Origin of the sequence: Microvirga mediterraneensis, from assembly GCF_013520865.1 — a bacterium.
Lineage (GTDB): Bacteria > Pseudomonadota > Alphaproteobacteria > Rhizobiales > Beijerinckiaceae > Microvirga > Microvirga mediterraneensis.
Genome location: NZ_JACDXJ010000001.1, coordinates 3,160,001 through 3,265,000 on the forward strand (window position 1 = coordinate 3,160,001; position 105,000 = coordinate 3,265,000).

Annotated in this window: 98 protein-coding genes, 3 tRNA genes and 1 pseudogene (2 of these 102 only partly in view); 38 read left to right on the top strand and 64 right to left on the bottom strand. The window is 61.8% G+C overall.

Annotated elements, in window-relative coordinates:
- From H0S73_RS14910 to H0S73_RS14940, 6 genes are all read right to left on the bottom strand, one after another.
- A protein-coding gene (locus H0S73_RS14910) for a hypothetical protein (protein WP_181052887.1) crosses the window boundary here: on the bottom strand, window positions 1–268 show its beginning. 461 nt of this gene lie to the left of the window's left edge; only the first 268 of its 729 coding nucleotides appear in the window; its start codon is at window positions 266–268; its stop codon lies off the left edge, out of view.
- 345 nt (window positions 269–613) lie between these two features.
- Complete coding sequence (locus H0S73_RS14915; RefSeq protein ID WP_181052888.1) at window positions 614–1,120, bottom strand: cytochrome b; 507 nt, start codon at window positions 1,118–1,120, stop codon at window positions 614–616.
- A gap of 345 nt (window positions 1,121–1,465) precedes the next feature.
- Window positions 1,466–1,990: a DUF1993 domain-containing protein gene (locus H0S73_RS14925; protein WP_181052889.1), complete on the bottom strand. Its 525-nt coding sequence runs from the start codon at window positions 1,988–1,990 to the stop codon at window positions 1,466–1,468.
- A gap of 137 nt (window positions 1,991–2,127) precedes the next feature.
- Window positions 2,128–2,952: a carbohydrate ABC transporter permease gene (locus tag H0S73_RS14930; protein ID WP_181052890.1), complete on the bottom strand. Its 825-nt coding sequence runs from the start codon at window positions 2,950–2,952 to the stop codon at window positions 2,128–2,130.
- Complete coding sequence (locus tag H0S73_RS14935; RefSeq protein WP_181052891.1) at window positions 2,949–3,887, bottom strand: carbohydrate ABC transporter permease; 939 nt, start codon at window positions 3,885–3,887, stop codon at window positions 2,949–2,951. The genes H0S73_RS14930 and H0S73_RS14935 overlap by 4 nt, the downstream gene beginning before the upstream one ends.
- Before the next feature lie 42 nt (window positions 3,888–3,929).
- Window positions 3,930–5,258 (bottom strand): ABC transporter substrate-binding protein, encoded by a 1,329-nt coding sequence (locus H0S73_RS14940; RefSeq protein ID WP_181052892.1) that lies wholly within the window; start codon window positions 5,256–5,258, stop codon window positions 3,930–3,932.
- Between the two features lie 142 nt (window positions 5,259–5,400).
- On the opposite strand from H0S73_RS14940, the gene H0S73_RS14945 reads away from it, so the two are divergent.
- Genes H0S73_RS14945 through H0S73_RS14955 form a run of 3 tightly spaced genes read left to right on the top strand, consistent with a single transcriptional unit; the run spans window position 5,401 to window position 7,898 of the window.
- Window positions 5,401–6,288, top strand: coding sequence for a dihydrodipicolinate synthase family protein (locus tag H0S73_RS14945; protein WP_181052893.1), 888 nt, complete (start codon window positions 5,401–5,403; stop codon window positions 6,286–6,288).
- Complete coding sequence (locus tag H0S73_RS14950) at window positions 6,285–6,959, top strand: GntR family transcriptional regulator (protein ID WP_181052894.1); 675 nt, start codon at window positions 6,285–6,287, stop codon at window positions 6,957–6,959. The genes H0S73_RS14945 and H0S73_RS14950 overlap by 4 nt, the downstream gene beginning before the upstream one ends.
- Window positions 6,960–6,962: 3 nt before the next feature.
- Window positions 6,963–7,898 carry a PfkB family carbohydrate kinase gene (locus H0S73_RS14955; RefSeq protein ID WP_181052895.1) on the top strand — a complete coding sequence of 312 codons (936 nt, stop codon included), beginning with the start codon at window positions 6,963–6,965 and terminating at the stop codon, window positions 7,896–7,898.
- Here the strand turns inward: H0S73_RS14955 and H0S73_RS14960 are convergent.
- From H0S73_RS14960 to H0S73_RS14980, 5 genes are all read right to left on the bottom strand, one after another.
- Window positions 7,891–8,784 carry an NAD(P)-dependent oxidoreductase gene (locus H0S73_RS14960; RefSeq protein ID WP_181052896.1) on the bottom strand — a complete coding sequence of 298 codons (894 nt, stop codon included), beginning with the start codon at window positions 8,782–8,784 and terminating at the stop codon, window positions 7,891–7,893. The two genes, H0S73_RS14955 and H0S73_RS14960, sit on opposite strands and share 8 nt — an antisense overlap.
- A 60-nt stretch (window positions 8,785–8,844) precedes the next feature.
- Entirely contained in the window at window positions 8,845–10,359 is a 1,515-nt protein-coding gene (locus tag H0S73_RS14965; RefSeq protein WP_181052897.1) for a tripartite tricarboxylate transporter permease, read from the bottom strand.
- A gap of 25 nt (window positions 10,360–10,384) precedes the next feature.
- Window positions 10,385–10,864, bottom strand: a complete 480-nt coding sequence (locus H0S73_RS14970; protein WP_246388940.1) for a tripartite tricarboxylate transporter TctB family protein — start codon at window positions 10,862–10,864, stop codon at window positions 10,385–10,387.
- An 81-nt stretch (window positions 10,865–10,945) separates the two neighbouring features.
- Window positions 10,946–11,941, bottom strand: a complete 996-nt coding sequence (locus tag H0S73_RS14975; protein WP_181052899.1) for a Bug family tripartite tricarboxylate transporter substrate binding protein — start codon at window positions 11,939–11,941, stop codon at window positions 10,946–10,948.
- A gap of 56 nt (window positions 11,942–11,997) precedes the next feature.
- Window positions 11,998–13,017 carry a 4-hydroxythreonine-4-phosphate dehydrogenase PdxA gene (locus tag H0S73_RS14980; protein ID WP_181054354.1) on the bottom strand — a complete coding sequence of 340 codons (1,020 nt, stop codon included), beginning with the start codon at window positions 13,015–13,017 and terminating at the stop codon, window positions 11,998–12,000.
- Window positions 13,018–13,236: 219 nt separating this feature from the next.
- Here H0S73_RS14980 and H0S73_RS14985 point away from each other — a divergent pair, with 219 nt between their 5' ends.
- From H0S73_RS14985 to H0S73_RS15005, 5 genes are all read left to right on the top strand, one after another.
- Window positions 13,237–13,926, top strand: coding sequence for a GntR family transcriptional regulator (locus H0S73_RS14985; RefSeq protein WP_181052900.1), 690 nt, complete (start codon window positions 13,237–13,239; stop codon window positions 13,924–13,926).
- Between the two features lie 53 nt (window positions 13,927–13,979).
- Window positions 13,980–14,699: a 3-oxo-tetronate 4-phosphate decarboxylase gene (otnC, locus tag H0S73_RS14990; RefSeq protein WP_181052901.1), complete on the top strand. Its 720-nt coding sequence runs from the start codon at window positions 13,980–13,982 to the stop codon at window positions 14,697–14,699.
- Between the two features lie 4 nt (window positions 14,700–14,703).
- Window positions 14,704–15,513, top strand: a complete 810-nt coding sequence (locus tag H0S73_RS14995) for a hydroxypyruvate isomerase family protein (protein ID WP_181052902.1) — start codon at window positions 14,704–14,706, stop codon at window positions 15,511–15,513.
- Window positions 15,510–16,772: a 3-oxo-tetronate kinase gene (gene otnK, locus H0S73_RS15000; RefSeq protein WP_181052903.1), complete on the top strand. Its 1,263-nt coding sequence runs from the start codon at window positions 15,510–15,512 to the stop codon at window positions 16,770–16,772. Before H0S73_RS14995 ends, otnK begins: the two co-directional genes overlap by 4 nt.
- Window positions 16,773–16,851: 79 nt before the next feature.
- A complete protein-coding gene (locus H0S73_RS15005; protein ID WP_181052904.1) occupies window positions 16,852–18,246 on the top strand; it encodes an NAD(P)H-dependent oxidoreductase in 1,395 nt (464 codons plus the stop codon).
- Between the two features lie 89 nt (window positions 18,247–18,335).
- Here the strand turns inward: H0S73_RS15005 and H0S73_RS15010 are convergent, their stop codons facing one another.
- The 11 genes and pseudogenes from H0S73_RS15010 to H0S73_RS15055 all read right to left on the bottom strand — a co-directional run bounded on the left by H0S73_RS15010 (window position 18,336) and on the right by H0S73_RS15055 (window position 31,306).
- Window positions 18,336–21,026, bottom strand: a complete 2,691-nt coding sequence (locus tag H0S73_RS15010) for a PAS domain S-box protein (RefSeq protein WP_181052905.1) — start codon at window positions 21,024–21,026, stop codon at window positions 18,336–18,338.
- Window positions 21,027–21,139: 113 nt separating this feature from the next.
- Window positions 21,140–21,778: a chemotaxis protein CheX gene (locus tag H0S73_RS15015; protein WP_181054355.1), complete on the bottom strand. Its 639-nt coding sequence runs from the start codon at window positions 21,776–21,778 to the stop codon at window positions 21,140–21,142.
- Between the two features lie 2 nt (window positions 21,779–21,780).
- A complete protein-coding gene (locus H0S73_RS15020) occupies window positions 21,781–22,164 on the bottom strand; it encodes a response regulator (protein WP_181052906.1) in 384 nt (127 codons plus the stop codon).
- Window positions 22,165–22,279: 115 nt separating this feature from the next.
- The gene (locus H0S73_RS15025; RefSeq protein ID WP_202049813.1) at window positions 22,280–22,525 is read right to left on the bottom strand and encodes a hypothetical protein; all 246 of its coding nucleotides are present in this window, start codon (window positions 22,523–22,525) and stop codon (window positions 22,280–22,282) included.
- 8 nt (window positions 22,526–22,533) lie between these two features.
- Window positions 22,534–24,504, bottom strand: coding sequence for a chemotaxis protein CheA (locus H0S73_RS15030; protein WP_181052908.1), 1,971 nt, complete (start codon window positions 24,502–24,504; stop codon window positions 22,534–22,536).
- A complete protein-coding gene (locus H0S73_RS15035; RefSeq protein ID WP_181052909.1) occupies window positions 24,504–25,388 on the bottom strand; it encodes a CheR family methyltransferase in 885 nt (294 codons plus the stop codon). The genes H0S73_RS15030 and H0S73_RS15035 overlap by 1 nt, the downstream gene beginning before the upstream one ends.
- The gene (gene cheB, locus H0S73_RS15040; protein ID WP_181052910.1) at window positions 25,385–26,488 is read right to left on the bottom strand and encodes a chemotaxis-specific protein-glutamate methyltransferase CheB; all 1,104 of its coding nucleotides are present in this window, start codon (window positions 26,486–26,488) and stop codon (window positions 25,385–25,387) included. Before cheB ends, H0S73_RS15035 begins: the two co-directional genes overlap by 4 nt.
- Window positions 26,485–28,071, bottom strand: coding sequence for a chemotaxis protein CheW (locus tag H0S73_RS15045; protein WP_181052911.1), 1,587 nt, complete (start codon window positions 28,069–28,071; stop codon window positions 26,485–26,487). The genes cheB and H0S73_RS15045 overlap by 4 nt, the downstream gene beginning before the upstream one ends.
- Entirely contained in the window at window positions 27,953–28,768 is an 816-nt protein-coding gene (locus tag H0S73_RS26465; protein WP_484502646.1) for a methyl-accepting chemotaxis protein, read from the bottom strand. The genes H0S73_RS15045 and H0S73_RS26465 overlap by 119 nt, the downstream gene beginning before the upstream one ends.
- Before the next feature lie 282 nt (window positions 28,769–29,050).
- Window positions 29,051–29,893: pseudogene (locus H0S73_RS26470) on the bottom strand (methyl-accepting chemotaxis protein); the annotation flags it as partial.
- A 345-nt stretch (window positions 29,894–30,238) separates the two neighbouring features.
- Window positions 30,239–31,306 carry an AraC family transcriptional regulator gene (locus tag H0S73_RS15055; protein WP_181052913.1) on the bottom strand — a complete coding sequence of 356 codons (1,068 nt, stop codon included), beginning with the start codon at window positions 31,304–31,306 and terminating at the stop codon, window positions 30,239–30,241.
- 258 nt (window positions 31,307–31,564) lie between these two features.
- On the opposite strand from H0S73_RS15055, the gene H0S73_RS15060 reads away from it, so the two are divergent.
- The 5 genes from H0S73_RS15060 (at window position 31,565) to H0S73_RS15080 (ending at window position 39,307) form a co-directional block, all read left to right on the top strand.
- On the top strand, window positions 31,565–32,926 hold the full coding sequence (locus tag H0S73_RS15060; protein WP_181052914.1) for an O-antigen ligase family protein: 1,362 nt from the start codon (window positions 31,565–31,567) through the stop codon (window positions 32,924–32,926).
- A gap of 10 nt (window positions 32,927–32,936) precedes the next feature.
- Window positions 32,937–34,871 carry an asparagine synthase (glutamine-hydrolyzing) gene (gene asnB / locus H0S73_RS15065; RefSeq protein WP_181052915.1) on the top strand — a complete coding sequence of 645 codons (1,935 nt, stop codon included), beginning with the start codon at window positions 32,937–32,939 and terminating at the stop codon, window positions 34,869–34,871.
- 93 nt (window positions 34,872–34,964) lie between these two features.
- The gene (locus H0S73_RS15070; RefSeq protein WP_181052916.1) at window positions 34,965–36,131 is read left to right on the top strand and encodes a glycosyltransferase family 4 protein; all 1,167 of its coding nucleotides are present in this window, start codon (window positions 34,965–34,967) and stop codon (window positions 36,129–36,131) included.
- Between the two features lie 455 nt (window positions 36,132–36,586).
- Window positions 36,587–37,774, top strand: a complete 1,188-nt coding sequence (locus H0S73_RS15075; RefSeq protein WP_181052917.1) for a heparin lyase I family protein — start codon at window positions 36,587–36,589, stop codon at window positions 37,772–37,774.
- 486 nt (window positions 37,775–38,260) lie between these two features.
- Window positions 38,261–39,307: a GNAT family N-acetyltransferase gene (locus H0S73_RS15080; RefSeq protein WP_181052918.1), complete on the top strand. Its 1,047-nt coding sequence runs from the start codon at window positions 38,261–38,263 to the stop codon at window positions 39,305–39,307.
- Window positions 39,308–39,673: 366 nt separating this feature from the next.
- Here the strand turns inward: H0S73_RS15080 and H0S73_RS15085 are convergent.
- The 7 genes from H0S73_RS15085 to H0S73_RS15115 form a co-directional block, all read right to left on the bottom strand.
- Window positions 39,674–39,748, bottom strand: a tRNA-Glu gene (locus tag H0S73_RS15085).
- A 79-nt stretch (window positions 39,749–39,827) separates the two neighbouring features.
- Entirely contained in the window at window positions 39,828–41,639 is a 1,812-nt protein-coding gene (gene recJ, locus H0S73_RS15090) for a single-stranded-DNA-specific exonuclease RecJ (RefSeq protein ID WP_181052919.1), read from the bottom strand.
- Window positions 41,640–41,740: 101 nt separating this feature from the next.
- Complete coding sequence (locus tag H0S73_RS15095; protein ID WP_181052920.1) at window positions 41,741–42,184, bottom strand: GNAT family N-acetyltransferase; 444 nt, start codon at window positions 42,182–42,184, stop codon at window positions 41,741–41,743.
- Between the two features lie 139 nt (window positions 42,185–42,323).
- Entirely contained in the window at window positions 42,324–43,322 is a 999-nt protein-coding gene (gene glpX, locus H0S73_RS15100; RefSeq protein WP_181052921.1) for a class II fructose-bisphosphatase, read from the bottom strand.
- 55 nt (window positions 43,323–43,377) lie between these two features.
- Window positions 43,378–44,700, bottom strand: coding sequence for a homoserine dehydrogenase (locus H0S73_RS15105; RefSeq protein WP_181052922.1), 1,323 nt, complete (start codon window positions 44,698–44,700; stop codon window positions 43,378–43,380).
- A gap of 98 nt (window positions 44,701–44,798) precedes the next feature.
- Window positions 44,799–46,019, bottom strand: a complete 1,221-nt coding sequence (locus H0S73_RS15110; RefSeq protein ID WP_181052923.1) for an LL-diaminopimelate aminotransferase — start codon at window positions 46,017–46,019, stop codon at window positions 44,799–44,801.
- A gap of 43 nt (window positions 46,020–46,062) precedes the next feature.
- The gene (locus tag H0S73_RS15115) at window positions 46,063–46,464 is read right to left on the bottom strand and encodes a hypothetical protein (RefSeq protein ID WP_181052924.1); all 402 of its coding nucleotides are present in this window, start codon (window positions 46,462–46,464) and stop codon (window positions 46,063–46,065) included.
- Between the two features lie 111 nt (window positions 46,465–46,575).
- Here H0S73_RS15115 and phaC point away from each other — a divergent pair, with 111 nt between their 5' ends.
- Window positions 46,576–48,381, top strand: coding sequence for a class I poly(R)-hydroxyalkanoic acid synthase (gene phaC, locus H0S73_RS15120; protein WP_181052925.1), 1,806 nt, complete (start codon window positions 46,576–46,578; stop codon window positions 48,379–48,381).
- Window positions 48,382–48,456: 75 nt separating this feature from the next.
- Here phaC and H0S73_RS15125 read toward each other — a convergent pair whose 3' ends face one another.
- On the bottom strand, window positions 48,457–49,788 hold the full coding sequence (locus H0S73_RS15125) for an OmpP1/FadL family transporter (RefSeq protein WP_181052926.1): 1,332 nt from the start codon (window positions 49,786–49,788) through the stop codon (window positions 48,457–48,459).
- Between the two features lie 382 nt (window positions 49,789–50,170).
- On the opposite strand from H0S73_RS15125, the gene H0S73_RS15130 reads away from it, so the two are divergent.
- Window positions 50,171–51,055: a fumarylacetoacetate hydrolase family protein gene (locus H0S73_RS15130; RefSeq protein WP_181052927.1), complete on the top strand. Its 885-nt coding sequence runs from the start codon at window positions 50,171–50,173 to the stop codon at window positions 51,053–51,055.
- 72 nt (window positions 51,056–51,127) lie between these two features.
- Here H0S73_RS15130 and argC read toward each other — a convergent pair whose 3' ends face one another.
- Window positions 51,128–52,096, bottom strand: coding sequence for an N-acetyl-gamma-glutamyl-phosphate reductase (argC, locus tag H0S73_RS15135; RefSeq protein WP_181052928.1), 969 nt, complete (start codon window positions 52,094–52,096; stop codon window positions 51,128–51,130).
- A gap of 286 nt (window positions 52,097–52,382) precedes the next feature.
- Here argC and H0S73_RS15140 point away from each other — a divergent pair, with 286 nt between their 5' ends.
- Entirely contained in the window at window positions 52,383–52,883 is a 501-nt protein-coding gene (locus H0S73_RS15140; RefSeq protein ID WP_181052929.1) for a hypothetical protein, read from the top strand.
- A gap of 56 nt (window positions 52,884–52,939) precedes the next feature.
- Here the strand turns inward: H0S73_RS15140 and rpsI are convergent, their stop codons facing one another.
- Window positions 52,940–53,416 (bottom strand): 30S ribosomal protein S9, encoded by a 477-nt coding sequence (rpsI, locus tag H0S73_RS15145; protein ID WP_181052930.1) that lies wholly within the window; start codon window positions 53,414–53,416, stop codon window positions 52,940–52,942.
- A gap of 3 nt (window positions 53,417–53,419) precedes the next feature.
- On the bottom strand, window positions 53,420–53,884 hold the full coding sequence (rplM, locus tag H0S73_RS15150) for a 50S ribosomal protein L13 (RefSeq protein ID WP_009492703.1): 465 nt from the start codon (window positions 53,882–53,884) through the stop codon (window positions 53,420–53,422).
- A 289-nt stretch (window positions 53,885–54,173) separates the two neighbouring features.
- Here rplM and H0S73_RS15155 point away from each other — a divergent pair, with 289 nt between their 5' ends.
- A complete protein-coding gene (locus H0S73_RS15155) occupies window positions 54,174–54,794 on the top strand; it encodes a glutathione S-transferase family protein (protein WP_181052931.1) in 621 nt (206 codons plus the stop codon).
- Window positions 54,795–54,806: 12 nt separating this feature from the next.
- On the opposite strand, the gene H0S73_RS15160 is transcribed toward H0S73_RS15155, so the two are convergent.
- Window positions 54,807–55,244 (bottom strand): PaaI family thioesterase, encoded by a 438-nt coding sequence (locus tag H0S73_RS15160; protein WP_181052932.1) that lies wholly within the window; start codon window positions 55,242–55,244, stop codon window positions 54,807–54,809.
- A 49-nt stretch (window positions 55,245–55,293) separates the two neighbouring features.
- Between H0S73_RS15160 and H0S73_RS15165 the strand changes: the two genes are divergently transcribed.
- Window positions 55,294–55,818 carry a CoA-binding protein gene (locus H0S73_RS15165; protein WP_246388945.1) on the top strand — a complete coding sequence of 175 codons (525 nt, stop codon included), beginning with the start codon at window positions 55,294–55,296 and terminating at the stop codon, window positions 55,816–55,818.
- Window positions 55,819–56,687: 869 nt separating this feature from the next.
- Complete coding sequence (locus H0S73_RS15170; RefSeq protein WP_181052933.1) at window positions 56,688–57,971, top strand: O-acetylhomoserine aminocarboxypropyltransferase; 1,284 nt, start codon at window positions 56,688–56,690, stop codon at window positions 57,969–57,971.
- Window positions 57,972–58,038: 67 nt separating this feature from the next.
- Here the strand turns inward: H0S73_RS15170 and H0S73_RS15175 are convergent, their stop codons facing one another.
- On the bottom strand, window positions 58,039–58,713 hold the full coding sequence (locus H0S73_RS15175) for a ParA family protein (RefSeq protein ID WP_181052934.1): 675 nt from the start codon (window positions 58,711–58,713) through the stop codon (window positions 58,039–58,041).
- Window positions 58,714–59,120: 407 nt separating this feature from the next.
- On the opposite strand from H0S73_RS15175, the gene H0S73_RS15180 reads away from it, so the two are divergent.
- Window positions 59,121–59,528, top strand: coding sequence for a DUF1236 domain-containing protein (locus tag H0S73_RS15180; RefSeq protein WP_181052935.1), 408 nt, complete (start codon window positions 59,121–59,123; stop codon window positions 59,526–59,528).
- A 50-nt stretch (window positions 59,529–59,578) separates the two neighbouring features.
- Here H0S73_RS15180 and H0S73_RS15185 read toward each other — a convergent pair whose 3' ends face one another.
- Window positions 59,579–60,649: a COX15/CtaA family protein gene (locus tag H0S73_RS15185; protein ID WP_181052936.1), complete on the bottom strand. Its 1,071-nt coding sequence runs from the start codon at window positions 60,647–60,649 to the stop codon at window positions 59,579–59,581.
- 131 nt (window positions 60,650–60,780) lie between these two features.
- On the opposite strand from H0S73_RS15185, the gene H0S73_RS15190 reads away from it, so the two are divergent.
- The gene (locus tag H0S73_RS15190) at window positions 60,781–60,990 is read left to right on the top strand and encodes a DUF2842 domain-containing protein (RefSeq protein WP_181052937.1); all 210 of its coding nucleotides are present in this window, start codon (window positions 60,781–60,783) and stop codon (window positions 60,988–60,990) included.
- Here the strand turns inward: H0S73_RS15190 and H0S73_RS15195 are convergent.
- Both H0S73_RS15195 and H0S73_RS15200 read right to left on the bottom strand, forming a co-directional pair.
- Complete coding sequence (locus tag H0S73_RS15195) at window positions 60,987–61,181, bottom strand: hypothetical protein (protein WP_181052938.1); 195 nt, start codon at window positions 61,179–61,181, stop codon at window positions 60,987–60,989. The genes H0S73_RS15190 and H0S73_RS15195 overlap by 4 nt on opposite strands.
- Window positions 61,182–61,282: 101 nt before the next feature.
- A complete protein-coding gene (locus H0S73_RS15200; RefSeq protein WP_181052939.1) occupies window positions 61,283–61,645 on the bottom strand; it encodes a hypothetical protein in 363 nt (120 codons plus the stop codon).
- A gap of 610 nt (window positions 61,646–62,255) precedes the next feature.
- Between H0S73_RS15200 and H0S73_RS15205 the strand changes: the two genes are divergently transcribed.
- The gene (locus H0S73_RS15205) at window positions 62,256–63,218 is read left to right on the top strand and encodes a hypothetical protein (RefSeq protein ID WP_181052940.1); all 963 of its coding nucleotides are present in this window, start codon (window positions 62,256–62,258) and stop codon (window positions 63,216–63,218) included.
- 3 nt (window positions 63,219–63,221) lie between these two features.
- On the opposite strand, the gene H0S73_RS15210 is transcribed toward H0S73_RS15205, so the two are convergent.
- Window positions 63,222–63,803 carry a hypothetical protein gene (locus H0S73_RS15210; protein WP_181052941.1) on the bottom strand — a complete coding sequence of 194 codons (582 nt, stop codon included), beginning with the start codon at window positions 63,801–63,803 and terminating at the stop codon, window positions 63,222–63,224.
- A gap of 195 nt (window positions 63,804–63,998) precedes the next feature.
- Here H0S73_RS15210 and H0S73_RS15215 point away from each other — a divergent pair, with 195 nt between their 5' ends.
- Together H0S73_RS15215 and H0S73_RS15220 are read left to right on the top strand one after the other, a co-directional pair.
- Entirely contained in the window at window positions 63,999–64,919 is a 921-nt protein-coding gene (locus H0S73_RS15215) for a hypothetical protein (RefSeq protein WP_181052942.1), read from the top strand.
- A gap of 36 nt (window positions 64,920–64,955) precedes the next feature.
- Window positions 64,956–65,249 carry a hypothetical protein gene (locus H0S73_RS15220; protein WP_181052943.1) on the top strand — a complete coding sequence of 98 codons (294 nt, stop codon included), beginning with the start codon at window positions 64,956–64,958 and terminating at the stop codon, window positions 65,247–65,249.
- A gap of 395 nt (window positions 65,250–65,644) precedes the next feature.
- On the opposite strand, the gene H0S73_RS15225 is transcribed toward H0S73_RS15220, so the two are convergent.
- Complete coding sequence (locus H0S73_RS15225; RefSeq protein WP_181052944.1) at window positions 65,645–66,202, bottom strand: recombinase family protein; 558 nt, start codon at window positions 66,200–66,202, stop codon at window positions 65,645–65,647.
- Window positions 66,203–66,732: 530 nt separating this feature from the next.
- On the opposite strand from H0S73_RS15225, the gene H0S73_RS15230 reads away from it, so the two are divergent.
- The 3 genes from H0S73_RS15230 to H0S73_RS15240 all read left to right on the top strand — a co-directional run bounded on the left by H0S73_RS15230 (window position 66,733) and on the right by H0S73_RS15240 (window position 68,048).
- Window positions 66,733–66,972: a hypothetical protein gene (locus H0S73_RS15230; RefSeq protein WP_181052945.1), complete on the top strand. Its 240-nt coding sequence runs from the start codon at window positions 66,733–66,735 to the stop codon at window positions 66,970–66,972.
- A gap of 144 nt (window positions 66,973–67,116) precedes the next feature.
- Entirely contained in the window at window positions 67,117–67,347 is a 231-nt protein-coding gene (locus H0S73_RS15235) for a helix-turn-helix domain-containing protein (RefSeq protein ID WP_181052946.1), read from the top strand.
- On the top strand, window positions 67,344–68,048 hold the full coding sequence (locus H0S73_RS15240; RefSeq protein WP_181052947.1) for a BglII/BstYI family type II restriction endonuclease: 705 nt from the start codon (window positions 67,344–67,346) through the stop codon (window positions 68,046–68,048). Before H0S73_RS15235 ends, H0S73_RS15240 begins: the two co-directional genes overlap by 4 nt.
- On the opposite strand, the gene H0S73_RS15245 is transcribed toward H0S73_RS15240, so the two are convergent.
- From H0S73_RS15245 to H0S73_RS15265, 5 genes are all read right to left on the bottom strand, one after another.
- Window positions 68,038–69,078 carry a DNA-methyltransferase gene (locus H0S73_RS15245; RefSeq protein WP_181052948.1) on the bottom strand — a complete coding sequence of 347 codons (1,041 nt, stop codon included), beginning with the start codon at window positions 69,076–69,078 and terminating at the stop codon, window positions 68,038–68,040. The two genes, H0S73_RS15240 and H0S73_RS15245, sit on opposite strands and share 11 nt — an antisense overlap.
- A gap of 236 nt (window positions 69,079–69,314) precedes the next feature.
- Window positions 69,315–70,958, bottom strand: coding sequence for a recombinase zinc beta ribbon domain-containing protein (locus H0S73_RS15250; RefSeq protein ID WP_181052949.1), 1,644 nt, complete (start codon window positions 70,956–70,958; stop codon window positions 69,315–69,317).
- Entirely contained in the window at window positions 70,847–71,974 is a 1,128-nt protein-coding gene (locus tag H0S73_RS15255) for a response regulator (protein WP_181052950.1), read from the bottom strand. Before H0S73_RS15255 ends, H0S73_RS15250 begins: the two co-directional genes overlap by 112 nt.
- Window positions 71,975–71,987: 13 nt before the next feature.
- Complete coding sequence (locus H0S73_RS15260; RefSeq protein ID WP_181052951.1) at window positions 71,988–74,132, bottom strand: sensor histidine kinase; 2,145 nt, start codon at window positions 74,130–74,132, stop codon at window positions 71,988–71,990.
- Window positions 74,129–74,650, bottom strand: a complete 522-nt coding sequence (locus H0S73_RS15265; RefSeq protein WP_181052952.1) for a putative pterin-binding protein — start codon at window positions 74,648–74,650, stop codon at window positions 74,129–74,131. The genes H0S73_RS15260 and H0S73_RS15265 overlap by 4 nt, the downstream gene beginning before the upstream one ends.
- Window positions 74,651–75,055: 405 nt before the next feature.
- On the opposite strand from H0S73_RS15265, the gene H0S73_RS15270 reads away from it, so the two are divergent.
- Both H0S73_RS15270 and H0S73_RS15275 read left to right on the top strand, forming a co-directional pair.
- Complete coding sequence (locus tag H0S73_RS15270) at window positions 75,056–75,466, top strand: BA14K family protein (protein ID WP_181052953.1); 411 nt, start codon at window positions 75,056–75,058, stop codon at window positions 75,464–75,466.
- 170 nt (window positions 75,467–75,636) lie between these two features.
- Entirely contained in the window at window positions 75,637–75,912 is a 276-nt protein-coding gene (locus tag H0S73_RS15275; protein WP_181052954.1) for a hypothetical protein, read from the top strand.
- A gap of 83 nt (window positions 75,913–75,995) precedes the next feature.
- Here H0S73_RS15275 and H0S73_RS15280 read toward each other — a convergent pair whose 3' ends face one another.
- From H0S73_RS15280 to H0S73_RS15295, 4 genes are all read right to left on the bottom strand, one after another.
- A complete protein-coding gene (locus H0S73_RS15280; RefSeq protein ID WP_181052955.1) occupies window positions 75,996–76,247 on the bottom strand; it encodes a hypothetical protein in 252 nt (83 codons plus the stop codon).
- A complete protein-coding gene (gene clpA / locus H0S73_RS15285; RefSeq protein ID WP_181052956.1) occupies window positions 76,244–78,709 on the bottom strand; it encodes an ATP-dependent Clp protease ATP-binding subunit ClpA in 2,466 nt (821 codons plus the stop codon). The genes H0S73_RS15280 and clpA overlap by 4 nt, the downstream gene beginning before the upstream one ends.
- 30 nt (window positions 78,710–78,739) lie before the next feature.
- On the bottom strand, window positions 78,740–79,132 hold the full coding sequence (clpS, locus tag H0S73_RS15290; RefSeq protein WP_009492665.1) for an ATP-dependent Clp protease adapter ClpS: 393 nt from the start codon (window positions 79,130–79,132) through the stop codon (window positions 78,740–78,742).
- A 270-nt stretch (window positions 79,133–79,402) separates the two neighbouring features.
- The gene (locus tag H0S73_RS15295) at window positions 79,403–79,744 is read right to left on the bottom strand and encodes a phasin family protein (protein ID WP_181052957.1); all 342 of its coding nucleotides are present in this window, start codon (window positions 79,742–79,744) and stop codon (window positions 79,403–79,405) included.
- Window positions 79,745–80,013: 269 nt separating this feature from the next.
- Here H0S73_RS15295 and H0S73_RS15300 point away from each other — a divergent pair, with 269 nt between their 5' ends.
- Window positions 80,014–81,528: a D-alanyl-D-alanine carboxypeptidase gene (locus tag H0S73_RS15300; protein ID WP_246389292.1), complete on the top strand. Its 1,515-nt coding sequence runs from the start codon at window positions 80,014–80,016 to the stop codon at window positions 81,526–81,528.
- A 77-nt stretch (window positions 81,529–81,605) separates the two neighbouring features.
- Here the strand turns inward: H0S73_RS15300 and H0S73_RS15305 are convergent, their stop codons facing one another.
- The 6 genes from H0S73_RS15305 to H0S73_RS15330 form a co-directional block, all read right to left on the bottom strand.
- On the bottom strand, window positions 81,606–82,316 hold the full coding sequence (locus tag H0S73_RS15305) for a DnaJ domain-containing protein (protein WP_181052959.1): 711 nt from the start codon (window positions 82,314–82,316) through the stop codon (window positions 81,606–81,608).
- Window positions 82,317–82,400: 84 nt separating this feature from the next.
- On the bottom strand, window positions 82,401–83,108 hold the full coding sequence (locus tag H0S73_RS15310) for a glutathione S-transferase N-terminal domain-containing protein (RefSeq protein WP_181052960.1): 708 nt from the start codon (window positions 83,106–83,108) through the stop codon (window positions 82,401–82,403).
- Window positions 83,109–83,201: 93 nt separating this feature from the next.
- Window positions 83,202–83,558 (bottom strand): hypothetical protein, encoded by a 357-nt coding sequence (locus tag H0S73_RS15315; protein WP_181052961.1) that lies wholly within the window; start codon window positions 83,556–83,558, stop codon window positions 83,202–83,204.
- Between the two features lie 99 nt (window positions 83,559–83,657).
- Complete coding sequence (locus H0S73_RS15320) at window positions 83,658–83,918, bottom strand: hypothetical protein (RefSeq protein ID WP_181052962.1); 261 nt, start codon at window positions 83,916–83,918, stop codon at window positions 83,658–83,660.
- Window positions 83,919–83,945: 27 nt separating this feature from the next.
- The gene (locus H0S73_RS15325; RefSeq protein WP_181052963.1) at window positions 83,946–84,383 is read right to left on the bottom strand and encodes a DUF1489 family protein; all 438 of its coding nucleotides are present in this window, start codon (window positions 84,381–84,383) and stop codon (window positions 83,946–83,948) included.
- A gap of 53 nt (window positions 84,384–84,436) precedes the next feature.
- On the bottom strand, window positions 84,437–86,413 hold the full coding sequence (locus tag H0S73_RS15330) for an acetyl-CoA carboxylase biotin carboxylase subunit (protein WP_181052964.1): 1,977 nt from the start codon (window positions 86,411–86,413) through the stop codon (window positions 84,437–84,439).
- 354 nt (window positions 86,414–86,767) lie between these two features.
- On the opposite strand from H0S73_RS15330, the gene H0S73_RS15335 reads away from it, so the two are divergent.
- Window positions 86,768–88,114, top strand: coding sequence for an Nramp family divalent metal transporter (locus tag H0S73_RS15335; RefSeq protein WP_202049815.1), 1,347 nt, complete (start codon window positions 86,768–86,770; stop codon window positions 88,112–88,114).
- Window positions 88,115–88,279: 165 nt separating this feature from the next.
- Here the strand turns inward: H0S73_RS15335 and H0S73_RS15340 are convergent, their stop codons facing one another.
- The 5 genes from H0S73_RS15340 to H0S73_RS15360 all read right to left on the bottom strand — a co-directional run bounded on the left by H0S73_RS15340 (window position 88,280) and on the right by H0S73_RS15360 (window position 94,289).
- Window positions 88,280–90,988, bottom strand: coding sequence for a valine--tRNA ligase (locus H0S73_RS15340; protein ID WP_181052965.1), 2,709 nt, complete (start codon window positions 90,986–90,988; stop codon window positions 88,280–88,282).
- A 218-nt stretch (window positions 90,989–91,206) separates the two neighbouring features.
- Entirely contained in the window at window positions 91,207–91,797 is a 591-nt protein-coding gene (locus H0S73_RS26475; protein WP_484502641.1) for a PopZ family protein, read from the bottom strand.
- A gap of 120 nt (window positions 91,798–91,917) precedes the next feature.
- Entirely contained in the window at window positions 91,918–93,279 is a 1,362-nt protein-coding gene (locus H0S73_RS15350) for a TolC family outer membrane protein (RefSeq protein WP_246389293.1), read from the bottom strand.
- A 251-nt stretch (window positions 93,280–93,530) separates the two neighbouring features.
- On the bottom strand, window positions 93,531–94,193 hold the full coding sequence (locus H0S73_RS15355) for a protein-L-isoaspartate O-methyltransferase family protein (protein ID WP_181052968.1): 663 nt from the start codon (window positions 94,191–94,193) through the stop codon (window positions 93,531–93,533).
- A 22-nt stretch (window positions 94,194–94,215) separates the two neighbouring features.
- Window positions 94,216–94,289: transfer RNA gene (locus H0S73_RS15360), tRNA-Cys, on the bottom strand.
- Between the two features lie 213 nt (window positions 94,290–94,502).
- On the opposite strand from H0S73_RS15360, the gene H0S73_RS15365 reads away from it, so the two are divergent.
- The 5 genes from H0S73_RS15365 (at window position 94,503) to H0S73_RS15385 (ending at window position 99,531) form a co-directional block, all read left to right on the top strand.
- Window positions 94,503–94,577 (top strand) — tRNA-Asn (locus tag H0S73_RS15365).
- 91 nt (window positions 94,578–94,668) lie between these two features.
- Window positions 94,669–96,147, top strand: coding sequence for a cryptochrome/photolyase family protein (locus H0S73_RS15370; protein ID WP_181052969.1), 1,479 nt, complete (start codon window positions 94,669–94,671; stop codon window positions 96,145–96,147).
- Between the two features lie 103 nt (window positions 96,148–96,250).
- Window positions 96,251–96,973 (top strand): alanyl-tRNA editing protein, encoded by a 723-nt coding sequence (locus tag H0S73_RS15375; protein ID WP_181052970.1) that lies wholly within the window; start codon window positions 96,251–96,253, stop codon window positions 96,971–96,973.
- A 17-nt stretch (window positions 96,974–96,990) separates the two neighbouring features.
- Window positions 96,991–97,845, top strand: coding sequence for a 3-mercaptopyruvate sulfurtransferase (sseA, locus tag H0S73_RS15380; RefSeq protein WP_181052971.1), 855 nt, complete (start codon window positions 96,991–96,993; stop codon window positions 97,843–97,845).
- Between the two features lie 279 nt (window positions 97,846–98,124).
- Window positions 98,125–99,531: an adenylate/guanylate cyclase domain-containing protein gene (locus H0S73_RS15385; RefSeq protein ID WP_181052972.1), complete on the top strand. Its 1,407-nt coding sequence runs from the start codon at window positions 98,125–98,127 to the stop codon at window positions 99,529–99,531.
- A gap of 395 nt (window positions 99,532–99,926) precedes the next feature.
- On the opposite strand, the gene H0S73_RS15390 is transcribed toward H0S73_RS15385, so the two are convergent.
- The 4 genes from H0S73_RS15390 to gatB form a co-directional block, all read right to left on the bottom strand.
- Window positions 99,927–100,478 carry a GNAT family N-acetyltransferase gene (locus H0S73_RS15390; RefSeq protein WP_181052973.1) on the bottom strand — a complete coding sequence of 184 codons (552 nt, stop codon included), beginning with the start codon at window positions 100,476–100,478 and terminating at the stop codon, window positions 99,927–99,929.
- 16 nt (window positions 100,479–100,494) lie between these two features.
- Window positions 100,495–101,673 (bottom strand): acyltransferase family protein, encoded by a 1,179-nt coding sequence (locus tag H0S73_RS15395; RefSeq protein WP_181052974.1) that lies wholly within the window; start codon window positions 101,671–101,673, stop codon window positions 100,495–100,497.
- Window positions 101,670–102,308: a GDSL-type esterase/lipase family protein gene (locus H0S73_RS15400; RefSeq protein WP_181052975.1), complete on the bottom strand. Its 639-nt coding sequence runs from the start codon at window positions 102,306–102,308 to the stop codon at window positions 101,670–101,672. Before H0S73_RS15400 ends, H0S73_RS15395 begins: the two co-directional genes overlap by 4 nt.
- A 61-nt stretch (window positions 102,309–102,369) precedes the next feature.
- Entirely contained in the window at window positions 102,370–103,845 is a 1,476-nt protein-coding gene (gene gatB, locus H0S73_RS15405; protein ID WP_181052976.1) for an Asp-tRNA(Asn)/Glu-tRNA(Gln) amidotransferase subunit GatB, read from the bottom strand.
- Between the two features lie 222 nt (window positions 103,846–104,067).
- Between gatB and H0S73_RS15410 the strand changes: the two genes are divergently transcribed.
- Window positions 104,068–104,388, top strand: coding sequence for an LPXTG cell wall anchor domain-containing protein (locus H0S73_RS15410; RefSeq protein WP_181052977.1), 321 nt, complete (start codon window positions 104,068–104,070; stop codon window positions 104,386–104,388).
- Between the two features lie 413 nt (window positions 104,389–104,801).
- Window positions 104,802–105,000 carry the start of a glycoside hydrolase family 113 gene (locus H0S73_RS15415; RefSeq protein WP_181052978.1) on the top strand. It continues 2,456 nt past the right edge of the window, so 199 of the gene's 2,655 nt are visible here — the first part of the coding sequence; the start codon lies at window positions 104,802–104,804; its stop codon lies off the right edge, out of view.

Below are 105,000 nucleotides of genomic sequence, written 5' to 3' on the forward strand. Positions count from 1 at the left end.
CCCCTATCGCTCCCGGACGGAAGCCACCTGCTCCGCGGAAGCCGCCCGCGCCACCGGGAGGAATGAACATCCTCGGCCCTCCGCCGAAGCCGCCGCCGAAACTACCGCCCCGGAATCCTCCCGCGCCGCCGAAGCTGCCGCCGCGGAATCCTCCAGCGCCGCCAAACCCGCCAAACCCGCCATGTCCACCGCGTTGTGCTTCGGCTTCGCCCGGAACGAGAAGAGCACCGATCGCCAAAGCACCAACCGCCAAGAGAATCTTGTTCATCGCCAACCTCCCTTTCGCGCTTGGGTTACCGCAAGTGCGAGGCCGAGACATAAAGATCATTCTACTATGATGCTCTCCTGCGGGCGTGCTTGATCCTTTGAGACAATTGCTTGGCACTTTTGACGGACATGATTGCGCGATTACGCCACATGCAGAGGCCGGCTCCGGCATTCTGGCCGCTGTCACGGCCATGGCGGGGCTTTTCCCCCTGCCATAAACCTCGTCGGGAGCGTGCGGCAGAGGTGGATCGCGGCAACCCGGGTTTGATCACTTGGGCCCTGCTGCCGCAACTTATGACCGGGCAACTTTTGACGGTGAACCGGATCCACTTCACCGAAAATCGTCCTAGACAGGATTCATCCGTTGCATCGTTCCATCACGGAGCACGAACTGGTGCCAAAAGGCGATCACGGAATGGAGCCCGGCCAGGACGAGAATGACCGTGCCGCCGGTCTCATGGATCTCCGCGATGGGTCCGGGATCTCCCTGGGCCGCCGCCGCGATAGATGGCAGGGACAGGCCGAAGAATGAGACCTGAACGCCCATGCGCGAGGCGGCGTACCAGCCGGTGAGCGGCAGGCCGATCATGAACAGGTACAGCACCGCATGGCCGATCTTGGCCGCGAGGTTGAGCCATGGCCCCTGCGGATCTTCGATGCGGGGGTGACTGCCCCACCAGCGGGCGACCAGCCTCGGCAGGACGAGCAGAAGCACGGACAACCCGAGCGAGAAATGCAGCGCTGGTGGGTTAAGGCGAACCTGCCGCCCTCCCTCGGACGTAAGCCAAGCAGCCAGGATCAAGACGGCCATGGCCCAATGAAGAATGATGAGGGTTTTCGAATAGCGCGGCATCGATGCCATCCTTCCATGCGATTTCCGGCAGGATCCCCGCCGAAACATGCGCATCTTAGCACCCGTCTCTCCCGCAACGATGAGCTGGATCAAAACCGCCCGCCCCTCGCGAGGCGATTTCAGCGTCTACCAGCACGATATGATGCGTAAGGTGGGCGCCCCTCCGATCGCGGTATGGACCGTTCCCGGGGCGGCCTCATGAGCAAGATCCATGCCCTCGTTGATGCTGACGGTCGTCCCGTCGCCCTACGGCCGACCTGAGATCGGATCCACAACAGCCAGAATGCCGAGGCCCTGCCGGAAGCTCGGCCTGTGGGGCGACGCCGCACCGCACGTGGCGGTGATCTAGGGCATTCTGGTGCGTAACTGTCCCTCGTAATCGCGTTTTCCGAGCGGCACGCCACGCATGCGCAGAATGTCGTACGCGGTCACGGCATGAAAATAAAAGTTCGGCAGTGAGAACGAGAGAATAAGGGTCTCCGAAGTGAACCGAAGCTTTCGAGGCCCGATCTGAAGGTCCAACTCCCTGCCTGCCCAGCTGTTGACCTCGTCAGGAGTCAACGCCTCGAGCGCCGTTTGCGCCTTGGCCATCATAGCCCGCAGGTCGGCGAAAGGAACGGGGCCCACCAAAGCGGGCGGGGCGAACACACCGGTCTTCGCAGCCTCCAGCCCCCATACGGCATGGTGCCACGCGGCTTCGATCTGAAAGTGGAAGGGCGCCATGTCTTCGAAGAGCCGCACCTGCACGAAATCGTCCGGATCCGCGCCAATTTCAGCGCAGTGCTGCGCCGCGCGGTCGAGAAAGCCCTCGACGGCCCTGACGGTCTGCAGGAAGGTCGGAACGCTGAGATCGTAGAGCGTTGTCGCCATCGGCCTTTTCCCATTTGACGCGGACGCTGTAAGCGGTGCACCGACCTAACGCTGCCGCAAAGAACGAAGTACGGATTACCACAGTGCCGTTCGGGAATCCCATCAATTATCAGGCCGTCGCCTAGCAGCAGCCTCCGTCAGCCGCCTTTCACCGCGCCGGCCGTCAACCCGGCCACGATCTGCCGCTGAGCCACGATGGTCAGGATGAGGACGGGAAGGGTCACGATCAGGGCGGCCGCGGCCAGAGGGCCCCAGCTCAACTGCTCGAAGGACAGCATGTTGTAGACCGCAACCGGCAGGGTCCGCGTTTCGCGACCCGCCAGAACGACCCCAAAGACGAAGTTGTTCCAGGAGAAGATCACCGCGAGGATGAACGCGACGGTGATGCCGGGTTTCGCGATCGGCAGGGCGATATGCCGGAACACGTCCCAGCGGTCGGCTCCGTCGATCACGGCCGCCTCCTCGAGCTCGAGCGGGGTCGTCTCGAAATAGCCGATCATGATCCAGATGACGATCGGCACCGTGATGACGAGGTGCGCGATGATCTGCGGCAGCAGGGTGCCCATGAGTCCCAGCCATTGGAAAAGCAGAAAGAGCGGGATCAGATAGGACAGGCCGGGTGTCATGCGCGCGATGAGCACGACGACGGCGGCCTTGGTGGCCTTCATGCGGGCGATGCCGTAGCCGGCGGGCACGCCGATCAGAAGCGCGAGCCCGGTGGCGGAGCCGGTGACGATCAGGCTGTTGAGGAAAAAGAGACCGAACCGGTTCGATTCGAACACCCCCGTATAGTTCTTCCACGCAAAGCGTTCGGGGATAAGGATCGGCGGATAGGCAGCGTTGTCGACCTCGAATTTCAGCGAAAGCGAAATCATCCAGAGGAAGAACAGGATGGCCGGAGAAACCAGCACGAGACCGACGAAGAGCAGGCCGAGCGTATCGGCGGCTTTGCGGATGTTCATGCGCCCCCCTGAAGGTCCATCCACTTCGTGCGCTGGCGAAGATGGAGCATGAGAAGGGACAGGCCGATGACGATGGCGAAGAACACGACCGCGATGGCCGAGCCGTAGCCGACGTCGTAATAGGCGAAGGCGACGCTGTAGAGATAGAGATTGATCGTTTCCGACGCGGTGCCCGGGCCGCCCTGGGTGATGGCGTAGATGATGTCGAAGCTTTTCAGCGCATCGATGGTCCTGATGATCACGGCTACCATGAGGAAAGGCGCGATCATCGGCAGCGTGATGTAGCGGAAGCGCTGCCAGATATTCGCTCCGTCGATGGCGGCGCTTTCATAGGGCTCCGTCGGAATGGCCGCGAGACCGCCGAGCACGATCAGCATCACGAGCGGCGTCCATTGCCAGGTCTCGACCAGAACCAGCGAGGGGATCACGGTCGAAGGATTGAAGACCCAGGCCTGCGGGCCGATGCCGATCAGCGACAGGAGATAGTTCAGGACGCCGAGCTGCGGGTGAAACATCATCGTCCAGACCAAGGCGACCGCGACGGGCGTGGCCATCATGGGCATAACGAAGATGCCGCGCAGGATGCCGCGGAAAGGCAGGCGGGAGTTGAAGATGAGAGCCGCCAGCGTGCCGAGGATCAGCGGCAGGACGACCGCCAGGAACGTGTAGACGAGCGTATGGCCGACCGAGGTCAGGAACCGCTCGTCCGACGCGAGGCGCATGTAGTTGGACAGGCCGGTGAAGCGGCGGGCGCCGCCGACCGTCCATTCCTGCAGGCTCATCCAGACCGTGAAGGCCCACGGGAACACGATCACCGATCCCACCACAGCGACGGCGGGGACGACGAAGGGCCAGTACGAACGCGGCGGGCGGGCGCCCGTCGTGGGCGCCGCCTCCGGGACCGATGCGGCCTGGGGTTCAGCGATGATGGTCATGGCCATGCTCCACCATCGCGACCTGCTCCCGCGCGGCCCGCATCAGGCCTTCTCGCTGCGCTCGAGGATGGGCTTGAACTGCTCCGTCGCCTTCTTCATCTCGGTCGCCGGATCCCCTCCGCCGAGAAGATTGGTGAGGCCGATGCCGATGATGTCGCGGAACTCCGTCACCGGCTGGATCACCGGAAGGCCCAGCTTGCTGATCTTGCCCGATGCCACCACCGCGTCGATCCATTCCGGCGGCATCTTCACGCCCTTGCGGGTCTCGGGATCGTCGAGGATGGACTGGCGGAACGGCACGCCGCCGCCCGCCTGCAGCAGGCGCGCGCCCATGAGCTTCGAAACCGCCCACTGGCAGTAGAGATACGCCGCCTCCTTGTTCTTGCTCGCGGCTGTCACGCCGATGCCGTCGCCGAACGTTGCAGAGGCCTGCGCCCTCGGGCCCTTCGGCATGACGCCGTAGCCGACCTTGCCGACCACGCGCGATTTCTCCGGATCCTCCAGCGGAGGCGCGAAGCCGACGCCGTCGAGCCACATGCCGACCTTGCCCTGCAGGAACGCCGATTGGCATTCCGACCAGTTGAAGCCGGCGACGCCCTGCGGGGCGGCTTTCGTCAGCAGGCGCTGGTAGAGTTTCGCAGCCTCAATGGCCTCCGGCGAATCCGTCATCAGCTTGCCGTTGGAATCCACCGGGTCGACGCCGTAGCCGAGCAGGAAGCTCGTCCAGACGGGAACGTTGGCGTTTTTCAGGCCGCGCGCGACGAAGCCGTATGTTCCTTCCTTGGCATCCGTCAGGGCCTCGGCGGCCACGACCATCTCCTCGAAGGTCTGCGGGTAAGAGAGCCCCTTCTTGGCGAACAGGTCCTTGTTCCAGTAGATCATCCAGTAGTCGACCGAGAACGGCAGCGAAAGCATCTGGCCCTGCGGGTTCTTCGCGTAGAGCAGGCCGGCCTGAGAGAAATCGCTTTCGGTCAGGCTCGGGTCCGTCAACTCCGGGTTCCTCATGAAGCCGCTGATGTCGGCGAGCCAGCCGGCCTTCTCGAACTGCCGCTTCTGGACATGATAGCTGAGATGCACCACGTCGAAACTCGGGCTTCCGGAGTTCAGCTCGATGACGGCCTTCTGCCGCTGCTGCTGCTCCGGCGTCTGCTCGGACGAAACCTGGATGCCCGTCAGGTCGGTGAACTCCTTCTCGAACTTCTGCAGCACCTCGCCGCGCGGACTCTTCACGAGGTTCACGCCGATCTTCGTGCCGGCGTATTTCTTCCAGTTCACCTCGGCAAAGACAGGCCCTGCGCCGCCGAGACCGTATGCGGCAGCTGCCGCCGTGCTTGCGAGAAATGTACGACGCGTAACCGATCCGATAGCCATGGCGCATTTCCTCCGTGTGCCGTTGTAACGGTCCCTTCGGGACTCCTTTTCAGTGCTTGCAACCGATTAAGCCCCATGTAACATGTTAGTGTCAACACGGCACTTGCTCGCCCCGGTGCCGAAGCTGTCATTGGAGGCTCCCGTGTCGCTCAGCTTTGGCATCAGTCCCGCCCTCGTCACGCCGTTTCTCGACGGCAAGGTGGATGCTCGCCGCCTCATCAATCATGCGAAGGATTGTCTTTCGCGAGGCTGCCGGACGGCGACGCTGTTCGGGACGACCGGTGAAGGTCCGTCGGTCGGCGCAATGGAGCGTGACCGCGTCGCAAGCGAGATCATCAGCCTCGGCCTCCCCCCGAACAAGCTGGTGGAAGGCGTGCTCGCCTGTTCACCCGAGGAGGCCGCTTACAGCACGAGTCGAGCCCTGCGGCGCGGCGCACACGCAGTCCTGCTGGCGCCGCCCTTCTACTTCCGCCCTGCCCCGGACGATGCGGTGTTCGGATGGTACGCGGCGGTGTTCGACATGGTCGGCAGCAATCTGCGCGACATCCTTCTCTACCACATCCCCGGCATGACCGGCGTGCCCCTGTCGCACGCGGTAATCGCGCGCCTGCGCGAGCGCTTTCCCGGCGTCGTCAGGGGCGTGAAGGACAGTTCGGGCGATGCAGAGGCGACTTTCACCCTGATCGAAGCCTTTCCCGACCTCGACATCCTCGTCGGCGACGAGAGCTATCTCGGCCGCGCCTGCGCGGCGGGAGCGGCGGGTTCCATCTGCGGCGTCGCCAACATCGTCCCGGAAGCCGTCGTCGCCCTCGCGGAGGCTGGCCGCGATGATCCGCGCATCGTCGATCTGGTGCAGGAGATCGGCCGCCATCCCATCTTGCCGATGGTGAAGGCGCTTACCGCCCATGTGCGCCAGGACCCGGCCTGGGCGGTGGCGCGGCCGCCGCTTGCGACCCTGGACGAACGGAGCACCGCGCGCGCCGTCTCGCTGCTCGCGCCGTTCGGACATGTGATCAAGGCCGTCGCATGACCATGGCCCGTCCCGCGCCACGCTCGGAGATCAAGCTACGGGAGCGGGCCTATGACGCCTTTACGGAACAATTGTTGCGCAGCGAGATCAAGCCCGGGCAGTTCGTGACCCAACGCGAGCTTGTCGGCATCACCGGACAGCCGCTCGGGGCGATCCGGGAGCTGATTCCGCGCCTGGAGGCCGAGGGGTTGATCGTGACCGTGCCGCAGCGCGGATTGCAGGTCCTGCCCCTCGACATCGCGCTGATCCGCAACGCCTTCCAGTTCCGGCTGATCCTGGAGCGCGAGGCCGTCGCGGCGTTCAGCCAGACGGCGAGCGACGCCGCCATTGCGCAGATCGAGGCCGCCCACCGGGCGATCGTCGATTCGGCTCAGGGCGGATTGACGGAACGGCTCGTCGCCGAGGCCCAGCAGGTTGACCGGGAGTTCCACGAGAGGATCATCGACGATCTCAACAACGAGATCATCTCGAAGGCCTATCGGGTCAACTGGATCAAGGTCCGCCTCATCCGGCAGAACGAGACGAGTCTCGACGAGGATCTCGTCCTCCCGGTGATGCGCGAGCACCTCGCCATCATCGCGGCCATGAAGCGGCGGGACATTCCGGTCGCCGTCGAGGCCGCCGCCGCGCATGTGACGAGCGCCCGGGCGCGGGCGCTGCGCCTCGAGTAAGCCATGAACGACAAGCCTGTAATCTGTCTCGGATGCGCGTTCTGGGACACCATCTTCAAGATCGACCGCATCCCGGGCCATGGCGCGAAGGTGCTGCCCGAGAAAGCCGTCCAGGCAGCCTCGGGCATGGCGACGGCCGCTGCTGTCACCATCGCACGCCTCGGCGGCAAGGTCGAAATCTGGGCGCGCATCGGCGACGATCCCACCGGCGACAGCTTCCTGCACGATTTGTCCAATGAGGCCGTCCGCACGGAGAGCATCCGCAGGATCCCGGGTGCCCGCACGGCTTTCTCAACCATCCTCGTCGACCGGTTCGGCGAAAGGCTCGTGGTGCCGTACACGGATCCGTCGCTCGATGCCGACCCGGGCTGGCTGCCGCTCGACCGAGTGGCGGAGGCCGCCGCCGTTCTCGTCGACATGCGCTGGCGCGAAGGGGCCAAGACCCTGCTCGCCGAAGCGCGCCGTCACGGCGTCCCGACGCTCCTCGACGCCGATGTCGCGCCGCCGGAACAACTCCGGGAGATGATCGCCCTCGCGGATCATGTGCTGTTTTCGGAGCCCGCCCTGCTCTCCCTCGCGAGCAATCGCTCACCCAGAGATGCCTTGATGAGCGTGGCGCAGGATCTGGAAGCGGAGATCGTCGGCGTGACGCTCGGCGCGGCCGGCGCCATGATCTGGCAACGTGAGGCTTCGGAAGATATTGTTTCCGAGTTCCCCACGATTCCCATTGAAGCGGTCGACACCCTGAATGCGGGCGACGTCTGGCACGGCACCTACGCTTACGGCCTCGTCAACGGTTGGAATCTGGCACGCAGGGTTCGGATAGCCAATGTTGCGGCCGCCATGAAGTGCGAGCATTTCGGAGGCCGCCTCGGCTCGCCCCGCCTTCCGGACCTGCTGGAGCGAAGCCGCGCTCTCGTCCAGGCGCCCGCTACCTGAGTCCCTCGCCGTTGCGGCGCTCGAGTTCGACGAGTAAGCCGCTATGGTCGAGATCTCCCGCGTTCGCGATCAGGCCGCGAAACAGGTCCGCCGTCAGCGCGGTATAGGGAAGCGCCTCGAGGTCGATGCGCCCGGCCGCGTCCAGGGCATTGTCGAGATCCTTGAGATGGGTGACCGAGCGGCCCTTCGTGATGAAATCGCGCTCGACCATGCGCTGGCCATGAAGTTCAAGGATGCGGCTTTCGGCAAAACCGCCGCGCAGAGCCTCGCGGACTTTGGCCGGATCGGCACCGCCGCGCTGCGCCAGAAGGAGCGCTTCGGCCACGGCCCCGATGGTCACGCCGACAATGATCTGGTTGGCGAGCTTAGCCAGTTGCCCTGCCCCGTGCGGCCCCACATGAACGGGGCGTCCCATCACGCCCAGGATGGGTTCGACGCGCGCGAACATCTCGGCGTCCCCGCCGGCCATGATCGCCAATGTCCCCTGTTCCGCGCCGGTCGTGCCGCCGGAGACTGGCGCGTCGATGTGATGGACGCCACGCTCGGCCAGATGCCGCGCATGGTCCTGCGCCTCCGCGGGCTTGATGGAACTCATGTCGACCAGGATAGCGCCCGGCTTCAGGGCCTCGGCTACACCTTGCGAGAACAGGACGTCTGTGACGATCTTCCCGTTCTCCAGCATGAGAATGACGACGTCCGCATCCCTCACCGCGTCGGCTGCCCCGTCCGCGATGCGGGCACCCAGAGGCTCAAGCGCCTCGGCTTTCTCGCGCGAGCGGTTCCAGAGCGTGAGCGAGTAACCCGCGTCGAGCAGCCGCTTCGCTTGGCGCGATCCCATGAGACCGATCCCGAGAAACGCGATCTGGAGTGATGTGGCTGCCGCCATTAAATTGCTCCTGCAGGATGGCCCGGCCAGCGGACCGGACGGGCCCTTTGAAGATCGGGGTCAGGCGACCGCCGACGAGGCCTTGGGCTTCGTCAGGCGTCCGAACACCGTACTCAGGACCGGGCCGAGGGCGAGCGCGAGACCGATCAGCATGAGCGTCGTGACGAGTCCGTTCGACCAGAAGATCGAGAGCGAGCCGCGCGACATGATCATGGATTGCCGGAACGCATCTTCCGCCTTGTCGCCGAGCACCATTGCCAGCACGAGCGGCGCGATCGGGTAATCGAGCTTCTTGAACAGGTACCCCACGACGCCGAAGGCGAGAGCGAGCCACAGGTCGAACGGCCGACCCGCCACCGTGTAGGCGCCGACGAAGCACACGACCACGATCACCGGACCGATGATGGCGAAGGGAATGCGCAGGATCGAAGCGAAGAGCGGAATGGTCGCGAGCACCATGAGCACGGCCACGATGTTGCCGAGATACATGCTGGCGATCAGGCCCCAGACGAAGTCGGGGCGCTCGATGAACAGCATGGGGCCAGGATTGAGACCCCAGATCATCAGACCGCCCATCATGACCGCCGCGGTCGCCGAGCCGGGAACACCGAGGGCGAGCATCGGCAGAATGGCGCTGCTGCCCGCGGCATGATCTGCCGTTTCGGGAGCGACGACGCCTTCCGGCTGGCCTTTCCCGAACCCTTCCTTGCGCCGCGACAGGCGCTTGGCCAGGCCATAGCTCATGAAGGACGCGGCCGTCGGTCCGCCGGGCGTGATTCCCATCCAGCAGCCGATGGCGGCGCTGCGCAGCAGCGTCACCCAATAGCGCGGCAGGGTGGCAATCGTCTTGAGCACGTCGCGCACCTTGACCCGGGCGCGGATGCCGTCGAAGCGCAGCCCCTCCTCCATGGTGATCATGAGTTCGCCGATGCCGAAGAGGCCGATTACAGCGATGAGGAAGCTGATGCCGGACAGAAGCTCGTTGAACCCGTACGTCAGGCGCAGGCCGCCGGACACCGTGTCCATGCCGACCGCCGCGAAGGCGAAGCCGAGGCCCATGGACACGACGGTCTTGAACGGGGACGCGGCGCCGAGCCCGACGAAGCTGGCGAAGGCGAGGAAGTACACGGCGAAATATTCGGGCGAGCTGAATCGGAGAGCGAACTTGGCCACCCAGGTGGACAGCACGGTGATGAGGATGACGCCGACCAGAGCGCCGAATCCGGCGGACAGGAATGCGAGCGTCAGGGCCTGCGTCGCCTGTCCCTGCCGGGCCATGGGATAACCGTCGAACGTGGTCGCGACGGATGAGGGCTCGCCCGGAATGTTGAACAGGATCGACGTGGTCGATCCGCCGAAAAGCGCCCCCCAGTACATGCTGGTGAGCAGGATGATCGCCGCCACCGGATCCATGGTGAAGGTCAACGGCAGAAGCAGCGAAACACCGTTCGGCGCGCCGAGTCCCGGAAGGACGCCGACGAGAATGCCCAGCAGGACGCCGACCATCATCAGGATGACGTGGTAGGTTGTCAGCGCGACGCCGAACCCGTGAAGGAGTGATGCGAAATTGTCCACGACCTGTCTCCGTCAGGATTGAAGGCTAGTAGATGCCGAGAGCGGCTTCGAGCGGGCCCTTCAGGAGAGGCACCTGGAAAGCGACTTCGAGCAGGACATAAAAAATGACGGCCGCGGCAACGCCTGAGGCGATCGAGACGACGGGACGGTACTTGCCCTGCGCCCACATGACGAAGGCCAGGTACAGAGCCGTCGCCACATAAAGGCCGAGGAGAAGCGACACCGCCACGAAGGCGACCATCGGCAGGAAGAACGATGCGACGCGCATGGCCTCCTCCCTGTGAAGGAAGACCGACTGCAATCCCTTTCGACCTACGGTGGCCTGGACCATGGTGCCGATGCTGGCGGCGACGACCAGGAGCCCCATGTAGAATGGGAACGTGCCGGATTCCGGACCCGCGTCGCCCCAGCCAATCCCGAATTCCAGAGCACCGATGACCGCGGCGAGCCCCAGGCCAGCCGTCAAGGTCGCAGTTCCGATTTCAGCCGTATAACGAGAAATCATGACGTTCATCCCGGTCCGATGAGTGCCGCATACAATAATGGCTGACGGGGCTTCCCCCGTCAGCCATGGAGATCGTTGCGATTAGCGGACGACCCAGCCTTCCGCCTCGAAGACCTTGCGGTTCTTGGCGTCATCGTCTGCGATGAAGCTCTTCAGGTCGGCTCCAGCCAGGAAGCGGTCGGTCTGTGAGGTGCGCTCGATATATTCCTTCCACTCGGGCGTCTCGCTGACCTTCTTGAGCACCTCGGCGTAGTACGCCACCGTCTCGGCCGGAACGCCGCCCGGCAGCCATACGGTGCGCGGCATCTGGAACTTATCGATCGGAATGCCGGCTTCCTTGCAAGTCGGAATGTCGGCCCAGCCCATGGTAGCCGTGACCTTTACGCTGCCCTGCAGACGCGTCGGGCTGAACACGCAGAGCGGAGTGACCGCGCCGGCCTTCCACTGGCCCGCGTTCTCGTTGGGGTTGTTGGTGTTCGAGTCGATGTGGCCGCCGGCCAGCTGCACGCCGGCCGCGCCGCCGCCCTGGAACGGAACGTAGATGAACTTTGCACCCGTCGCGTCCTGGATCAGGCTGGTGAGCGTCTGGTCCGTATCCTTGGACTGGCTGCCGCCCATCTTGAAGGTGTCGGGCTTCGCCTTCACGGCTTCGATATAGCTCTTCGCGTCCTTGTAGGGGGAATCCGCCTTGACCCACAGCAGGAACTCGTCGAGCGCCATGGCGGCCACCGGCGTCAGCTCGTCGGGCTTGTAGGCGAGCTTCGCCACGTAAGGCAGCAGGTACGCGTTGTTCGTGCCGAAGGTGAGCTTGTGGGTGTCGCCCGCCGCGACCTTCGTATAGATGAAGCCTTCAGCGCCGCTGCCGCCGCCCTTGTTGGTGACGATGACGGACTGATCCATCAGCTTGTGCTTGGCGATGATCGACTGCACGACGCGGGCGAAGTTGTCGGTGCCGCCGCCGGGCGACGATGTCACGACGAACTCGACCGGCTTCGAGGGCTTCCAATCAGCCTGCGCCACGCCGCCGAAAGTCACCGCGACGGCGGTGGCGAGCAACCATGAAGTCTTTTTAAGCATCGTTCTTCCTCCCTGTGGTGTTTCCGACCGATGATCTCGTGTCTCGGAACTGTTGTTTAGGAATTGACCGCCGACAGCCTCGGCTGCTCAACCTCGGACCGGCGGGCCTTCGTTTCGGCGCCCATGCGAATGGCGAGCGAAAGGGCCTCCCGGCTGGCGCCGAGATTGGCGATGCCCTTGCCGGCGATCTCATAGGCCGTGCCGTGGGCCGGGGTGCAGATCGGGAACTCGAAGCCGCCGATGAGCGTGATGCCGCGATCGAAGCCCATGAGCTTCATGGCGATCTGCCCCTGGTCGTGATACATGGTGAGAACGGCGTCGAAGTCGCCGTTCTTGGCACGCAGGAAGACCGTGTCGGACGGGAATGGACCCTCGACCGTGAAGCCCTGCGCCTGCGCCTGGCGAACGGCCGGCTCGATCACGTCGATTTCCTCGGTGCCGAAATTGCCTCCGTCGCCCGCATGCGGGTTGAGGCCCGCAACCGCGATGCGCGGCGGGTTGAACCCCGCGGCGCGCATGCACTGATCGGCCAGCGTGAGCGACCGCAGGATCGCCTTCTCGGAAATGGCCGAAGCGACCTGCGACAGCGGGATATGCGACGTCACGCGGGCGTTCCAGGTCCGGCCCAGAACGTTGAACTCGCTCGCGGCGACCGACGTTTTGAGAACGTCCCGCACGAAACGGATCTCGTCGTCGTAGCCGTCATAGGCGAGCCGCATGGCCTTCTTGTTGAAGGGCGTGAAGAACACCGCATCGGCGCGACCCGACTGGGCGAGCAGAAGAGCCCAGCGGAAATTCTCGGTCGCGAACTGGCCGCCTTCGAGCGTTGCCGTGGCGGGCACGACCTGATCGAGGCCGAGGTTCTTGAGGTCGACGAAAACCGGACGCGTGGAGTTGTCCGGGATCGCCTGCTCGGAGCCGACGACCTCCACGTCGACGGAGACGCCTGCAACCTTGGCGCCCTGCTCCAGGATCCGAAGATCGCCGAAGATCACGAGATCGGCTCCGGAGCGGAACTCATCCGATGCGATCAGCTTGGCGGCCAGTTCCGGGCTGATTCCGGCCGGATCGCCCATGGCGAACGCGACGGTCGGCTTTGCTGACGGGGTCGATAACGTTTGAGCGCTCACGGCAACCTCTTCTCGGGATGACGCAAGGACACTAACAGGGCTAAATTTCGTACACAAGTATGCTGTATACAGAATTTTGTTTGCGAGCCTTCGGGAAAAAGTTGTATAGAGAGGGAGCAATCCCCGTCATGACTTGTGGAAAGACGGCTAACGATGGAACGAGCCATGGCATCCGAGGCAGCAGGCCTGCCGCCCGACGAGTTCGACTCGCGCGGACCGATCATCCGCCCTACCCTCCACGATGCCATCGTGGCGCGCGTGCGCGACATGATCATCGAGGGCGAGCTCGCAGCCGGAACCCGGCTCCACGAGGGTAATCTCGGCAAACTCCTCGGCGTCTCCCGGACTCCCTTGCGCGAGGCCCTCAAGTTCCTCGTGAGCGAGGGGCTGCTGGAATTGTCGCCGGGGCGCGGCGCCGTGGTCCGCCAGTTCACCGCCAAGGACGTGCACGACAGCCTGATCGTCCTAGGCAATCTCGAGGGCTTGGCCGGGCGTCTGGCCTGCGAGCACGCCACCGAGGCCGAGATCCGCGAAGTCCGGCAGCTCCACGATCGCATGATGGACATGTACGAGAAGCGGGACCGCCTGCCCTATTTCAAGCTGAACCAGAACATCCACTCGGCGATCCTGCGCCTGTCCAAGAACGAGGCGCTGGTTTCGGTCCACAATGTCCTGCAGGCCCGCCTGAAACGCATCCGCTACATCGGCAACGAAGGGCCGGAAAAGTGGGCCGGCGCCGTCGCCGACCACGAGGAAATGATCGCCGCGCTCGAAGCTCGCGATGCGGATCGCCTGTCGAGGATCCTGAACGCCCACATGGAAAAGACATGGGAGCGCGTCCGTCACGCCATCTGACAGCAGCTGCCGCTGAACGTTCTTTCCACCCGTAGAATTCCAAAGGCCTCCCCATGAGCGATGAGAGCCGCCTTCGCGAAACCATCTGCCAGTTCGGGCGCTCCCTGTTCGAGCGCGGCCTGACGGCGGGCTCGTCCGGCAACATCTCGATCCGACTGAGCGATGGAGGCTGGCTGACGACGCCGACCAACAGCTCCCTCGGCTTCCTCGATCCAGCCCGGCTGAGCAAACTGGATTCCGATGGCCGCCTCGTCTCGGGCGATGCCCCGACGAAGGAATTGCCTCTCCACTCGGCCCTTTATGCAACCCGCGAGGACGCTGGCGCGATCGTTCACCTCCACTCCACCCATTCCGTCGCAGTCTCGATGCTGCCCGACGTGGACCCTGCGAACGCCTTGCCGCCGATGACGGCCTACTACGTCATGAAGATCGGACGGACAGCTCTCGTTCCTTATTACAGGCCGGGAGATCCCGCCGTGGCCGACGCCATCCGGGGACTTGCGGGCAAGTACAGCGCCGTCCTCTTGGCCAATCATGGTCCCGTTGTGGCCGGCAAGGACCTGGAAGCTGCCGTCTATGCCACCGAGGAACTGGAAGAGACCGCGAAACTGCGCCTGCTCCTGCACGGACTCAACCCGCGTCTGCTGACCCGTGCGCAGGTCCGGGATCTGGTGACGCATTTCAAGCTGGACGAGGCGATTGCCGAGGAAGCGCCCGACGAATCCCAGGATTGCTGCTCCTTACCCCATCACCACTCACACACATGCGGATGAACCGATGCCCCGTTTCTCGGCCAATCTAGGCTTTCTCTTCACTGAGGTTCCCGAAATCGATCGCATCGCCGCCGCCGCCGCCGCAGGCTTCAAAGCCGTCGAGATGCATTGGCCCTACCAGGTTCCCGCCGCCGACATGCGCAACGCTTTGACCCGCAGCCAAGTCACCATGCTTGGACTGAATACGCCGGTCGGCCACGCTGCCGCAGGGGATTTCGGCCTTGGAGCACTGGCAGGACGCGAAAGTGAATTTCAGCAAGCCGTCGATCAGGCCGTTTCCTATGGCCATGCCATCGGCGCGACGGCCGTTCACTGCATGTCGGGAATCGTCGCTCCCGACGCTGTTTCGACTGCCGAGCGGACATTCGTGGCCAATCTGATGCTTGCGGCCGAAAAGGCTGCGCAGGCCGGCATGACGGTCCTGCTCGAGCCGATCAACCACCGGGACAAACCGGGCTACTTTCTGCACCGTGTGGAGCAGGCGGCCTCGATCATCGACCAGGTCGGCCGCCGGAACGTGAAAATCATGTTCGACTGCTATCACACCCAGATCATGCAAGGCGATCTGACGCGACGCCTCAAGGATCACCTCGACCTGATCGGCCATGTGCAGATTGCTGCCGTTCCGAGCCGCGCCGAACCGGACGAAGGTGAGATCGACTGCCGCCATATTGGCCGGTTCCTCGACAGCATCGGATATGGCGGGTGGATCGGGGCCGAATACAAGCCTCGCGGCCGCACGGAAGACGGCCTTGGGTGGCTGGCGACCTGGCCCCAGGATCTTCCCTCGAACGCCTATGGAGCCTTGGCATGAAGCTCGGATGCATCGCCGATGATCTGACCGGAGCAACGGATCTGGCCCTCATGCTGGCCCGCGAAGGGCTCCGTACGATCCAGACGATCGGCGTGCCGCGTGCAGACCTCGATCTGGCGGGCGCAGATGCTGTCGTGGTCGCCCTGAAGTCCAGGACCAACCCCGCACAGGAGGCCGTCGATCTCTCGCTGGCCGCGGCAAAGGCTCTGGGACGGGCAGGCGCGCAGCACCTGTTCTTCAAGTACTGCTCGACCTTCGATTCGACGGATGAAGGCAATATCGGGCCGGTCGCCGAGGCGCTTCTCGCCTTCACCGGAAGCGACTTCACGCTCGCCTGCCCGGCCTTTCCCGCCAATGGCCGAACGGTCTACGGAGGCCACCTCTTCGTCAACGGCGTCCCCCTGCACGAAAGCAGCATGAAGGACCACCCGCTCACGCCCATGCGCGATTCCAACCTCGTGCGTGTGCTGCAACGGCAGACGAAGCTCTCGATCGGCCTCGTGTCCTATGAAGATGTTGACGCCGGGCCGGACGCCATTCGCTCTGCGTTCAAACGCGAGAAGGCGGCAGGACATCGGATCGTCATCGTCGATGCGTTGAACGATGCGCACCTTCGGGCCATCGGTCTTGCAGCCGCGGAGTTTCCTCTCATCACCGGCGGATCGGGCGTCGCCATGGGGCTTCCTGCAGCCTACCGGCAAAGCGAGCCATCGACTCGGACCGTTGATACGAGCTTCGAAGCGCCTGCCGGACGCAGCATCATCCTTGCGGGGTCATGCTCAAGCGCTACGAGAGGACAGGTCAAGGCCGCGCTCGATGCGGGCATTCCCGCGCTGCGGCTCGACGCGATGGAACTGGCCGCGGGTACGACCGGCGCGCGCACGGCGCTCGACTGGCTGAAGGCCCAACCTGAAGGCGGACCGGTCCTCATCTATTCCACGGCAACCCCCGAGGAAGTCTCGGCGGTTCAAAACAGGCTCGGGCGGATGAACGCCGGCGAGATCGGCGAGAACACCCTCGCGGGAATTGCGAGAGCGCTGCCAGCCCTCGGCCTCACCCGCCTCATCGTCGCCGGTGGCGAGACGTCCGGCGCCGTCGTGAACGCCCTCGATGTGGATGCCCTTGCTATCGGGCCCGAAATCGATCCGGGCGTCCCGTGGACCCGCTCGCTCGCCGGGAATGATCTGGCACTTGCACTCAAGTCGGGAAATTTCGGGACTCAGGACTTCTTCCTGAAGGCCTGGAACATGCTTCGATAGAACGGCGGCCCAGAAGACACTTGCATTCGACGGAACGATAAACCGGGGGCGTCCGCCCGCCGGAAGGGAGAGACGCGCGATGAACTACCATGACTATTACGCGAAGGCGGACCGACCGGTGGAAACCTGCGTCGTCGGCACGGGTGGCTTCGGCCAGAGCTTTCTTGCCCAGGCGCAGCGCGTTCCTCTGATGAATGCGCGGATTGCCGTCGATCTCACGGCCGAGAGCGCCGCGGAGGGTTTGAAGGCCGCTGGCGTCGACCCGCGCAGGATCCGGATCTGCGACTCCGCCCGCGATGCGAAGGCAGCCTGGGACAATGGAGACTTCATCGCGGTCGAGGACCTAGCCCTCGTGTCCGACATCCCCTTCGACGTGATTGTGGAGGCAACGGGACAACCGCAGGCGGCTGCCCGTCATGGCCTGATCGCCGTCGAGGCCGAAAAGCACCTTGCGCTTGTCACGAAGGAACTCGACAGTGTCGTGGGACCGGGCCTCAAGGCGCTTGCCGCCGAACGCAGCCGCATCGTCACGACGGTGGACGGTGATCAGCCGAGTCTTCTCATCGGCCTCGCTACTTGGGCGGAGGTCATGGGTTTTCACATTGTCGCCGCAGGCAAGTCGAGCGAGTATGATTTCGTATTCGACTCCGCGTCGCGCCGTCTTATCAGCAATGAGCGCTCGGCTGAGAATGTGGATCTGGAAAGCCATTGGACCCTCGGCGACCGGGAGGTGGGCGAGATCCTCGCGGCAAGGGATCGTGCCATCGCCGGTTTCCCACAGCGAGCCGTGCCGGATCTGTGCGAACTCATGGTGGTCGCGAACGCCACCGGCCTGCAGCCCGATCGCTTCGATCTTCATGCACCGCTCGCACGCATCAGTGAGGTTCCGACGATCTTCTCGCATCGCAGCGACGGCGGCATCCTCTCAGGCGATCGGCGCCTCGACGTGTTCCATTGCCTGCGCAAGCCGGATGAGATCAGCTTCGCGGGCGGCGTGTTCGTGGTCATTCGCTGTGACGATGCGAAGAGCTGGGACATGCTGGGCCAGAAGGGCCACATCGTCAGCCGGACGGGTGCGAACGCCATGGTGTTCCTGCCGCGGCACCTGCTCGGCCTCGAGGCTGCCACGAGCGTGCTCGATGCTGCGATCCACCAGACATCGGGCTATGGCGCCGACTACCGGCCGCATTTCGATCTGATCGCCGTAGCGACCGAGGACCTTCCGGCCGGAACGATTCTTTCGATGGGAGGACACCACCACACGATCTCAGGCGTCACCGCTGAGCTGCGGCCGGGAGGACCTCTCACGGCGAACGCGCCGGCCCCCTTCTATCTGGCCGCCGATTGCCGCCTGACGGCGCCCGTTCTCAAAGGACAGGAAATCCGCATGAGCGACCTCGACTTGCAGGATCAATCGGCGCTGATGAGGCTGCGCCGGGATCAGGATGCGCGGTTCTTCGGGCACCGATCCTGAAGGTAACGCGGAGAAAGGGTTCATGCCCTCAAGCTGGAAGCATAGGGCGATCCGAAGGGATCGCCCTATGCAAAGCTCCGTGATGCTCATCAGGCTTTCGCTATGATCTCGCGGATCCGCGCCGCCAGGTCCTCGATGGCGAAGGGTTTGGTGATCATCTCCATGCCGGGAGCCAGAAAGCCGGAGGCAATGGCCGCCTGCTCGGCATAGCCTGTGATGAAGAGTACTTTCAGGTGAGGTCGCACGAGGCGCGCATGGTCGGCGAGCTGGCGTCCATTCAATCCCGGGAGCCCCACATCGCTGACAAGCAAATCGATCCGCTGCTTCGATTCCAGGATTTTGAGGCCCGACGGGCCGTCGAACGCCTCCAAGGCTTTGTAACCGAGATCGGCCAGTACTTCGAGAATGAGGGACCGGACGACCGGCTCATCCTCGACCACCAGGACCGTCTCGCCCGCCTCAGCCCGGTGAATTTCGCTCAAGGCGGGCACGGAGGCTTCACTTTCCAGCTCTCCGGAATGGCACGGCAGATAGATCTTCACCGTGGTGCCTCGCCCAACCTCGCTATAGATCCGGACATGTCCTTCGGACTGCTTGGCGAAACCATAGACCATCGACAAGCCCAGGCCTGTTCCCTCGCCGAGGGGCTTGGTCGTAAAGAATGGGTCGAAAGCCTGCGCCAGAACATCGGCAGGCATGCCGGTTCCCGTGTCAGAAACACTGATCGTCACATAGCGGGCGGGAAATACATCCTTCTGGGAAGCGGCATAGACGCGATCGAGGTTCGAAATCGATGTCTCGATGGTGAGCACACCTCCACTCGGCATGGCGTCTCGTGCATTGATCGCAAGGTTGAGGATGGCGCTTTCCAGCTGGTTCGGATCGCAAAGCGTCAGCGGAAGGTCGTCAACTGCAGCGATCTTGAGCCGGATCGATTCAGACAAGGTTCTCCGAAGAAGCTCCTCCATGGACACGATAAGTCTATTGGCCTCGACCGGCTTCGGATCGAGCGGCTGACGTCGAGCGAAGGCCAGAAGGCGATGCGTCAGGGCAGCCGCTCGATTGGCCGAGGCCGTCGCTGAGTTGATGTAGCGATCCAACCGATCGAAACGCCCCTGCGCCATTCGCGATTGCAGGAGATCGAGCGACCCTACGATTCCAGTCAGCAGATTGTTGAAGTCGTGAGCGATGCCGCCCGTCAGCTGCCCGACGGCCTCCATCTTCTGGCTTTGTCGGAGCTGGTCCTCAAGCTGCTTGCGCTGGGTCACATCGCGTCCGACGCTGTAGAATACGTCCTCTGATCGAGCGAAGGTCCAGTTGATCCATCGATAGGAACCGTCCTTTGCAGGAACACGAAGATCGATATCCGTGATGGCCCTGCCTTGCTGCAAGGTCTCGAGCAGGCTGTTGCCTAAAGCCCGATCCTCTGCGTGGATCCAGGCATCGATCCGGGTTCCGACGATCTCATCCTCCCGGTAGCCCAGGAGCTCCGTCCAGGCCGGGTTGACGGCATTGAGATAGCCGCCGCTGTCGCAAACACTGAACAGATCGCTCGACAGACTCCAGAGCCGGTCGCGCTCGCGGGTGCGTTCCTCGACCCGGTTTTCCAGCTTCTCATTCAGCTCCCGAAGTCTTGCCTCCGATTCCTTGGCCGCCGTGATGTCGTAGATGACACCGATGAACCGTAAGCCTGCCGTTTCCGTATCGCGCACGTACTCGCCTCTTCGCGCAAGCCAGCGGAGCTTCTTGTCATCGGCGCGGCGAATCCGGAACTCGACATAGGAGGCGGCCTCACCTGAACTCTGCTCCACAAGCACGCGATCGCCCGGCTCTATGAGCGAGTTGACCGTCCGAACCGGGAGGACGCTGCCGGAATGAAGACCTAGCAGACGGCAAAATTCCTCCGAAACGTTGACGGTGGCGTAACCGTCGACATACTCGAAGGTCCCGATACCGCCGGCGCTCTGTGCAATGCGGAGGCGCTCCTCGACGTGCTTCTGTTCGGTGATGTCGGTGACGACACCGGTAAACTGGACCGGTCTGTCGTTGTCTCCATAATGACAACGGCCGCGCGCAAGCGCCCAGCGGACGGTACCGTCGGAAGCCAGGAGTCGGTATTCCTTCGAGAAAATTTCAGCGCCGTTGAGAATGCCGCCGACGGCAAGACGGATTCTGCGTCGATCATCCGGGTGAATGGCCTTGAAGAAGTCCTCGGTGGGAAGTCCTTTTGCCGCCTCGGCGGGATCGAGGTCGTGAAGTGCGGCGAAGCGAGCGTCCGCGGTGAAGCGCCCACTGGAGATATCCCAATCCCAGGAGCCTCCGGTTCCGGCAACGGTCAAAGTCAACCGAAGCCTTTCGTTGGTTTGGTCAAGCTCTTTCTGGCTGGCCTCAAGTGCCGCCTGCACGTTCCTCGACTCGTATGCCTGGGTGACATCGACCTGGGTCGCCAGGAAGAATTGCGGCTCGCCGCCTCCGTTGCAGATCGGCGTAATGAAGAGGTGATTCCAGAACTCCGAGCCATCCTTGCGGCGGTTGAGCAGTGCAGCCGAGATTGCGCGACCGATCGCAATCGCCTCTCGAATAAGAGTAACGGTATTCTCGTCCGCGCCGGGAGCCTGGAGGAAGCGGCAGTTCCTGCCGAGGGCCTCCTCCGGCGAATATCCGGTGACTCTGCAGAAGGCTTCGTTGACGTAGACGATCGGATTGTCGGGTGCTCGGGGATCCGTCGCGACCATGGGCAATCCCGACTTTTCAAATGTCGAGAAGATAGGGCCCGCCATGCGTCGCAGTTCACCGGCGGCAACTTCGATCGCCTTCCGTGCTTCACGCTGAGAAAGGATTGGCGCCGTCATATGTCGTAAGACTCGTATAGGCGAATCTTGGGGATCATCGTCTAAGGCTCGTCTCCAATGACTCGGGCGATGAAGCTCGCGATCAGCTCCTTCAGTGCCGCGAGTGACGGCAGATCCATCAGCATGGCGATATAACCCCGAATATCGCGGTTCCGTACGGAGAAATTGATATAGAGGAAGAGAACAAGACCTTCGCCGGGTCGCTCACGCGCGTGCGTGAAGAGCCTCGTGCCGTCGCCTCGGATCACTTCCGGAAGGGAGATGTTGAGAGATCGCTTCAGCATATTCGCCATGGTCGCGAGGCATCCGTTCAGGATGATATTCCCCGTTTCGGCAAGAGCCTCCTGCTCCATGTCAACGATCTGGTCGTGCGGCACATCGCTTCCGATGATGGCCCTCACGAGATCGAGACTGGTCGCTTCTGGAAAGATCAACAGCGCCCGGCCGGAGAATGCGCCTTCGAACTCCTGCTGAATAGCGACGAGATCGTCCGTTTCGCGCTCTCCGATCAACCGGGCCGCGTTGTGAGGAGCCATGATCTCGATGGAGGGAACCGACAGAAGGACCTCCTCGCCGATCATCTTTCGCAGGCTCGAGGCGGCACGGCTGACCCCGATATTGACGATCTCCGTCAGAGCGTCATGTTCCAGATCGGATAAGGCGATGCCATCATTCAACATGGTCACGCGCCGCCTGACCGCAGGCGCAAGGCGGCCCCGGCGATAAACCCTCTCAGGCCATCCTCGGTCAGGGGCTTGCTCACGAACGTGGCATTGACTTCCCTTGCCCGGGAAATCACTTCATCCTGAATATTGGCAGTGATGACCGCGATAGGCATCGTCGGATGCAGGGTCCGCAACTCACCCGCCAGCTCCAGCCCATCCTTGTCGGGCATGTTGAAGTCGATCATCGCGATGTCGATCTTTTTCTCGCGGATGATCGCAAGCGCGTCATGCGCGTTCCCGGCCTCGATACGCTCCCATTCAGGCTGCAGGGCGGCCAAGGTCTTGCCCGCGACAATGCGCGCCAGCTTGCTGTCGTCAACGATCAGTACGGTTGTAGGCACTCGGATGCTCCGCCAAGGGGATCAAGACGGCCTGATGGGCCGGTTCTGCTTGAGAGAGAAAGGCTATTTTTTCTTTTAGAGTATATGATCCGAATGACAACTGCTCAGCCTCCGTTCAGGCCTGCCCGGGTGGTTTTGCCGCCGTCAGGACAGGCGTCAGCCAATCGCGAAGAAAGGCATCCTTTCCCTCTCCACGGATCGCCGGCTTCAGGGCCATGAGAATCTGAAACACCGCTCCATGGAGATGTTCGGCGTTCGTCAGGTCCACAATGCGATTCCTGTTCGCCTGCAGCCATGCAAGGAGGGGTTCGGCGTCTTCCACCCGGCACTGCCCCTCCAGCAGGATGACCTCGCCGTTCAAACGCGCGCTCATCCGATCAGCTCCGGAATATCGAGGATCATGAGGACGCGACCATCGCCGAGCAGGGTCGTTCCCATCAACCCAGGCATCCGGCTGAGGATCCCGGACATGGGTCTCATCAGAACATCCATGCGTTCGGCGAACCCATCGACCGCGATCCCGACCCTCTCATCTCCAACCCACATGACAACGACCTTCGTCCCACCTCCAGGATCGGGCTGGGAAGGAACCTCCAGAATTTCCGCGAGCCGCACCAAAGGGAGCGTCCGGTCGCGCAGTACGAAGGCCTCGTTCTCCTGGATGGGAAGGATGCGGGAGGCGGGCACGAAAGCGGTCTCCAAGACACCGGATATCGGGATGCCATAGGTCTCGTCCCCGATGCGGACGAGCATGACCTTCGTCATGACGACGGTCAGCGGCAGGACGAACCGGATCGTCGTTCCGCGCTCCGGCACGCTCTGCACACCGACCTGCCCTCCCAGTCGTTCGACCGCCGAGCGCACGGCGTCCATACCGACCCCGCGACCCGAGAGGTCCGTGATCGTCTCGGCCGTCGAGAAACCCGGAGCAAAGATCAAATCCATGGCCTCGGCTTCGCTCATCCGCTCGATCAGATCTGTCGAAGCGACATCACGCTCCAAGGCAGCCCGCCGGATCGATGCAGGATCGATGCCCCGTCCGTCGTCGCTCACCTCGACGATGATCCGATCCGCGTCACGACGGGCCCGAAGGACGATCCTGGCCTTAACAGGCTTTCCTGCGGCGATGCGAACATGATCCGGCTCGACACCATGGGCAACCGCATTGCGCAGGACATGGAGCAGAGGCTCGAACAGGCCCTCCACGACAGACTTGTCCGCCTCGACGTCCTGACCCTCCATGGAGAAATCGACGGCCTTTCCGAGCTGAACGGCGGCCTCACGGACAGCACGCGGGAACCGTCGGAAAACGTCGCGCATCGGCATCATGCGCATGTCCATGACCGCCCTATGCATGTTCCCGACCAGGCGATCGATGGCAGCCTGACTTGTCAGAATGCCCTGAACCAGATCGGCTCGGCTCCTCGCGTCGCTCACGGAGGCGAGATGCGCCAAGGCATTCTTGGCGACGACCATCTCACCGACGAGATCCGCCAGGTGATCGATCCGCGCCGCATCGATCCGTATGACCCGCGCCGTATCCGATGCAACGGAATCACGGTGTGCAACAGTATCAGTACCGGTTCGAGGAACCTCACCGGTTCCAGGACGACCCAGGTCATGAATCGTTACCTGATCCGGCACGAAGCGGAATACGGTCTTCACGACATCGAACGGGGCGGATGACAGCGCTTCGATGAGAAGATTGCAGGCGAAAGGGTCGATCTCAGCGGCAGGCGGCCATGGCTCCTTGCCTGTCACACGGACAGCCACAAGATCAGGAACCGATCGCAGAAGCGCCAGCGGATCGTCACCGGCGAAGAAACAATCGGTTCGCGGGCTATACCGAACAGCAACAAGCGACTTCGCATCGTCTCGATCGGCGATCGTCGCCAACATTTCGTCGATCCAGCCGATATCGGCCACCGGGATCGTGTGAGCAGGCGCGCCGGTCGCCTGATCAAGTTGCGAACGTAGAACTCCTACGAGGCGGGATCCTTCCTCTCCGGCATCGGACGGGAGCTGCCCACTCTCTTCGATGACGCTGACCCAGCGATGCGATTGGTCGATGCATTCGAGGAGAATGTCGATCACATCGCCGTCAAGCATGGCTTTCCCGGTTTTGAGGCCACTCAGCAGATCCTCGGCCGCGTGCAGCATCAGTCCCATCGGGGCGAAGCCGAACAGGCCGACAGATCCTTTGAGGGTATGGATGGCTCGAAAGGCACCGTCCAGATGGGCGGCCGCGGCAGGGTCGCGTTCCAGGGCCAGAAGATCGTCGGTTGCCTGCTGAACCTGTTCGCGAGCCTCAACGATGAACTGCTGAAGAAGGTCGTCCATCATGGCCCCCCGTCAAGCCGCTGATAAACGATCGCATCCTCGAAACGGCAAAGCCTGAACCGGTTCGAGATACGGCTCATCGACTCCGTATGGCCGAGACAGATGTAGCCGCCCGGATTCAGGGCATCGTAGAGATTGGTGGCCGCCAGAAGACGCGAGGTATCATCAAAATAGATGAGGACATTGCGGCAGAAGACGATATCGAACCGTCCCTGGGATGCAATGGACGCCTTGTCCACCAGATTGACCGACGTGAACGTCATGGATTCCCGCAGGTCCTGAATGATCCTGCGCTCGCCGTCATGAGGCCGCTCGAAGTAGCGCTCGACCACATCGGGCGGCAGGCGGGATAAGGCGCGCTCGCCATAGCGACCGGTCACGGCCATCTGCAGAACGCGCGTGTCGATGTCGGAACCGACAATCTCGATATGGTAGGCATCGACCAACGGCCAATTTTCAAGGAGCCATATGGCGATCGAATATGGCTCCTCCCCGCTCGAGCATGGCACAGACCAGATGCGGACGAGGTCTCCGGGTTTCTTATCCTGCACGATATTGGGTAATAATGATCGTCCCAGGCATTGGAGCTGGTGCTCTTCACGGTAGAAATAGGTCTCGTTGACCGTGAAGATGTTGATCAGGTTCTCGACCTCGTCTTCGCTCGCCTGAACGTGCGAAAAGTACACCGGGAATGTGGGCATTCCCGTTGCGGACATTCGGTCGGAAACGCGCCGCTCTATGTAGTAACGCTTGCTTTCTCCAAAAATCATTCCGGTGCGGCGATAGAGCAAGTCGCAAAGGCGGCGGATCTCATCCGGGCTGAGCGATTCTCCGGTGCTCTTCACATGTCCGACGGGCCTGATGGGCGGCAGGGGCCTGCTCATGGGAGCCCCACCATATCGATGACCCGATCGGCGATCCGCTCCAGAGGGGCGACGATTTCCGCGCCTCCTCTCCGGACGAGTTCGCCGGGCATGCCCCAGACCACGGCGCTCTCTTCCGACTCGGCGATTGTGCGCCCTCCCAGTTCCCGAAGCCGAGCCATGGCCTGTGCACCGTCGCTTCCCATTCCGGTCATCAGCACGCCGACCAATCCGGCCGGCGAAAAGTGTTGCATGGCGCTATCCACGAGCCTGTCGACGCTCGGATGCCAGCGATGCTCCGGAAGCGACGGCGCTGCCAGCACGACTGGGCCGTCCGGGCGCATCCCGACGATCACATCCGCATCGCCCTTGCCGATGTAGACGGTTCCGGATTCGAGCGGCATCGGACGGGTGACTTCCACGACGTTCAGCGCACACAGCTTGTCCAAGCGGCGGGCAAGCGGCCCGGTGAATGAGCCCGGCATATGCTGCGCCACCACGAGGGGCCAGGGGAAGTCTGGGGGAAGCCGCGAAAGCACGGCATCCAAGGCGGGAGGACCGCCCGTGGAGGCACCGACGAGAACGAGATTGTGAACGCGCGCGTCGACCTTCCTGAACTTGCTCGCCGTGGGAGGTGGACGAAGCGGTTTTCGTGAAACCCGCAACGGCTTCAGATCCAGTCCGCTCCGCAATCGCACTCGGTCGGCCAGCCTCAGCGTCCCCGGCGGGCGCGCACGCGATGCGGCGCGAACTTTCTCGACGAGTATTGGCGCAAGCGTCTCGATCTCTAGTGAAACGGCCCTATTCGGCTTCGCGATGAAATCAACCGCCCCTAGGTTGATGGCCTTGAGCGTTGCGTCTGCCCCTTCCGTAGTCAGAGACGACACCATCACGACGGGACAAGGCTGCTCCAGCATGATACGGTCGAGACAGGTCAGGCCATCCATCCCGGGCATCTGGATATCCAGCGTGATCACATCCGGCTTGAATGCGGCAAGCTGTCCCAAGGCCTCGACGCCGTCGCGCGCGAAAGCCAACTCGAAGTCACCCTCGGCAGAGAAGACGTTGCCGAGAAGGCGCCGCATCAGGGGGGAATCGTCGACGACCAGAAGCCTGATCACGAAGCAGACCGATCCGGGTGATCGCTATCCATCGCGGCAAGCAGATCCTTCTCTGCCCGGTCCAGGAGTTCGCGCGGATTGAGCAGCAGGATCATCCGCCCCTCGACATCAATATTCGCAATGCGGTCAATGACCTGGCTTCCGTCCATTGCCAGGTCGGGCGTCGCGCGAAGCTGGCTTTGGGAGATCCTGCGGACCTCGGTGACATGGTCGACCACGAAACCGGCCAGCATCCGGTCTATCGTGACAACGACGATCCGTTCGCGTCGCCGCTGCCCGTTTCCCGTGAGCTTGAAGCGGCGTCTCTGATCTATCACCGGGACAACGCGCCCTCGCAGGTTCATGACACCTTCGATGAATGCCGGCGCTTTGGGGAGGCGCGACAGAGTTTCCGGAACGCGCACGACCTCATCCACGGATGCGATCGGCAACCCGTACTCCTCATCCCCCAGTTGGAACACGACGAATTGCTCGTCGTCATGCGACGAATTATCGATGCTGCTCAAGGCTGAATTCTTCTCGATGTGCGGAGCAACATGATCCGCCCAAACCTGATCGCGAAAGAGGCTGTTGGGCGAGAGAACTGAAACCAACCGCCCGCCCCCTTCGAGACGGCAGATCCCCTGAATCTTGGCCTCTGCCGAACCACGGGACAGGATTACCGGGACGGGATCGATCTCGCCCGAGGGAATGCGGAGAATCTCTTTCATGCCGTCGGCAACGAGCCCTATAGGAACCCCGCCGGCCCGAACGACCACGACCCTGGATTTGTCGATTCCAAGATCTGCGGCCCGCAAGCCGAGGAGCCCACGGAGGGAGGCGAGCGGAAGCAGCCCCCCTCGCAATGCCATGACTCCGAGCATGATGCCCCCCGTCTGCGGAACCGTCGCAACCCCGGCAGGAATCGCCACGACCTCTTCAACAGAGCTCAGAGGCAGTGCGAAGTCCTGACCTGCAACCGAGAAGCAGACGAGAGGCACTTCATTTCCTCCCACGTCCTCTCCGGCTTGGGGATCCGGGCTTTCCGAAACCCGAGGGAGATGTGCGCGCTTCTGTAGATGGCCGAAATGGCGCGCCAACAATGCGTCGAGGTCGAGCAAACGCTCGGAAGCTCGCTTCTCGTCCTCTGCATCGCTCGATGCATCGGACCCGCTGTCCTCCAAGGAAGCTACCCTGTCGATGACGATGCCGATCGGCGTATTGCGGTTAAGAACAACGACCCTGGCATTCGCGCTCAGATGCGGCTCGTCTCCGAAAAGGCCGTGAAGGGATACCATCGGCATCACGGCACCACGCAGGTTGGCAACCCCAAGCAGGCTGGGCGGTCCGAGCGGCACGCGTGTCACGGCGGGCGGGCGGATCACCTCGGCGATGTCCGAGGCCGGCAGGGCGAAACGCTCACGTCCCACCTCCACTGTCAGGAACAATTGAGAGGCCACCGAAGGACCCGACTCTGCCATAACGTTACGACTCTGCGATCTGGAGTTCATCGGCCAGAGAGGCGATTTCCTCGATGGCGGCGGCCAGATCCTCGGCACCGCGGGCCTGCTGTCGCGCCGCAGTGGCAGCCTGAGCGGCAGCACTTCCGGCCTGCTCGGCCACCGCCGCGACCTGCTGTGTGCCCGATCGGACCTCACGCACGGCCGTCAGGATAGCCTCCGCTCCGGAGAAAATGGCAGTGCTGCCCTGCTGAATTGCGGCGACTTCGGTCTCCACCGTGCCAAGCCTCTCGGTCGTGAGGCCATTCTTCGAAACCTCCGCCTCCGCAACCGCGGCACTCTGCTCCAGGTCTCGCCTGACGAGGGTAACCTGGCTGCGGATCTGCCGGATAACCTCTTTGATGCGGTCGGCATTCTCGGAGGCGTCCCGCGCCAGCGCGCGGATGTCGCCGGAGACGATCGCAAAGCCGCGCCCTGCATCGCCCGTCCGTGCGGCTTCGATGGAGCCGCTGACGGCCAGCATGTTCGTCTGGACCGCGACGAGCGCGATGCCGTCGACGATTTTCTCGATGCGTCGGCTGGACTCGTCCAGACCATCCATGAGGCCGATGACCTCTCGGGTTTCCTTCAGGCCGTGCTCCACACCTGCGGTCATCTGCATTGTCGCAGAACGGTTCTGCCGGAGGAGAGCGGCAAGCTCGTCGATGCGCTGGACCGACATGCCGGCGATATCCCGCGACGTGCCGGCGGCGCGCTCGATCTGCTCCATCGCGGCATTGGCCTGCTGGGTCGCGGCGGCTTGCATCTGCGCCCCCCGACTGATCTGATCGACAGCGGTCATGATCTCGCCGGCGGCACCTGAGAGTTCCTGAATGGCAGCCGAGAGCTCCTCTGCTGCCGATCCGACCTGTTCCGCATTGGACGATGCTGCGGTGTTCGTCTGAAGCTCATCCGCCAAAGCCGCGAGTTCATGAGCGGTCTGCTGGCTCTGATCGAGAGAGACGCTTTGTTGCTGCACGGCTCTCTGAGCCTCGGCCGCTGCCGCAGCCTGCTCCTCGGCGGCACTCGCGACCTGCTCCGCTCCACGTTGCGCCTCGCGGACAGCCGCTTCGGCTTCGATGGATGCGACAAGAATCGACTGGCTCCCCTCAGCGAGCTGGGTCATATCGGAGCGGATCTTATCGAGAGCGGCGACGATGGTGCGGCCAGCCTGGGCCTCGCCCGCCCCGGTCTCCGCCGTGACCCTGATCCTTTCGGCAATGGTGCGGATCTCGGTGGCGATCCCTTCCGCCAGGCCCTGGATATCCTGAGCGCTCTTTTCCGAGGTGCTTGCGAGGGCCCGCACCTCGTCAGCCACGACGGCGAAGCCCCGTCCGTTATCCCCGGCCCGGGCAGCCTCGATGGCGGCGTTCAGGGCCAAAAGGTTCGTCTGATCGGAAATGTCGCCGACCGTGTGGGTAATGTCGCCGATCGCGGCAGCCTGTTTCTCAAGGAGGGCAACCACATCGACCATGGCGTTCTGACGCACGGCATTCGTCGCGACGGCGGCGACCGAAGCATCGATCTGTGTCCCCGTCTCGATCAGGAGAGTTTGAAGGCTGGTGATCTTGGCACGAGCGGCCTCCGCATGCTGACGAGCCTCCGAGAACGAGTTGCCGAGGCTCACGATGGCGTTCAAAGATTGCTGCGAGGCGCCCGCTGCCTCCTCGGCTCCGCTGGCGATCTGCTCCATGGCGCGGCGTAACTCTTCCGCGGCGGACGACGCTTCGGACACCCCGCTGGCCAGTTCCTCGGTGGCCGCGCCAATACGCTCGGCTGCCTTCTGGTGCCGAGCCCGGACGCGCTCCAAGGTTCGACGGTGGGAGTTTCCAGCCTTCGGCGGCGCCGGCAACGCCGGATCCGCGTCGCCATTCGCCCGACGAAGGGTACCTTTGCCTGAAAGCTCGGATGTCTTGACCAGTGCCATCGAGGGCCTTTGATTTTTGCGAGGGCCCGAGCCGACCAAGAGACAGGAGCGTGCTCGGTCGGATCGCGGCGGAGTGAGCGTCTCCGTTTATAGGCGCGGATCGGACTGGAGCAAGGTACAGCTGAGGCCATTTCGACAATCAAAACAGTATTCTAAGATTGTCTGAGTATCTTCTGTGGCGAGGCCGGGCACAGCCTGCACTCTCCTTCCATGTCCATCGCTATTCAACAGGCCGCTTGGCCCCCCCCCGGCTTTCGGCGCACCCGATTTACGCCTCCGGATGATGTTTCATCGGCCTTCCCGAGGTCGTCTCTGCGCTCAGAGACAGCAAAGGAACATGCTTCCTCAATCGGTCGCATGATCCGCAGGAACGCCGATCTGTCGACGCGCTTGCGTCGGAGATTTCCCTGTCCACCTCTGGAATGCATGAACAAAGGAACTGACTTCGGTGTATCCGAGCCGCCACGCGATCTCGGATATGAGCATTTCGCTGTTACGAAGATACTGGTTCGCCAGATTGGAGCGTAGCCCATCGAGGATCGAGCTGAATGCCAAATTTTCATCGGCCAATCGCCTTGAGAGCGTGCGAGCGCTCATGCCGAGATCGCTCGCAACATTACCGACGGTTGCGGTTCCGTTCGGGAGACGAGGCATGATGGTGTTCTCGACACGAATGCGCAATGGAATGCTCCTGCTCATTCGCTGCTCGACAGCTTTCTCGAAATACTCGACCAGGAACTCGTTCAGGAACGGATCCGCCGTGACGACCGGCAAATCGGCGTCTTGTGTATCGAATGAAATAGAGTCCCTCGGCATTCCAAAGTCGATCTTGCACCCAAAATAGCGCTCTATCTCCAAAGCTTCTTGGCCTCGCTGATGAAGGAAGCTGACTTGCACGGGTATCAACTCGCGCCCTGTCATGATCCGCCCCATCCGCAGGGTGTACGTAATCCAAAACTCCATCTGATGCCGGTCCAGGTATCTCTCAACGCCTTCGTACTCGAATTCGATAGAGAAAGGAGATTTCCCCCGGTTCAGGCGAATACTTTCATGAAGGACGCCGACGTAGCGCAGGGCATGATCCAAGGCCACGTTGAGTTTTTCCGATGTCGAGAGAAGATAATAGAACGGCCCTTTCTGTCTTGCATCCGCGTCGCGCGCCAAGCGGAAGCCGAACAGGTCGTCATTGAGCGCCGACGCCGCCACGTTGAGAAGCTGAATCTGATCCTTCGCGCCGAGCGTCAGGCTCCTGTCCGTCACGAGCGCCTTTGGGATTCCGAGACTGCCGAGCAGAGGATCGACCTCAAGGCCGGCTTGAGTCAGGCGCTCCATGACGAGCCTGGGGATCATCCCTGAGCTTGCCGGCACCGTCGAAACGTTCTGTTCATGGCGCGCGGTCGTAGCCGATGGCATGGATAGGCCTCGATAAATATCGCTTTTCCATCATCTGCTCGGTGATTTTGACGCAATAGTCCGGACATAGAACATAGAGGTCCACGAGACTCATTGTAAAAGGAGCAGCCAGCCGAGACTAACCAGATTACGGCTACGTTCGCGGTGACGTTCGGAGTAATCCCTATTCGTCATCGGGAGGTTTTCAAACTGGGTTACTATGATCACAGGCAGCGTTCACCCTGCTAACAAACCCACCCTACTCGGGACCTCGCTGCTATGGGCCTCAACAATCCTACCTTTGTGAAGGGTAGCCTTCGCCAGAGATTCTACGAACTCTTTTTGATCTATGCTCTTGTGATCTCGACAGGCGCCTTTCTATTTCATCTGACAGGAACAGACCCAACCGTCGTCGCATCTCTTGAGCCTGCCTCATGGCTCGGCCGCATCAACCAGGTCTTCATCTACTGCGTCGCACTATCCATCTACCTGATGCACTGGAGGAGCATAAACGCCGTTGCTCGCGCATCCTTGCCCCTGCTCGCTTTTCCGGCATTGGCCCTGCTCTCCTGCCTGTGGGCTCCGGATCCGTCAACGACGTTCAGGCGAGCACTCGCTCTTTTCTTCAATATCCTCATCGTCATGGAAATCGCGGCTTTATTCTCCCCCGCAAGAATGGTCCGCATGTACATCCTGGCTTTGAGCATCAATGTCTTTTGCAGTCTGATCTGGGTCTTTGCCCTGCCAAACTATGGAGTGCATACTGCGGCGGACTGGGTCGAACCCGAGCATGCCGGCCTGTGGCGCGGCGTCTTTACTCATAAGAACAGGCTCGGCTATGAGAGCAGCATCGCGCTCGTCCTGCTTCTCTTTGCCGGCCGATCGGTCATTCAATCGACCACCTTCAGGTTCGCCGCCATGGCAGCCGCGGCCCTGTGCCTGATCGGATCCCAGTCGGGGACCGGAATCGTCATGACATGTCTGATGATACTGGTTGCCGCCTATTCGACATTCATCGCCAGGCTCGATGTCAATGCCCGATATCTGTTCGGCGGATTAGGAGTTCTGGCTGTCGTCCTGCTCCTGGCAATCGCGATCCCGATCGCATTGATGATCATCGAGGCGCTCGGCAAGAACACTGATCTGACCGGTCGGATTCCGCTTTGGACGGTTCTTCTGACATGGGCATCGGAGAGGCCATGGCTCGGCTATGGGTATTCCAGTGGCTTCGAGAACGCCATCATGCCCCGGCTGCGGGAATATATGGGCGTCACCCTCTGGCACTCGCATAACGGCTATCTCGAAACCTTCATCAGCTTCGGCTACGTGGGAGTCTTTGCCCTGATCGCGCTTCTGGGATCGTTCGCCAGAAAGATGGCCATGTCCCTGCGACTGCCGGAAGCGCAAGTTGCCATGTTGCTCCCGTTATCGGCGGCAGTTCTCGTGAGCTCGATTCTCAGCAACATCACCGAAGCGCAGTTCTTTGCACAGAATACATTCTTCAACTTGGCCTTGTCGGTCGCTTACGTCCTCCTTTCCTCTTCGCTGATGGGCGTCACCTCGAGACGAGGCGCGAGAGTTGGGAAACGCGCTGTTCAGTTCCGATCCGATGCGATCATGTCCCCAGGCAATACAATCTGATGAGGTCAAAATGTGCGGAATAGCTGGGTGGGTTCTCGCAAATCGGCATGCCTTGCCTGAATCGTTTCTCGACGTCCTGCTCGAATCCATGGAGCACCGGGGTCCCGATGGATCAGGAACCTTCATGGAATGGACCAGCGATTCCAGGTATCAGATCGCCCTGGGTCATAGGCGTCTCGCGATCATCGATATCGAGGGCGGGCCACAGCCTATGGCCGACGGTGCCGATGTCGCGGTGATCACGTATAACGGCGAGATTTACAACTACCTCGAACTCAGACAGGAACTGGAAGCCAAAGGCCACACGTTCCGAACGGATTCGGACACGGAGGTCCTGCTTGAAGCGTACAAGGCATGGGGAGAAGAATGCGTTCTCCATTTCAGGGGAATGTTCGCCTTCGTCATTTATGACCGGCGCGATCAGTCGCTCTTTCTCGCCCGCGATCATTTCGGGAAAAAGCCCTTCTATCTCCTGGAGCAGGCGGATGGGTTCTTCTTCGCATCCGAGCTGCCGTCTCTCCTGAACGTTCCTGGGATCAACAAGGAACTGAATCAGTCCGCGTTTACGAACTATCTCGTCGACCGCTATGTTCAGGGGCCGGACACGCTGTTTAGCGCAATCCGGAAGCTGTCGCCGGGCTGCTGCGCGACTTGGCGCGCGGGCGTTCTGAAGGAACATCGGTACTATTCCCCCCCGTTCTCGACTTCGGCACGGCAGAATCTATCGTATGAAGATTCCGTCGACGCGCTTCGCGAGGGTCTGAGTGAGGCCGTTGCGATCCGCTTGCGAAGCGACGCCCCTTATGGCGCCTTCCTGTCGGGCGGATTGGACTCCTCGGCGATCGTGGCGCTCATGACAAGGCACGTGTCATCTCCGATCCGGACCTACAGCGTCGGATTCGAGGAGGATGGATATTCCGAGCTGGGATATGCGCGCGAGGTGGCAGACTGCTTCGAGACCCAACATCAGGAGGTCGTCGTCTCGACGGACGAGTTCTTCGATGCGTGGCCCGATGCACTTGCCAAACGCGGCGCTCCCATCTCCCAGAGCTCCGACATTCCCCTCTTCCTGCTTGCCCGTGCCGCGCGTCGGGACGTGAAAATGGTTCTGTCCGGCGAGGGCGCGGACGAACTTCTGGGCGGCTACCCGAAGTATCAAGCCGACCCGTGGATTTCCGTCTATCACCGCCTCGTACCGCAGAGCGTTCATCGGTACCTGCTCGCCCCAGCCCTCTCGCATCTGCCATATTCCATGCAGCGCCTCAAAGTTCTCGGCCGCGCATTGGACGAAAGGGATTTCAATCGGCGTCTGCGCGTATGGTTCGGAGGTCTCTCGCGGGAGCGGTTCGAGCAGCTCTCTCGGAAGCCATTTCCGAATAGCCAGGACGACGTCTTCCCGTTCTCGTCCGATCCGGGCTTGGGCAATGCAAGGCGCGCGCGCTTCTTCGATCAGACCTCCTGGCTGCCGGACAATCTTCTCGAAAGAGGCGACCGGATGCTCATGGCGTTCGGCGTCGAAGGCCGCATGCCGTTCATGGATGTTGCCCTCACCGATCTGGCCGCGACCTTCCCGGAACGCGCCGTCAGCAACAAGAAGGTGCTGCGCTCGCTCATGCAGGACTTGCTCCCGGCTAACATTCTGGCGCGGAAAAAAGCCGGGTTCATCGTACCGCTCGACGTATGGTTCCGTGGCCGTGGCCGCACATATATCCAGGACCTCCTGGCATCCAATGATTCCGAGATCCGGAGACTTTGCGATACTGCGACCATCGATCTGATGCTGAGCGAGCACCTTTCAGAACGCCATAATCACCAACAGATACTCTGGTCACTTGCCAACATGGAGCTATTCCTGCGCACGTTCAAGCCATCGATGGCCCATGAAGGCCTTTCCCGCGCGAACAGCAATGAGCCCATAAGGGAAGTCTCGCTGTCTTCACACTAGCGCAGTGGAAAACCGAAGGGCGCACCTGCGAGAAGCGGGCGCGCTTCCGAAGCCTGATACTTCACGACCCAAATTTTTGAGAAGCAGACACTGATGAAAGTTCTCCTCTGCGGTCCGATCGCAGAACAAGGCAAACCCGCCTTGGGCGGGTATCAAAGCGCGAACCTTCGGCTGGCAAGGCTCTTTTCGAGCCTCTCCTACGACGTCGAGCCCCTTCCCTATCCTGTTCCCCAAGGATCCCTCTTCAAGAAATCCCTCGCCTATCTATCGGGCTTCTCACACATCGTTCAAAGCCTGATGCGGTATAGGCGCCGGGCGGTCTTGCACATCACACCTCTGTGCAAGCAATTTCTACCGTTCGAGCTCGGACTTGTCCTGACTGCCAAAATGCGCGGGTTGAAGGTCGTCGTCGATCTGCGTGCCGGCAACCAGATCGAGCTCTATAACGAAAGATCTTCCGCCTATCGAACCATGTTTCGCACAATGCTGCGGCAAGCGGATGCCGTGACATACGAGGGGGAAAGGTACGCCCGGTTCATTGCGGACATCGCGCCCGGCATACCCCGTAAACTTCTGCCCAACTTCGTTCCCACCGGCTTGCCTCGGACCAAAGACACGCCGCGTCCGGCCGGAGGCCCTGTCATGATCTATGTTGGCCAGCTATCGGAAAGCAAAGGCGTCTTCCAGGCGCTGGAGATCTTCCACGAAGTAAGACGTCATGCACCTGACGCCCTCTTCTATCTTGTCGGAGCAGATACAGGCACGGTCACGCGCGTAATTCAGGAGAAGATGAGCGATGCGCATCGGGGAGTGGTCTTCACCGGATCCCTGCCCTTTGACGAAATCGTTCCTTTGCTTGATGCAGCGGATTTCTTCCTTTTCCTCACAAGATTCCCAGGGGAAGGACATTCGAACGCCCTTACGGAGGCGATGGCACGGGGCTGTGTTCCAGTTTGCACGCGGCACGGCTTCAATGCGGACGTAATCGCACGATCCGGAATCGTCATCGAAGCAGGCACGACGGCTGCGGCCGCAGCCGAGAGGATACTGGCTTGTTGGGAAAGTCACGAATGGCGGGAATTGTCCCGAGATGCCGTTCGCCGCGTCGAACACCTGTTTACACAAGCCGCCGTTGCAGCCTCACTGAATGAGATTTATCAATTATGCACTAAACGCACCTTGATGAACTGTGGCCTGGAGCACACATCCACCTCAAATGACGCAGAGGAATGTCAAGCGCATCACATATCGAAACAATAATTATTGAATTTTTCTTAATTACATTTCATTTTTCTTATAAATAACAGAATTATTTTATCTATGCACTAATTTAGTTATTCCTGTTAGCAATTCGATTTGCTTAAGCTATTTGTATATTCCATTTAATCGCATTTAACTTGCATAAATTGGCTTTATTTAAAGTTAAAAGCCCTCTTCAGGGCGTATTGCCTTCTTATTCTTGACACAATCCCAGAAAATGCCCGTCCAACGGCTAAGTTGTCGCAAATTAGCAAACAACTGTCCTATATTCACAAGACACAACCTTACGACAGCGTGTATTTCCAGTCCCCACAGATGATTTTTGATCATTTGTCCCTCCAAGTCTGCATTCATGAGTACAAGTTTTCCCTTAAGTTGATTACTTCACGCGTACTGCATGTTTAGTGCAGAGAACTAACCTTTTTAAACACATAAGATAAATTTAGGGGCTTATAATGGCTACATATTTAGAGCCGAATACTTTTAATGTTCAGAACGCCGGTCAGCCTTACAGCTATGCGTATGACGCGTCGGCGGACACGATGCGGTTCGAGGTGCGGGGCGGCGACCCGGCGGTGTTCGCGGCCTCGGGCACGCAGCGCTCGGAGGTGTCGAGCGGCAAGCACTTCGAATTCGGCCAGACCTACACGATCAGCTACAAGTTCATGATCGAGCCGGGGGCGACGAACACCGCCGACTGGCTGGTGATGGGCCAGACCCACGCGTCGGAGGACGCGGGCGACTATTCCGGCCCGCCGCCCTTCGCGGTCGAGCTGGTCGGCGAGAAGATGCGCGTCGTCGGGCGCTATTCGAAGGAGGCGGTGACCACCGCCGGCAACACGACCTTTATGAACCTGTACCAGGACAGCGCCGACATCCAGCGCGGCAAGTGGTACGACATGCAGATCACCCTGCGCTTCGATCCGGGCGGCAACGGCCAGCTCGACGTGTGGCGCGACGGCGTGCAGATCGTCGATTACAACGGCTCCCTGGGCTATAACGACCAGGTCGGCCCGTACTGGAAGAACGGCGTCTACCGTGAGGATGCCCCCGAAAGCATGGCCATCAAATACGGCGCCATCGATGTCGTTAACGGCACGGGCTCCACGCCCACCCCGACTCCGACCCCGACGCCGACGCCCACTCCGACTCCCACGCCCACTCCGACCCCGACGCCGACTCCGGAACCGACCACCCATGTGATCAATGGCACCGGCGGCAATGATACGCTTTGGGGGACATCCGGCAACGACACCATCAAAGGCTTCGACGGCGACGATCTGATCGTCGGCGACAACGGAAATGATATCCTGACGGGCGGCTCCGGTCACGACTCGTTTGCTTTCACTCTGCGTCCGACCAGAACGAACCGGGATACGATCACCGACTTCAACGTAAAGAACGACACGATCAACCTTGAGAATGCCGTGTTCAAGAAGCTCGGCGCCGACAACACCGTTCTGAAGCAGAGCTACTTCACGGTTGGATCTGCTGCGAAGGACAGCAACGACTACATCATCTATAATAACAAGACGGGCGTGCTGTCCTATGATGCCGATGCCAATGGCGCCGGGGCGCCGTCACAAATCGCAAAGCTCGCTACAGGTCTTGCGTTAACCCACCAAAACTTCTTCATCATCTGATGATTTAGAGCATCGACCCCGGATGGAAACCTAAAACCTACTTCCGGGACCGATCCAAATATTGGACTACGCATCAGGCTCGAAAGTGGAACTCCGCTTTCGAGCCTTATTCATGAGGCTGTCCTCTCGAGAAGCGGCGTCATCGTGTCGTCCGATCTCCCATCCCATGCCGGCACGCCTGAAGCGTCGACTGCAAATGTGGAAATGAGTTTTGCGAACAAAGATGCGAGAGAACAAAAACTAGCACCATCGGACATCAGTCTTAATAAACGACCGAGACCTCATCCAAAAGAAGACATCCTTCCGGCGTATCTCTTAGGCATGAGAACCCCACCATCACGGCCAAAGCGAAGAGAATTACGCTCCTAAGAAGAGATCGGAGCCGTATTCATCATCATGATAGAGGAGTTCTAGTCCTAAAGAGGCAATCTTTATTGCCGTGTTTGGTGTACGCTCCAAAGATATAAATCCCAAGCTAGGCGCCAGATGAAGGTTACAGTCTTTTCTGCCAATCAGTTGCCGGAAGAGCTGCTCACTCGCTGGGCAGAGATCCAGCAGAAGCATCCGGATCTCGGCAGCCCCTTTTTCTGCCCTGGTTTCACGCAGGCGGTGGCGGCTGTGCGGAACGACGCCCAAGTAGCGGTCATCAACGGTGGAGAAGCGTTCTTTCCATTTCAAAGAAGCTCTCTCGGATTCGGCAGGCCCATCGGCGGAGCGGTCTCGGATTACCATGGCCTCATAGCCCCTCCCGGCAAAAGATACGATCTCGTCACGCTGATGCGGGCATGCAAGCTGCTCAACTGGGATTTCGACCACGTGCCAGCCTCACAGGAAGATTTCTCTCCCTGGCAGACCATCGAGGCTAAATCCTACATCCTCGACATATCAAGCGACCAACAGGTCGTCTCCAAAGAGACACGCTCCCGCTACTCCAGCAAATTGCGAAAGCTCGAACGCGACTTTGGAGAGATCGAATTCGAGATGGAGTGCAATGATCCAGAGATCGTTCGGCTATGCCTGAGCTTGAAGTCGTCCCAATATCGCCGGAGCGGCGTGATTGATCTCTTCTCGATGCCCTGGGCCCAAGCGCTTGCGGAAACCATAGCCGCCAAGCAAGAACCGTCCTTTGCCGGCGTCACATCCGTGCTGCGAGCCGGTCGCCGGCCCGTCGCCATTCACTTCGGCATGAGGTCCAAGACAACCTGGCACTATTGGTTTCCCGCGTATGATATCGAGTTTGGTCGCTACTCCCCAGGAATGCTCCTGCTTCTCAAGATGATCTCCCGTGCACCGGAGATGAACATCAAGGCGATCGATTTCGGAAAAGGTGACACGGATTACAAGCGGCAACTGTCAAACCGCACCGTCCCGCTCATCGAAGGCTCCGCCGCAATCAGCCGCTCACTCGTCGCCCTGCGCCAGAGCCAGAGAGATCTTACCGAGTGGGTACGCCGCGCTCCGTTCGTTCAGATGATTCCGGCGCGCCTCAGAAAAGTTGCTTGGCGTGCGCAGGAATGGGCCCGTTTCAGATAAAACTCGGCTTCTGGCCCAGTTTCCGTCAACGCAGACGTCGATTAAATGGCGGGAGGCGCGTCGCATCAAGGGGAGAAGATCCATCCCTCCCGCACTCGCGGGCACCGCTTGAGCATTTCAAGCCACGAAAGTGTCGGCCAGCTTGAATCGCCCCCGACTCGGGTTGCCTTCCGTTTGGCCTCTGTGTCGGAGGTTCGAAGGGAGGCCGTAAGCACCCACCTGAAGCCTCACCGGATTTGTGCTTGATAAGCTCGGCCGGAACGTTGCATTCGCATAGAGGCAATCGCCATACCTTCGAACCACGACGGCAGACCTAACCCTCGGAAAAGAACGATCTTTTTGGCTTGCAAAGACTTAGGGGAGGTGTGGCGCGCCCTAGGGGAGTCGAACCCCTCTTTCCTGCGTGAAAGGCAGATGTCCTAACCGATAGACGAAGGGCGCGCGGTCATTCGGGGCAGTGCCTCCGAAGTGGGCGAACCTATAGATGGGTTCGTGACGCATCGCAAGCACCTGATTGGAATTATTCAGGCCTCGCAGCATCCATGATCCGCACCTCGACCTTCTCGTTCCCGCCCCACCGGTCGATGGAGAGCGTTCCGGCCACATGGACCATGTTGCCGATGGCCTGCGACAGGGCAACTCCGAGGGGTTGGCCGGCCGCCCGGAAGGCGATTCCACCGATGACGCTGCCATCGCCGCCCCTGAGCTTGACGCGCATATGGCCGCCGCTGCCCACCTCGCGGGCCTCGACAAGCCGATGCTGTGGGAAGACGAAGACCGGCTCGGGTTGTCCCTGGCCGAAGGGCCCTGCGCGCTCCAGCGCCGTGACGACAGCAGGCTGAGCGCCGGCGGCCGTCAGGGTTGAGTCGATGGCGAAGCTGTCGTTCAGGCGCGTGACGCTCACCGGATCGGTAAGCTTCTCGGTGACGAAAGCGAGAAACCGCTCCAGATCCACAGCCCGGATCGTCACGCCGGCCGCCATGGTATGGCCCCCGCCCTTGATGGCGATCCCCGCGTCGACGGCCGCCCGAACCGCATAGCCAAGATCCACGCCGGGTACGGAACGACCCGAACCGGTCGCCGTGCCGTCCGGGTTCAACGTGAAGGCGAAGGCGGGGCGGCGGAATCGCTCCTTGGTGCGGGCGGAGATCAGGCCGACCACGCCCGGGTGCCATTCGGCGGAGGCCGTCACGAGAACGGGCATGTCGGGGATGCGCTCCAGCGCCATCATCGCCTGTGCCTCGGCTTCGGCGACGGCCACGACCTCGATGGCCTGACGTTCCCGGTTGAGCCTGTCGAGCTCGGCGGCGAGCCGCCCGGCCTGCACGGGATCCTCGGTCAGCAGGAGCCGTGACCCCAGGGCCGCATCGCCGATCCGCCCGCCCGCGTTGATGCGCGGCCCGACGAGATAGCCGAGATGCCAGCTTTCCGGCGCCCCGGCGAGGCCCGCCGTGTCGAGAAGCGCCGCCAGCCCCACACGGCGGCGGCTCTTCATGATGGCGAGACCCTGGCGCACGAAGGCCCGGTTGAGGCCGGTGAGCGGCACCACGTCGGCCACGGTTGCGAGAGCGACAAGATCGAGGCTCCCCATCAGGTCAGGCTCCGGCCGGCCTTGGAAGAAGCCGCGGGCGCGGAGAGTCCGGTTCAGGGCGACCAGGGACAGGAACACGACGCCGGCCGCGCAGAGATGGCCGAGGCCCGAGAGATCGTCCTGCCGGTTCGGGTTCACGACGGCGAGCGCCTCGGGTAGTTGCTCCGGCGCCTGGTGATGGTCGAGCACGATGGGATCGAGACCGAGACGCTTCGCCTCGGCCAAAGGTTCGATGCTGGCCGTGCCGCAATCGACGGTCACGAGAATGTCGGCGCCCTGCTGCTTCAGCGCCCGGATGGCATCGACATTCGGGCCATAGCCCTCCGTGATCCGGTCGGGGATGTGGATCGCATAGTCGAGCCCGCAGGACCTCAGGTATTCGGCAAGGAGCGCCGCGCTGCAGGCGCCATCCACGTCGTAATCGCCGAAGATCGCCACCTTCTCGTTGCGCAGGACGGCATCGGCCAGACGGGAAGCCGCAGCCTCCATATCGGTCAGCACGTGCGGATCCGGCATGAGGTCCCGCAGGCGCGGGTTCAGGAAGCCTTCCGTGTCATGGATGCCTACCCCCCGCCCGGCCAGAACCCGGGAGAGCACGTCCGGCAGGCCATGGGTCTGAGCGATGGCGAGCGCAATCGTCCCCTGGGCGGCATCGCAGCGCTCGACCCAGGTGCGCCCGAGGGCGGAATTGGTGACGCCGAGGAAGGGTTTCGGCAGCTGGAGAGGAGATGATTCGGTCACAACGGGAGTCTTATCCGCGAATTGTGGTCAAAGCATCCTGGCAAAGTACCCCAGCCGTTCCGCATGTGTCATGGCCGCCCTTCGCGCATCGGCCAGGGGCGTCAGCCCAGCAAATGGCGATACTGGATGAAGCCGCTGCGTGCGGCGACCTTGTCGTAGAGTGCCTGAGCCGTCGTGTTGCTCTCGTGGGTCAGCCAGTAGACGCGGCTCGCCCCATGGGCTTCCGCCTTCTCGTAGACGGTCTCGATCAGGGCTCGCGCCACCCCTCGGCCCCTCGCCTCCTCGGCCGTGAACAGATCCTGCAGATAGCAGTAATCCGTCGTCGTCCAGGTGGAGCGGTGGTAGAGATAATGGACGATGCCGACGATCCTTCCATCGAGAATGGCCACGAGGGCGTTCATTGGCTCCCCCGGATCGAGGAACCGGCGCCATGTCGCATCCGTGACCTCAGATGGCACGGATGACTTGTAGAATGTCAGGTAGGCCTGCCAGAGGGGCTCCCAGGAGTCCCTGTCGCTTTCAGTGATGGGGCGGATTTCAATCATGTGATTTCCTGGCTTGCCCTATCGTCATGCCTAGCCTTGCGCCGGGCGTCCATTGCTTTTCGCGCCGATCCAAAACGAAGATGGCCGGGACGAGCCCGGCCACGACGCGATAGGGATCGCTCTCCCAATCCGGGATTCACTAGTCCAGGTGGAACTTCGACAGTTCCCGGTGCTCGCCGTAGATGCGGCGCACGGTGCCCGTGGCGGAACGGTAGACCACCGTCTCGGTGGTGATCACGTCCTTGCCGAAATGGACCCCCCGGGTCAGCGCACTGTCGGTCACGCCGGTCGCCGCCACGATCACGTCCCCGCGGGCGAGGTCCGTCATGTCGTATTTCCGGTTCGGATCCGTCACGCCCATCTGGAGCGCGCGGGAGCGCTTCTCCTCGGTGTCGAGGATCAGGCGGGCCTGCATCTGGCCGCCGATGCAGCGCAGGGCGCCGGCCGCCAGCACGCCCTCAGGGGCGGCGCCGATGCCGAGATAGATGTCGATCCCGGTTTCAGCCGGCTTGGTGGTGAAGATAACGCCCGCCACGTCGCCGTCCGAGATCAGGCGGACACCCGCGCCGGTCTTGCGGATGGCTGCGATGAGGTCCGCGTGGCGGGGACGGTCGAGCACGAGTGCCGTGAGTTCGTTCACCTTCACGCCCTTGGCCTTGGCCAGGCTGTGCAGGTTCTCCTCCGGGGAGGCATCGAGATCGACGACGCCGGCGGGATAGCCGGGGCCGACGGCGATCTTATGCATGTAGACATCAGGGGCCGCCAGCAGGGTCCCGGACTCGGCCATGGCCATCACGGCGATGGAGCCCGGCATGTCCTTGGCGCAGAGCGTCGTGCCTTCCAGCGGGTCGACCGCGATATCGACCTTCGGCCCCTGCTTGTTGCCGACCTTCTCGCCGATGAAGAGCATGGGAGCTTCGTCGCGCTCGCCCTCGCCGATCACCACCGTGCCGTCGATCGGGAGCTTGTTCAGCTCACGACGCATGGCGTCCACGGCGGCCTGGTCGGCGGCCTTTTCGTTGCCGCGGCCGCGCAGCCTGGCGGAGGCCACCGCCGCGCGCTCGGTGACGCGGACGAGCTCCAGGGTCAGGATGCGCTCGATGATTTGGCCCGGTTGGACGGTAATGCCTTGCGACATGGACTTGTCGTCTCCCATTTGTGATCGTCGGGGTCCGGAATGGACCGGTGTTGCGTTATTCGCGTTCGATGCGAATGACTTGGGGCGGCTCGGCGATAAGACCATCCCTTGAGATCTTTTCCAAGGCCGAGCGGATCGAAGCCTCAGTTGCCGCATAGGTGATCAGCACGAGCGAAACCGGCGCGCCCGACCGTCCATGCGGATCCTGCGTCGCGGCCACTTCCGAGCGCTTCTGCAGGATGCTCTCCAGGGAGATGTCGGCCTCGGCCATGCTCGTCGCCACACCCGCGGCGACGCCCGGACGGTCATGGACCGTCAGGCGGACGTAATAGCCGCCCTCGTGACGCTGCATCGGGGCGCGGGCAGCCTTCTCCAATTGGTCAGTCGGGGCGCCGAAAAGCGGCTGCACGTTGCCGGTGGCCACGTCGGCGATATCGGCCACGACCGCCGAGGCGGTCGCATCGCCTCCTGCGCCGGGTCCGATGAGCGTCAGTTCCCGCACCGCGTCGGCGTCGATGGTGACGGCATTGGTCACGCCCATGACCTGGGCGATAGAAGAGGTCCTCGGCACCATGGTCGGGTGCACGCGCTGCTCGATGCCGGTCTTGGTGCGCTCGGCGACGCCCAAAAGCTTGATGCGGAAGCCCAGTTCCTTGGCCATGGCAAGGTCGAGCGGCGTGATGGAGGAGATGCCCTCCACATAGATCGCATCTGCGTCGATCTCGGTGCCGAAGGCGAGGCTGGTGAGGATCGCGAGCTTGTGCGCCGTATCGAAGCCCTCGACGTCGAAGGTCGGATCGGCTTCGGCATAGCCGAGGCGCTGCGCGTCCTTCAGGCATTCGGCGAAGGTCAGCCCCTCGAGCTCCATGCGGGAAAGGATGTAGTTGCAGGTGCCGTTGAGGATGCCGTAGAGGCGCGAGATCCGGTTGGCGGGCAGCGCCTCGCGCAGGGTCTTGATGATCGGGATGCCGCCCGCAACGGATGCCTCGAAGGCCAGGGACACGCCCTTCCCTTCCGCCAGCTTCGCCAGCTCGAGACCGTGCTTGGCGAGCAGCGCCTTGTTGGCCGTGACCACGTGCTTACTGAGGGATAGAGCCGTCCGCACCGTCTCGAGGGCCGTACCGTCCGCACCGCCGACAAGCTCGACCACGCAATCCACGTTCGCTGAACGCGCCAGCTCGACCGGGCTGTCGAACCACGTGAATCGGGAGAGGTCGAAGCCGCGATCCTTGGCCCGGTCGCGAGCCGAGATGGCGACGACTTCGACCGGACGCCCGCCACGCTGGGCGACAGCCTCGTTCTGGCGGTCGAGAATGCGAATGACCGATGCGCCGACGGTGCCGAGGCCGGCAATGCCGACCCGAAGGGGACGTGTCACGAACAACAGCTCCTCAAAATGTCGGGCTGCTTTTACGACCGCCAAGGTGTCCTGTCCATGCGGACGCGGAATCCTCGTGGATTCCGCCCCCGCGGAGATCAGCCCCGGCGCACCATCGGCACCACGTTGTGGAGCGTCTGGTCAGCATTATCGAAGAACTTGCGGATGTTGCGGGCGGCCTGGCGGATGCGCTGCTCGTTTTCCACAAGGGCGATGCGCACATGATCGTCGCCGTGCTCGCCGAAGCCGATTCCCGGCGCCACCGCCACATCGGCTTTCTCCACCAGGAGCTTGGAGAATTCGAGGCTGCCCATCGACCGGAACTTTTCCGGGATCTGCACCCAGGCGAACATGGAGGCGGTCGGCTCGGGAACCTCCCAGCCGGCCTTGGCGAAGGACTCGACCATCACGTCCCGGCGGCGCTTGTAGGTGGCGCGCATCTCGCGGATGCAGTCGTCCGGCCCGTTGAGGGCGGCGGTCGCCGCCACCTGGACCGGCGTGAAGGCGCCGTAATCGAGATAGGACTTCACCCGGGCCAGTGCCGCCAGAAGGCGCTCGTTGCCGACCGCGAAACCGATGCGCCAGCCGGCCATGGAGAAGGTCTTGGACATGGAGGTGAACTCCACCGCCACGTCGATGGCGCCGGGCACCTGCAGGATGGAGGGTGGCGGGTTCGACTCGTCGAAATAGACCTCCGAATAGGCCAGATCCGACAGCAGGATCAGCTCGTGCTTCTTCGCGAAGGCCACGAGGTCCCGGTAGAAATCCAGGGACGCCACGTAGGCGGTCGGGTTCGACGGATAGCAGACGACGAGGGCGACGGGCTTCGGGATCGAGTGCGCCACCGCCCGCTCGGCCGCCACGAAGAACTCGGGCGTCGGCTCGGCCGGGACCGACCGGATGACGCCGCCGGCCATGAGGAAGCCGAAGGCGTGGATCGGGTAGCTCGGATTCGGCACCAGAATCACGTCGCCGGGCTCGGTGATCGCCTGGGCCATGTTGGCGAAGCCCTCCTTGGACCCCAGCGTCGCCACCACCTGGGTGTCGGGGTTGAGCTTCACCCCGAAGCGGCGCTCGTAATAGCCGGCCTGGGCCCGGCGCAGCCCGCCGATGCCCTTGGAGGCGGAGTAGCGGTCCGTGCGCGGCTTGCCGACGGTCTCGACGAGCTTGTCGATGACGTGCTGAGGTGCCTGAAGGTCCGGATTGCCCATGCCGAGGTCGATGATGTCGGCGCCGTTGGCCCGTGCGGCGGCCTTGATGCGGTTGACCTGCTCGAAGACGTAAGGCGGAAGGCGCTTAATCCGGTAAAAGTCAGGCATGGGTCTCGTCCTCGGGCGGAATCACAGGATTCCGGTATAGGTTCTAAGGCGTTCTCTTGGAATTCGTCTTCTGGCGCGTCTGCTGCGACGTGTTGGCCGGAATCTTGACCGGCTCCGGAGGCGGCGTGTTGCCGAGTTCGGCGGCTGCGGCACCGGCGGCCTCGTTCCGGGCCCGTATGGCATCGAGTTCCGCCTCGGCGGCCTTGATCTCGTCAGCGGTTCTTGCCGGCGTCTGCCGGGCCGGAACGGCCGTGCCGATCGGCATGTATTCCAGGTTCGCCGGCCTGGACTGAACCACGAAGTCCTGGCTCGCCGCCGTCTGCGGACCAGCCCCTACGGCACTAGCCACATCCCTGACGGGATTGAAGCCGCCGTTGCAGCCGGCAACCAGCATCGTTACGGCAACGGCCGACGCGCAGCGGATCAGAAAGGGCTTCATACGCATTGTGATACCTAAGATCTGCAACATGACTCTGGCATACCCGACGGGTCGAACGGTAAGATGTCGGAAATGCGGCTTGCGAGCAATGCTGCTGCGATAGAGGGAGATCGCCTTATGGACAAGCCATACGGTGAGGAGAAGACTCAAAGCCCCGTCCCGGACTTCGATGAACTCTCCCGTAACATGGCGCGCTTCGTCGAGGGAGCCGGCAAGGCTGCAGCCGCCTACCTCAAGCCCGTCCAGGAAGGCCAAGCTCCGGCCGAACTCTCGAGTGACGCTTCGGAAGCCATCAAGTCCCTCGGTCGCGTGGCCGAAGTTTGGATGAGCGATCCGCAGAAGAGCTTCGAGGCGCAGTCCCGTCTCGGAACGCAATTCCTGTCGCTCTGGGCCTCGACCCTGAAACGCGCGCAGGGGGAGCCCGCCGACCCGGTGGCCGAGCCCGAGCCCAGGGACAACCGCTTCAAGGACCCGGAATGGTCCGAGAATCCCATTTTCGACTTCCTGAAACAGGCTTATCTCATCTCGTCCCGCTGGGCCGAGGATCTCGTCGAGAACGCCGAAGGACTCGATGAACGGACGCGGCACAAGGCGCAGTTCTACCTCAAGCAGCTCTCGAGCGCGCTGTCGCCGTCCAACTTCCTGCTGACAAACCCGGAACTCATCCGCGAGACCCTCAAGGAGAACGGGGCCAATCTCGTGCGTGGCGTGAGCATGCTGGCGGAGGACATCGAAGCCGGCGGCGGCGAATTGAAGATCCGGCAATCGGACACGAGCCGGTTCAAGGTGGGCGAAAACATCGCCACCACGCCAGGCAAGGTGATCTTCCGCAACGACCTGATCGAGCTGATCCAATACGCCCCCGTCACGGAAAAGGTCCTCAAGCGGCCGCTGCTGATCGTGCCGCCCTGGATCAACAAGTTCTACATCCTCGATCTCAATCCGGAGAAAAGCTTCATCCGCTGGGCGGTCTCGCAGGGGCTCACCGTCTTCTGCATCTCCTGGGTGAACCCGGCCGAGCAGCACGCCGAAAAAGGCTTCGAGCACTACATGGTCGACGGCATCTTCGCCGCGCTCGACGCCATCGAGCAGGCGACGGGAGAGAAAAAGGTCACGGCCATCGGCTATTGCGTCGGCGGCACGCTGCTGGCCACCACCCTCGCCTACATGGCAGCCAAGCGCGACAAGCGGATCGACAGCGCCACCTTCTTCACCGCGCAGGTGGATTTCACCCATGCGGGCGATCTGAAGATCTTCGCCGGCGAGGAGGAGGTCCGCAGCCTCGAAGCCACCATGAAGAAGCGCGGCTACCTCGAAGGCTCGCGCATGGCCAATGCGTTCAACATGCTGCGGCCCAACGATCTGATCTGGCCCTATGTGGTCAACGTCTACATGAAGGGACAGTCGCCCTTCCCGTTCGACCTGCTCTACTGGAATGCCGATTCCACCCGCATGCCTGCGGCGAACCACGCCTTCTATCTTCGCAACTGCTACCTCGAGAACAGGCTCGCCAAGGGCGAGATGGAGCTTGCCGGCGTGAAACTGGACCTGAGGAAGGTGAAAATCCCGGTCTTCAACCTCGCCACGAAGGAGGACCACATCGCCCCGGCCCGCTCTGTGTTCGTCGGTTCGAAGATGTTCGGCGGGCCGGTCGATTACGTGCTCGCCGGCTCCGGCCACATCGCCGGAGTGGTCAATTCCCCCAGCAAGCCGAAGTACCAGTTCTGGACCGGCGGCCCCGTCGAGGGGGAGCTGGAGGATTGGGTGAAGCAGGCGACCGAGACGTCCGGCTCCTGGTGGCCCTACTGGTTCGACTGGATCAAGGCCCAGGCCCCCCGGATGGTCGCCGCGCGAGAGCCCGGAGGCGGCAAGCTGGAGCCGCTCTGCGACGCGCCGGGCACCTATGTTCTGGAAAAATCCTGACGCCCTTGAAGCATCCCACCCCAAAGAAAAAGGCCGGCGGATCTGCCGGCCTTCTTATCGTCAGCTCGGGAAAGCTCAGTACTTGCGAACGAGCGGAACGGCCGGGATCGCGACCTTCGGGTTGTCCCAACGATAGCGCAGGCCAGCCGAGATGATATCCACGGAGGCATCCACGTCCGCCACGAAGGGGAGCCCCTCGAAGTCCTGATGCCCGGGAAGGATGCGGATATCCGTCTCCCTCGTGAAGATGTGCGTATAAGCCACGTCGAAGGACAGGCGGTCGTTCCACTGGTAGCCCACACCGATCGACGCCCAGATGCGGTCGTTGTCGGGGAGACGGGTGGAGCGGATCTCCGTATCGATCGGCGATTGCTCGTAGGCGAGACCCGCGCGCAGGGTCCACTGATCGTTCAGCTTGTAATCCGCGCCGAGGGAGTAGAAGAACCCGTCCTCGTAGTTGAGCGGAATGTCGGTGACGGCGCCGCCGCCGGGCCCGATCACGAGAGGCGTCTTGAGAACGCTCCAGTTCGTCCACTCGAAGCCAGCATGGACCGTGATCGCCGGGGTGATGACCTGCGAAATGCCGACCGTCAACTGATCGGGGGTCTTCAGCTTCGCGGTGATCGGAAGGTTGGCGAAGGGACCGATGGAACCGAAGGGAGCCTGCAGGCTGCCCTCGAGCTCATGCTCGACCTGGGAACGGTAGCCGATACCGATGGTCGTACCGGCGAAAGGCGTGATCGTCACGCCGGCCGTGAAGCCGAAGCCGATATCGTCGCCGTCGAGGACAGCGCTCGGGGCGCCGGGCAGAGTCGCGGAGGCGCCGGGAGCGCCCGGGAAGGGCACAGCCCTCTTGAGGCGGATGTCGAAGTACTGCAGCGACGGGCCGACCGCGAACGAGAACCAGTCGTTCACCTTCACGCCCAGGACCGGATTGACGTTCACGGAGAAGATCCGGGACGAACGCGAGTAGAGCTGACCCGACCAGTTCTGGCGCGGATCGGTCACGAGGCCATAGGGCGAGGTGCTGGAAAGACCGACCCAGAGCATGTCGTTGATCTGGAAGGAGCTGTATCCGGCCGGAACCAGCGCATCCTGACCGATATCGCCTGAGCCGCCGAACACGAAGGTCGGAACGGACGGAAGCGGGTTGATGTCGACCTGCGGGATAACGAGCGAAGCATGCCCCTCGCTCCACCAGCCCGGCATCATCGTGATGACGGCCGGGTTCCAGAACATGGAGGAGAGGTAACCGGAACCGGAGGCGGCGCCTGCGAAGGAATAGCCCTGCGCCGTGGCGCTCTGCTCGCGCAGCGCGAAGGCACCCGCATGCGCGCTGCCCTGAGCGGCGATGAGCGCTGCGGCGGAAACCGCGGCCAGCGACAAGGAACGAGAGAGAAGACCCATGGAGATTTCCTGCCCTTATGCTTTTTGTGCGGGAGAATCCCGCCGTAAGGGCAATGTGCCAATGCTTAATTTTGGCCGCAATCCTTTCGTGAAACGCGAAGAGCGAATTAACAATTTCTAAATTCGGCTTCTTACTTTCCTGTTTTACTTCCATTTACGTAACTGGCGCCGAATAAGCGGAAAGTACGCGCCAATGGTTCATATGTAAACCGATGTATAGTCGGCCCTCATCTTGGGGCGGGCCGACTGTCGCCTGGACGTGGAAATCCGGCGCTTTGTTCGTTCTCGTGGCAAAACGGCAACATATTTGCGCCTGAAACATGCATTGTAGCTCGGCGCATTCGCGCCAATTATGCACGTGCCGTTACGATAGGAGCGCCTGATGAAGCTGGTGAGATTTGGAGACGCTGGACAGGAGAAGCCGGGACTGATCGATTCCAGCGGCCAGATCCGGGATCTGTCGGGCATCGTCGCCGACATCGATGGTTCTTCCCTGTCATCCGGAACCCTGGAGCGCATCCGCAAGACCGATCCTGCCACCCTCCCCGTCGTTCCGTCGGGCCAGCGCCTGGGCGCCTGCGTCGGACGGGTGCGCAACTTCATCGCCATCGGGCTGAACTACGCCGACCATGCGGCCGAGACGGGTGCGCCCATTCCGGCGGAACCGATCGTCTTCAACAAGGCCCCGTCCTGCATCGTCGGGCCCAATGACGACGTGATCATCCCGCGCGGGTCGCAGAAGACCGATTGGGAGGTGGAGCTCGCCATCGTGATCGGCGAACGAGCATCCTATGTGGGCGCCAACGAGGCGGTCGATTACGTCGCCGGCTACTGCGTCTGCAACGACGTGTCGGAGCGCGAATACCAGCTGGAGCGCGGCGGCACCTGGACCAAGGGCAAGGGCTGCCCGACCTTCGGCCCCCTTGGCCCCTGGCTCGTCACGAAGGACGAGGTGCCCAATCCGCAGAACCTCTCCATGTGGCTCGACGTCAACGGCGAGCGCGTGCAGAACGGCTCGACCCAGACCATGATCTTCAACGTGGCGCAGATCGTCTCATACGTGTCGCATTTCATGATCCTCGAGCCCGGTGACGTGATCACCACCGGCACCCCGCCCGGCGTCGGCATGGGCATGAAGCCCCAGCGCTATCTGAAGGCCGGCGACGTGGTGTCCCTCGGCATCGAAGGCCTCGGCGAGCAGCGCCAGCGCTTCGTCGCCTTCGACGGGCCACAGGTCGACACCAGCAAGAGCTGGAAGGGGCAGTAACGCCCCTACCCAAGATGCAGCTACGTCATGGCCGGCCTCGTGCCGGCCATCTTGATCCGGAACAGTGCGGCCTCAGACGAGCCCCAGCATCAGCTGGATGTTCTGCACGGCCGCGCCGGACGCACCCTTGCCGAGATTGTCGAGCCGGGCCACCAGGACGGCGTGGTTGTAGCTGTCGTTCTTGAAGACGAAGAGTTCCAGCCGGTCGGTATCGTTCAGGGCCTCCGGCTCGATCCGCTCGACTTTCCTGCCGTCCCGGAGCGTCGGCACGACGCTGACGAGGCCGCCGTCCTGGTAATGCTTCAGGAGAGATTCCTGGAGGTCGGCGGCCTTCGGCTTGCCGGGCAGCAGATCGAGATGCAGCGGCACGCTCACGAGCATGCCCTGCCGGAAATTGCCCACGGACGGAATGAAGATCGGCCGCCGGGTCAGGCCGGTATATTTCTGCAGTTCGGGCACGTGCTTGTGCTCGAAGCCGAGACCATAAAGTTCGAAGGACGGGGCCGTGCCGGCCTCATAGGCTTCGATCATCGCGCGCCCGCCGCCGCTATAGCCGCTGACGGCGTTCACGCTGATCGGGTAATCGGCCGGAACGAGGCCCGCATCGACCAGCGGCCGGATGAGCGCGATGGCGCCTGTCGGATAGCACCCGGGATTGGCCACCCGGTCCGCCTCGGCAACCGCCTCCCGCTGAACGGGGTCGAGTTCGGCAAAGCCGTAGACCCAGCCGGGGGCGACCCGGTGGGCGGTGCTGGCATCGAGGATCTTCGGCTTCCTGCCGCTCAGGGCGTCGACGAGGCTCACGGTCTCCCGGGCGGCATCGTCGTGAAGGCAGAGCACCACGAGATCCACATCGGCCAGGATCTCCCGCTTGGCTTGCGGGTCCTTGCGCCGCTCGGGATCGATGCTGCGGAGGGCGACGCCCTTCACGTCCTTCAGGCGCTCGCGGATGCCGAGGCCCGTGGTGCCGGCCTCGCCGTCGATGAAGACCGTCCTGGTCTGCTGGTCGAAGGCTGATGATCTGTCGAGCGTCGCGGTCATGGTCGATCCAATCTGTCGTCGATGCTGGAGATAGGGCGAAACGCTTCAGCCCCGCAAGGTTTCAGAAAAACAAAAGCCGCGCTCCTGGCGCGGCTGGCAGACGAGCGGACGAACAGCCCTCATCGCAGGCGCGCAGGCGCGGCGAAGAAGCAACGTCGGATGTCTGAAAAGATCGTCATGAGCGGATCTATGCCGTCACGAGGCCACGCTTGTCAAGGAACCGCATCGGAACCAGCGAGCGCCCCCGAGGTTGCCACCGCAGTCTCAGGTCAGATAGGCGGATCGCATGGCAGGCACGGCGAAGAAGACCAATCCCAAGCTCTGGGAGACGGTGAAGGCGAAGGTGACAAAGGGGGCGAAGGGCGGCAAACCCGGTCAGTGGTCGGCTCGCAAAGCCCAGATGGCAGTCGCGGAATACAAGAAGGAAGGCGGCAGCTACGAGGGCCGCAAGTCCGCCGCCAATCATCTCCGGAAATGGGAGGATGAGGATTGGGGCACGAAGTCCGGCCGGAAGAGCGGCGAGACCGGAGAGCGCTACCTGCCGGCGAAGAGCCGCAAGGCGCTGACGGACGGCGAGTACAAGCGAACCACCGAGAAGAAGCGGGCCGACACGCGCAAGGGCCGACAATTCTCCAAGCAGCCGCGGGACATCGCCAAGAAGGCCGCCGCCGCGCGAAAGACCCCGTCTTCCGTCACCAAGGCGCAGCTCATGAAGCGGGCGCGCCGGCGGGACATTCCCGGCCGCTCGCGCATGACCAAGGCCGAACTGGAACGCGCCCTGGCCTGAACGCGAAAAGGGCGGCCCGAGAGCCGCCCTTTCCGAAATGTCTGCTTGAAGAAGCCTTAGCGCTTCGAGAACTGGAAGCTGCGGCGAGCCTTCTTCTTACCGTACTTCTTACGCTCGACGACGCGCGGATCGCGGGTCAGGAAGCCTTCCTTCTTGAGCGGGCCGCGAAGCTCCGGCTCATAGTAGGTCAGCGCCTTGGCGAGGCCGTGACGGACCGCGCCGGCCTGGCCGGAGAGACCGCCACCGTCGACGTTGACGGTGATGTCGTACTGGCCTTCGCGCTGGGCGATCTGAAGCGGCTGAGCGAGGATCATGCGCAGCACGGGACGGGCGAAGTACACCTCGGCCGAACGGCCGTTGATGACGATCTTGCCGGAGCCGGGCTTGATCCACACGCGGGCGACAGCGTCCTTACGCTTGCCGGTGGCATAAGCGCGGCCGTGCGCGTCAAGCTTCTGGACGTGCTTCGGAGCTTCCGGAGCGGCGGCCTGGGCGTTCTGGCCCAGATCGGCGAGAGACTGAAGAGTCGCCATGGATTAGGCCCTCACGTTCTTGGCATTGAGGGCAGCAACGTCCAGGACCTCAGGCTGCTGAGCGGTATGCGGATGCTCAGCGCCGCCATAGACGCGCAGGTTGCCCATGATCTGACGGAAAAGCGGGCCGCGGGGGAGCATGCGCTCCACAGCCTTCTCGACCACGCGCTCAGGGAAGCGGCCGTCGAGAATGAACTTCGCGGTGCGCTCCTTGATGCCGCCCGGATAACCGGTGTGGTGATAGTACACCTTCTGCTCGCGCTTGCGGCCGGTGAACACCACCTTGTCGGCGTTGATGACGATGACGTTGTCGCCGCAGTCGACGTGGGGCGTGTAGTTCGCCTTGTGCTTGCCGCGCAAGCGCATGGCAACGACCGAAGCGAGACGGCCCACAACGAGGCCCTTCGCGTCGATCACAACCCACTTCTTCTCGACCTCGGCGGGCTTCAGCGAAGTCGTAGTCTTCATTGCGCTGTATCCCGTTGGAGCCATATGGCTCAGGTTCTGAAAACGACAAACCGCCGCGAGATGCGGCGGCGAGTGACAGCTGTTTAGTAAGATCGAACCCTGAAGTCAACAGCAATATCGACCGTACGGACTCCGGAAAACCCTTATAAAACAAGCGTTAGCAATCGCAAGGTATCTTGACACCACACATATGGTATCGAAATACCGCATGCCTTTTGGCTTCGATCCGTTTGCCGCTATGCTCACCTGCCGCGGTACGTCCCGTTCCGCAGATTCGGAGAGGCTCCCGATGACCGACGAACTGATTTTCTTCACGAATCCCATGTCCCGCGGGCGCATCGCCCGCTGGATGCTGGAGGAAGCAGGATGCGCCTATCGCACGGAGGTCCTCGACTTCGGTCCGGACATGAAGTCGCCAGGCTATCTGGCCATCAATCCCATGGGGAAGGTGCCGGCGATCCTTCACGAGGGAAAGATCGTCACCGAGGCAGCGGCGATCTGCGCCTATCTGGCCGATGCCTTCCCCGAGGCCGGTCTCGCCCCGCCCCTGTCGGAGCGGGCCGCCTATTACCGGTGGATGTTCTTTGCGGCAGGCCCGGTGGAAGCCTCCTTGAGCAACAAGGCATTCGGCTTCGAGGTCCCGACCGAGCGACGCGGCATGGTCGGCTACGGCAGCATCGAGAATGTGGTCGATGCCCTGGACTATGCCGTCACCCAATCCGAGTACATCGCGGGCGACCGCTTCACCGCCGCCGATGTCTATGTCGGCTCTCAGATCGGCTGGGGCATGATGTTCGGCACTCTGGAGAAGCGGCCCGCCTTCGAAGCCTATTGGCAGCGCATCAGCTCGCGCCCCGCCGCCGTGCGGGCGCGGGAGATCGACGATGCGCTCGCGCCGCCCAAGGCTTAAGTCATTCCGAGCCTAGCGACGCTCAGGGATCGAATAGGTCCCGGTTGCATGGCAGACCACGTCGGGGCTGCCTTCGGACATGATCGACACATCGCCGACCGCCAAGCGCTTGCCGAGCTTGAGCAGGCGGCAATCGGCGATCAGGGCGTGGGGCTCGGGCTTCCTTAGGAAGTTGAAGTTGAGGCTCGTGGTGACGGCAAGCGCCACGGGGCCGATATGGGCGAGAATGGCGGCATAGAGCGCCAGGTCCGCCAGCGCCATCATGGCCGGTCCCGAGATGGTGCCTCCCGGACGCAAATGGCGCTCGTGGTATTCCATGCGCATCCGTGCCGAAAGCGGCCCGATCTCATCCACGAAGTAGCTGCGGCCTCCCGCGTGCATCTGCGGGAATTCCCGGTCGAGGAACGCCGTCAGCTCTTCTTTCGTCATGATCGGGTGATGCGAAGCCATGCGTCGAATGCTCATTGAACTGCCCTGCCCTATCCCATACGTTCCCTTCATGAACCACGACAATTATCCGAACGATTACATCCGCGGCATCCTCAACGGCGTGAAGACCATCGCGCTCGTCGGCGCCTCGCAGAATCCCGCCCGGCCGAGCTGGATCGTGACCAAATACCTGCTGGAGCGGGGCTATGACGTCATCCCGATCAATCCGGGCCTCGCCGGGGGCGAGCTTCTCGGCAAGACGGTCTACGCCTCCCTCAAGGACGTGCCCGTTCCCGTCGACATGGTCGAGATCTTCCGCAACTCGGAAGCCGCCGGACCGATCACCGACGAGGCCCTGGCGCTCGATCCGCTGCCGAAGGTCCTCTGGATGCAGCTCTCCGTCCGCAACGACGAGGCAGCCGCGAAGGCGGAAGCGAAGGGCCTGAAGGTGGTGATGGACCGCTGCCCCAAGATCGAGTTCGGACGGCTGTCCGGCGAGATCTCCTGGCAGGGCGTGAACTCGCGGATGCTCAGTTCCAAGAAGCCGGTTCTGTCGGGCAAAGGATTCCAGAAGCTCAGCCTCAACCGGCCTTGAGGCCTCGCAAAGCACGATGAGCTTGTGCCGGCCATTCCACTCGGACGAGTACCCTCGCTGTCATTCCCGGCCGCAGCGCAGCGGAGGGGAAGGGAATCCATGGCTCTGCGCGTGATCATGGATCCCCTTCCCGCACTGCGTGCGCCGGGACCGACACCCCCACGTCATGGCCGGCCTTGTTGCGGCCACGCACGTTTTGCTTGCCATCCCTCCGGCCTCATCCTGAGGCGCCCCGCCGTGGCGTCGCGAAGGAGGAACCAGTGCGCGCGGGCCGATCCTTCGAGACGCCGCTGCGCTGCTCCTCGGGATGAGGGCTCCGGGTGCGAGGCGAGGGTTATGTTCTCACTTTGTTCTTGACAGGGCGAATAACCTTGGCTATATCGTTGCCCTAGATCTGCTCTGACGAGGGGCGCGCTCGCGAGGCGTCGCAAGAGTGAGAGCAGGCACGGTCCCGCCGCAGGCCTCGCAATCCTGTGGTCGCGGGAGGTCGACCTTGGGGGCTCCCCAGCTGGTCCACCTGAAAAGAACCGTGCGCGAAGCGGCCGTCCGGCTCTTCCATCAACACACACGAGCGAGCCGGGCTGCCCGACGCGCCACCCTCGAACCCGAAAGGCTCGCAGCGCAAGCTGCGGGCCCCACGGTGCTGGCTCTTTGACAGAGATGCACAAGACCTGCTGTTGCCATGCGCAGTGCCGCCCTCAGCGATATCCCGAATGGGCTTCGGAGCACCTCGGATGCTCCAGGACCCAGGCTCACGCTTTCTGCTCGGGAGAGAATGTCGATCGCCTCCGTGAACAAGACCCTGCTTGACGGAAGAACAATACGTTCTTTAAATAGAACGCGCCCACTTCCTAGAGGAACGCCCAACCATGACCGACCGTCTGCCAGGCTTCAACACGCTCGCCATCCATGCCGGAGCGGCTCCCGATGCTGCGACCGGTGCCCGCGCGACGCCGATCTATCAGACCACGTCCTTCGTCTTCGACGACGTCGACCATGCCGCCTCGCTCTTCGGCCTTCAGGCGTTCGGCAACATCTATTCCCGTATCGGCAATCCGACCTGCGCGGTGCTCGAGGAGCGAGTCGCCGCCTTGGAAGGCGGCACGGCGGCGCTGGCCGTGGCTTCGGGCCACGCGGCGGAATTCCTGACCTTCCACACCCTGCTCCAGCCGGGCGACGAGTTCATCGCGGCCAAGAAGCTCTATGGCGGCTCGATCAACCAGTTCAACCATGCCTACAAGAATTTCGGCTGGAACGTGGTCTGGGCCGATTCGGACGACCCGTCCTCCTTCGAAGCCGCCATCACGCCGAAGACCAAGGCGATCTTCGTCGAATCCATCGCCAATCCGGGCGGCGTGATCGTCGACCTCCAGGCCATTGCGGCCATCGCCAAGAAACACCGCATTCCGTTCATCGTCGACAACACGATGGCCTCTCCCTACCTGATCCGTCCCTTCGAGCACGGCGCGGACATCATCGTCCACTCGGCCACCAAGTTCCTCGGCGGCCATGGCAACTCAGTGGGCGGCCTGATCGTCGACGGCGGGTCGTTCAACTTCGCGGGTGACGACCGCTATCCGATGCTGTCGAAGCCCCGGCCGGAATATGCCGGCATGGTGCTGGGCGAGACCTTCGGCAATTTCGGCTTCGCCATCGCCTGCCGCGTGCTCGGCCTGCGCGACCTCGGCCCGGCGCTCTCGCCCTTCAATGCCTTCCTGATCCTCAACGGCATCGAGACCCTGCCCCTGCGCATGCAGCGTCACTCGGACAACGCGCTGACCGTCGCGGAGCATCTGCAGGGCCATGAGAAGATATCCTGGGTCAGCTATCCGGGCCTGCGCTCGGACCGCTATCACAACCTCGCCAAGCAGTATTGCCCCAAGGGCGCCGGCGCGGTGTTCACCTTCGGGCTCAAGGGCGGCTACGAGGCCGGCGTGAAGCTCGTCTCGAACCTGAAGCTGTTCTCGCACCTGGCGAATATCGGCGATACCCGCTCCCTCGTGATCCACCCCGCCTCGACCACGCACCGCCAGCTGACCGATGAGCAGAAAACGCAAGCCGGAGCGGGCCCCGAGGTGGTGCGCCTCTCCATCGGTCTCGAGGACACGCAGGACCTGATCGACGACCTCAACCAGGCTCTCGACGCAGCGTAAACGGGGCCGAACGAAGGCAAACAAAAAGGGCGGCTCCCGGGCCGCCCTTTCGCTTAAGAAGCAGTGCTTAAGCCGCGCGAGAAGAGCCGGCTTTCTTGTAGGTATTGTGGATCGCGTTGAGCGAGCGCTCGAGTGCCGTCCAGAGTCGACCGATTTCGTCGGCCCCCTGCGAGCTTGCATCGTATTCCCGTGCGCCCTCGCCCGTCGCGAGAGACAGGGTCAGTTCGGGCCGATGGGTGATCTGGCCGGCCCAGACCGGGACCTGGAGCGCGTTCAAGGCGCCGCGCGCATCGGCCACCACATGAGCTTCCGTATCGCCATGCTTGGCCGGAGCAGCGTTGATCACAGCGGCATACGGCTTGCGGTGCTCGCGGGCGATGGCGACCGTATCCTGCAGGGCCGCGATGTCGAACAGGCTCGCCCGGGTGGGAACGATCACGAGGGTCGCTTGCTTGATCGCTTCGGCGACGATCGCAGACTTGTTCGGCGGCGTATCGACGAGCACCCACTCGTAGCCATCGCGCTTGGCCTGCTTGATGGCCTCGTCGATGTTGCGCACATTGTGCTTGAGGCCCAGGAACTCCTGGTTGCGGATCTTGTGCCAGAGGGACAGGGAGCCCTGCGGATCGTTGTCGATCAGCAATGTGGGGCGGGAAGGGTTGGCGATATAACTCGCGAGGTGAGCAGCAAGCGTGCTCTTACCCGAGCCGCCTTTCCGCGAAGCAAAGACCAGCACATTCATGCCTGACTCCTCATAAGCCTGTTCCTACAGCCCTGCGCCTAGGGGTTAACCTATCTTAATATTGTTCACCTGTACCAGAGCAAGCACTGATTTCCTAAATCCCGACGTATTCCCAAGGCGAATTTCACTTAGGACGGGTTTGACGGCTCGACTTCGGTCCATTGCGCGCGGCGAATTCCGTCCGCACAGACCTCGAAAGGGTCTGACGAAGTCCTGATGAAAGCAGAAAGAGGCACTCGGAAATTGATCCGGACGGAAATTGAGAAGAATGCGCCGATAGGAACGATCCGCTTCGGTTTCACCCATCTCCGCCTCGCGTGGATCCCATTTAAAACAGTTTTAGGAGCCGGAACCACACTCCCGCTTAGCCGTTAAGCTCCAGACTTCACCAGTTTAGGAGCTGACAAATGTCTAAGAAGATCTTGTTTGCAGGCGCTGTTCTTGTTGCTCTCGCCCCGGTGGGCGCCTTCGCCCAGTCCGGCGGTGCCGCTGCCGGCGCGGCTACGGGTGCCGTGGGTGGCGCCATCGTTGGCGGCCCGGTCGGCGCAGCCGTTGGCGGCGTGACGGGCGCGATCGTCGGCGGCCTCGCCGACCAGCAGCAGCCGCAGTTCCGCCAGTACGTCGTCACCCAGGGCGTCCCGTCCTACGCCTATAAGGAAGAGGTCCGCGTCGGCGCCACCCTGCCCACCTCCGGCGTGCAGTATTATGAAGTTCCGGCGGAGTATGGCGTGACCAACTATCGCTACACGGTCGTGAACGACACCCCGGTCCTGGTCGAGCCGGGCACCCGCCGCATCGTCCAGATTATCCGCTAAGACGTCGTATACCGAGTTCCAGGGCGGCCCTCGGGCCGCCCTTTTTTATGTCAGACCTTGCTCACCCGGGCATGGACGACGGCCATGGCGAGAACCGCCATGGCGAAGACCTGATGCGCCAAGCCGGCCCAGAGCGGCACCGCGAGCAGCAGGGTCACGATCCCGAGAACCATCTGCGCCAGCACCAGGAAGACCATTCCCATCGCCCGGCCGGCGGTCTTCGAGGACGGAGCGTGACGGCGGACGCTCCAGGCATGCCATACGGCAAATGCCACGACGGCATAAGCCACAAGGCGGTGGTTGAACTGAACGAGCAGCACGTTGTCGACGAAGTTCTCGATCCAGGGCTTGACCACGAACAGGGCCGAGGCCGGCGGGACCAGGGCTCCATCCATCAAGGGCCAGGTATTGTACGTAAGCCCGGCCTTCGATCCGGCCACGAGACCGCCAAGTGCGACCTGGAACAGGATCAGTCCGACGAGGATGCGGGGAGCATAGCCCGTTTGCACTTCCTGTCCGACGGAGTCGGAGCGATCCTTCAGGCCCGATGCTACCCAGACGAGGCAGACGAGGATGACGCTGGCAACCGTGAGATGCAGGGCAAGCTTGATCGGGGCGACGGCGGTCATGCCCGGCTCGAGACCGGAGGCCACCATGATCCAGCCGATGGCGCCTTGAAGCCCTCCGAGAGCTCCGATTCCGAGAAGGATCAGAGCCAGCCGGCCCTTGATCGTTCCCCTCGCCCAAAACCATACCAGCGGAAGGAAGAACACCAGACCGATGAGCCGGCCAAGCTGCCGGTGCCCCCACTCCCAGGCATAGATGAACTTGAACTCCGACAGGGTCATGCCCTTGTTGACGAGTTCATATTGGGAAATCTGCCGATATTTCTCGAACTCAGCCAGCCAAGCCTGATCGGTCAGGGGTGGAATCGCGCCGGTGACGGGCTTCCATTCGGTGATCGAAAGGCCGGAACCGGTCAGGCGCGTGGCACCGCCTACCGCGATCATCAGGACCACTAAGGCGGCGAGGCCATAGATCCAGATGCGAATGGAGATCAGGGATCGGCTTTGAGGCACGCGCGCCAGCGGCACGCCCTCGGTGGAGGCTGCGACAGCCATGCTCACTCTCATCGTCGATTAGGGCTTGAACCCGGGATACGGACGTCACATAGAGGCTATGCCTTCCAGAGGCAATTCATGCCGGTGACGCACCGTTACGACGCGACGTCGTTGATTTGAGGATTTCGGCCATGGGCATTCGCTTGCGCAAGCTGATCGGCACAGTCGTGATGCTGGCCTTCATCATTTTCTATGCGCTCTTCGCGATGGCCATCGCGGAAGGCCGGATCACGCAGGCACCCAAGCTCCTCCAGACCGTAGCCTATATCGTGCTCGGCCTGATCTGGATCATTCCGCTCATGCCCCTGGTCCGCTGGATGGCGAAGCCGGATAAGCCCTAACCTCCGCCGATCCCTTCGATGATGGTCCCCGTGCCGCCGCAGATCGGGCACGGCGTGACGCCGATGCGCCCCGTGCCCTTGCATTCGGGACAGATATTCTCACCCGCTCCCGGAGTTCCCGGCTCGGCCTGGTCACCGGGATTGAGCTTCGTATGGTCGGGAGAGGCCTGATCTTTCGGTGTGTCGGTCATGGCTGAGCTCACATGAGACTTCATGCGTTCAACGCGGAGGCGGAATCCCGGTTGCCTGACGGATAAAGAAAAGGCCCGCGGAATGCGGGCCTTTCAGGAGCTCAGTTGCAGATCCGGCGGGTCCGGTGCTCCCAGCCCCAGCCAGGAACCCATTCGCGATATCGCTCGGTCGTGCAGCGCTCCACATAGACTTCGCGAACGGGGCGCTCGTAATAAACCGGTGCCGCTTCCTCGACATAGACCGGCGGCGGAGGCGGCGGAGGAGCCCGGTAGACGACAGGAGGCTGAGGCTGCGCGACGGCCGAACCAACGACGGCACCCACGGCAAGACCTCCCAGGGCTCCCAGAGCCACAGCAGCGCCGGGAGACAGGCGATCACGCGCTGCAGCCGGTTGAGCGGCAGCAAGGCCGGTGACCAGCGCCAGGGCCGCAGCGGTACCGGAAACAAGTCGGAAGATCTTCATGATCATCACCTACGACGGGAAAAAGGCTACGTGCCTTCCTCTTCATGCCATGAGATATACTGTCCCAAACCTCTCCGAAAGCTGAACAGATTGTGGCAAAGCTTGGGCTTAGGGCAATTCCGCCGGAATGGTGAGCAGAGGCTTAATGCCTCCACCCGTCCTTTAACGTTTCCTGCGGGTACCGGTCATGCACCGGCACTGCGCAAAGGCACCGACAGAAGCACGCGGACGAGGTCTGCCTGACGGTTGGTATCGGTCTTCCGGAACAGGTTTCTCTAGTGATCAAAAGACACCAGCAATCACTGACTTATGAATTTTCGGACTGAATTCCTACGGTGAAAGTCGGAATACGTTAAGATTTGCAAAGGCTTAGAAGAGCGCGCAGACTCTCCCGTTGCCGCACAATCCTGTGCGGCTTTAGGTGTTTGGTCGTGAGGTAGAGCCCGGACAATTAAAAAGCCCCGACCGTGGGGGTCGAGGCTTTCTGATCATGCGAATCCAAGAGAGGACCGCCGAGTAGCATTGGCAACAGTCCTCTCCTTTTTTCCGGAAGTCAACTGAGAACGTGAGTTCTCAGAACGATGCCTTGCGGCCCTCTGGAGAGGGTCTGATGATCGCTATTGTTGAGATGATCGATTCCATGCTCGCCACCGGGTTGGAACCGGTTGCGGTGCTTAACGCCATCCGCGAATTCGCCACGAGGGTTCGGGAGGAACAGCGGGCTCGGTCCGCTGAAAGGCAGCGCAAAAGCCGGGAGCGTCGCCGCTCTCGTGCAGGTGTCACAGTGACCCCCTGCCCTTCCTTTGATAAAAAAGAAAGCCCTCCCCCTGCACCCCCTCTAAAAGAAAAAATTAATTCTATCCCTGTCCCCGAGAGAGAGGACGAGCAGGCTCGCCCGGTGCTCTCTCAGCCGGAACTCACCCCTGCGATGAGGGATGATGCTCGGAGCCTTGGCTACCTCGACGAGCAGATCGAACGGGAATGGCAGGCTCTGCGGGACTGGGCGGCGAACCACGGGACGCCACGAGACTGGGCAGCCCGGTGGCGGCGCTGGCTCGGATCGCCTCGGGCATCAGCCCCGGAAGGCTTGGCAGCCACCCGTGGCGAGATGCGGAAGCGCCTGCGGGCAATGGTCGAGAAAGGCTTCCGGAGCGGTGGCGGGCGGGCTCTTGCTGAACTCGACATCGAGCCGTTCCTGGACAGGCTGTACGGGCCGCGAGACGACGATTCGCTGCGTAATCCCGACCTCGTCGGCTCACGGGTCGCTTTCGAAACGCCCAAACCGTCCTGGCACGATTTCACGGCCACGGGTCCCGGTCCTTCGCAGTCCAACCCGCCGAAGCAGCCAGAGCGGGAGCGCGATCCGATGGACCCTACCCGCGAGCCCCAACCTGTTCCGGGCAACATCCCTAATTCGGTCTTCAGGTTCGCCGAGAAGCTCAAGATGGACAAAGGCGCGATGGTTGACCTTTGGCGGACCTTCAAGGATGCAGCGAAAGCTGAAGGGCGTATGAGCATCCATTGGCTGGCCGAGTTCGAAGCTTACGTGACCTCAGCTATGTGTGCGGCTTGATTGTCAGAGCCAATGAAGCTGGGTCGGCATGTTGGGCGCGCTATGGTCCCAGACACACCAGACGTAATCGACGATGCCGCCACCCGTGGGCTTCACCGGCTCCTCCCCTCGCTTCCAAAGGGTAATGCGCTTCGCGAACAGATAGACCCGTGCGGGCGGATTGCTGAGGAAGAACGGCTTGCGCTTGGCCGATCCGAGGAACGACACCCGGACGAGCATCGCGACCTTGCCGCTAGTGAGGGTCAGCGCGTGTTCGACAAAGGCTTGTGCGAGCTTGTAGGGCGGATTCGTGATGATGTGGTCGGCTCGAAGAGGCGACTTGAAGAAGTCGTGGTTGCCCTCCCCGTATCCACGGTCGATGAGGTCGGTGGAGATCGTCTCGATCTGATTGGCTTCGAGAATTCGGGAGATCGCTCCGTCACCGCAGGCGGGTTCCCATACGAGACCAGGAAACGTCTCGACCAATAGGAGCTTCTCAACTGCGATAGGCGGAGTGGGATAGTAATCGAGCGGGTCGTGATCCTTGGAGCGACGATGGCCGCGAATGACGGGCTGCACGAATTCGGTGAGACGTTGATGCTTCAAGGGTGAACCTCCTGTCTCTGAGAGGCTCTCCTAATTCCACTATCCGGCAACTAATTTGATTGCTTGACGGATACCGATTCGGTGTTGGGCACCCGAATCGAAAAGGTTAAACACGCGGCATCGCCTGTGAAGTAAATATTGCGAGGCTCTCTTATGGCTCTGTAGAGTTTCGCAATCACTTAAACCACACAGGACATGAATACCTTATTACTTTCTTCTCCGGAAAAGCTTGCCCGCCTTCGGGCGGAGCTTTCCAGATCAGCCGAACATGCAAAACAGGTTTATCTCGCTGATCTGGATGACTGCGGCGTCAAATGGAAGGATGGACGCTACCGCTGTAAGGCGGTGGGATGCCCACGCTGCACACGAACAATCATCGGCCAGCAGCAACGGAAGGCCCACGCCTTCTTCGAGCAGATGGTAGGCCGTCCTACCAACTCTGACATGGCGCTCCTCACGGTGGTCGGCAACGGAACCCGTCATCTGGGTGAGCTTAGGGGAAACATCGAGGCAATGTATAAGGCCGCTCGCTATCGCGTTGGGTGCCTGTCCTCTGTGAGCCGCTGGAGCACATTTGCTGCCCTGGGTTACTACGAGGTTGATGCAGTCGGCGGCGAGCATCTTCCACTCCTGGGGACGGAGCGGCGGGCGCTGCTGCCTGAGATCGCGCCGATCAGCATCAGCCAGGACGGACCAACCTGGATACCGTCCTATCACGCAATCGTTCACACCGGGCGTCTCGGAATCGCTGAAGTTCAAGAAGAGTTCTCGCGTACATGGCCGGTACCTGGGCAGGTCCATGTGAAGCGATTTCAACCGGTCCGAAGCGTCGAGGACAATATCAGCAAAGTGGTGAGCTACTCTCTGAAGAACACCTGCCAGATCGAAATTCCGACGCAGATGGAGAATGGGCGCTGGGGCAAAGTTTATGAGCCGTGGCCCGTGTCATGGCAGGCCGATTACTTCACGTGGCTGCATCAACGCCGAAACGGATTCGAGTTTCTTCGGTTCAGCATATCACCAGCATCATCAAGAATAATTCGTGATCTACCTTGTCATAATGTTGATAACACTGTCTCTAGTTTTGAAGTAGAGCCTATGCCTATACTGTTTTAGTATAAGTACAGTGTACATATTTACTGAGGTGATTCCGTGGAAGATTTTATCGAGCGAATCAAGAGTTCGCCTATCAGCCAGAAGCTGATCGCCGCCAACTGCTTTACTGTAGCTGATACGGCAACCGGCGAGTTCGAGCCGAACAGCCTGAACGATCATTGGCGATTACACCGATTGGAGCAATGGTGTCGGCTGTACTGTAAGAATAAATTCAGACGACGAATCCGTATGGCTCTGGGTACTGTGACCTATGAGTTCGAGAACGCGGACGATGCAAGAACCTTTCGGCGCGTGACGCAGCGCGTTCCTACTCTGATCGCTTGCAGCTAGTTACAAGTCAGCGCGAAGGTCTTGGATTTTTGCGTTAAAAGCCGCCCGAGCGTCATGAATTCGCCTTTGGAGTCTCTGTCGTCGATCTGCCTCCTTGCGGCCCTGAGCAGGCGTCATCGGTGGCTTCGGACAGGTTCCCGACTTAGGTGAGCCGGGCTTCTTGGGTTTAGTTTCGACGAGGTCAGAGTAGCGCATGACCATATTTATGCGCGCCTCTGATCATCTCCATTGAAGCTCAATCAACTCAAGTTCGCTCGATGGCTTTAGCCTGCGAAGCGATTGCATCACGAGCGTTTCAGATCGATGAAGGACATTTCCGGCCCATCGGCTGCTTGTCCACGATCCGTTCGAACCAGCTTTCCTGTAGCGGAAGCGAACAGTGACATGAGACCACTTCACGCCTGCACTCCTTGAAGAGCACGGTGAACACTCATCCGGCTGATGCCAAGAGTCTTAGCAATAGCGCTCGGCCCCTGCCCTGCCGCGCGCATTTCACGGACCTTTTCCACGGGAACGGACGGCTTGCGACCTTTTCCGGCATAGACTCCTGCCTCTTTTGCCTTTGCGATTCCTTCCAGTTGGCGTTCTCGCCGTAGATTCGTCTCGAATTCAGCAAACACACCTAACATATCCAGGAAAGCCTTGCCTGCCGCCGTGCTCGTGTCGATGGGCTGCTCAGTAGCTTTGAGCGTAGCTCCTTTCTCCTTAAGCATACGCACAATGTCCTGAAGATCACCAATCGAGCGGGCGAGACGATCAATGCGTGTAACGACGAGCGTATCGCCTTTGCCGATGAAATCGAGAAGAGTTGCAAGTTCGGCGCGCCCTCTTGTTGTGGTGCCGCTCGCCTTTTCCTCTCGAATCACAGCGCATCCGGCTGCCTTAAGTGCCTCACGTTGGATGGTGAGGTCCTGGTCGATGGTTGAGACGCGGGCATAACCGTAGAGAGACACTCTTAAACTCCATCCGTAACAAAACAGTCTAGATCACGATTCGATATAGTAACAGATTTCAAATATCAACCCTTTTGTTACACTAATTTCTGTCACATCGCGATGTAACGCAGCCGTATACTGCTTTGAGGCAGAGCCTCCGTAAACGGGCCTACCCACCAATGGCCTCTTTAAACTGTATGGTCGCCAAGCGATGATGGATGAGAAGCGTTGAGTGGTGAATATGGGAAAGCGCGGGACACGCAGGTTCGTCGTAAAAGAGGTGACATCCTGGCCGGGATTCACGGGGACCACATGGGCGATTGGATGTAGTCACATCGAATCAGCGAAAGCACTTTTTAAGCGCAAGGTTGACCAAAGCATCGCCGAAAGGATGGAGAAGTCATCAGCCATCCTCCTTATCGACCGCACTGATAAGAAAGTCATCATGTCAGTCGGGACAACTGATCCTGTTAAGACGGCTCGATTCTTCGGCGAAGATGTAACTGCATGAACGACATAGATATTGGCTCTAAATGTGAGTTCGCTTGGTGACTACTTACAGCTATGACGTGACCTTCAATGAGCACGACTTGATCGTCGTCTTGGCCTCGTTTGATAACTACGAACAGGTACTAAGGGAGAAGTTGCTTACTGCTCCTAAAACGGCTCACTTCCGTCTGGAAGCCGACCTGAAGCGAATTCAATCTCTGCGAGACAAAGTTCTTGGTCGTCCGCAACTTATGAGCCGTCTCTCCTTCTCGCGTCCTGATGACAGTGACGGCAGTTGAAGTATGCTACTCACACAGCATAGGCACGTAGCAAACACGATTCGGATCGAACATCGCGCATATTGACCGGATGTCATCGCCCGGCTGTGGAATGGGTATCATAGTCCGTGGACGAATAGTCCTCATTGATGGGACCACGGGCATGTGGAGCACTCTGATCTCAAACTTCTTGGTCAACGGATTCGCGACCGGCGAAAAGCTCTTGGCCTGACCCAAGAGAAACTCGCCGACCTCGCTAAGATTGATCGCTCCTACATAGGCGGCGTTGAGCGCGGCGAACGGAACATCACGTTCTCCCTGCTTTGCCAGATATGCACCGCGCTCGAATGCGACGTGGCTGCGCTCACCTTTGAAATCCCCGAGAAACAGAGATGAAATGGCTGCGGACGCTGGTTCTATTTGACCAGGGTGGAGTGATGAATTCTGCCGACTGGGCTACTGTCCATCAGAGTTATGTGCGTTCAATCTCCAGTATTGATCACCCGCGTGGATCAGGAACGCTGACACTGAAGCGGAAGGAGCGGATCGGTACGCAGTGGCGGCGGAATGGCGTTGGTTATCTCAGGAGCCGGTTCCTGGAACACATGGTCGGAACTGAGCGGTGGCATTCTGAAGGTAATGTCGATCTGGCTCCTGAGCGCCGTCAGCCTGCAATCAAGCTGTATCCATCGATGCACGATTACCAGGAGCCAGTCACATCGGATTTCGGCGGGTTCGATTTCGTCACCACCGGCCCGAACGGCACCCGAATCGCTATTGAATGGGAGACTGGGAACATCTCGTCTTCTCACCGGAGCATGAACAAACTCTCTATCGCACTTGCCAACGAGGTAGTTCAGGTCGGCGTGTTGATCCTTCCAAGCCGCCAACTTTACGAGCATCTCACCGACCGCATAGGAAACATCGGGGAGTTGTCAGGCTACTTGTCGATGTGGGAGAGCCTAAAATTCGGGGTGAAGAAGGGCCTGCTCGCGATCACAGTCGTCGAGCATGACCACCTAACGGATGATCCGAAATTCCCATACCTTCAAGTCGGCAATGACGGGAGATCAGCCGAGGGCCGAACTAAGAGGTAACGAACAGGTCGGATTGGTCGTCCTCAATCGGACATTTACAATCGTGCCCATTAGCCCCGTTCACCAGAAGCCGGTATTCCTTGGGAAGCGGATTCCCTGCTTTCCGGCGTCGGGTCAGATCAGCTTCTGTGAAAAGGGTGTTCTTGTTCGCGTGGATATCCCGGAGGTGCTCTCGATCTGCATCAATCTTCTCGAATCGTTCGATGATCGACGAGCATTCAAGCTCGGAGCCAATCCACCGCCGACCAGTGAGTTCTGCCGCAACGAAAGTCGTTCCGGAACCACCGAAGGGATCAAGCACCAACGAACCAGGATCGCTTGCCATCGAGACAATCCGATCCATGAGCTTCAGGGCTAATGCGTTTGCCCCACGCTTCTTGTACTTGGCATGGCGTACAGGAGGGATGTCGGTCCAGACATCCGAGAGGCTCACTCCTCTCGGGTTCATCTTGTCTTTGTAGCCCCCGTAGTCACGCAGTTCGCCCCCACAATGGCGGCAACACGGAACGGGAATGCGATCTGGATGGAAGATAGCAGGGCGCTTCCCTTTGACAAAATACAGCAGTGAGTAATGGGCCGGATAAAGTCTGCTCTGGATAGGGAGTGAATACTTGATGTCCACTGTGATCCAGTGACGAAAGGTCAGGTGGTCGTTCAGGTATGCACCAAGCGGCAGGTTCCACTTCGGAATGTTCCAGAGGAACAGGGAACCTCCAGGCTTCAAGACCCGAATCATCTCATCGAGCCAAGCTCTGCACCAATCTAGGTATTCATGTTCGGCCAAGGAATCGTCAATCTTCGACGTGTACTCCTTGCCGAGATTGAATGGAGGGTCGGCGAAAGCCAAATCGACGGTTTCGGCCTCAAGAGACCGCATGATTTCGATGCAGTCGGCTTCGAAGAGCCGACCAAGCGGCGTTTCTAGAATGGGGATCATAGTCCGCTTTTTTGCATCCCCATCAGGCGAAAGCAATCCCTGTTGTCGAGCTTTCCACCGTTTCAGAACTTCGCTCAGGTCGGACGAAGCCATCGGGTTCTCCGGATAGAGGTTGGCTTACCGCTACCCACCATGACGATGGTCGCGTAGCGCGGCATTCTTGAGTGCATTGGACCTGAAGGTACGTCGAACGTCTGACGCTGACGACCTCAAAAACATCGCGAAAGCCGCTCTTCCTCAATCGAATACCTGATCGATTGAATCCGAGCACGTTGACGAAGACGAGCCGCTGATCATCCTGCGAATCCAGGGCGATCCGGAATACGTGGTCATCCAAGCACGACCCGACGCATCTCGTCGTTATTCCAGTAGGTCGCACCCGCGTATTCAACAGTGCGACCTGCCGCTCGCCCCTTCCCGTTTACGACCTGGAAATGATGCACCTTGCCCGCGCCATGCAGGACGACGGTGAACATCTCACCCCGGAACCAAAGCTCGTCGATGAACGTGCGGAGCGCCTGCGACAGGCTGGCTCTGAGCTTCAGAAGCTCTTTCCCCTCGGCCTCCGCGATCTTTGCCCTCAACTCTCGCGCCTTGCCCTCCGAATCAGCGCGTTCATCGATTCGCGTAGCCAGTGCAACCTTCTGAATCTCCAACGCTTTCAGAGCCTCATGCGAGGCCCGTAGATCGGCGGAATAGGTGCGGGCGCGGGTCTCGTACTCGATGATCAGCGGATCGCCTTGAGGGAGGCTCTCAGCGCGATCTATGGCATTTGCCTTGCGCCGCTCCGTGTCTTCGAACTTCCTCTTTAGATCGGTGATCTGATCATCGAGAGCCTTTAGCTGCTGAGCCGTTCCCGGATCGGAAAACAGTTCGTGCAGCCGATACTCCGGAGTGTGATCCAGGATCGCCTTCTCAACCTGCTCAATCGGGTAATGGGTGTTAGCCTCACAGCCGGAATTCATCATCGCCGACGTGCAGACAAAGTACCGGTGGTCCTTGCCAGGACGTTTTTTTGTTGCGTAGCTCGTCTTGACTTTCATCACGCCTCCGCAGCGACCGCACCGGAGCAGACCCGTGAATAGGTTGCTCATGGTCTCGCCACGGTTGCCGCGAGGGTTCGTCTTCCGGCGAGCCTGAACACGATGCCACTGGGCTTCCGAGATGATCGCCGGGTAGCGCTGCACAGGGTCTCCAACGGGCTCCTGGCGTCCATCCACGACCCTACAGGGCTGATACCAGCCGAGCACGTGCCGACCGGTCAGGATGTTCGCGATGGTCGTGGGATGCCATTTCTTGCCCGGCTTGCCGTTCATGTGCTCGAACGGTGGCGTGGCAGGGTTGCCATTCAGAATCTTGGCAATACCGTGCGCGCCAATACCGCTCTCAGCTAAATCGAAAATCATTTGAACAATCGGAACCCGCCTCTCATTCCGGTGGTATTCACCATCCATGAAATAAACCCAAGCCGGGCAGACAGCCGTTCGATGGCCGGTTTCTCTCCAGGTAGTCCACCGAGCGATCAGCCGTTTCGACTTCTTGGCGCTTTCCAGATTGCTCGTGCTTCCCTTAATCACGAGCAACAATGTGACCTCTAGGTCGTCGGCGTTGCCCTCGTTGTAGACCCGATCATCAGCCGTCGTGCAGATCGTAATCCCGGCATCGATTAACTCGAGGAACAATGGATAGAACCAGCGGAATTCACGCCGACTCATCCGGTCGAAATCTTCCAGGAGCAGCCATGAATCGCCAGTGATTCGGCCTTCCCTAACCTCTTCTCGAAAGGAATTTAATGCTCCCTGATCAGCATTCTTTCCTCTGTACGCGCTGACCCCAAGGTCCAGAAACTCTTTTCCGAGCGTCAGGCCGCGACGCTCTGCAACCGCTCGTGCGAGGTCTCTTTGACGGTGTAGAGAATTGCCCTTCTCTTGGCTCTTATCGGAAAAACGTATGTAGGGGTAAGCAGTTGGCACGATGAGGCTCCAGCACTGTCGAGCTTATCCTGTTCGTGCCTAATGCACAACCAAAGGTTCTTCAGATGGAAGACGACCGTGGTCTGGGCGACTTCCAGCTCTTCCGCGATCTGGTCGAGACGCTTGCCGTCGATCAGCATGAGGGCGACCCGGGTTTCCGAGGGGGTCAGGCCATAGAGCCGCACGAGCGTGTCGCCGGAGACCTTGGCCCGCTGCTCCGTGTCGATGACGAGCAGCACCACGGCTTCGGGCCGCTCTTCTGCGGAAAAGCGTTGTCCCTGGATCAGGACGAGATAGGGCCGACCTCCGGAATTGCGCGGAAAAGAGACGATCTCGTCCAGCGTCTCTTCCTCGAAGGCCTTTGTGATCGCCGAATAGAGCTTGCTGTTCTGCTTGGCAGGGAATCCTTTCAGGATTCCCTGCGCGGCAACCAGGCCGTCATCCTCGGCCAGAATGCGCTGCGCCTCCTTGTTCATCACGCGAATGGCGCCGGTCTCGTCGACGATCACCACGCCCACGAGAAAGCGATCAAACGCGAATGTCGCCTTGTAGAGGGCATCGACCGTGCGTCCCTTGGAGGATTTCAGGATCTCCTGCCAGGATTCCTCGGCCCTGGTGACGGCACTCGTCTGAACGCGGGTGACTTGATCGAGGCGCGCGGCGACTGTCGCCAGAAGAATTTCATAATCGATCGGCTTGACGAGATAATCGTCCGCCCCCGCCTGCTTTCCGGTGAGGACATCGTTCCGCTCGGCGAGCGCCGTCAGGAAGATGAACGGAACATCGGACATCGTGCCTTGCTCACGCAGCGACTTGAGGACGTCATACCCTCCGAGCCCGGGCATGGTGATGTCACAGAGGACGAGGTCCGGGCGGTGCTTTTCGAGGAGGCTGAGCGCCTCGCCGCCGTTCGCAGCCTGGAGAACCCGGTAATTGGCGGCCTCCAGCTCCTCGGCGATATCGCCTCGCAGGTCGTCTTCGTCTTCAACGCAAAGAATCGTTTTTTGAGTATTCATCAGAGTCAGTCACTCATGCAGCCTGTTGCGCTTGTTCGGCATTGGCTATGGGCAGATCGAAGGTAAACAACGATCCAGCCGCCTCATAGCTTTCAACGTGAATTTCCCCCCCATGCAAGTGCATGATCCGCTGGGCGAAATTCAATCCAATTCCCGTGCCGGCGATACCCGATGCCGTCCGGGCTCGATAGAAGCGATCGAAGATCTTCGGCAACTCATCCGCAGGAATTCCGATTCCCCAATCCCGGACCGAGCAGAAAGCGCGGGATCCCTCCATCCAGATCTTGATCTCGACGACCGGCGTATCGCCTGAATACTTGATAGCGTTCGACAGAAGATTGACGACTACCTGCTCGATGAGCATTCCGTCGCAATAGACCGTAACAGGAATATCAGGGACATCGAAGCGGATATCGGCCTGCGCGCTGACCTCGCGCTGCCGCTCGCAGATGTCCACGACGAGATCGACCAGATTGTAGGAGGCAGGATTGACCTCGATCGTGCCGGCATCGAGTTTGGCTGCGTTCAGCACACTTTCCACCAGACGCGTCAATCGGGTTCCAGCATTCCGTATCTTCTGAACGCGCGTGACCAGCTCGTCATGTGTCAGCTCAGCTCCGCGCCGCAAAATGCGCTGGGCACTGGAATCCAGGATGGCGAGAGGCGTCCTGAACTGATGAGACACCATGGACACAAAGCTGCGATAGGCGTTCGTGGTCTCGCGCTCGCGGTCGAGGGCCGATTCGAGAGCCCTTGCAACCTGCTTGTACCCGGAGATGTCCGTCAGGCGCACGAAGATCGTCGCGCCGTCGGCCTTCGTGAGGGATAGGCGCGCCCAGGTGTTCTTTCTGAGCATGAGATCCAGCTCGATTTCCTCGAATGGCGGCTCCGCATTCACGAGGCGCATGTCGGCGCCTTCGCACATGGCGAAGCACCGCAGGAAGCTGGTGAGACCCATTTCCTCGTTGCACCACAAGGCTACGGGCGCCGCAGCCCAGATCTGCTCATTGGCGAAGAGGAGTCTTCCCGTCCAGTCGAAGGCAGCGAATCCTTCCGATGCGGACTTGATCGCCGCGATCAGGCGGCGCTCGGCCTGACGCAGGGCGGCCGTCCGCTGGAGTACCTTGATTTCAAGGTCGAAGTTCTGGCGCTCCGCCTGCTTGCGGGCCAGCCATTGTTCGGTCACGTCGCGCATGAAGGCGATGCCGAGCTTGCGCTCGGCCATGGATACGGGAAGGCAGTTGATTTCCAGGCATTGCTCCTGTCCGTCGGACGAGGATATCTCATTCTCGAAGATCGAGCTCGTTCCCTCTGCCGCGCGAGCGAGGGAGCTGACCACCCCCTCCTGGGCGAAAATCGGATCGATATCCGACATATGCCGTCCCACTGCCTGATCCGGCTTGATGTTCAGCAGGTCTTCCATGCCCGGATTCCAGAGCAGGCACCGGAGCTCGGCATCGAACATGACGATGCCCTGATTGCTGATGTTGTTGATGACCAGGTCGGAAAGTTCCTGCTCCTGCCTGAGAAGCTGTCGGGCCTGGCTCGCCTCCTGCATTCCCTTGAACAGGCGGACCAGAAGAAAGGCCGTGCTCATCGCGATCCCGACGATGAAGGCGAAGCTCTCGAAGACGTAGCGCAGGTACATCGAGCGCTTTTCCGACATCTCGCCGCGGTTCAGCAGCATGACCTTATTGGCGATGTCTCTCAGCTGATAGGCGAGATCGCGTACCTGAACCCTCAGCAACTGCGCCGCCTGCGGGTCGACGCGATCCTTCAGGAGCGGCTCTGCATAGGTCAGTTGCAGATAGGCTTCCTTGAGACTTCCAAGAGCTCCGACCTTCTCGATGACCTGGCCCTGCAGCCCATCCAGGAGGATGGCCATCCGGCTGATCAGGATCGCCAATCGGAACTCCGGGGTTTGTTCCCGGTCGGTGACGACCTCTCCCGTGGCGACCCGAGCCAAGCTTTCGGCCAAGATCGATGCTTCGAACTGCGTTTGGGAGATCTGCCAAAGATTGGCGTGGGTTTCCTCCCTCCGAAGATCCTCCTCGACATTGAGCAGGCGCCAGACCGTGAACGTGAGCGAAAGCGCCAGCACCGCAATCGCGGCGAGGGTGACCAGAGCAGCCTTATAGTTCTTAAGGTTGAGTGTCATGGTCGTCCGATACGCAGCCGGTTGAGTTGCCAGACCCAGCGCGAATCGTGGAGATCATCGCGCAAGGCGCTGTAATCGTCTTGAGGATAGACGATCCACAAAGGTCCCTTGTCGCGGAGCGTCAACATCTGACCGTCCGCCGACATGGCGATCAGAGGATCGTATTTGAGATCATCCCAGGGAATATCCACCTCATAATCGTTCCAGGCGGAAGCCCGGATTGTCGCTCCTTTCCCCCCCACTCGCTCAAGGACGGCACGCAACGAAACGCCCTCGAAACGATGCGTCTTGCCGCTGATGACGAAAGTGGCCGTGAGACTCTTCCGCTCTAGAGCCTCCAGCATCGCCCGGTCGAATTCGGCCCGCCCAGGAGCGTTGGTGACCTCGATCTCCCCGGTGACCGTCAGCAGGACCTCGCCTTTGGGCGAGGGCAACGGCTCAGCCGCATACGCCAAGGTCAAGCTACCGACGAAGGCTATCGCAGACGTGAGAAACGTGAGACGGAGCATGCGGCCCAATCCGAGAGAGATTATAATAGAACACATATATCATTGGCGATTTGTTGCAAAAAATCCAGTACCGCCCTTGAGAAAGAACAACTCTCTCCCCTTGCGGCACACCGGGAATAAAGCCTCCGACGCCAAATCAATATCCATCAGCAATTCATCGGCACAGAATTTAGTCTATCCTTACACATGGGCTATAAGATCCATTCAATCGAAACATTAAGGAAAGTATCTCCCTTCGTATTCGACAGATTGTTTTCAGCACACACCCAAAGAACAGCCGCCAATGCTGATGGGATGACGAGCCTCTAAACCCGGATGAAGAGCGGGATTGTGCGAGCTTGACCGCTGGGGCTATATTCCGCCCCGATTATCAGCAGGCCCTCTGCCGAAGCTTTCGCAAACGAGGAGTTTGATATGCGCAAATTCGTAACGGCTCTGGTCGGGGCTGCAGTGCTCCTGTCGGCACTGCCCGCCAATGCCAGCCCCATGCAGGCCCGCACCCTGCCCCGGATCGACCAGGCATACCCGAACGAGAGCTACGCCCAATACTATCGTCGCGGCTATCGTCCCTATTATCACGATCGCTATTACTACCGCCGTGGCGGCAATGGTGCAGCCGTCGCGGCCGGTGTCGCAGGCCTCGCGGCGGGCGCTCTGATCGCCGGCGCCATCGCCAACCAGGCCCAGGCAGCCCCTCCCGCACCTCCCGGAACGGTTGATCCCCAGATGGCGGCTTATTGCGCGCGCAAGTACCGCTCCTATGATCCGGCGACGGGAACGTTCCTGGCCACGAACGGCATGCGGTACGTATGCACCTACCCGTAAGCTCGGATTCCCCATGAAGCATCCGGCCCTGCCTCAGACCATGTGGCAGGGTTTTTCTTGCGTGCGCCGCCCGGGGAGCAGCGAAGGGTTTACCTTGTCGACCTTCGCCTTAAATCTGGAAGGCGAATTTTCCTCCCCTGGCATTCCCGGAAAGGCATAGGATCAGCTCAATGGCTCAAGACTCTGACAGCAGCGGAATCGTCATCCCTCCCACCGAAGCGGCCATCCTCACTTCGGGCAACATGACGGAGCTTGAACTGATCCTCCCGGATCTCGGAGACGAAGACCTGCCCGAGGTCGCGATTTTCCTGGTCGCCTGCGCCATGCGCTTCCACAGCGACCCCGATTTCGTCCAGGAGCAGATGGAATGGCTCGTCAGGGCTCACGACACCGAGGTGGATGAAGGTCTGAAGCCCGATCAGCTGAATTCGGCCAACGACGACTGAGCCACTCGGCTCGGCCCGCGAAAAGCGGACAATGCGCGATGCGGCCCCTGAGGACCGCATCGACGAACGATGGATTGCCGGCCTCAAAGGCTGGAGATGATCGCGTCTATTCCTTCCATGATCGCAGCCGGCGACGTGCCGACTGCGTTCAGGAGGATGGTCAGAAGCCAATAGCAACCGAAGATGATCACCGGCACGAGGATCCAGCCCAGGATTTCCTCGAACCATACGCGCCGGCGGCGACGGAGATAGCGTTTCTCGCGCCACGACAACTTCGCCGGTGCGTCCAGGGTCCGGGACGCCTCCAGGGCCCCCTCGTGTATCTCACTCGTCATGCTCTAACCAACGGAACTTTCGGAACGGTGCGGACACCTCCGCCTCCATTACCATCCGATCCCTTCGGTTTCACGGACTTTTTCGTCTTCGAGGAAGCCGCTTTGGCCTTGGGCTTCTTCTTGGCGGCGTTCGTAACGTCCTTCTCGGGCTTCGGCTTCACCGGTCCTTCGACATACTCGAAGCCGAGGCTCTCTAGGCCGATCTCGTCGGTCTTGACCACGACCTTGACCGCGCCGCCGTTCTTCAGGCGACCGAAGAGGACTTCGTCGGCCAGCGGGGTCTTGATGGTCGACTGGATCAGGCGGCCCATAGGGCGGGCGCCCATAGCTTCATCATAGCCATGCTCCACGAGCCAGTCGCGAGCCTCATCGGTGAGCTCGATCGAGACGTTGCGATCGGCAAGCTGTGCGTCGAGCTGCATGACGAACTTCTCGACCACCTTCTGAACCACTTCCTTCGGAAGGTGGGCGAAGGAAATCACGGCATCGAGACGGTTGCGGAACTCGGGCGTGAACAGCTTGTTGATCGCTTCCGTATCGTCACCTTCACGCTTGGTGCGGGTGAAGCCGTAGGCCGGGCGGGCCATGTCGGCGGCGCCGGCATTCGTGGTCATGATGATGATCACGTTGCGGAAATCGACCTGCTTGCCGTTGTGATCCGTCAGCTTCCCGTGATCCATGACCTGGAGCAGGATGTTGAACAGGTCCGGATGAGCCTTCTCGATCTCGTCGAGCAGGAGCACGCAATGCGGATGCTGGTCGACACCGTCGGTCAGGAGACCGCCCTGGTCGAAGCCCACATAGCCGGGAGGCGCACCGATCAGGCGGCTGACCGTATGCCGCTCCATGTATTCCGACATGTCGAACCGAAGGAGCTCAACGCCCAGCGACGCGGCAAGCTGCTTGGCCACCTCGGTCTTGCCGACGCCGGTCGGGCCGGCGAACAGGTAGGAGCCGATGGGCTTCTCCGCGTCGCGCAGGCCGGCACGGGCCAGCTTGATCGCCGAGGACAGCGCCTCGATGGCCTTGTCCTGGCCGTAGACCACCCGCTTCAGGGTATCCTGCAGGTGCGCGAGCACCTCCGCATCGTCCTTGGACACGGTCTTGGGCGGGATGCGGGCCATGGTGGCGATGGTCGCCTCGATCTCCTTGATGCCGATGGTCTTCTTGCGACGGCCTTCGGGAAGGAGCATCTGCGACGCGCCGGTCTCGTCGATCACATCGATCGCCTTGTCCGGCAGCTTGCGGTCGTTGATGTAGCGGGCGGACAATTCCACCGCCGCCTTTACGGCGTCGTTGGTATACTTCAGCTTGTGGAAATCCTCGAAATAGGGCTTCAGGCCCTTCACGATCTCGATAGCATCCGGCACCGAAGGCTCGTTGACGTCGATCTTCTGGAAGCGACGCACCAGGGCCCGGTCCTTCTCGAAATACTGGCGGTATTCCTTGTAGGTGGTCGAGCCGATGCAGCGGAGGCTGCCCTGAGCGAGCGCCGGCTTCAGGAGGTTCGAGGCATCCATCGCGCCGCCGGAGGTGGCGCCGGCGCCAATCACCGTATGAATCTCGTCGATGAACATGATGGCGTTTGGATGCGCCTCGATCTCCTTCATGACCTGCTTCAGGCGCTCTTCGAAGTCGCCGCGGTAGCGGGTGCCGGCCAGGAGCGTGCCCATGTCGAGGGAGAAGACGGTTGCCCCTTTCAGGACCTCTGGCACCTCGCCCTGAACGATCTTGCGGGCCAAGCCCTCGGCGATGGCGGTCTTGCCGACGCCGGGCTCGCCGACGAGGAGCGGATTGTTCTTCTGGCGGCGGCACAGGACCTGGATGGTGCGCTGAACCTCGGACTCGCGCCCGATCAGCGGATCGATCCGACCTTCCTTCGCCTTCTTGTTGAGGTTGACGCAGTAAGCCTCTAGCGCATCGCCCTTTTTCTTCTGACGCGCATCACCCTCTTCCTGAGTCGGACGCTCGCCGGGAGCCTCCTCCTCGGAGCCGCGCGGGGAGCGGCTTTCGGTCAGGCCGGGGCGCTTGGCGATGCCGTGGCTGATGTAGTTGACCGCGTCGTAACGGGTCATGTCCTGCTCCTGCAGGAAATAGGCGGCATGGCTCTCGCGCTCGGCGAAAATCGCCACGAGCACGTTCGCGCCGGTCACCTCGTCACGACCGGACGACTGGACGTGGATCACCGCCCGCTGGATGACGCGCTGGAAACCGGCCGTAGGCTTGGAATCCTGGCGTCCGTCAGCCACCAGGTTGGCAAGTTCGCTGTCGACGTAATCGACCAGGTTGCGGCGGAGAATTTCGAGATCGACATTGCAGGCGCGCATGACGGCGGCCGCATCCTGGTCGTCGATCAGGGCCAGGAGAAGATGTTCGAGGGTAGCGTATTCGTGGCGGCGCTCGCCTGCGAGAGCGAGAGCTCGGTGAAGGGCTTGTTCAAGACTGCGAGAAAAGCTCGGCAACGGCTTGTCCTTTTATGAGACGGGGCTCGGCTAATTCTTTTCCATGACGCATTGCAGAGGATGCTGATGCTTCCTGGCGAAATCCATCACCTGGGTCACCTTGGTCTCGGCAATTTCGTACGTAAAAACTCCACATTCCCCAACGCCGTTCTGGTGGACATGCAACATGATCCTGGTCGCATCCTCGCGGTTCTTGTTGAAGAAGCGCTCCAGCACGTGCACCACGAACTCCATCGGGGTGTAATCATCGTTCAAGAGAAGAACGCGGTAAAGGTTCGGCCGTTTCGTGCGCGGCTTGGTTTTCGTGATGATGGCCGTATTCGAGCGGCCGCCATCATCGCCTCCAGGAGGCTGTGACCCGCCGGCAGCGGAAATCGGACATGGCTCCGACAGGGTCAAAGTACCTTGAGCTACCCGCAGCATATTCGGACGACCGCCCCTTCTTCTATTCTGGCCCTCGGCCTCCGGCCCGACCTGCGTCGCGCCATCGGCATCAAGCCAAATGTATAGTCGCTCCATTCGGTTCGCCAGATCAACCAGATGGGTGGTCGCAGTCCTGATGAAAAGAGCGACATCTTGGTCACTCCTACGCGAGCCGGACAGGCATGTCGCCCGGCCCTGGATGCATGTCAGACCCAACGCAAAACGCCCGGGACAGGCCCGGGCGTTTCATGCGAGAGGATCTGGCGTGCCTCAGGCGCGCGCAGCCGCCGCCTTGGAGAGGAGCCCTTCGTAGGGCTTCATCGTCTCGGTGGCGAGGTTGGAATACAGCGCGCCCATCCTGGTCGCCTGGCTCACGAGGTTGTCATAGGCGCCCTTCATGAAGGCGCCCTGGATCTCGACGGCCTTGTCGAGGGTCTGGACGCCCAGCAGCTTCTCGACGGTCGAGGAGGTCTGTTCGAAGGACTTGCGGGCGAAATCCGCCGTCTCGGACGCAATGACCTGGCTGTTGCTGGAGAACGCGCCGAGCGCCTTCATGGTGGCATCCAGGTTGTCCTGGCCGAACTTCTGAATCTGGGTAAACGGCTGAAGCATTGTGAACCTCGGCAATAAGGCGTTAAATGACGGTAGGCCCGCTGGATAGCTGACGATGCCATTATGTGCAGTGCACAAAATTTTGTCAAGTTTTATTGTGCGCTGCACAATAATTTCCTCGATTGATCCTCCCCCGTTAACCGCCCCGTAACCGCAACCTCCTAGTGTCGGAGGATGTGTTGTGCCGGCAACGGTTCCCTCAAGAGAACCGGGCGCAGGGGCCTAAAACCAAGCGAAACAGGGATTTTTGCAGCATGAATTCGGTTTGGATGGGACACCGAAAGACATGGGCTCTTATTGGCATTGTGGCGTCGGTTGCAGTGGCTGTTGCATCCCCGGCCGAGGCGGCGCGTAGGGCGAAGCCTTCTGGCGGTGGATATAGCCCCCTCTCCGCTTCGATCGTGGTCGACGCCAAGACTGGCAAAATCCTCCAGGGCGAAAATGTCGACGAGCCGCGGATCCCGGCTTCGCTCACGAAGGTGATGAGCCTTTACCTCCTTTTCGAGCAGCTCGAGCGCGGCCGCATGCGGGGCGACACCCCGCTGACCGTATCGGCCTATGCGGCCAGCCAGCCGCCGACCAAGCTGGGCTTGCGCCCCGGATCGACCATCGAGGTCGACGACGCGATCAAGGCCATGGTGACCCTGTCGGCCAATGACGTCTCCGTCGTGGTCGCCGAGAACATTGCCGGATCCGAGGATGCCTTTGCCCGAATGATGACCCGCAAGGCGAGGGAGCTCGGCATGAGCTCGACGGCTTTCTACAACCCACATGGCCTGCCGCACGAGCCGCCGAACATCACCACCGCCCGCGACCTGTCCATCCTCGGCCGCGCGATCCAGGACCGCTTTCCGAAGTACTTCGCCTATTTCCAGACCCAGTCTTTCCAGTACGGCAGCCGCACCATTCGCGGACATAACCGCCTGCTCGGCAAGGTCGAGGGCGTGGATGGCATCAAGACCGGTTATACGCGCCTGTCGGGCTTCAACCTCCTGACCTCTGTCAACACCGACAGCCGCAGCCTCGTCGCCGTGGTGCTCGGCGGCCGCTCGGGCGCTTCCCGCGACCAGAAGATGGCCAGCCTCATCCAGAGCCAACTGCCCCGGGCTTATGCCGGCGCCCGGACGGCACCGTCCGTGGTTGAAAACCAGCCCTCTATGGTGGCCGAGGCCCCGGCTCCGCGTCCTGTCGAGCTTGCCCCCGTGGCGGCTCCCGTGAGAGTGGCTTCCGCCACTCCGCAGGCTCCCGTGGTCCAGGCCCAGGCTTCGACGCCTCCGACGGCTCCCGAGCGCAAGCCGCTCGATCTGAACACCTTGCGACCGGTCGTCGCCTCGGCTGCCGGCGCCAGCTCGACCACCACCCCCTCCTCGGTGCGGTGGCAGAAGGGTCCGGAGCCGCTGCCCCTGAACGCGCAGGCCTATGCGGCTCTGCCTGCTCCGGCCCAGATCCCAGCCGCCCAGAAGGCCGCACTGCAGGCCAAGATCGACCCGAAGGGCGAAGCTTCGAAGAGCGAGGCGACTGAGCCGAAGAAGACCGTGAGCGGTTGGGTGATCCAGCTCGGCGCGACGGATGACGAAGCGAAGGCGAAAGCCATGCTCGACACGGCCCGCGGCCGCTTCGGCAAGGTCCTGGGCAAGGCCTCGCCGTTCACCGAGAAGGTGACCGTCGACGGCTCCACCCTCTACCGGGCGCGCTTCTCCGGATTTTCCGAATCCAACGATGCCGCGAACGCCTGCAAGCAGCTCAAGAAGAGCGGCGTGAACTGCTTCGCCGCACGCGGCTGACTTGATGAGAGAACGCTGTGACGGCGCGTGTGTTTGCGCCGTCACCGCCCGAAGACAACCGGATCGCGCGTGGAGTATCAGCGATGTCGGCCCAGCAAGACTTCTCTCGCCTCGTTCACGCGAGCCGCGAGGTACGCCGTCCCTCCCTGGTCAGGATGGAGTTTCTTCATGAGCGTCCGATGCGCTTTTCGGATCTCGTCGAGGCTCGCACCCGGCTGAAGGCCCAGGATCTGATAGGCTTCCTCTTTCGTCATTACGCCCGAATGCGCATGAGTGCGCGTCCGCGTGTCGCGATCTCCGTGAGCGTTTTCACGCCAACCGGCAAACCGGCGATCAAAATAAGCCTCTAGGAGTGGGACGCCCTGTGGGTCATGGGCGCTGCACTCGTCATAGAGGCGGCGCAGGCTCTGCGGATCGAGACTCGAGAGCCGCCGTCCGGCGAAGGCTCCCACCAGGATCGTGCCTTCGACCGCTCCAGACGCGTGATCGATCTCCATCTCGATCATCGCCGACCGAATGCGGGAGAACCGGCCTCCCGCCTGCTGGAGCTTCCGCCAGGGGCCGGGAAGATTCAGGGCGCTCCAGCCCAGCGCCCAGGCGCCGAAACCGCCGAGCAGAAGGGCCATGTCGATGCGTCCCTTGACGACCAGGAGCACGGCTGTGCCGAGCGCCGCGATTCCGGCCACGGTTTTGAGGCTCTTGGCCAAAACCTTCGGGTCGGCCCGCGTATAGTTCTTGCCCAACCACCACAGAAGAGCGACCGCCATTATTCCAAGAAGCAGCATCATCGTTTTCGTCCCCACCCCAACATGTGGGCCGGGATGGGGCGGATGTAAATTGCCGGCTTGAAGAATGGCGGCAGCAGCGGATCGTTATTCCGGCCGCTTCGGGATCTCGAGGCCCCGCTGCACGGCCGGGCGGGCGAGGCCCCGCTCCAGCCACGCCGGAACGCGTTTGAGGCTCTCGAACTCGACCAGTTCTCCGGCGCCGTAGAAGCCGACAAGGTTGCGCACCCAACCCAGCAGGGAGATATCCGCGATGGTGTAGTCGTCGCCCATGATCCAGGCGCGACCTTCAAGCCTGGTCTCAAGGACGCCCAGCAGGCGCTTGGATTCGTTGCGATACCGCTCCAGAGGACGCTTGTCCTCGATCTCGCGCCCGGCGAATTTGTGGAAGAAACCGAGTTGGCCGAACATCGGCCCCACGGACGCCATCTGGAAGAACACCCATTGAATCGTCTCATAGCGCCGGGCTGGGTCGGAAGGCAGGAACTTGCCGGTCTTCTCGGCGAGGTACAGCAGGATTGCTCCGGACTCGAACAGGGGCAGCGGCTTTCCACCCGGCCCGTCGGGGTCGATGATGGACGGAATCTTGCCGTTCGGATTCAGGGACAGGAATTCGGGCGTCCAGGTCTCGTTCTGGCCGATATTGATGAAATGCGGCTCATAAGGCAGCCCGGTCTCCTCCAGCATGATGGAGACTTTGACCCCATTGGGGGTCGGGGTGGAATAGAGCTGAATCCTGTCGGGATGCCGGGCGGGCCAGCGGGATGCAATCGGGAAGGCTGAGAGATCGGCCATGGAAACTCCATCATCGGCGTGAGTCGTGATGGAGCGATGCTAGAGGGAGCGGCCCCGCTTGCAAGCGAGGCCCCAGGCTACCCTGGTCTGACGTCAGTGCAGGAGCGCGTTCCGGCTGCGCTGGCTCTCCCGCTCCCAAGCCTGGACGACGACGCCGTTGATGCCCGAGTCGTGGAGCCTGTCGCTCAGGTCGATGAAGTGGCGCTCTGTTGTCTCCACCTCGATTTCGATCTGCTCGTCTTCGGCATGGTCGAGTTCCGAGGCCGCGTAGCGTTCGTAGGCGGCCGACATCTCCGCATAGGCGAAGGCCACGGGAAGGGTGCGGAAGATGGTGGAGAATTCCTCGTCGAGTTCGCCGGTGGTCAGGTCCCGCATTTGGACCAGATAGCCGTCGTCATGCTCGCAGACTTCGTAACGCCAGTGCCGGCCTTCGGATGCGCACATCAGCATCGGAACCTCCACTCAACTGAACTGCTGAGCCAATGCTGGACGAGCCAGCGCGGTTCCAAGAAGATCCCGATCCGCGAGGAAGATCCCCAGCTAAAAAGTCTAGCGGCGGCCGATCGCCTCTGCCCGGACACGACCGCCGACCCGCACCTGCGTGCCGTTCCCCAAATCGATGAAGCCCTGGCTGGTCTTGAGGGAATCCTGCCTTTCGACCTGCGCCCGGCGTTCCTGGAAGCGATCCCGGCATTCCGGCGGCACATGGACCTGGACGCCGGGAGGCACGTTGGGCATGCGGCACTCTTTCGCAAGCGCAGGGGCACCGGCACAAACCAGAAGAGCGGCGGTGACAATGGGAAATCTCATGGATGGCTCTCCGATGATTCACATAGGTTACAGCAGGCCCAGTTCTGCCAGCTCACGCCGCATGTCCTCCGGCATCACGGCGAGGTCGCCTGCCTTCAGGTCGATGTCGCGCGGCGCTTCCTTGGCGACGAGGTAGCGCCAACCCTGGAACGGCCTGTAGGGACGCGGCTCCACGGCCACCACTTTCGGCTCGAGCACCAGATGACAGCGGCCGATACCGTCCCCATCCGTGAATGGCCGAACAGCAAGCAACCTCTGGCGGGCCGCGACCTGCCCCTTGATCACCCAAAACAGTGATCCGCCGTCCAGCAGCTCGTCGATGCGCTTGGGCACCATGCGGGTGGTGTGCGTCTGCTCGTATTCCCGCCCGAGGCGTCGATGCAGCGCGCGGTTCTCCTCGATCCACTCTTCGAGATCCGTGATCGATTCGCAGCCGACGCAGAGTTTGATGAGATGAAGTGCCATATCCGTTTCAACCACGCGCCCGCCCAGTCCGTCACCGGGCGATGCGCCGCAGGCTATTCCTCCGCCTTGAGCACGATCAAGCGTGCCCCTTCCGCCACCTGCGCGCCCGGCTCAGCGGCGATCTCCGCTACCTCGGCGTCGGAAGGTGCCACCAGCACATGCTCCATCTTCATCGCTTCGACGATGGCAAGCCGTTGCCCCTTCTCGACCCGGTCGCCCGGCTGCACGAAGACGGCGATGAGCTTGCCGTGCATCGGCGCCTTGACGCTGCCGCCCTCGTCCATGTGTTCGAGGTCGACCTCGAAGGGGTCGTAGGGCTGGACCAGCGTCTGGCGCCCGTTGCGAATGATGTAGACGCCATGTGGCGCTTCCACCTCCTGATCGACCTGCGCATCGTCCCATGGATCGCTGGAGCCGAAGGCGACGGTGCTTGCGCCAGGATGCTCGTGGCTGAACACCTCGCGGGCTTCGAGGCGCTCACCATCGACGCGCAGCGGAACGCCGACGCTGCGAAGCCCCAGAAGCTGGAATCCGTCCGGCATGGACCAGGGCGACGATGGCTCGTCGCTCTTCTGGAGTTCAGCCATGCGCAGCCGCTCGATCTCCCGCGAAATCAGTGCCGAGGCGCCGAACGACACCGCGACCTCGTCCAACGGCTGCGGACCGACACCAAGGCTCGCGAGGTTCCGGTCGATGAAGCCGGTATCGAACTGCCCTGCCCTGAATCCTTCGGCCTCACACAACTTCTTCAGGAAGGCCGCGTTGGTCTTCGGGCCCGCGACGATCGTCCGCCCGAGCGCCTCCGCCAGCTGGTCCAAGGCCTCTTCGCGGGTCGCGCCATGGGCGATAACCTTCGCGATCATGGGATCGTAATAGGGCGTGACATCGGCCCCGGCCTCGACGCCGGTATCAATGCGGATGCCCTCACCCTCCAGAAATTCCAGCGCCCAGAGCTTGCCCGTCGACGGCAGAAACTCCTTCTCCGGATCCTCCGCGTAAAGGCGTGCCTCGACCGCATGACCGTCGATGGCGAGATCCTCCTGCGTAAAGGGCAGCGTCTCGCCGGACGCGGCGCGGAACTGCAACTCGACGAGATCGAGCCCGGTGATCGCTTCCGTCACCGGGTGCTCCACCTGGAGGCGGGTGTTCATTTCCATGAAATAGAAGCGGTCGGGACGAAGCCCTTCCCGGCCATCGGCGATGAACTCCACCGTGCCGGCGCCCACATAGCCCACGGCACGGGCCGCCTCGACGGCGGCTTGCCCCATCGTCTGGCGCATCTCGGGCGTCATGCCCGGAGCCGGCGCCTCCTCGATCACCTTCTGGTGGCGGCGCTGGAGCGAGCAGTCGCGCTCGAAGAGATGTACCACATTGCCGTGGCCGTCGGCGAAGACCTGGATCTCGATGTGACGCGGGGAAAGGATGTACTTCTCCACCAGCACGCGCGGATCGCCGAAGGCGTTTTGCGCCTCGCGCTGGGCGCTCTCCAAGGCCGCGTCGAAATCGGCCGCCTTCTCGACCCGCCTCATGCCCTTGCCGCCGCCGCCGGCGACAGCCTTGATGAGAACCGGATAGCCGATCTCATAGGCCTTCTGGCGCAGGAAGTCCGGATCCTGCTTGGAGCCATGGTACCCGGGAACGACCGGGACACCTGCCTGCTGGACGAGCGCCTTGGCGGCATCCTTCAGTCCCATGGCCTTGATGGCGGAAGCCGGCGGCCCGACGAAGACGATGCCGTTCGCCGCGCAAGCCTCGGCGAACTCGGCGCGCTCGGACAGGAACCCGTAGCCAGGATGGATGGAGGCGGCCCCCGTGCGCTTCGCGACGTCGATGATCCGGTCGATCCGAAGGTAGCTCTCGCGAGCGGGCGGCGGGCCGATGAGATGAGCCTCGTCCGCCATCTGCACGAAGAGCGAATCCGCGTCGGCCTCCGAATAGACCGCGATGGTGCGCATCCCCAGCCGCTTGGCGGTGCGGATGATGCGGCAGGCGATCTCGCCGCGATTGGCGATCAGGACACTCTCGAGCATTTCCATCCCTTACCAGATTTTCCAGTCCCGGTTTTGGGAAACCTAGAGCAAACCTCAAGGGACTTGTCACGCCTGAACATCTTGGAGGTCCAGGAGGCTGTTCCACGAGGCGAGGAAGGCCACCTACGATTGTTGGGAAGAAGCGTGCTCCTCCACAGATCAAGTGGCCCCTTCCCTGAAGGTGGACGGCAACAGCCGCGTTTTCTTCCTCCAACAGAGGACGAGCCCGGCAAACTTCTTGGCCAGAAGGCGCTCCACCACGCAGATGCAACTATGTGCAACTTCCCTCTTGCCGAGGCGCTTGATCCGAGCTAGCCTCTTCTTGCAAATAGTTTGCAACTGCAGAAAGTGCCCATGCATCAGCCCGCCCCTGTTTCCCTCGTGCGAAAGGCCGCGTGGCGGCACTCTTCGGAACTGGCCTCCCTGCCGGAGGTGAATCGGTCGATTGCGATCCGTCCGGGGTCGGTCTGGCGGCGGGCGGCGGCCTTCCTGGGTCCGGGCTATCTGGTAGCTGTCGGCTATATGGATCCAGGCAACTGGGCGACCTCCATCGCCGGTGGGTCCAAATACGGCTACGCCCTGCTGTCGGTGGCGCTGATCTCCAACGTCATGGCGATCATTCTGCAATCTCTCTGCGCCCGCCTGGCGGTCGCCACGGGCCGCGACCTCGCCCAGGCCTGCCGGGACGCCTATCCGAAGCCGGTTTCGTGGATTCTCTGGTTTCTGGCTGAACTCGCCATCTGCGCCACGGACCTCGCGGAAGTGATCGGCACGGCCATTGGCCTGAACCTGCTTTTCGACGTTCCGCTCGAAATCGGCGTCGTCATCACGGCACTCGACGTGTTCCTGATCCTCTACCTGCAGAATCTCGGCTTCCGCTGGGTCGAGGCCTTCATCATCACCCTGCTCGGCGTCATCGCAGTCTGCTTCGGCATCCAGATCGCCATGGCGGATCCCGATTGGGCCGGGGTGATCACCGGATTCGCCCCGACGACCGAGATCGTCACCAATCCAGACATGCTCTATCTCGCCCTCGGCATCCTGGGCGCGACGGTCATGCCGCATAACCTCTACCTGCATTCTGGCATCGTGCAGACCCGCGCCTACGGCGACACGCTGCCGGAACGGCGCGAGGCGCTGCGCTTCGCAACGCTCGACTCGACCATCGCGCTCATGTTCGCGCTGACGATCAACGCGTCCCTGCTGATCCTGGCAGCCGCCGCCTTCCACCACACGGGCAGGACCGAAATCGCCGAACTCGGGGAGGCCCATACTCTGCTCCAGCCGATCCTCGGCAGCGCCATCGCGCCGATGCTTTTCGGCCTGTCGCTCCTCTGCTGCGGCCTGAACTCCACCGTCACGGCCACCATGGCGGGCCAGATCGTCATGGAGGGCTTCATCAACTTCAAGATGCAGCCCTGGCTGCGCCGCCTGATCACCCGGGGAATCGCCATCGTCCCGGCAGCCGCCGTCACCATCGCCTATGGCGAGGGCGGGACCGCGAAGCTCCTTATCCTGAGCCAGGTGATCCTGAGCCTCCAGCTCCCCTTCGCGGTCATTCCCTTGGTGACCATGACGGCCTCGAAGGCCAAGATGGGCGACCTCGTCACGCCGCGCTGGCTCACGGTCATCGCAGGTATCATCGCCGCCGTCATCGTGGCGTTGAACGTGAAGCTGCTGGTGGATTTCGTGCTAGGGTAAGGCGCGCTCCCGCGTCTTGTCATTCCCGACCCTGCGAAACGCCAGGACCACCCTATCCGTCATGGCCGGCCTTACGCCGGCCATCTCGCTTGGAACGCATTGCGCCGTCCAGAAACGAAATCACCGGCACAAGGCCGGCGATGACGTGGGCGGGAACGGTCGGCCTTACGCGTCCTTCAGACGTCCCAAAGCCTCTTCCATCTTCACCTTGCGGGCCAGGGCTTCGTCGCGGCGCTCGCGCTGCTCCTCAACGACCTCCTCAGGCGCACGCTTGATGAAGTCGGCGTTTCCGAGCTTCGCGTCGATCTTCGCCACATCCGCATCGAGCTTCTGGATTTCCTTGGCGAGGCGGGCGCGTTCGGCGTCGAGGTCGATCACACCTTCCAGCGGCAGGGCCGCCACTTCGCCGCGGATCAGAAGCTGGATCGAGCTCTTGGGAGCCGCATCGGCGAAGGAGATCTCGGACAGGCGCGCGAGGCGCTTCACGATCTCGCCCCAGCGCCCGGCGCGGGCCTTCACGTCTTCCGAAGACGCAACGAGCGCGAGCGGGATCTGCGCACCGGCCGGAACGTTCGTCTCGGAACGGGCGGAGCGGATCTCCGTGACGAGATCCACCACCCAGCCGATCTCGGCTTCGGCCTGCGGGTCGATCAGGCGATCGAGGTTCGACCAGGGCGCGAGCGCCAGGATCGTCTCGCGCTTCGGACCCTCCTGCCCTTTCACCTCCCACAGCTCCTCCGTGAGGAAGGGCATGATCGGATGCAGGAGCTTGCAGATCTCGTCCAGGATGAACGCGATGGTCGCGCGGGTCTCATCCTTGGCGGGCGAATCCGCGCCCTGCAGCACGGGCTTGGAGAGTTCGAGCGTCCAATCGCAGAACACGTTCCACACGAAGCGGTAGGCAGCGCCGGCCGCCTCGTTGAACTTGTAGCCCTGGATGCCGGCAGCGACCTCGTTGATCGCCTTCGCGCATTCGCTGAGCGCCCACTTGTTGAGCGTCTCCTTCACCGAGGCGGGATCGAATCCGTCGACGCGCTTGCACTCGTTCATCTCGGCGAAGCGGGCCGCGTTCCAGATCTTGGTCGCGAAGTTGCGGTAGTTCTCGACGCGCTGAACGGACAGCTTGATGTCGCGCCCTTGGGCGGCCATCGAGGTGAGCGTCATGCGCAACGCATCCGCGCCGTACTGCTCCACCACGTCGAGCGGGTCGATGACGTTGCCTTTCGACTTCGACATCTTGGCGCCCTTCTCGTCACGGACGAGGGCGTGGATATAGACCGTGTCGAAGGGCACTTCATCCATGAAGTGCAGGCCCATCATCATCATCCGGGCGACCCAGAAGAAAATGATATCGAAGCCCGTGACGAGGGTGTTGGTCGGGTAATAGCGCTCCAGTTCCGGCGTATCGTCCGGCCAGCCCAGGGTCGAGAATGGCCACAGGGCGGAGGAGAACCAGGTGTCGAGCACGTCCTCGTCCCGCCTGAGCGGCACGTCGCGACCGTTCTTCGCACGAGCCTGGGCCTTGGCCTCGTCCTCGCTCAGGGCGACATAGACATTGCCCTGATCGTCATACCAGGCGGGGATCTGGTGGCCCCACCAGAGCTGGCGCGAGACGCACCAGGGCTCAATGTTCTCGAGCCACTGGAAGTAAGTCTTCTCCCAGTTCTCCGGCACGAACTTGGTCTGGCCCTTGCGCACCACGTCGAGCGCCCTGTCCGCCAGGGGTTTTACGTTCAGGTACCACTGATCCGTGAGGTAGGGCTCGATCACCACGTTGGAGCGGTCGCCATGCGGCACGGTGTGGCCGTGCGGCTCGATCTGAACGAGGATCTCGCGCTCTTCCAGCATCGCGACGATGCGCTTGCGCGCCTCGAAGCGGTCCATGCCTTCGAGGGCCAGCACCGCCTTGAGATCGTCGGACTGGGCAAGTCCGTCGAGGAAAGCCTCATTGCCGGCCAGCCTCAGTTCGGCCTCGGTGCCGAAGATGTTGATCAGCGGCAGCTTGTGGCGCTTGCCGACCTCGAAATCGTTGAAATCGTGCGCGGGCGTGATCTTCACCGCGCCGGTGCCCTTCTCCGGGTCCGAATACTCGTCGGCCACGATGGGAATGCGGCGGCCGGTGAGAGGCAGGATGGCGAACTTGCCGACCAGATCCCTGTAGCGCTCGTCCTCGGGATGAACGGCCACGGCCACGTCGCCGAGCATCGTCTCGGGCCGGGTGGTGGCAACGGTGATGGACCGGTCAGGCATGCCCTCGATGGCATAGCGGATGTGCCAGAGGTTACCCTTCACCTCGACCTGGATCACCTCGAGGTCGGAAATCGCCGTCTGGAACTTGGGATCCCAGTTCACAAGGCGCTTATCCTTGTACATCAGACCCTGGTTATAAAGGTCGACGAAGACCTTCAGGACGGCCTGGGACAGACCCTCGTCCATGGTGAAGCGCTCGCGCGACCAGTCGCAGGAGGCGCCGAGGCGCTTGAGCTGGCGCACGATGGTGCCGCCTGACTCCTCCTTCCACTCCCAGACCCGCTTCACGAATTCCTCGCGGCCGAGGTCGCGGCGTTGGATCTGGCGCTCGGCCAGTCGGCGCTCCACGACCATCTGGGTGGCGATGCCCGCATGGTCCATGCCCGGCTGCCAGAGCACGTCCTTGCCACGCATGCGCTCGAAGCGGCAGAGGATGTCCTGGATCGTATTGTTGAGAGCGTGCCCCATATGGAGCGAGCCGGTCACGTTCGGCGGCGGAATGACGATCGTGTACGGTACCGCGTCCTTGCGATCCGCACGGCCGGCCTTGAAGGCCTCGGCCTCTTCCCAGCGGGTGGAAATGCGAGCTTCGACAGCGGAGGGATCGAACGTCTTGTCCATCATGATGAGTACCGGCCTTTGGGCGCGAGAAACGCGCAAGCAAGACGGCTACAAACCGGACGGATCGGTCGAAGTCAACAGAGGGGCGACAATCTGAGCGCTACAGGCCCGCGTTGAGGTGCCGCCTCGGCACTTCCCCTCGAAAGGTGTCAGCGGCGGGGGAGCCCGGCGAGCCCTTGCTCCCGCCCCGGGCGGTCCCTTGGGGCTATCTGCGTAGAATCCTACCCCCGGGAGCGGGTCACGCGCTCGATCTCGTCCCGGACGAGCCGCTCGACCAGGGAAGGAAGATTATCGTCGAGCCATGCCTTCAGCATGGGGCGCAGCATCTCCTTCATGAGATCGTCGACGGTCTGGGGCTGGCTTGGCCTGAGGGCTGCGCCGAGGCGGTCGAAGGCATCGGACACCGAGGCGCTGGCCGCGGTCGACATGAGAGCGTCTGCCGGAACAGATTGACTTGGAACCACCGGCGCGGCTGCCCTCGGCCGAATGACATGCGCAGCGGCAGGAACAGACATCGGCTCATCCCGCTCCGGATGGGAATCCCGTTCCCCTCGAAGGCCCTCACCCGGAGGAATGTCGTCCACCAGGGCCTCTCCCCGGCTCCAGGGGCCGAGCACAGGCTCGTTTCCGCCTGAGGCGATCAGCGGGGATACGTGAAGCTCCGCAATATCGAGGACGTTGCTCAATGGTGAGGAGCGTGGCTCATCGGCCTCCGAAGGGTCATCAACTTCATCGTCAGCGATGATACGCCTGATGGAAGCCAGAATCTCCTCCATCGACGGCTCATTAACCTTCAGGCCCGCAGAACCCATAGCCGCATCCAAATCGAAATAAGCAAGAATCACATTCAAATGAATGTAGATGAAGTATTTTACGCAAACTTAAAGAAAACAAGCGGGGCCAGAACTTTTTGGTTCTGGCCCCGAAGCTTACTAACGACCGTCTGGCGTACTCGTGCCGACCCAAAGATCTTTAACCTGCTCGTAATGAATCTTCGGGCTGTAGTGATTGACCCTGAGGCCGAGGGCGCGTGAATTGAGGCGCCCCATCGCGTTGACGAGGCTGTAGGACGCCACCACCCGGTCGCGCTGTGCAGTAATGAGATTCACGCGCGCATTCAGCAGTTCCTGCTGAGCGTTCAACACGTCGAGGGTGGTGCGCTGGCCGACGCGAGCCTCCTCACGCACACCGCTCAACGCCGTCTCGGCCGCATCGATCTGGGCCTGAGCGGCAACGATCTGGGCCCGAGCGGCCTCCAGCCGTCCCCAGGAGGAGCTTACGGCAGCGCGGACCTGATCGCGAACGGAATCGGCCTCAAGGCGACGCTGCCCGGCCACTTCCTTGGCTTGACGCGTCGCGGCATAAACTTGGCCGCCCTCATAGATCGGCACGGTCAGCCGCGCGACCACAGAGGCGGAAAGCGACGCATCGCCGGTCTGCCGCTGGTCATAGCGCTGATCGACGGCACCGGCGACACCCAGCTGCGGGGCGAGAGCGCCCTCCTCGATCTTAACCTGCAGCTCGGCCACGTCGACCGCATGCTGGCGCGCCTTGATGGCCGGATGCTCGTTCAGGGCGACTTTCAGTGCCGCATCGACATTACGTGGCGTCAGGCGATCCAGCGGACGACCGGGCGCGAGCTGGGCCGGTTCGACTCCGACGACCTGACGGTAAGTCGCGATGCTGTTGCGCAAGGTGGCTTCGGCCAGGCTGGCCTGAGACCGGGCGGCCGCAAGGCGCGCTTCCGCCTGTGCGACGTCCGTCCGTGTGACTTCGCCGACGTTGAAGCGATCCCGAGTCTGGCGCAGCTGCTCGTCGATCACCTCGACGTTGTTGCGCTGCAGGTCGAGGATCGCCGTATCCCGCAGAACATCCATGTAGGCGGTCGCGGCGTCGAGCAGAACGCTCTGCTCGGTGGTGTTCAGGCTTTCACGCGAACCGAGGACCGAGGATTCCGCCGCACGGACACGGTTCTGGGTCCGAAACCCGTCGAAAATAGTCTGGTTGACCTCGACACCGAACCCGCGCGGGTTCAGCGCGCTCTGGCTCGTCGTGTTCGGGGAAAAGCGCGACGAGGGTGTCTCGGCGGAGATCCAGCTCCGCCCGACATCGGCCACCCCATTGACGACCGGCCGGTAGCCGGACTTGGCCTGGGCAACGGATTCGTCCGTCGCCCGGACGTTCGCGCGCTGGGCGTTCAGGTCAGGATTGTTGCCATAAGCGCGGGACAAAGCGCTTTCCAAGGTCTCGGCCGACACCCCGCCGGGGGCCATCAGCACGAACACCGAGGTCATCGCCCCAAAGAGCAAGGAATACGTCTGCTTGGAATGCTTTTTCTTCACGCGCACCTGCCTAGCGACCAACACGGGACAATCGTGAGAGACGCCACTTTCAGAAACCACTGCGACTCAAAGCGCAACAATACCCAAGGGAACAGAGTCGGCAACAACGCGTTAGGGCCAACTCGATTTTAGCTTGGGAGTGGCGCAAAAAAGCGACACTCCCGGCTGGGGAAAATTATGGATTTGTTAGACTTTGGAGGAAATTAGAACGTGAAGCCCGGGACCTGGACGAACGAGCCGAGGAGCGGCGCCGCGGCCTCGAACAGGCTGCGTTCGCCGATGGCATCGCCGGAACGGACATAAACTGTCGCACGGGCGGCACGTCCCCGCCCCTTGATGCAAACGAGGCGTCCGCCTTCGGCCAGCTGCTGGAGGAGCCCTTCGGGACGAACCTCGACGGCTCCGTTCACGAGAATAGCATCGTAGGGAGCGCCAGGAGCGTATCCCTGGTCGAGCGGACCGGTCACGACGGCGACATCGCCCGCACCGGACGCATTCAGGCATTGCCGGGCCGCGGCCGCAAGCCCCTCGTCCGATTCAAGAGCCGTCACCTGAGCACCGAGCCCGCGAAGGACCGCCGAGGAGTACCCCCGACCACCGGCAACGTCGAGGACCTTGTCGCCCGCATCGATCGCGAGCGCCTGGATCATGCGACCCAGGATCATCGGAGAAAGCATGTAGCGGCTCTCGCCGCCGTCGCTGACAAGGATGTCCTGGTCGATATAGGCAAGGCTCTCGCGGCCCGGGAGCACGAAGAGCTCTCTCGGAACGCTGTCCATGGAATCCAGGAGGGACATGTCGTTCACATCGAAAGTGCGCAGCTGGCCATCAACCATCATGCGGCGCGCTTGGGTGAAATCGACCATGGATAGTGCCTTCAGAAATTGTTGGAGGCCTCGCCCGGAATCGAACCGGGGTGCAAGGATTTGCAGTCCTCTGCGTAACCACTCCGCCACGAGGCCATCCGGGGCGTGTCACGAACGCGACGGCCGCTCAATAGCAATCATCCCCCCAAAGAGCAACAGCCCCTTTTCGATCCGTTACGACAACAATGCACTTGCAACCGTCGAAACCCGTGCTATATGCCTCCCACCTCGCCGACGGACACCTCCTCAGGGACGCCGCGGCGCTCAAAGAAGCTTCGAGATCGGGCTTCTTCGAAGGTTAAGGCTTATTCCGGCGTGGCGCAGCGGTAGCGCAGCGGACTGTTAATCCGTTGGTCGTAGGTTCGAATCCTACCGCCGGAGCCAACCTTCCCAGTAAACTTCTCCACTCTTTGCGAATAGCCGCTTCGACCCGACGCTTTATCGAGGGTTCGAAGCCTGACTATGATCCGGCGCCATGAGCACCGATTCCCACACTCCCGTTCTGGTCTGGTTCCGCGACGACCATCGCCTCGCCGACAACCCTGCCCTCGCGGCTGCGGCGGCGACGGGATCGCAGGTTCTATGCTTTGTGGTCCTCGACGACTCGGGCGATGTGCGTCCGCTCGGCGGCGCGGCCCGCTGGTGGCTTCACGGCTCGCTCAAAGCTCTGGGCGAATCCCTGGAACGTGTCGGATCGAGGCTCGCCCTTTTCCGGGGCCCGGCACTCTCCGTGGTCGAGCGGATCGCAAAGGAGAGCGGCGCATCGGCGATATTCTGGAACCGGCGCTATGGCGCGGCAGAAATCGCCCTGGACACTGCAATCAAGAAGCGCCTGACAGATGGCGGGCTCAAGGCGCACAGCTTCAACGGCCGCCTCCTGCATGAGCCCTGGGACATCGTCAATCAGGCTGGTAGGCCGTTCCAGGTATTTACCCCTTATCTTCGGGCCGTGACGGCCCGCCGTCAGACAGCCCCGCTTCCGGCTCCGAAGCGGATCCTCGGCGGAGCCTGGCCCACCTCCCTCAGCGCGTCCATGGTCCCTCTCGAAGAGCTGGACCTCGAACCCTCATCTCCCGATTGGGCTGGTGGCCTTCGAGAAGCATGGACCCCGGGTGAGCAGGCTGCGCGGGCCGGCTTCCGCGACTTCCTGAGCACGGGCCTGGAAGGGTACGCGGAGAATCGGGACCGTCCCTCGATCTCCGGCACGTCGCGACTGTCGCCGCATCTCCGCTTCGGCGAAATCAGCCCCCGGCAGGTCTGGCATGCGGTGACGACTCGGGTTGCCGAACATCCAGGCTTGGCGCGCGATACAGAGAAGTACCTGAGCGAGATCGTATGGCGCGATTTCAGCCATCAGCTTCTGCATTTTCACCCTCATCTTCCGGTCAGGCCGCACAGTAGCAGGTTCGATGCCTTCCCCTGGATCGAGGCCCCGAGAACCCTCAAGGCTTGGCAGCGAGGCCGCACGGGTTATCCGATCGTCGACGCGGGAATGCGCCAGCTTTGGCGGACGGGCTGGATGCACAACCGGGTCCGCATGATCACCGCATCCTTCCTGGTCAAGCATCTGCTGACCGACTGGCGAGAAGGCGAGGCTTGGTTCTGGGACACCCTGGTGGACGCGGATCCGGCCAACAACGCCTTCAGCTGGCAATGGGTGGCGGGCTCCGGGCCGGATTCGGCGCCGTTTCACCGGATTTTCAACCCTGTGACTCAGGGCGAGAAGTTCGACCCCGCCGGCGACTATATCCGGGCTTTCGTCCCGGAGCTTGCGAGCCTCCCCTCGGCCTTCATTCATCGACCTTGGGACGCTCCTCCAGCCGTCCTGCGCGCGGCGGGAATCAGACTTGGCGAGACCTATCCCGATCCCGTCGTTCCACACGGTCCAGCGCGGGAAAGGGCCCTGCAAGCGTTCCGCAGCCTTCGCGGCTTAGAGACCGAAGAACATTCCTAACGCTTCGGCACGGAGCGGCTTGACCCGTCGCCCCCCTTGCCGTCAGCATCGTCCCTCACCTTTCGAACGAGGCAGAGCCGCCTCGTCACAGCCCGGGACGATCATGACCGCCACCACCCTTCTCTTCCGCGACGATGCCTATGCCACCTCCTGCGAAGCGCGTGTTCTCGCCACGACTCCAGAGGGCGGGGTCATCCTGGATCGGACGGTCTTCTACGCTCAAGGGGGTGGGCAGCCGGGAGATGTGGGCGCCCTCGTGCGGGCAAATGGCGATAGGCTCGCCATCACGAACACAGTCTACGGAGCGGACCGCTCCCAGGTCGTCCATCTCGTCGGGATGGAGGCAGCATCGCTGTTCGAGGAAGGCGAGACGGTCGAAGTGCAGCTCGACTGGCCCCGCCGCCTGAAGCGCATGCGCGTCCACACGGCGCTTCACCTTCTCAGCGTCGTCCTGCCCTACCCGGTCACCGGCGGGTCCATCGGCGAGGGCGACGGACGGCTCGACTTCGACATTCCCGATGCCGGCCTCGACAAGGCGGAGATCACGGACAGGCTCAACGCCCTGATCCAGCGCGATGCTCCGGTCACCGACCGCTGGATCACCGACGAGGAGCTCGACGCCAATCCTGGTCTCGTGAAAACCATGTCGGTCAAGCCGCCGCGCGGATCGGGTCGCGTCCGCCTCGTCGAAATCGAGGGGATCGATCTTCAGCCCTGCGGCGGCACCCACGTGCGGCGGACCGGCGAGATCGGCACCGTCGCCGTCACCGATATCGAGAAGAAGGGCAAGCAGAACCGCCGCGTTCGCATGTCGCTGGTCGATTGATCCAAAGGAGCTGCCCCATGTCCCCGACTTTCGTTTCGACCGCCTGGCTGCAGGAGCACCTCAACGATCCCAACCTCGTTATCATAGACGGCTCCTGGTATCTCCCCACTCAGAACCGCGATCCGCAAGCGGAGTATCTTGCAGGCCACGTTCCCGGCGCAGTGCGCTTCGACATCGATACCGTGAAGGATACGTCGTCCCCCCTGCCGCACATGCTTCCATCGCCGGAGGATTTCGCGAAAGCCGTCGGTGCCATGGGGATCAGCGAGGACATGACAATCGTCGTCTATGACGGGGCGGGGCTTTTCTCGGCCCCGCGAGTCCGCTGGACATTTCAGGTCTTCGGAGCGCGTGACGTCTCGATCCTCGAAGGCGGCTTTCCTGCCTGGAAGGCCGAAGGACGCCCGGTCGAAACGGGTCCGGAAAAGCCTCGCGCCCCTCGAACCTTTATCCCGTCCTTCGACGCCACCGCCGTCGCGAACGCATCTGCCGTGCAGGAAGCGCTCCGCTCCGGCGCCTTGCAGGTGGTCGATGCCCGCCCGGCGGCGCGCTTCCGGGGAGAAGCCCCCGAGCCCCGACCGGGTCTGCGGGCCGGACACATGCCCGGCAGCCTCAATCTGCCCTTCGATCAAATCATCGAGAACGGCCGCTTGAAGAACGAGGCGGCGTTGAAGGAAGCCATCGCTGCAGCCGGTGTCGATCCCGCCCGGCCGGTGATCACAAGCTGCGGCTCCGGCGTCTCCGCAGCTATCCTCGGCGTCGCCTTCGAGGTGGCGGGACGACCAATCACGGCGATCTACGACGGGTCCTGGTCGGAATGGGGGGCACGGGAGGAACTGCCCGTGGAGACGGGAGAGGCTAGGAAGGGCTGATCGCAGTCGCCTTTCCCTGCCACCTGCCGGCAAGGCTTACGATGCTCCGGTGGGACCGGTGTCTCTCGACACCTCTTCCTTACCATGTGTCAGAGCTTCAACAGCCAAGGAATGGGCGCCCAGGCTCCTGGGGCGCCCTGCCCTCACATTGCCGGATTGAGCGGCTATCCCTTTGCACGATAAGGATTTGTAGGCAAAGCTTGTCATCATGATCCGTGCGGCCCCGCAGCGTTGACGCCCCTTCAACGGTCCAGTCCGCACCTCAAAAAAGGTCGCCCCATGACCGAAGATCAGAAATTCCTCGCAGTCCTGCGTCAATCTGCCGAACCCGACACCGTCGACGCCATCGAAACCCTGATCCGGGATGCTCCGGATCATGAACTGAACCGCATCAACGCTTTCGTATTTGCGGCCCGGAACGGGCTCGATGAGGACCAGGTCATCGGCGCCTTCCTTCATGCCGCCCGCCTCGGGATTTTCGAGATGTCCTGGAACGTGCTCTGCCCCGGATGCGGCGGAGTTCTCGAATCCGGCATGAGCCTGAAATCCGTGAATCAGAGTGAATACAGCTGCGCTCTTTGCGCCGCCGGATACGAGCCGACCCTCGACGAGATGGTGGAGGTCACTTTCACGGTGAGCCCGCGGGTCCGCAAGATCGCGGCCCATGAACCCGACACCCTGCCGATGCATGAATATGTTCGCCAAGTCTTCTGGAGTTCGGGCATCGACCTTCCGGACGACTACGAACGCAGGCTCGACGAGATCGTGCTCGACGCAGTCGAACTTCCGCCGGGAGAGCGGGCGATCCTCTCCCTGCAGCTTCCGGCCGAGTTCGTGATCGTTTTCGATCCGGTCACGCACGCGGCCCAGTTCATCGACGTAAAAGGCGAGCCCACGCGGGAGCGGCAGAACCTCACCCTCGTCCTCAATGAAAGCCACCCGCAGAACGATACCCTGGTCATGCAGCCCGGTCCGTTGCGGATCACTCTCGAGAACCGCACCAACCGCCGCGTCCTGCCCGCCGTGTGGGTGGCAGGCGACGTCCTGCACCACATGCTGGAACGGCGGCGGCCCTTCCTGACGGCGAAACGCCTGCTTACCAACCAGACCTTCCGTGACCTCTATCGAACCGACACGCTCGACATCGACCAGCGATTGAAGATCACCAGCCTGACCTTCCTGTTCACCGACTTGAAAGGCTCGACGGAACTCTACGAGCGCGTCGGCGATCTCGTGGCTTATGATCTCGTGCGTGAGCATTTCCGTGTCCTCCACGAGATCATCGCGGCCGAAGCCGGAGCGGTGGTCAAGACCATAGGCGATGCGGTGATGGCGACATTCTCCACGCCGGATCATGCGATCGCGGCGGCCTTGCGGATGCGCGAGGCCATGCGCAGCCTCAACGAGGAACGCGGAAGCGAAGACCTGTTGCTCAAGATCGGCATTCACGAAGGGCCATGCCTCGCCGTCACGCTGAACGACCGTCAGGATTATTTCGGCCAGACCGTGAATATCGCCTCTCGCGTCCAGGGACTCGCGGTTTCGCGCGCGATCTTCGCGACGGATGCCGTCGTGGAGAATCCCGAAGCCTCGCAGATCATCCGGTTGCAGGGCCTGCAGCCCAACCTCCAGAAGACCGCACTTCGCGGGATCAACGACGAATTTCTGGTCTACGAGATTCCATGATCGACCGCGTGGTCGGCTCGCAGGGCCGGCAAAGGAAGGATACGGGTGTTCCGTATCCTTCCGAAGTTTCCTCGATCATCATCAGTCCCGGCCGCTTGCGTCCTCACCAATGTCCTTGAGCAAATGGGGACTGAGCCTTGCCCTCAAGGAGGACTGCAACTCGGAACGGACGGGGTTTTTTGTGGATCTCTGGCCGCGCGCGCGGTCGGTCGGAATCAAGTCAATGCGAACTGTCAGCCAGACGAGGGAAAGAGTGATCTGCTTCATCGAAACCTGCAGCGTTGCTGAATGGAAGGATTGCGGCGTGGGTGCATGGGGCAAAGTGAAAAGCCATGTGACGCCTCCTTCGGCTGCGGTTGATGAGAAGCGGCTGATGGATCAGCCGCCCGGACAGATTAAGCGATCCTCAGTGAATTGGCCAGAGACGCATCCTGAAGTTCTTTCTCGAACCGGTATTCCACGGTCTTCGAGATATCCATGAGCTGGCGCTGCCCATCGATTTGCGCGTAGCCCCATCGCCTGTAGAGTCTGTGCGACGTCGTGAACCGCGTATCCGACCAGAGAACGATGCGCCCGGCGCCTTTCGCACGAGCATGGCTCTCGGCCCGCCGCACGAGCGCCGCGCCCAATCCCCGCCCGCGCTGGTCCGGCCGCACATAGAGCCGATGCAGTTCGGCGGTTCCGGATTCCGGAAAATCGACCGCGACGCAGGCGCAGACGCGTCCGCGCTCGTCGTCGACAACCCAGAATGCTCCGCCGGTCCCAGCATAGGATGCGCTCGGCGAAAGCAGGTCCGGCAGGTCGTCATGCGGATCGACGAAGCAACCCGGATATTCCGCGTAGCAGAGCGACAGTAGCCCGAAGAGATCCTGTGCGTCGTCTTCGACGACAGGGCGCAGGTGCAATGTGGATGAATTCATGTCGGAGGTCGACGAAGCATAGGCCATGAATGTTTCAACGGAATCAGATCGGCGTCGGTGGTGCGGAGGCTTTAAACGAGGACGGATTGAAGAGAAACCGGCGGACCCGATCCGTATGACGCTCGGTAAGTTGCGCGAAGAGGAATGACGCCATAAGCGCCGAAATCACGAGGCCAGCGAAGGCTGCATAAACGGGGATGCCAGGGACGACCAGAGTCGAGGGCCAACCGAAATGCTCGATGACACCTCCCAACAAAACCGTGACCGGCACGTGGATGAGGTAAAGCGAATAGGAGAAATCGGCCCCGATCCCAACCGGTTTCCTCAACGGGCACCAGCCGAGGAGCCGCCCGTTCGCAATGGCGAGTGCCGTGCCGAGACCGACCATGAGATCGGTCGTATAGACCGGAGCGATCTGCATGCGGGACAGGACGAATCCGGCCGCGACGGCGGCAAGGCCCAGCAACCCCGACATCAACGGCAGATCCCGTGCGCGGACGATCTGGGCCGCCAACGCGCCTGCAAGCCAGATCGTGAGCCATGGCAGCCAATGGGACAAGGAACCGGCGAGAGTGCCGAGCCCCACAAGCACCAGGGCCACGCCCCCCACTCTCACCGGGCGCGGGAAGCGAGCGAGTGCGAGGCCGAACAGGACGGGAGCGATGAGGTAGAACACCCATTCATAGCCCAGCGACCAGAGGGGCGGATTCACCCCGAGCGGCTTACAGAAAATCCCCTGCACGGCAGCGAGGTTGCAGGCCATCTGCGGCCAGGTCCAGTCGGAGGTGAAGCCCATGGGCATCAGCGGCCGCTCGGCGAAAAAGCGGGTATCACCGAGAAAGGACCGCCCGACCCAATCGAGAAGCAGCGCCAGGGCGAGCGCCGGAAGGAGCACCAGGTAGATGCGGGAGAAGCGGCTGGCAAGATAAGCCATCGCATCGAACCTCCGCTCGCGGATCAGGCGCCAGACCGCCCCGCCGACCAGGAAGCCGCTCACGGCGAAGAAGATCGCCACGCCTTCCCGATGAATACCCGTGAGAAAGTAGAAGATCTTTGTTCCAAGGCCCGGATGGGGAATGTCCTGGAAACTCGTGAAGAGCAACCCACGGGTATGGCCGAACAGCACCAGGAGCGCCGCCCCGAAGCGCAGCAGATCCAGGAATGGCCAATGCCCTCCCCGCGGCGGCGCGGCGCGATCGGTTAGCGGATGCGGCTCGGTCATCGATCTTCCCTTTCAGGTGCCAACAAAGCCGCCTCTTGATCAAGCATGCCGCGCAGCAGACGATAGGCCTGAGCAGACAGGTGAATACCGTCGGTGGTCATTCCTTCCCTTGCCGCGCCGTTGCCGTCGGCGAAGGCGCTCTGGAGATCAAGGATGCCGGCCGCGCGACCGTCCCCGATCTGGAGGATGCGTCGGCTCAGGGAGGTCATGGCCTCGGGTGAATAGAAGCCGGTCAGCCGCTTCGCCTGTTCGATCGGCGGCGGCGTCAGCACGACGACGGGGACCCCCGCGTCACCGAAATGACCGACGATACGCTCGAAATGAGCCGCGACACCGTCGAGAGCGCTCTCCGTGCAATCTTTCTTGGCGTCGTTGGTGCCGACGAGGAGCGCGGCGATGCGGGGCTGCGCGGATTCCAGGAGGAGCGGCACCCGCGGCTCCAAGGCCTCGGTCCAGATGCCGGAATAGCCGGCATTGATCACCGGAAGGCTGCCGATCCGGTTCCAATAGAACCCTTCGACGATGGAATCCCCAATGAAGAGAAGCCCGCCCGGCCCGACCGCAGCCTTGTGCGACCCGATCACGATGTCGCGGATCAGCCAGTGCGGGGCGAAGGGATTGGGCTGCGAGGTCACGGAATATGGCGCCTTGCAAGAGCCCCGGCGGAGAGAATCCGCCGGGAATGGCCTGAAAGCCCTACTCGATCCCGAGCTTGGCCTTGAGGATCTCGTTGAGGGCCTGCGGGTTGGCCTTGCCGCCCGTGGCCTTCATGGTCTGACCGACGAACCAGCCGAGCAGCGTGGGCTTCGCCTTGGCCTGCTCCACCTTGTCCGGATTGGCCGCGATGATCTCGTCGACGGCCTTTTCGATAGCCCCCATGTCGGTCACCTGCTTCATGCCGCGCTTTTCCACGATCTCGCGCGGGTCTCCACCCTCTGTGAAGACGATCTCGAACAGATCCTTGGCGATCTTGCCGGAAATGACGTTCTCGCCGATCAGCTCGATGATGGCGCCGAGCTGCGCGGCCGAGACCGGGGATCCCGTGATATCCTTGCCTTCTTTGTTGAGGCGGCCGAACAGCTCATTGATCACCCAATTCGCGGCGGCCTTGCCGTCGCGGCCCTTGGCGACCTCCTCGTAGAAGTCGGCGGAAGCGCGCTCGGCCACGAGAACGCCGGCATCGTAGGACGGCAGGCCGTATTCAGCCATGAATCGCGCTTTCTTCTCATCCGGCAGCTCAGGCAGATGCTGGGCGAGATCGTCCACATAGGCTTGGTCGAACTCGAGCGGCAGCAGGTCCGGATCGGGGAAGTAGCGGTAATCATGCGCCTCTTCCTTGGAGCGCATGGAGCGCGTCTCGCCCTTGCCCGGATCGTACAGGCGCGTCTCCTGGTCGATCTTGCCGCCGTCTTCCAGGATGGCGATCTGACGGCGCGCCTCGACCTCGATGGCCTGTCCGATGAAGCGGATGGAATTGACGTTCTTGATCTCGCAGCGGGTGCCGAGTTCCTCGCCCGGACGGCGCACGGACACGTTCACGTCGGCGCGCAGGTTTCCCTTGTCCATGTCGCCGTCACAGGTGCCGAGATAGCGCAGGATCGTCCGCAGTTTGGTGACGTAGGCGCGGGCCTCGTCCGCCGAGCGCAGATCCGGCTTCGACACGATCTCCATCAGGGCCACGCCCGAACGGTTGAGGTCCACGAAGCTCATGGTGGGGTGCAGGTCGTGGATCGACTTGCCGGCATCCTGCTCCAGGTGCAGGCGCTCGATGCGCACGGTGATGGTCTCGCCGGTTTCCGGCACGTCCACGATCACCTCGCCCTCCCCCACGATGGGGCTCTTGTACTGGCTGATCTGGTAGCCCTGCGGCAGATCCGGGTAGAAGTAATTCTTGCGGTCGAAGGTGCTGCGCAGGTTGATCTCGGCCTTGAGCCCGAGGCCCGTGCGGATGGCTTGGCGCACGCACTCCTCGTTGATGACGGGCAGCATGCCGGGCATAGCTGCGTCCACCAGGGAAACGTGGCTGTTAGGATCCCCTCCGAAGGCCGTCGAGGCGCCTGAGAACAGCTTGGCCTGGCTCGTCACCTGGGCATGGATCTCCATGCCGACGACGATCTCCCAATCGCCTGTCGCACCTTTGATGAGCTTCTTAGGGTTGACCGGAGCGTTCATGAACCTTGCGCCTTTGATCTCTTGTCTTTCCTGCCCGGAGTAAGAGCGCCCCGTAAACGGGTCAACCCCTTTCAAGATGAACGGTTGTTCAGGATGTTAAATCAGCCGTTAAGATCAGAAACAATTTATGCACAGAATTCGAAAATAATTGCCACGCTGGGCGGAACCCCTACCCGCCATTCGGCGTTGTTCGGGAGGTAAAACGGTCAAGGAGTTTCAAAGATGGCTATGGATCCTATGGATCGCGAACCCAATGTCTACAATCGTGAGACCAATGTCTACGATAACACGGGGCGTGGTTCGAACACTCTTGCTTACGTGATCGGTGGCCTTGTTGTCGCACTGGGCCTTCTGGCCTTCCTCTTCTATGATGGTGGCAGCAACGAACCGAGCACCACCGGCAGCACCGCCACCCAGACGGAGCGCTCGTCGCCGAGCACCGGCTCGACCGCTCCGGCTACTCCGTCGGCCCCGTCGGCTCCCGCAGCCCCGGCGTCCCCCTCTTCGCCGGCCGCTCCGTCGGCTCCGGCCAACCCGCAGTAACCGCCCTTCTCGCGTAACGCTGCACGAGGGCCTGGCTGAAGCCAGGCCCTCTTTTTTTGCCTCGGCTCCTTCTCAACACTTTGACCATGGAGCATGAATCCGAATTCATGTGCGATGCTCAAAGCATTTCTCTTCCCGCATGTTTACACGCAGCAACATTTCCTTAGATGCAGGAAAAGGAGCCCTATGCATCTCCTCGATGTCCCTCTCACCGCCCGCAAGCTGGGTTTAAATTCTTTGCGCTGATGCAAAGCCTTTGCATTTGATCTCATTATGGACTCAAAATAACGTATCATAAACGCCAGCTTGATGCAGCTTGTGGCTGCATATCTGTGCAGCAATGCAATCTTCAGGGTATGAGCTACGAGGAGCAAGGTTATCCCGTGCCAGTTCGAAAGAAAAAATCTTTTCTGATGTCGACCCGCGTCCTCGTCGAAAAATATCCGCACCAGACCAAAATCGAGCATATCCTCTTCGAGAAGGTGCGAAAGCGCGTCCCTGTCGAGCAGGACGTCTATGTGGCGAGCACGCCCCTATCTATCATCCAGAACACCAGCAAAACCGCCAGATCGACAACGGGCACGCAGATCAACGGCACGGATAACGCCGATT

What these genes read in the sequence shown, in the direction of transcription:
- H0S73_RS14915 (WP_181052888.1), bottom strand. Translation starts at nt 1,120, where the DNA reads ATGCCGCGCTATTCGAAAACCCTCATCATTCTTCATTGGGCCATGGCC.
- H0S73_RS14925 (WP_181052889.1), bottom strand. Translation starts at nt 1,990, where the DNA reads ATGGCGACAACGCTCTACGATCTCAGCGTTCCGACCTTCCTGCAGACC.
- H0S73_RS14930 (WP_181052890.1), bottom strand. Translation starts at nt 2,952, where the DNA reads ATGAACATCCGCAAAGCCGCCGATACGCTCGGCCTGCTCTTCGTCGGT.
- H0S73_RS14935 (WP_181052891.1), bottom strand. Translation starts at nt 3,887, where the DNA reads ATGACCATCATCGCTGAACCCCAGGCCGCATCGGTCCCGGAGGCGGCG.
- H0S73_RS14940 (WP_181052892.1), bottom strand. Translation starts at nt 5,258, where the DNA reads ATGGCTATCGGATCGGTTACGCGTCGTACATTTCTCGCAAGCACGGCG.
- H0S73_RS14950 (WP_181052894.1), top strand. Translation starts at nt 6,285, where the DNA reads ATGACCATGGCCCGTCCCGCGCCACGCTCGGAGATCAAGCTACGGGAG.
- H0S73_RS14955 (WP_181052895.1), top strand. Translation starts at nt 6,963, where the DNA reads ATGAACGACAAGCCTGTAATCTGTCTCGGATGCGCGTTCTGGGACACC.
- H0S73_RS14960 (WP_181052896.1), bottom strand. Translation starts at nt 8,784, where the DNA reads ATGGCGGCAGCCACATCACTCCAGATCGCGTTTCTCGGGATCGGTCTC.
- H0S73_RS14970 (WP_246388940.1), bottom strand. Translation starts at nt 10,864, where the DNA reads ATGATTTCTCGTTATACGGCTGAAATCGGAACTGCGACCTTGACGGCT.
- H0S73_RS14975 (WP_181052899.1), bottom strand. Translation starts at nt 11,941, where the DNA reads ATGCTTAAAAAGACTTCATGGTTGCTCGCCACCGCCGTCGCGGTGACT.
- H0S73_RS14980 (WP_181054354.1), bottom strand. Translation starts at nt 13,017, where the DNA reads ATGGGCGATCCGGCCGGAATCAGCCCGGAACTGGCCGCCAAGCTGATC.
- H0S73_RS14985 (WP_181052900.1), top strand. Translation starts at nt 13,237, where the DNA reads ATGGCATCCGAGGCAGCAGGCCTGCCGCCCGACGAGTTCGACTCGCGC.
- otnC (WP_181052901.1), top strand. Translation starts at nt 13,980, where the DNA reads ATGAGCGATGAGAGCCGCCTTCGCGAAACCATCTGCCAGTTCGGGCGC.
- H0S73_RS14995 (WP_181052902.1), top strand. Translation starts at nt 14,704, where the DNA reads ATGCCCCGTTTCTCGGCCAATCTAGGCTTTCTCTTCACTGAGGTTCCC.
- otnK (WP_181052903.1), top strand. Translation starts at nt 15,510, where the DNA reads ATGAAGCTCGGATGCATCGCCGATGATCTGACCGGAGCAACGGATCTG.
- H0S73_RS15005 (WP_181052904.1), top strand. Translation starts at nt 16,852, where the DNA reads ATGAACTACCATGACTATTACGCGAAGGCGGACCGACCGGTGGAAACC.
- H0S73_RS15010 (WP_181052905.1), bottom strand. Translation starts at nt 21,026, where the DNA reads ATGGCGGGCCCTATCTTCTCGACATTTGAAAAGTCGGGATTGCCCATG.
- H0S73_RS15015 (WP_181054355.1), bottom strand. Translation starts at nt 21,778, where the DNA reads ATGTTGAATGATGGCATCGCCTTATCCGATCTGGAACATGACGCTCTG.
- H0S73_RS15030 (WP_181052908.1), bottom strand. Translation starts at nt 24,504, where the DNA reads ATGGACGACCTTCTTCAGCAGTTCATCGTTGAGGCTCGCGAACAGGTT.
- H0S73_RS15035 (WP_181052909.1), bottom strand. Translation starts at nt 25,388, where the DNA reads ATGAGCAGGCCCCTGCCGCCCATCAGGCCCGTCGGACATGTGAAGAGC.
- H0S73_RS26465 (WP_484502646.1), bottom strand. Translation starts at nt 28,768, where the DNA reads ATGACCGCTGTCGATCAGATCAGTCGGGGGGCGCAGATGCAAGCCGCC.
- H0S73_RS15055 (WP_181052913.1), bottom strand. Translation starts at nt 31,306, where the DNA reads ATGCCATCGGCTACGACCGCGCGCCATGAACAGAACGTTTCGACGGTG.
- H0S73_RS15060 (WP_181052914.1), top strand. Translation starts at nt 31,565, where the DNA reads ATGGGCCTCAACAATCCTACCTTTGTGAAGGGTAGCCTTCGCCAGAGA.
- asnB (WP_181052915.1), top strand. Translation starts at nt 32,937, where the DNA reads ATGTGCGGAATAGCTGGGTGGGTTCTCGCAAATCGGCATGCCTTGCCT.
- H0S73_RS15070 (WP_181052916.1), top strand. Translation starts at nt 34,965, where the DNA reads ATGAAAGTTCTCCTCTGCGGTCCGATCGCAGAACAAGGCAAACCCGCC.
- H0S73_RS15075 (WP_181052917.1), top strand. Translation starts at nt 36,587, where the DNA reads ATGGCTACATATTTAGAGCCGAATACTTTTAATGTTCAGAACGCCGGT.
- H0S73_RS15080 (WP_181052918.1), top strand. Translation starts at nt 38,261, where the DNA reads ATGAAGGTTACAGTCTTTTCTGCCAATCAGTTGCCGGAAGAGCTGCTC.
- H0S73_RS15095 (WP_181052920.1), bottom strand. Translation starts at nt 42,184, where the DNA reads ATGATTGAAATCCGCCCCATCACTGAAAGCGACAGGGACTCCTGGGAG.
- glpX (WP_181052921.1), bottom strand. Translation starts at nt 43,322, where the DNA reads ATGTCGCAAGGCATTACCGTCCAACCGGGCCAAATCATCGAGCGCATC.
- H0S73_RS15110 (WP_181052923.1), bottom strand. Translation starts at nt 46,019, where the DNA reads ATGCCTGACTTTTACCGGATTAAGCGCCTTCCGCCTTACGTCTTCGAG.
- H0S73_RS15115 (WP_181052924.1), bottom strand. Translation starts at nt 46,464, where the DNA reads ATGCGTATGAAGCCCTTTCTGATCCGCTGCGCGTCGGCCGTTGCCGTA.
- phaC (WP_181052925.1), top strand. Translation starts at nt 46,576, where the DNA reads ATGGACAAGCCATACGGTGAGGAGAAGACTCAAAGCCCCGTCCCGGAC.
- H0S73_RS15125 (WP_181052926.1), bottom strand. Translation starts at nt 49,788, where the DNA reads ATGGGTCTTCTCTCTCGTTCCTTGTCGCTGGCCGCGGTTTCCGCCGCA.
- H0S73_RS15130 (WP_181052927.1), top strand. Translation starts at nt 50,171, where the DNA reads ATGAAGCTGGTGAGATTTGGAGACGCTGGACAGGAGAAGCCGGGACTG.
- argC (WP_181052928.1), bottom strand. Translation starts at nt 52,096, where the DNA reads ATGACCGCGACGCTCGACAGATCATCAGCCTTCGACCAGCAGACCAGG.
- H0S73_RS15140 (WP_181052929.1), top strand. Translation starts at nt 52,383, where the DNA reads ATGGCAGGCACGGCGAAGAAGACCAATCCCAAGCTCTGGGAGACGGTG.
- rpsI (WP_181052930.1), bottom strand. Translation starts at nt 53,416, where the DNA reads ATGGCGACTCTTCAGTCTCTCGCCGATCTGGGCCAGAACGCCCAGGCC.
- rplM (WP_009492703.1), bottom strand. Translation starts at nt 53,884, where the DNA reads ATGAAGACTACGACTTCGCTGAAGCCCGCCGAGGTCGAGAAGAAGTGG.
- H0S73_RS15155 (WP_181052931.1), top strand. Translation starts at nt 54,174, where the DNA reads ATGACCGACGAACTGATTTTCTTCACGAATCCCATGTCCCGCGGGCGC.
- H0S73_RS15160 (WP_181052932.1), bottom strand. Translation starts at nt 55,244, where the DNA reads ATGGCTTCGCATCACCCGATCATGACGAAAGAAGAGCTGACGGCGTTC.
- H0S73_RS15165 (WP_246388945.1), top strand. Translation starts at nt 55,294, where the DNA reads ATGAACCACGACAATTATCCGAACGATTACATCCGCGGCATCCTCAAC.
- H0S73_RS15170 (WP_181052933.1), top strand. Translation starts at nt 56,688, where the DNA reads ATGACCGACCGTCTGCCAGGCTTCAACACGCTCGCCATCCATGCCGGA.
- H0S73_RS15175 (WP_181052934.1), bottom strand. Translation starts at nt 58,713, where the DNA reads ATGAATGTGCTGGTCTTTGCTTCGCGGAAAGGCGGCTCGGGTAAGAGC.
- H0S73_RS15180 (WP_181052935.1), top strand. Translation starts at nt 59,121, where the DNA reads ATGTCTAAGAAGATCTTGTTTGCAGGCGCTGTTCTTGTTGCTCTCGCC.
- H0S73_RS15185 (WP_181052936.1), bottom strand. Translation starts at nt 60,649, where the DNA reads ATGGCTGTCGCAGCCTCCACCGAGGGCGTGCCGCTGGCGCGCGTGCCT.
- H0S73_RS15190 (WP_181052937.1), top strand. Translation starts at nt 60,781, where the DNA reads ATGGGCATTCGCTTGCGCAAGCTGATCGGCACAGTCGTGATGCTGGCC.
- H0S73_RS15195 (WP_181052938.1), bottom strand. Translation starts at nt 61,181, where the DNA reads ATGACCGACACACCGAAAGATCAGGCCTCTCCCGACCATACGAAGCTC.
- H0S73_RS15200 (WP_181052939.1), bottom strand. Translation starts at nt 61,645, where the DNA reads ATGAAGATCTTCCGACTTGTTTCCGGTACCGCTGCGGCCCTGGCGCTG.
- H0S73_RS15205 (WP_181052940.1), top strand. Translation starts at nt 62,256, where the DNA reads ATGATCGCTATTGTTGAGATGATCGATTCCATGCTCGCCACCGGGTTG.
- H0S73_RS15215 (WP_181052942.1), top strand. Translation starts at nt 63,999, where the DNA reads ATGAATACCTTATTACTTTCTTCTCCGGAAAAGCTTGCCCGCCTTCGG.
- H0S73_RS15240 (WP_181052947.1), top strand. Translation starts at nt 67,344, where the DNA reads ATGAAATGGCTGCGGACGCTGGTTCTATTTGACCAGGGTGGAGTGATG.
- H0S73_RS15245 (WP_181052948.1), bottom strand. Translation starts at nt 69,078, where the DNA reads ATGGCTTCGTCCGACCTGAGCGAAGTTCTGAAACGGTGGAAAGCTCGA.
- H0S73_RS15255 (WP_181052950.1), bottom strand. Translation starts at nt 71,974, where the DNA reads ATGAATACTCAAAAAACGATTCTTTGCGTTGAAGACGAAGACGACCTG.
- H0S73_RS15260 (WP_181052951.1), bottom strand. Translation starts at nt 74,132, where the DNA reads ATGACACTCAACCTTAAGAACTATAAGGCTGCTCTGGTCACCCTCGCC.
- H0S73_RS15270 (WP_181052953.1), top strand. Translation starts at nt 75,056, where the DNA reads ATGCGCAAATTCGTAACGGCTCTGGTCGGGGCTGCAGTGCTCCTGTCG.
- H0S73_RS15275 (WP_181052954.1), top strand. Translation starts at nt 75,637, where the DNA reads ATGGCTCAAGACTCTGACAGCAGCGGAATCGTCATCCCTCCCACCGAA.
- H0S73_RS15280 (WP_181052955.1), bottom strand. Translation starts at nt 76,247, where the DNA reads ATGACGAGTGAGATACACGAGGGGGCCCTGGAGGCGTCCCGGACCCTG.
- clpS (WP_009492665.1), bottom strand. Translation starts at nt 79,132, where the DNA reads ATGCTGCGGGTAGCTCAAGGTACTTTGACCCTGTCGGAGCCATGTCCG.
- H0S73_RS15295 (WP_181052957.1), bottom strand. Translation starts at nt 79,744, where the DNA reads ATGCTTCAGCCGTTTACCCAGATTCAGAAGTTCGGCCAGGACAACCTG.
- H0S73_RS15300 (WP_246389292.1), top strand. Translation starts at nt 80,014, where the DNA reads ATGGGACACCGAAAGACATGGGCTCTTATTGGCATTGTGGCGTCGGTT.
- H0S73_RS15305 (WP_181052959.1), bottom strand. Translation starts at nt 82,316, where the DNA reads ATGATGCTGCTTCTTGGAATAATGGCGGTCGCTCTTCTGTGGTGGTTG.
- H0S73_RS15310 (WP_181052960.1), bottom strand. Translation starts at nt 83,108, where the DNA reads ATGGCCGATCTCTCAGCCTTCCCGATTGCATCCCGCTGGCCCGCCCGG.
- H0S73_RS15315 (WP_181052961.1), bottom strand. Translation starts at nt 83,558, where the DNA reads ATGCTGATGTGCGCATCCGAAGGCCGGCACTGGCGTTACGAAGTCTGC.
- H0S73_RS15320 (WP_181052962.1), bottom strand. Translation starts at nt 83,918, where the DNA reads ATGAGATTTCCCATTGTCACCGCCGCTCTTCTGGTTTGTGCCGGTGCC.
- H0S73_RS15325 (WP_181052963.1), bottom strand. Translation starts at nt 84,383, where the DNA reads ATGGCACTTCATCTCATCAAACTCTGCGTCGGCTGCGAATCGATCACG.
- H0S73_RS15330 (WP_181052964.1), bottom strand. Translation starts at nt 86,413, where the DNA reads ATGCTCGAGAGTGTCCTGATCGCCAATCGCGGCGAGATCGCCTGCCGC.
- H0S73_RS15335 (WP_202049815.1), top strand. Translation starts at nt 86,768, where the DNA reads ATGCATCAGCCCGCCCCTGTTTCCCTCGTGCGAAAGGCCGCGTGGCGG.
- H0S73_RS15340 (WP_181052965.1), bottom strand. Translation starts at nt 90,988, where the DNA reads ATGATGGACAAGACGTTCGATCCCTCCGCTGTCGAAGCTCGCATTTCC.
- H0S73_RS26475 (WP_484502641.1), bottom strand. Translation starts at nt 91,797, where the DNA reads ATGGGTTCTGCGGGCCTGAAGGTTAATGAGCCGTCGATGGAGGAGATT.
- H0S73_RS15350 (WP_246389293.1), bottom strand. Translation starts at nt 93,279, where the DNA reads ATGACCTCGGTGTTCGTGCTGATGGCCCCCGGCGGGGTGTCGGCCGAG.
- H0S73_RS15355 (WP_181052968.1), bottom strand. Translation starts at nt 94,193, where the DNA reads ATGGTCGATTTCACCCAAGCGCGCCGCATGATGGTTGATGGCCAGCTG.
- H0S73_RS15370 (WP_181052969.1), top strand. Translation starts at nt 94,669, where the DNA reads ATGAGCACCGATTCCCACACTCCCGTTCTGGTCTGGTTCCGCGACGAC.
- H0S73_RS15375 (WP_181052970.1), top strand. Translation starts at nt 96,251, where the DNA reads ATGACCGCCACCACCCTTCTCTTCCGCGACGATGCCTATGCCACCTCC.
- sseA (WP_181052971.1), top strand. Translation starts at nt 96,991, where the DNA reads ATGTCCCCGACTTTCGTTTCGACCGCCTGGCTGCAGGAGCACCTCAAC.
- H0S73_RS15385 (WP_181052972.1), top strand. Translation starts at nt 98,125, where the DNA reads ATGACCGAAGATCAGAAATTCCTCGCAGTCCTGCGTCAATCTGCCGAA.
- H0S73_RS15390 (WP_181052973.1), bottom strand. Translation starts at nt 100,478, where the DNA reads ATGGCCTATGCTTCGTCGACCTCCGACATGAATTCATCCACATTGCAC.
- H0S73_RS15395 (WP_181052974.1), bottom strand. Translation starts at nt 101,673, where the DNA reads ATGACCGAGCCGCATCCGCTAACCGATCGCGCCGCGCCGCCGCGGGGA.
- gatB (WP_181052976.1), bottom strand. Translation starts at nt 103,845, where the DNA reads ATGAACGCTCCGGTCAACCCTAAGAAGCTCATCAAAGGTGCGACAGGC.
- H0S73_RS15410 (WP_181052977.1), top strand. Translation starts at nt 104,068, where the DNA reads ATGGCTATGGATCCTATGGATCGCGAACCCAATGTCTACAATCGTGAG.